This is a genomic window from Nocardioides sp. GCM10023255 (assembly GCF_042653125.1).
Lineage (GTDB): Bacteria > Actinomycetota > Actinomycetes > Propionibacteriales > Nocardioidaceae > Nocardioides.
Genome location: NZ_JBHSHU010000013.1, coordinates 54,767 through 163,528, shown reverse-complemented (window position 1 = coordinate 163,528; position 108,762 = coordinate 54,767). Strand labels below are relative to the sequence as shown.

The following is a 108,762-nucleotide window of genomic DNA, read 5'->3' as shown; positions in this document are numbered from 1 at the left end:
GGGCCACGACTCGCTGCTCTCGCCCACGGGGGAGTACCTCGCCTTCCCGCAGGCCGGCCACGTGCTCGTGCTGACCCTGGCCACCGGCGAGTGGCGGTCGGTCGACACCGGCACGGCGCCGACCACCACGCTGCACTGGATGGGCGACACCGACCTGTGGCTGCCGCCGACGACCCAGGGTGGGGCCGGGCCGATGTTCTCCGCGCTCGACGGGAGACGCTCGGGGGCGACCAGCATCGCGGCCCCGGCGGGGCCGTTCGTCGGAGAGGCCGGGGCGTACGGCCGGTGGCGGATGGGGCCCGGCGGGATCGCGCAGAGCTGGGGCCGGATCGAGGGGCTGCCGGTGCCGCGCAACGAGATCACGCCCTCCCAGGCGCTCCTCGTCCAGGGTGACGCCCCGGCGAGGAACGCGATGCTGGTGCTCAGCGCGGCGTCCCTCTCCGGGGACCACCCGAGACCGGACCACTGCTGCTCCGTGGAGTTCTGGCTCGACGTTGAGACGGTGGTCTACGAGTCCCCGGCGCAACCCCGACGGCTGGTCGCGTGGCGGGTCGGCACCCATGACATGGGCCTGGTGACCTCGATCGTGGGCTTCGACCCCGACCGGGAGGTCCTGGTCTCCAGCTACGCCCGGATCTGGGACCGGTAGCAAGTGTTTGCACTCACCCACCCCGAGTGCTAAACATGTGACTGGCACTCTCGTCGCGAGAGTGCCACCACCGGACCGGGGAGTTGAGGTCTGCAGCGTCGGCGGGAAGGGTTCGCCGGGTCAGCCAGGCCGTCCGTCGCGGGCAACGATCCGGACCGTCCACGAACTCTTCAATGCGAAGGATCGCAGGAGTTATGCCGAAGCTGATTGCATTCGACGAGGAGGCCCGGCGCGGCCTCGAGCGTGGCATGAACACGCTCGCCGACGCCGTCAAGGTCACCCTGGGCCCCAAGGGCCGCAACGTCGTGCTCGAGAAGAAGTGGGGCGCCCCCACCATCACCAACGATGGTGTGAGCATCGCCAAGGAGATCGAGCTCGAGGACCCCTACGAGAAGATCGGCGCCGAGCTGGTCAAGGAGGTCGCCAAGAAGACCGACGACGTCGCCGGTGACGGCACGACGACCGCGACCGTCCTGGCCCAGGCCATGGTCCGCGAGGGTCTGCGCAACGTGGCCGCGGGTGCCAACCCGATGAGCCTCAAGCGCGGTATCGAGGCGGCCGTGTCCGCCGTGTCCGAGCAGCTGCTCGGCATGGCCAAGGATGTCGAGACCAAGGAGCAGATCGCTTCGACGGCCTCGATCTCCGCCGCTGACACCACCGTCGGCGAGATCATCGCCGAGGCGATGGACAAGGTCGGCAAGGAAGGCGTCATCACCGTCGAGGAGTCGAACACCTTCGGGCTCGACCTCGAGCTCACCGAGGGCATGCGCTTCGACAAGGGCTACATCTCGGCGTACTTCGTCACCGACCCGGAGCGCATGGAGACGGTCCTCGAGGACCCCTACATCCTCATCGCCAACTCCAAGGTCAGCTCGGTCAAGGACCTGCTGCCGCTGCTAGAGAAGGTCATGCAGTCCGGCAAGCCGCTGGTCATCATCGCCGAGGACGTCGACGGCGAGGCCCTGTCCACGCTGGTCGTCAACAAGATCCGCGGCACCTTCAAGTCCGTCGCCGTCAAGGCTCCGGGCTTCGGTGACCGCCGCAAGGCCATGCTGCAGGACATCGCGATCCTGACCGGTGGCCAGGTCATCTCCGAGGAGGTCGGCCTCAAGCTGGAGAACGCCGGGCTCGAGCTGCTCGGCCAGGCCCGCAAGGTCGTCATCACCAAGGACGAGACCACCATCGTCGAGGGCTCGGGCGACGCCGACCAGATCGCCGGTCGCGTCAACCAGATCCGTGCCGAGATCGAGAAGTCGGACTCCGACTACGACCGCGAGAAGCTGCAGGAGCGCCTGGCCAAGCTGGCCGGCGGTGTTGCGGTCATCAAGGTCGGCGCGGCCACCGAGGTCGAGCTCAAGGAGCGCAAGCACCGCATCGAGGACGCCGTCCGCAACGCGAAGGCGGCCGTCGAGGAGGGCATCGTCGCCGGCGGTGGCGTGGCGCTCGTCCAGGCCTCGGCCGAGGCGTTCGCCAAGCTCGAGCTCGAGGGTGACGAGGCCACGGGTGCGCAGATCGTGCGCTTCGCGACCGAGGCCCCGCTCAAGCAGATCGCGATCAACGCCGGCCTCGAGGGCGGCGTCGTGGCGGAGAAGGTGCGCAACCTGACCCCGGGCCACGGCCTGAACGCGGCCACCGGCGAGTACGTCGACATGATCGCCGAGGGCATCATCGACCCCGCCAAGGTGACCCGGTCGGCGCTGCAGAACGCCGCCTCCATCGCGGCGCTGTTCCTCACCACCGAGGCCGTCGTGGCCGACAAGCCGGAGAAGGCCGCCCCCATGGGCGGCGACCCGACCGGTGGCATGGGCGGCATGGACTTCTGATCGACCGCGCCACAGCGACACCAGCAGGGCCCCGGTCTTCGGACCGGGGCCCTGTGCCATTTCCTGGCCCGTGGCGGAGTCACCGGTGCACCGGTGACTCCTGACGTTCTCAGCCGGTGCAACGGCTGAGAACGTCAGGAACTGGCTGAGCGCTGTGGCTCGACGGGCCCGTGTGGTTGGCAGCAGCGGTCGTGCCCGCGCCGGGGAATGAGCGCCAGGCGGTCGGCAGCCAGGTGCCCGGCCCGGGGTGACCGCGTCCGAAAATGCCGCTCCCGTCCAGCGCGGACCGAGGGGCACCGCGGGCGATGACCAACGGCACTGGAGAGCCACGCGGGACGGACGGAGGGTGGGCGCAGGGCCCCTGCTCCGGGGTCACGGAGGTGGCCAGCATGAGCATTCACCACACGGCTCTCACCGCCGGGCACTACATCGACTGGGGCGTCATCAGCATCAGCGTCACCAACCTCTCGATCATCCTCGCGATGGTCGTCGTCTTCGTCCTCGCGATCGTGCTGCCGTTCCCGCACACGCGTCCCGACGACGAGGTCGATCGCCGGGACCCGTCGTGACCACCCAGCAGCCAGCCGTGCCCGCGGGCTCGGCCAGGGCCGGCAGCTGGACGGCGTGGCTGCGGACCAGGGTCGCCGGCCTGGCCCCGCCCGGGCAGGCCCTGCCGGACCGGCAGCCGGCGTACGTCGCGTCCTGGATCTACGTCTTCGGGGTGCTGACCCTGGCTGCCCTGGTGGTCGTCGTCGGCACCGGCCTGGCGCTGGCGGTCGGCGGCTCCGCCTGGTGGCACACGTCCTCGCTCGGCCACTTCGTGAACTCCATGCACCTGTGGAGCGTCGAGCTGTTCTTCGCCGTGATGGTGATCCACCTCTGGGGCAAGTTCTGGATGGCGGCCTGGCGCGGCAAGCGAGGCCTGACCTGGATGACGGGAGTGGTGGCCTTCGTGGCGTCGATCGGGACCGCGTTCACCGGCTACCTGTCCCAGTCGAACTTCGACTCCCAGTGGATCAGCGGCGAGGCCAAGGACGGCATCAACTCGATCGGTGCCGGTGCCTGGTTCAACGTCCTGAACCCCGGCCAGATGCTGCTCTGGCACGTGGTCCTGCTGCCGCTGGTCGTGGGACTGATCGCGGTCTGGCACGTCATCCTCGTCCGCCGGCACGGGGTCGTTCCGCCGCTGGACGCCGGGCTCCCCGAGAAGGCCGGTGAGTGAGATGGCCACGATGACGCACCCGCGCCAGCGTCGCGGCGCCCGCCCCACGGCCGACTCGCACGACTTCCCGACGCGTCGCTACGACCTCGTCAAGGAGTTCGTCATCGCGCTCGGGGTGATCGCCCTGCTGACCACGGTGCTCGCGGCGGTCTTCTCCTCCCCGGACGAGAAGGCCATCACGATGAAGGCCTGGTCCGAGGCGGCCCCCGCCGACGTGGTGGCTACGGCGGCCGGGGAGCTCGCGGGCACCACGACCAGTGCCACGTACGGAGCGCCCTACAACCACGCCGGCGAGGGCCAGAAGGTGCTCGGGGTCCCGCTGCAGAAGTGGGGCGGGGTCCGGATCCCCGTGAATTCGCAGGACCTCGTCCTGCAGCCCCTCTCCGACGCCGTCGTGGCCCCCGTGGTCACCCGCGCCCTGGCCGAGTGGCGGTCGGCGTCGCCGAGCCAGCAGACCGCGTGGGCGACGGCGTACGCCGACGCGCTGGCCACCGCCCCGGGCGGTGACCCGACCCGGGTGGCCGCGGGAGACTACGGCCCGGTGCCGATCCTGTCGCTGAGCCTGCTGGCGCTGGCCAGGTCGGGCGGCCTGGAGGGCAGCCTGACCGCCTCCGGCAACTTCTACGGGGGCGACCAGACGCGGTCGGTGCTACTGCTCTCCGACGGCGCCTACCTGGAGGACCGCGCGGTCGCGCAGCACCTCGGCGGTGACCAGTGGGGGATGATGAACGAGACGGGCGACTACCCCGGACAACCGTGGATGTGGCTCTACACGTTCTGGTACCAGGTCAAGCCGTTCTCCACCTCGGCCGACGCCGACGCCCAGGTCTGGGCCCTGATGATGGTGCTGACCCTGGGGCTCCTGCTGCTGCCCTTCATCCCCGGCCTGCGCTCGATCCCGCGCTGGGTCCCGGTGTACCGGGTGATCTGGCGCGACTGGTACCGGACCCACCCGCGGGAGTGAAGCCACGACGGGTCGACGCCATCCGCGTGTGAACCTGCGACGGGTCGACGCCATCCGCGTGTGAACCTGCGACGGGTCGACGTGGTCAACGCCGGCGAGGGGCCGGTCGGTGCCGTGTGTGAGGGTGGTGAGGTGGACTCGGAGACCCGTCGCCGGCAGTTCGAAGCGATCGCGCCCACGCTGATCGAGCCGCTGCGCCGCTTCCTGGCCCGACGCACCGACCCGGCCACGGTCGACGACGTCCTGTCCGAGACGTTGCTCGTGTGCTGGCGCCGCCTCGAGGAGCTGCCCGCCGAGCCGCTCCCGTGGGCGTACGCCGTGGCTCGCAACTGCCTCGCCAACGCCGAGCGGGGCGACCGTCGGCAACGGCGGGTGGCCGCGAAGATCTCCGTCGTCGACCCGCCGCCCCGCAGCACGTCCGGCCCGGAACGCGACGACGGGACGCTCGACGAGGCCCTGGCCGCCCTGCGGCCCGAGGAGGCCGAGCTGCTGCGTCTGTGGGCGTGGGAGCAGCTCGCCCCCCGCGAGATCGCCGAGGTCCTCGGCACCACCCCGAACGCCGTGAGCATCCGGTTGCACCGGGCCCGGCAGAAGCTGCGGGACCAGCTGCGAAAGACCGCGGCCGCTGCCGGACATGAGGAGTCGAGAGAGAGGAGGGAGCCGTGAGCGACCACGACGCCGGCACCGGCTGGGACGACGACCCCGAGCTGCGGGACCGGTTGCGGGACCGGTTGCGCGCCGCCGACCCGGCCTCCTCCCTGCCACCGGCCGACCCGGCGTGGGTCGCCCGACTCCTGGAGGACACCATGAGCAACCCCACCGACACCGAGGTCGCCACTGAGTCCCGGGCGACCGGCACCCGCGGTCGCGGACCGCTGACCTGGCTGGTGGCCGCCGCGGCGGTCCTGCTCATCGCCGGCGTCGGGTTCTTCGGCCTGGTCAACCGCGGCGCCGACGAGGTCCCCACGGCCGGGGACTCGCCGACCGTCACCGAGCTCCAGGCGCCGACCGAGGCGGCCTACCTTGCGCGCTGCCCGGTCCCGACCGCCGCACTCCTCTCGCGGCAGACCTTCGCCTTCGACGGGACCGTGCGCTCGATCGCGGACGGCGTGGTCACCCTGGTGCCGCGCCACTTCTACGCCGGCGACCCCACCGACCTGGTCACGGTCACCGCCCCGCAGTCCCGGCTGCAGGCGCTGGTCGAGGCGGTGCAGTTCGAGGACGGCGGGCGCTACCTCGTCTCCGCCGCCGACGGTCGGGTGACCGTCTGCGGCTTCAGCGCGGAGTACTCGCCCCGGCTGGCCGGCGTCTACGCGCAGGCCTTCCCGGCAGGCGCCTGATGATCCGGGGGGTTCTCCTCGCCGCGGGAGCGGGACGCCGGATGGGCGGCCCGAAGGCCCTGCTCCGGGACGAGGAGGGCCGGCCCTGGCTGCTCCGCGGGGTCGAGGCGCTGCGCGAGGGCGGCTGCGAGGAGGTCACCGTCGTGCTGGGGGCCGCCGCCGACGAGGCGATCACGCTGCTCGACGGGGCCGGGGTCGACGTCGTGCTCGCCCCGGACTGGGCCGAGGGGATGGGCGCCTCCCTGCGGGCCGGCCTCGGCTCGCTGGGCGACGACACGGAGGTCGCGGTCGTCACGCTGGTCGACCTGGTCGACGTCGGCCCGGACGTCGTACGCCGGGTGGTCGCCGCCGAGGCCGGCCCGACGACGCTGGCGCGGGCGTCGTACGCCGGCGTCCCCGGTCACCCGGTCCTCCTCGGCCGGGACCACTGGGCGGGGGTGCTGGCGGCGGCCACCGGTGACCGTGGCGCCCGCGACTACCTCGCCGGGCGGGACGTGGCGCTCGTCGCGTGTGAGGACCTGGCGAGCGGGCAGGATCGGGACACGCCCTGAGGGGGGAGGAACGCATACCCCAATCGGGCCATCCCTCGGGTGGTCACATCCCCCGATTGGGGTAGACCGGGCAGTTCGTCCCCCAAGTGGGTGACTTCTGGGGGAGATGAAGCCCCCCATTTGTGGGAAGGATGCTGCATCTCCCACGGGCTAGCCCATACCCTCTTTGGATGATTTTCCGCCCCCGAACCCCCGTTGTCGGAACGGTGTGTGCCCTGCTCGCCACCCTTCTCGGCATCTCTCTCGCCCCTGTCCTCACCACCTCCGCCACGGCCGCCGGCGGCGGCCAGGCCCGGGTCGGCAGCTTCAACATCAACGCCTCCCGCTCCACCGCCGTGTTCAAGAACGCGGTCCGCCACTTCCGCCAGTCGGTCGACGTGGCCGGCCTCCAGGAAGTCACCAGCAAGGAGAAGACGGCCTTCCTGCACTCGATGCGCGGCTGGGCCGCCTACGGCCCCGACGAGCTGCACGCGAACCCCATCATCTGGCGCAAGAGCGTGTTCAAGGGAATCTCCGGCCACGGCGTCAAGATCGCGTCCGCCCGCAACGTCGGCAACGAGAAGCCCGGCGCCCCGGCGCACCGGACGCCCCAGTACGCCACCGTCGCCCGTCTCCAGAACCGTGCCACCGGGGTGAAGATCTCCGTCATCAACGTCCACCTGGTCGCCGGCGCGGTCAACGGCGGCCGCTGCGTCAAGGACGCGCCGCGCCTGTGCGAGCTCTACAAGGACTCCGTGGCCGGCCTGCGCCGCGCGGCGGCGCAGGAGCGCTCCTGGGCCAACGGTCGCGTCTACGTGATCGGCGACATGAACGACAACTACCCCGCCGACAAGCGCCACAAGCGTCGCCCGCTGGCCTTCGCCCAGCTGCGCAGCGCGAGCCTGGTCGCGCACTGGGAGCGTCGCCGCGAGATCCTGCCGTCGCGGGGCTCGGGCACGCGCGGTGGTGCCTACCTCGACCAGATCTGGGCCCGCCGGAAGCCGGCCAGGATCGACGTCGACCGCTCCATCAACGTCTCCGACCACTACCCGATCGTCGCGGTCTACGACGTGCGGGCCACCGCGTAGGAGGGGCACACCACCCAACCTCCGGCCAACAGGGCGCGAAGTAGCCTCGGGACATGGAGCTCGAGTCTGCGCGCGACGTCGCCACCCGCCTCGGTGAGACGGGATACCTGTGCGACGAGTCGCTGGCGACGGTGACCTTCCTCTCGCTGCGGATGCAGCGGCCGCTGCTGCTGGAGGGCGAGCCGGGCACGGGCAAGACCGCGTTGGCCGAGGCCATCGCGCAGAGCCTGGACCTGCCGCTCGTCCGGCTGCAGTGCTACGAGGGGATCGACGCGACCCAGGCGCTCTACGACTGGGACTTCCCGCGCCAGATCCTGCACCTGCGGGCCCTCGAGGCAGCGGGCGGGACCAAGGGTGAGCAGAGTGTCGAGGAGGCCGAGAAGAGCCTGTACGACGCCCGCTTCCTCCTGGCCCGCCCGGTGCTGGCCGCGCTGCAGGGGAGCCCCGCCGTGCTCCTGGTCGACGAGGTGGACCGTGCCGACGACGAGTTCGAGGCGTTCCTGCTCGAGGTGCTGTCGACCTACCAGGTGACGATCCCCGAGCTCGGCACGGTCAAGGCGGCGACCCCGCCGATCGTCGTCCTCACGTCGAACCGGACCCGCGAGCTGCACGACGCCCTCAAGCGTCGCTGCCTCTACCACTGGATCGAGCACCCGGGCCTCGAGCGTGAGGTGGAGATCGTGCGGTCGCGGGCGCCCGAGGTGTCGGCGGCGCTGGGTCGCCAGGTGGTCACCCTGGTCCAGCAGCTGCGGGCCCGTGACGACCTGCAGAAGCCGCCGGGTGTCGCCGAGACGCTCGACTGGGCCCGCGCACTGCACCACCTCGGCACCACCGAGCTGGACCTGGCCACCGCCTCGGCGACGCTCGGCGCACTGGTGAAGTACCGCGAGGACGCGGACCGGGTCCGCCAGGCTCTCGACCAGATGCTGCGGGCATGAGCGTCCCGGGCGTCGAGGCGCCGACCAGGCACGGACCCGACGAGGTCCTGCTCGGCTTCACCCGGGCGCTGCGCGCCGCCGGTGTCCCGGTCACCCAGGACCGCACCCACGGCTACCTCGCCGCGGTGGCATTGCTCGGTCTCGACGACCAGCGGGCGACGTACCTCGCGGGACGGGCGACCCTGTGCGCGGGCCCGGACGACCTCGAGCGCTACGACAAGGTCTTCGAGGCCTGGTTCAACGCCCGCGACGGGCTGCCGCGCTCGAGGCCCGCCCAGCCGACCGCTCCCAGCTTCTCCGAGCTCCCCGCCCAGGACGCCGAGGGCGCGGGGGAGTCCGACGACGAGGTGGTCCGGGCGATGGCCAGCGACACCGAGGTGCTGCGGCACCGCGACGTCGCCGGCATGTCGCCGGCCGAGCGGGCCCGGCTGGCCGGCATGTTCGCGACGATCCGGCTCCGCCCGCCGGTGCGGCGTACCGCGCGGCACCAGGCGTGGCACCGCGGCGAGGTGGACGCCTCCCGGACGCTGCGGGCCAGTCTCCGACGCCTCGGCGAGCCCGCCGAGATCGAGTGGCGCCGGCGCGGCGTCCGCCCGCGTCGTGTGGTGCTGCTGGTGGACGTGTCCGGGTCGATGAGCGGGTACGCCGACCCGCTGCTGCGCCTCGCGCACCGCTTCACCCAGGCGGCCCGCGAGCGGGGCGGGGTCGTGGAGACCTTCACCGTCGGCACCCGGCTGACCCACCTGACCCGGGCGCTGCGGCTGCGCGACCCCGAGCGCGCGCTGGTCGCGGCCGGGGAGACGGTGCCGGACTGGTCCGGCGGCACCCGGCTGGGGGAGACGCTGCGGTTCTTCCTCGACCGGTGGGGGCAGCGGGGCATGGCGCGCGGCGCCGTCGTCGTGGTGTTCAGCGACGGCTGGGAGCGCGGCGACCCGGCGCTGCTCGGTGAGCAGATGCGGCGGCTGCAGCGCATCGCACACCGCGTGGTCTGGGTGAACCCGCACCGCGGCAAGGCCGGCTACGAGCCGGTGCAGCAGGGGGTCCTCGCCGCGCTGCCCCACTGTGACGACTTCATCGCCGGCCACTCGCTGGCGACGTACGCCGAGCTGGCGGAGGTGGTGTCCCGTGCGTGACGTGTTGCCCGAGCTGATGGAGTGGTGGCGGGCCGGTGAGACGGTCGGTGTCGGCACCGTGGTGGCGACCTTCCAGTCGGCGCCGCGCCCGGCCGGCGCCTCCATGCTGGTCGGCCCCGACGAGACGGCGGTCGGGTCGGTCTCCGGCGGCTGCGTCGAGGGCGCGGTCTACGAGCTGGCCCAGTCGGTCGTCGGGTCCGGCGTGCCCGTCCTGGAGCGGTACGGCGTCTCCGACGACGACGCGTTCGCCGTGGGGCTGACCTGCGGCGGGATCCTGGACGTGTACGTCGAGAAGGTGAACCGCGAGACCTTCCCCGAGCTCGAGGAGATCGCCGAGGACATCGAGGCGGGCCGCCCGGTGGCCCTGGCCACGGTCATCGAGCACCCCGACCCCGCGTGGCTCGGCCGGCGCCTCGTCGTACGCCCCGATCCCGACGGGGTGGTCCGGCACGATCTGGGCGACCCGGAGGGGACCGAGGCACCAGAACGTGCCGGACTATCCCCCCGGAGCGGGTCCCTGGGCTCCCCGCGAGCCGACGACGCGGTGCACGACGACGCACTGGGGCTGCTGGCGGCCGGGCACAACGCGACGTTGACCTACGGGCCGGACGGGGAGCGGCGCGGCGAGGGGATGCGGGTCTTCGTGTGGGCGTTCGCCCCCAAGCCGCGGATGCTGGTCTTCGGCGCCATCGACTTCGCCGCGGCGGTGGCCCGGGTGGGCAGCTTCCTCGGCTACCACGTCACCGTGTGCGACGCGCGGCCCGTGTTCGCGACCAACAGCCGGTTCCCGGAGGCCGACGAGGTGGTCGTCGACTGGCCGCACCGCTACCTCGCCGCCGAGCGGGACGCCGGCCGGGTCGACGGGCGGACGGTCCTCGCGGTGCTCACCCACGACCCGAAGTTCGACGTGCCGCTGCTCGAGGTGGCGCTGCGCCTCCCCGAGGTCGCGTACGTCGGGGCGATGGGCTCCCGGCGCACCCACGACGACCGGATGGCGCGGCTGCGCGAGGCGGGCCTGACCGAGGAGGAGCTGTCCCGGCTCTCGTCGCCGATCGGGCTGGACCTCGGCGCGCGCACCCCCGAGGAGACCGCGATCAGCATCGCCGCCGAGATCATCGCCGGCCGCTGGGGCGGGTCCGGCGAGCGGCTCGCCAGCACCGCGGGCCGGATCCACCGCGAGCACACCCCCCTGCTGGGGGCGAGCGCGGACCTGTCGAGCACGGGCCCGGCACCGTCGTCCTGATCCCGACCCGGCCCGGCCGGGTCGGCGGCACCGACCGAGGAGGAACGCATGCACGGTACGTCGCTGAGCGCGCTCGTGGAGGAGAAGCTGGCGGAGGCGCGCGAGCACCACAGCGGCCGCAGCGCCACGACGGTGCACGGGGGGCAGGAGCACACGCTGCGCCAGACCCTGATCGCGCTCGCCGAGGGCCACGGCCTGAACGAGCACGAGAGCCCGGCCGAGGCGACCCTGCACGTGCTCCGGGGCCGGGTGCGGCTCTCGACCGCCGACGACACCTGGGAGGGCGGAGAGTCCGACTTCCTGGTGATCCCGCCCGAGCGGCACGACCTCGCCGCGCTGACCGACTGCGCGGTGCTGCTCACGGTCTCGCTGCACCCGGGAGGCTGAGGCCGGGACGCCGAGGCCGGAACGCTGAGGCCGGAACGCTGAGGCCGGAACGCTGAGGCCGGAAGGCTGTGACCGGCGTCACCGCGGCGGTGCTACCTTGACCGCGGAGTCCGACAGCGGGGGTGTCCCATGGCGCGCAGTGAGCTGCACTCACGCAGGGTCGAGGCCGTGCGTGCCTGGACCACGTTCGTCGAGCGCGGTGACGGCGCCTCCGACCTGGTGCGGCCCGAGATCCTGAGCAGCTGGGCGCGCTCGGAGGCCGCGATCTCGCCGGACGTCACGCACGCCCCGCTCGCCGACGAGGGCGAGACCGCCGAGCTCTGGCGCGGCTCCCCGCTGCAGACCGCGGTGCAGCGGGTCGAGGCCGAGCTGCGGCGTACCGCCGAGGATGGCGACCTGGTGGTCGCGGTGACCGACGCCGAGACCCGGATCCTGTGGACCTACGGCGGTCGGGTGATGCGCCGCAAGGCCGAGACCGTGAACTTCGTGCCGGGCGGCCGCTGGGACGACGAGAGCGTCGGCACCAACGCGCTCGACCTCGCCAACCGGCTGGCCACCCCGGCGATGGTCTTCAGCGCCGAGCACTACGCACCCATCGTCCACAACTGGGTCTGCTGGGCCGCCCCGGTCCACGACCCGGTCACCGGGCGGCAGCTGGGCGTCATCGACCTCTCCACCACCTGGGACCGCACCCACCCCATCGGGCTGGCCACGGCCCGGGTGCTCGCGCGGCTGATCGAGACCGCCATGCCGCGTTCCTCGCGAGGAGCGGCCGGCGGGGAGGACGACCAGGACGAGCCGGGCCTGGTGATGAACCTGCTCGGCAGCGTCGAGACCCGGCTGGACGGCCAGCGGCTGCTGCTCAACCGGCGCCAGACCGAGGTGCTCGCCCTGCTGGCCATGCACCCGGAGGGGCTCTCGCTCGAGCACCTCCACGCGCTCGTCTACGGCGACCAGGCGGTCACCCTGTCCACGCTCAAGGCCGAGGTCAGCCACCTGCGCTCGGCGCTCGGCGGCCAGCTCTCCTCCCGCCCCTACCGGCTGATGATGCCGGTCTCCACCGACGTCGACCACGTGCTGGGGCTGCTGCGCGCCGGCCACGTGGGCGCCGCCGTGGAGGCGTACGGCGGCGACCTCCTGCCCGGCACCAACTCCCCGGCCCTCGGCGAGCTCGCCGAGTACGTCGCCGTCGCGGTCCGCGAGGCGCTGCTGGCCGACCCGGAGCCGGACGCGGTCGTCCGCTACAGCGAGCTGGCGCCGTACGACTCCGAGGTGCTCGAGGTGTGCCTGGCGCGCCTCGCCGGCCGCCCGCACCCCGCCGTCCCGCTGCTCAAGGGGCGCCTCGCGGTCGCTCGCGGCTGAGCGCGAGAACGGGACTTTAGCCCCAACCTTTCCCCAACCGGTCGGACCTAGCGTGAGGCGCGTCACAGCACCACCTCGACCCCAGGGAGTCGTCCATGGTTCGGATCAGCCTCACCGTCGACGGATCGTCGGTCTCCGACGACGTCGAGCCCCGCATGCTCCTCGTGCAGTACCTGCGCGAACGACTCGGGAAGACCGGCACCGTCATCGGGTGCGACACCAGCAACTGCGGCGCCTGCACGGTGCACCTCGACGGGACCAGCGTGAAGTCCTGCAACGTGCTCGCGGTGCAGGCCGACGGTGGTGAGGTGACCACGATCGAGGGGCTGGCCAGCGACGGCCAGCTGCACCCGGTCCAGGAGGCGTTCCGGGAGTGCCACGGCCTCCAGTGCGGCTTCTGCACCCCGGGCATGATCATGCAGAGCGTCGCGCTGCTGAAGGACAACCCCAAGCCCACCGAGGAGGAGATCCGGCTCGGGCTCGAGGGCAACCTGTGCCGCTGCACGGGCTACCACAACATCGTCCGGGCCGTGCAGCACGCGTCCGGCCAGGGTGAGGGGGTGACCGCATGACCGCCACCCAGGAGCGTCCCGCCGAGGCCAAGGAGATCGGTCGCGACCGGCGGCGCAAGGAGGACCAGCGCCTGATCACCGGCCGCACCCGCTGGACCGACAACATCCAGCTGCCGGGGATGCTGCACATGGCGATGGTCCGCAGCCCGTTCGCCCACGCGCGGATCACCGGCATCGACGCCAGCGCCGCCCAGGCCGCCACGAATGTGGTCGCCGTGCTCACCGGCGCCGACCTCGGCGAGTCCCAGGGCGCCTGCATCAACGCCTGGGCGATCACGACCGACCAGGTCACCCCGGCCCACCTGCCGATGCCCTCGGACCGGGTCACCTTCGCCGGCGAGATCGTCGCCGTGGTGGTCGCGCGCAGCGCCGCGGAGGCCCGCGACGCCGCCGAGCTCGTCGACGTGTCGTACGACGAGCTGCCGGCCGCGCTCGACCTCAAGGAGGCAGCCGAGGACACTGTGCTCGCCCACCCCGACCTCGGCACCAACAAGTCGGCGTTCTGGAAGTTCGACTCGGCCGAGGCCGGCACCGGCGGCAACGTCGACGAGGCCATCGAGAAGGCCCGCACCGACGGCGTCCTGATCGAGCGGGAGTACCGCCAGCAGCGGCTCATCCCCGCGTTCATGGAGCCGCGCTCGGTCGTGGTCGACCCGACCGGAGAGCAGATCACCATGTGGTCGGCCACCCAGATCCCGCACATCCTCCGCTTCGCCCTCGCGGCCACCACCGGGGTGCCCGAGTCGAAGATCCGGGTCATCGCCCCCGACGTCGGTGGCGGCTTCGGCGGCAAGCTCCAGCAGACCCCGGAGGAGATGATCGCGTTCGCGGTGGCCCGCCGCCTGGGCAAGCCGGTGAAGTACACCGAGACCCGCTCGGAGTCCCTGGTGAGCGGCCACCACGGCCGCGACCAGTGGCAGCGGCTGACGCTCGCGGCCACCAAGGACGGCACGGTCACCGGTTTGAAGGTCGACCTGCTGGCCGACCTCGGCTCCTACGTCGCCATCGTCGGCGGCGGGGTGCCGGTGCTGGGCGCGTTCATGTTCAACTCGATCTACAAGTTCCCCGCCTACCAGTTCAACTGCCAGACGGTCTTCACCAACAAGACCTGGACCGACGCCTACCGCGGGGCCGGCCGACCGGAGGCGACGTACGCCATCGAGCGCCTGATGAGCGAGCTCGCCGCCGAGGTGGGCCTGGACCCGCTCGAGGTCCGCGAGAAGAACTGGATCAAGCACGAGGAGTTCCCGTTCACCACGGTGGCCGGCCTGGAGTACGACTCCGGCAACTACGAGGCCGCCACCGCCAAGGCCAAGGAGATGTTCGGGTACGACGAGCTGCGGGCCGAGCAGCAGCGGCGCCGCGACTCCGGCGACACCGTGCAGCTCGGCATCGGCATCTCGACCTTCACCGAGATGTGCGGGCTGGCTCCCTCGCGGGTGCTCGGCTCGCTCAACTACGGCGCCGGCGGCTGGGAGCACGCGAGCGTGCGGATGCTGGCCACCGGCAAGGTCGAGGTCGTCACCGGGGCGTCCGCCCACGGGCAGGGGCACGAGACGGCGTTCAGCCAGATCGTGGCCGACCGCCTCGGCGTGGCGTTCGACGACGTCGAGATCCTGCACGGCGACACCCAGATCTCCCACAAGGGCCTCGACACCTACGGCTCGCGCTCGCTGGTCGTCGGCGGCGAGGCGCTGGTCCGGGCGGCCGACAAGGTCATCGAGAAGGCCCGGCCGATCGCGGCCCACCTGCTCGAGGCCTCGGTCGACGACCTCGAGTTCACAGGTGGTCGCTTCTCGGTCAAGGGCACCGACCAGGGGATGGGGATCGGGGAGATCGCGACCGCGGTCTTCGCGGCCCACAACCTCCCCGACGGCATCGAGCCGTCCATCGACTCCGAGGCCACCTACGACCCCGTCAACTTCAACTTCCCGCACGGCACCCACCTGTGCGCGATGGAGGTCGACACCGAGACCGGGGCGCTGAAGATGCGCAAGTACGTCTGCGTCGACGACATCGGGAACATCATCAACCCGCTGATCGTCTCCGGGCAGGTGCACGGCGGCTTGGTCCAGGGCATCGCGCAGGCGCTCTGGGAGGAGGCGGTGTACGACGACTCCGGCACCCTGGTGACCGGCTCGTTCGTGGACTACCTGCTGCCGACCGCGGCCGACACGATCAGCTTCGACATCGACCACACCACCTCGCCGTCGACCACCAACTCGCTCGGCACCAAGGGGGTCGGCGAGGCGGGGACGATCGCCTCGACGCCCGCGGTCGTGAACGCGGTGGTCGACGCCGTACGCCACCTCGGGGTCGACGACGTCCAGATGCCGTGCACGCCCGAGCGGGTGTGGAAGGCCATCAACGGTCCGGGCGCGGGGGGCGCCACCGAGGGCGCCGCGATGCCTCACTTCGACCAGTCCGAACCCGGTCAGGACAGCACGGAAGGAGCGGGCCAGTGATCCCCGCACAGTTCGACTACATCGCCCCCACCTCCGTGGAGGAGGCGCTGGCCGCGCTCGCCGAGCACGGGGACGACGCCAAGATCCTGGCCGGCGGGCAGAGCCTGCTGCCCGTGCTGCGGATGCGTCTCAACGCGCCCGAGGTGGTGATCGACCTCGGTCGGATCGACTCGCTGCGGGGTGTCCGCGACGACGGCGACGCCATCGTCATCGGGGCGATGACCCAGCACTCGGTGGTCGGGTCCGACCCGCTCGTCGCCGAGCACGCCGCACTGATCAGCAAGGCCGTGGAGCACCTCGCCGACGCCCAGATCCGGCACCGGGGCACCTTCGGTGGCGCCCTGGCCCACGCGGACCCGGCCGGCGACCTGGGCGCGCCCACGCTCGCGCTGGGCGCGCAGTTCGTGATCGCCGGCTCCGGCGGGTCCCGCACGGTGGCGGCCGACGACTTCTTCGTCGACCTCTTCGAGACCGCCATCGGCGAGGACGAGATCCTCACCGAGGTGCGGATCCCGAAGCACACCGGCTGGGGAGCGCACTACGAGAAGTTCGTGCGGGTGGCCCACCAGTGGCCGATCGTCGCGGTCGCCGCCGCGGTGAAGGTCGACGGCGGCACCATCACCGAGGCCCGGGTGGGGCTGACGAACATGGGCTCCACCCCGCTGCGGGCCCGCGCCGTGGAGGAGGCCCTGGCTGGTCAGCCGGCCACCGACGAGGCGGTCCGCTCGGCGGCCGCCCGGGCCGCGGAGGGCGCCAACCCGCCCTCGGACCTCAACGGCGACGCGGACTACCGCCGGCACCTCGCCACCGTGCTGACCCGCCGCGCGGTGCTCGCGGCCGCGGGAGGCTGAGCGCGTGGATCTCCAGCATCGCTTCACCGTCCCGACCGGGGTCGAGGAGACCTGGGCGCACTTCCAGGACATCGCGTCCGTGGCCGAGTGCTTCCCGGGCGCCACGGTCACCTCGGTCGAGTCCGACTCGTTCGCCGGCTCCGTGAAGGTCAAGCTCGGGCCGATCGCGCTGGTCTACAACGGGTCGGGCACCTTCCTGGAGAAGGACGAGGCGGCGCACCGGTTCGTGGTCGAGGCCAAGGGCAAGGACAAGCGGGGCAACGGCACGGCCGGGGCGACCGTCACCCTGACCATGGCCGAGGCCGACGGCGGTGCCGCCACCGACGTCGACGTGCTCACCGACCTGTCGATCACCGGCAAGCCGGCGCAGTTCGGCCGCGGGGTCATGCAGGACGTCTCGGACAAGCTGCTCGGCCAGTTCGTCGCCTGCCTGGAGTCCAGGCTGGGCGGCGGGCCGGTGGGTGGCGAGGCGCCCGCCGCGGCGACTGCGCCCGAGGCAGCTCCCGAGGCAGCTCCCGAGGCAACGCAGCCGCCCGCACCGGCCGAGGCCGGGGCGCCGGCTCCCGAGGGCGCGGCCGCGCCGGCGGCACCCGCGGCCGCCGTACCACCCCGTCCCGCGCCGGCCGCCCAGCCGGCCCGGCACATGGCCCAGGACGACGCCCTCGACCTCGGGGCGGCCGTGCTCCCGGTACTGGTGAAGTCCTACTGGAAGCAGGGCGTGGCCGCGCTCGCGGTGCTGACGCTCCTGTGGTGGGTGCTGCGGCGGCGCGGCTGACGCAGCCGTGCGGCTGAGGGTGCGCCCAGGCGCACTCCCAGCCGCACGACCCGTCGGGTCAGGCCGGCACGGTCTCCTCGACGGGTGTCGCCGGCCGGACGCCGTTGACCTCGGGCGGGAGCTGCGGCTCGAGCCGGACGATGGCGAGCGCACCCACGGCGAGCGAGCCCACCACCAGGATGCCGACGTAGACCGAACCGAGGTGGTGGCCGACCAGCACCCCCGAGATCGGCGGCGCGATGATCGCCGCCAGCTGGAAGGCCGCGGAGCTGAGCGCGTTGTAGCGGCCGCGCAGGTGGTCGGGCGCGAGGTCGTTGACCAGCGCCGGGATGGTGGGCTGGAGCAGCGTCTCGCCGAGCGCGAACACCGACGCGCAGCCGGCGACCAGCATGGTCGCGCCCAGGGTGCCCGGGACCAGGCCCGAGGCGCCGAGCAGCACCCAGGACACCGCCCAGAGCACGCCCATCACCCCGATCACGCGGGTGCGGCGGTGGCCCTCGATCCGCTGGAGCACCACGAGCTGCAGCAGCACGATCACCACGGTGTTCGCGGCGAAGGCGATGCCGAGGCCCTGGGTCGAGACCTCGCCGACCGCGCGCGCGAACGCGGGCATGCCGGCGTTGAGCTGGGAGTAGCCCACGAACGACGACACGAAGCCGAGCAGCATCACCGAGGCCACCGCGGGCCGCTTCAGCAGTGCGAGGTAGCCGACGCCCGCGTCCTCGTGGGACTCGTCGTGGACCGGGCGCCCGGCGACGTGGCGCAGCGGCACCAGCAGCAGGAACAGGCCCGGCAGGTAGCTCACCGCGTCGGCGAGGTAGATCGTCTGGAACGTCTCCAGGCGGTCGACGTCGAGGAACGCGCCGCCGATGATGCCGCCGATCCCGATGCCGAGGTTGAGCAGCGTGAAGCTCACGCCGAAGTAGCGCTGCCGCAGCTCGGTGGGGACGGCCGCGGCGATGAAGCTCTGCGAGGCCGGCCAGGAGACGCCGAAGGCGACTCCCGACAGGGTCAGCGCGGCGCCCGCGGCCCACGGGGTGTCGGCGAAGGCGAGCAGCACGTCGCCGGCGATCAGCAGCAGCAGGGTCGAGGTGAGGATGCGGCGCGCCCCGAGCCGGTCGATGAGGGTGCCGCCGGGGCCGACCACGAGGAAGCCCACCAGCGGCGGGACCCCGAGCAGCAGCCCGACGTCGCTGAGCGGGAAGCCGCGCACCTCGTGCAGGTAGACGACGTGGAAGGGCAGCACCAGCCCGGTGCCGAGGAACTCGAACACCACCACGGAGAGCAGCAGCTTGCCCTCGCGGGGCAGGTCGTGCCAGAACGAGGCGAGGCTGGGGCGCGGGGCGGTCGACGTGCTCATCGCGGAGGAGTCTCGCAGTCGCCACCGACACCCGGCACGCGGTTTTCCGACGGCGGCGTCGCGGGACCTAGTTCCCTGTGCGGCGGCGCCGGCGGGGCCGAAGAGTGGGGCCATGACCGTCCTGATGACCGGCTTCCCGGGCTTTCTCGGCGGGGCGCTGCTGCCCCGGGTCCTGGAGACCACCGACGAGGACGCGGTCTGCGTCGTGCAGCCGAAGTACGCCGCCCTCGCCGAGCAGCGGGTCGCCCGGCTGGCCGACGAGCGGCCCACGCTGTCCGGGCGCATCGCGCTCGCCCCCGGCGACATCACCCGGCCGGGGATGGGGCTGGCCGATCTCGAGACGCTGACGGCCGGGGTGACCGGGCTCTGGCACCTGGCGGCGGCGTACGACCTGGCGGTGCCGCGCGACCTCGGGCTGCGGGTCAACGTCGACGGCACCCGGCACGCCCTCGACGTCGCGGCCCGCTGCCCGCGCCTGGAGCGCTTCCACCACGTCAGCACGTGCTACGTCAGCGGCCGTCATCCCGGGCCGTTCGCCGAGGACGACCTCGAGGTCGGCGCGCCGTTCAACAACGCCTACGAGGAGACCAAGCACCTCGCCGAGGCGCTGGTGCGGGAGCGGATGGCGGCCGGGCTGCCGGCCACGGTCTACCGTCCCTCGATCGTGCTCGGTGACAGTCGCACGGGGCAGACGCAGAAGCTCGACGGCCTGTACTTCGTCATCCAGCTGCTGCTGCGCCAGCCGCGGGTGGCCGTGCTGCCGGTCTTCGGCGACCCGACGGCGTTCCGCGCCAACGTGGTCCCCAGCGACTTCGTGGTCGAGGCGCTGGCCCACCTGTCCGGGCTGCCCCAGTCCCGGGGGCGCACCTACCAGCTGGCCGACCCGCACCCGCTCACCGTCGACGAGTGGTACGACGCGCTGGCGGCCGCCACCGACCGGCGGATCGTGCGGGTCCCGCTGCCCGAGCGGCTCACCCGGTCCGCGGTCGACCGGGTCCCCGGGCTGTCCCGGCTGCTCGGCCTGCCGGCCGAGCTGCTGGACTACTTCGTCCACCCGACCGACTACCTGTCCGCGCACACGCAGGCGGACCTGGCCGGGAGCGGCATCGCATGCCCGCCGTTCTCGTCGTACGCGTCCCGGATCGTCGACTTCGTGCGCCACCACCGCGACGTCCCGTCCCGCGCCATGGTCTGAGGCGGCACCGCGGGTGCCGACACGCGAGAGGATGGGGGCGTGATCGACCTGGACGCCACCGACGGTCCCGTCGTGCTCGACGGTGGGCTCTCGACCGCCCTGGAGGAGCAGGGCGCCGACCTCGGCGGGGCGCTGTGGACGGCGCGCCTCCTGGGCGAGGAGCCGGAGCGGATCGCGCAGGCCCACCGTGCCTACTACCTGGCCGGGGCGCGGGTCGTGACGACCGCGAGCTACCAGGCCAGCGTCGAGGGGATGGTCGCCGCCGGGCACGACCCCGAGGAGGCGCGGCGCCTGATCACCTCCAGCGTGACGATCGCGCGGGAGGTCCGCGACGAGCTGGCGGACTCGCACCCGGGGCTGCTGGTCGCCGCCTCGGTGGGACCGTACGGCGCGTTCCTGGCCGACGGGTCGGAGTACCGGGGGAGGTACGGCGTGACCGGGGCGCGGCTGCGCGAGTTCCACGCGCCCCGCCTCGAGCTGCTCGCCGCGGCCGGTCCGGACCTCCTGGCCGTCGAGACCGTCCCCGACTCCGCGGAGGCCGAGGTCCTGGTGCCGCTGCTGGAGGACCTGGGCGTCCCCGCCTGGTTCAGCTACTCCGTGCGGGGCGACACCACGAACGCCGGCCAGCCGCTGGCCGACGCGTACGCCGTCCTCGCCGGCAGCCGCTCGGTCGTCGCCGCCGGGGTCAACTGCTCCGAGCAGGCCGACGTGCTGGGCGCCGTGCGCGCGGCGGTGGCCGCCACCGGTCTCCCGGCGGTGGCCTACCCCAACCGCGGCGGCAGCTGGGACCCCCTCAGCAAGCAGTGGGCCTACGGCGACGCGCTGGACCTCGGTCTCGTCGACACCTGGGTGGCGGCGGGCGCCCGGTTCGTGGGTGGCTGCTGCGGCACCGGCCCGGGGGACATCGCCGACCTCGCCGCCCGCGTGGGCCGCTCACCCGGCAGCTGAGCAGTCAGAACACGTTCAGCGGGCGGAACTGCACCGAGATCCGCGGCCCGGAGTGGGCGACCTTGGGGACCGCGTGCTCCCAGGTGCGCTGGCAGGAGCCGCCCATCACGACCAGGTCGCCGTGGCCCATCTCGACCGAGATCGACTCGCCGCCGCCCCGGGGTCGCAGCGCCAGCCGGCGCGGGTCGCCGACCGAGACGATCGCGACCATGGTGTCCTGGGTCCGGCCCCGGCCGATGGTGTCGCCGTGCCAGGCGACGCTGTCGCGGCCGTCGCGGTAGTAGCAGCACCCGGCGGTCACGAACGGCTCCCCGAGCTCGGGCAGGTAGTGCTCGGACAGGGCGTCGCGGGCCTCGGTGAGCACCGGGTGCGGCAGGTCCTCGCCCACGGCGTACGTGTGCAGGAGGCGGGGCACGTCGACCACCCGTTCGTACATCTCGCGCTTCTCGGCACGCCACGGCACGTCGGACACGAGGGTGGTGAACACGTCGTCGGCCCGGGGGAGCCAGGCCCGGTGCACGTCGATCCAGGCGCCCCGCGCCAGCCGCGTGCGCTCCAGCGCGTCGAAGGAGACCACCCCGGAGAGGGGTGCCTCGAAGAGGGTTCCCTGGAAGTCCATGCCCCCGATGCTAGCGCGGTCCGTCGAACAGGTGTTCGACGAACCGCCGGTGGTCTCGGGGTGTGGTCAGGGTCGGCTCCGGGACGCAAGGGTCGCAAACCCGTGGCCGGGACTTGCCCGACGCGGGATCGTGGACCCATGACGCAGACAGCTCCGGTCGACGCCGCCGGGACCGCACTGCCCGCGGCCCGGGTGAGCCACCTGACCAAGACGTACGGCGAGGGGGCGGCGCTCGTGACCGCGCTCGACGACGTCTCGCTCGACCTCGCGACGGGCGAGTTCACCGCGGTGATGGGGCCCAGCGGCTCGGGCAAGTCCACGTTGATGCACTGCTGCGCCGCCCTCGACCGGCCAGACTCGGGCCAGGTGCTGATCGGTGGCCAGGACATCACCGGGCTCAAGGACAAGGCGCTCACCCGGCTGCGCCGCGACGAGATCGGCTTCGTGTTCCAGTCCTTCAACCTGGTGCCGACCCTGACCGCGGAGGAGAACATCCGGCTGCCCCTGGCCATCGCCGGGCGACACGCCGACGCCGCGTGGTTCGACACGGTGATCGCGACCGTGCGGCTCGGTGACCGGCTCCGGCACAAGCCGAACGAGCTCTCCGGCGGCCAGCAGCAGCGGGTCGCGGTGGCCCGGGCGCTGGTGAGCCGGCCGCGCATCGTCTTCGCCGACGAGCCGACCGGCAACCTCGACTCCCGCTCGGGTGCCGAGGTGCTCGAGCTGCTGCGCCGCAGCGTCGACGAGTTCGGGCAGACCGTGGTGATGGTGACCCACGACCCGGTGGCCGCGGCCTACACCGACCGCGTCGTGTTCCTGGCCGACGGCCGGGTGGTCGACGAGCTGCGCGATCCGAGCCGCGACCAGGTGCTCGAGACCATGACCCGCATGTCGGCGTCGGGACCGGGCGCCTGACGTGGTCCGCGCTGCCCTCAAGAGCCTGCTCGGGCGCAAGCTGCGCCTGATCATGAGCACGTTCGCGATCGTCCTCGGCGTCGCGTTCGTGGTCGGCTCGCTGGTCTTCTCCGACACTCTCAACCGCAGCTTCACGGCCCTGTTCGCCTCGACCGTCGGTGACGTCGTGGTCCGGCCGGTCGGGGGCACCACCGTCAACGGGGAGCCGTCCACCCAGACCATCCCGGCGCCGGTCCTCGACGAGCTCCGGTCCGTGCCAGGCGCCGCGCGCGTGGACGGCAACGTGAGCTCGGTCGGCGCGTTCGTGGTCGGCACCGACAACAAGGTCGTCGGCGGCTTCGGGCCGCCGGCGCTGGGCGGCAACTGGACCGGCGCGCCCGCCGGGCACGGGCTGAAGGGCCTCGCGATCACCAGCGGCCACGAGCCGCACGGTCGCGACCAGGTGGTGCTCGACGAGAAGACCGCCGAGGCGGGCGGCTACCGGGTCGGCGACCGGGTCCGGATGATCACCGCCGACCAGCTCATGCTGGACCCCGAGCTGGTGGGCCTGACCGGCTTCCCCGACGGCGGGTCCCTGAACGGCGCGACCCTCGCGCTGTTCGACACCCCGACCGCGCAGCGGCTGTTCCTCGACGGCGAGGACGCCTTCAACGACGTGTGGGTCACCGCCGACGACGGGGTGTCGCAGGAGCAGCTGCGCGACCGGGTCGACGCCGCGCTGCCCGACCGCTACGAGGTCGTCACCGGCGACACCGCCGCCGACGAGAGCGCCTCCGACCTGCTCCAGGCGGTCTCGTTCATCACGACCTTCCTGCTCATCTTCGCCGGCATCGCCCTGGTGGTCGGCGCGTTCCTGATCGTCAACACCTTCTCGATCCTGGTGGCGCAGCGCAGCCGCGAGCTGGCCCTGCTGCGCGCGCTGGGCGCCTCCACGAGACAGGTCACCGGCTCGGTGCTGCTCGAGGCGTTCGTGCTCGGGCTGCTGGGCTCGACCGCGGGCCTCGGACTGGGCGTGGTGCTGGCGATGGGCATCCGCGCGCTGTTCGCGCGGTTCGGGCTGGACCTGTCCGGGCAGGCGCTGATCTTCGAGCCGAGGACGGTGCTGGCGGCGTACGTCGTGGGCGTGCTGGTCACCATGGCGGCCGCCTGGCTGCCCGCGCGGCGCACCAGCCGGATCGCGCCCGTGCAGGCGCTGCGCGACGACGTGGCGCTCCCGGAGAGCTCGCTGCACCGCCGGCTGGTGCTCGGCGCCGCCATGATCGGCGCGGGCCTGGTCGCGCTGGGGCTCGGGCTGTTCGCCGGCGTCCCGCACGCCGGGTGGGTCGTGGGGGCGGGTGTGCTGGCCGTGCTGCTCGGCGTCTCGTCGGCGAGCCCCGTGATCAGCAAGCCGTTCCTGCTGGCCGCGCGGTCGTCGTACGCCCGCCTCTTCGGCAGCATCGGCAACCTCGCCGGCCAGAACTCCCTGCGCAACCCGCGGCGCACGACCGCCACCGCCTCCGCCCTGATGATCGGGCTGACCCTCGCCTGCACGATGGCCATCGTCGGCGACTCCGCGAAGGCGTCGGTCGACAAGTCGGTGGCCGAGAACTTCGTGGGCGACTACATCGTCAGCAACGTCTTCGGCGGCGCGTTCCCCGCCGGCATCGCCGACCGGATGGAGAAGGTCGACGGCGTCACCAACGTGGTGCGGGAGCGCTACGGCTTCGGCACCTTCGACGGAGGCGACCAGGGCGTCGCGGCCACCGACCCCGCCGACACCCGCGCCCTGGGGCTCTCGATGACGTCGGGGCGGGCGTCCGACCTGGCCGACGGGACCGTCTTCCTCGAGGACTCGTGGGCCTCCGACCACGACCTGGCGGTGGGCGACTCGCTGACCATCCAGATGCCGACCGGGAAGAAGGTCTGGCGGGTCGCGGGAATCTATGACGACAATCCGGTGGTGTTCTTCCCCGTGCTCACGACGCTCGAGACGCTGGCCGCCTCGGGCATCCCCGAGCGCGACAACGCGCTGATCATCTTCACCGACCCCGGTGCCACCGGCGTGCAGGCCCGCCTCGACACGGTCGTCGAGCAGCTGCCGATCGTGACGGTGAAGGACGAGGCCGGCTTCGCCGAGGAGCAGCGCGGCCCCATCGACCAGCTCGTGCAGATGATCTACGCGCTGCTCGGCCTCGCCCTCGTCATCGCGGTGCTGGGCATCGTCAACACGCTGGCCCTCTCGGTCATCGAGCGCACCCACGAGGTGGGGCTGCTGCGCGCCATCGGCGTCAGCCGGCGCCAGCTGCGCTGGATGATCACGCTGGAGTCGATCGTGATCTCGGTGCTCGGCGCGGTGCTCGGGGTGGTGCTCGGGATCGGGTTCGGGGTCGCGCTGATGTACGCCCTGAAGGACCAGGGCCTGGAGGCCATCAGCATCCCCTACGGACAGCTCGGGCTGTTCCTCGTCCTGGCGCTGGTCATCGGGGTCCTCGCCGCCGTGTTCCCCGCTCGCCGTGCCGCGCGGCTCGACGTGCTGCGCGCGATCGCGACCGAATGATGAGGAGGTGGTCGCAGTCCCGTCTGACTCGAACCCGGGACGGCGGCGTGTCCGTCGCCCTACAGTTGCCCCCGTGGAGGAGTTGCTGGTAACAGAGGGGCGCGCGTTGAAGCACGTCCAGGTGCGGGAGTACGTCCGCTCCCTGGTCGCCGGCGCCGCCCCCGGCTCACCCGCGCCCTCCGAGCGTGAGCTCGTGCACCGCTTCGGCGTCGCCCGGATGACCGTCCGGCAGGCGATGGACGCCCTGGTCGTCGAGGGCCTGCTCGAGCGCATCCCCGGGCGCGGGACCTTCGTGGCACGTCCGCGCCGGGTCGCCAGCCGGTTGACCTCCTACACCGAGGAGATGAACCGTCGCGGCCTGCTGCCGGAGTCGCAGACCCTGCTCGCCCGTCGTGAGCAGGCCGGTCCCGGCGTGGCCCGTGCACTGAACCTCACCGAGGGCGACGCGGTCATCCACTGGCGCCGGCTGCGCCGCGCCGACGGCGTGCCGATGTGCCTCGAGGACGCCTACCTCAACGAGATCCTGATCCCCGGCTTCCTGCAGAGCGGTATGCCCACCAGCCTGTACGACGCGCTCGAGTCCCGCGGCCTGCGGCCCACCTGGGCGGAGGACTCCATCACCGCCGACCTCGCCTCGGAGGAGGAGGCCGGCCTGCTCGAGACGCAGCCCGGCTCGGCGGTGCTGCGGCACTCGCGGCGTGCGGTGGCCGACGAGAAGGTCGTCGAGGTGTCCCGGTCGGTCTACCGCTCGGACCGCTTCACCATGTGGGTCCAGCTCGGCCAGGAGGGCTGAGGGCCCCGGACGTGCCCCTGGGCGGACGTGCCCTAGGCGGAGCCATAATCGGCCAGCCGGCCCAGCTCGGCGACCGCCTGTCCCGACTCCTCGCACACCCACACCGGGTCCGGCCCGCCGAGGTCGGGCTGGATGTGCAGCGCGTGCACCGGGGCACTGTCGTCGCAGGTGCGGCACAGCGGCCAGCGTCCGACGGACTCGAAGAGCGCGTCCTGCACGTCCTGGGCGACCAGCCCCGCGACGTACACCTCGCCCTCGGGCCACTGCTCGGCCCACCACCTGCGGTTGGAGACCGCGTCCTCGAGGGCCGACACCGCGGCTGCGGTCGCATGGTCGCGGGCCACGAGGTCGGCGAGGACCCGGGCCCGGGCTTCGAAGAGCAGGGCGTTGTCCACGACCTCCATCATGCCCTCCGGCCCTGACGGGCCGCACGGGTCCGGGTGCGGCGTCGCGTGAACCGTCGTGCCGCGGCCTAGAGTCGGAGCATGGGCGAGGGGCTGCTCGAGGTGTCGGTGCTCCATCCGCGTGACGTGCCGGGCGCGGAGGAGGGCGGCGCCGACCGCCTGCACCTCGCGGCACGCGGTCCCGACGTGGCGCTCTCCCCGGAGCCGGGCGTCGTGTCGTCGGTGTGCCGGGAGACGGAGCTCCCCGTGTTCGTGTTGCTGCGGCTCAACGGCTCGTGGACGACCACCGGTGGCGAGCTGACCCGGCTGGTCGGCCTCGCCGAGGACTACCTGGCGTGCGGTGCCGCCGGGGTGTCGTTCGGCTTCCTCGACGCCGACCTGGAGGTCGACACGGAGGTCTGCACCCATGTGGCCACCGCGCTGCCCGGGGTGCCCTGGACCTTCCACCGAGCCGTCGACGCCACCCTCGACCCGCGTCGCTCGTGGCGCCGGCTGCTCACGCTCCCCGGACTCGTGGCGGTGCGCTCGGCGGGGTCCCCGCAGGGGCTCGGCGTCGGGTACGACGACCTGCTGGCGACCGCGGCCGATCCCGACGTGGCCCGGCTGCTGATGCCCGGCGGGGGACTGGAGGCCGAGCAGGTGCCGTGGTTCGTGCGCGCCGGGGTCCGGATGTTCCACCTCGGGACGCAGGCGCGCCCGGGCGCGTCGTACAAGTCCTACGTCGACGCCGGCCACGTGCGCTCGTGGCGGCTGCTGCTCGACAGCGCGGTCGCCCGCGGGACGGCCTCCCCGATCCGCACGACCGGGGCCTGATGGCGATCCTGATCGACCCGCCCAACGCGGCCGGCCACGGTCGGCTGTGGTCCCACCTGGCCAGTGACTCCGACTACGAGGAGCTGCACGTCTTCGCCCGCGCGGTCGGCATCCCCGAGCGGGGCTTCGACCGCGACCACTACGACGTCCCGGCGGAGTGGTACGACCAGGTCGTCGCCGCCGGCGCCGTGCCGGTCACCTCGCGCGAGCTGGTCGCCCGGCTGCACGCCGCGGGCCTGCGCCGGCGCAAGACCCCGCGGGAGCGGTGAGCTGGCCACCGTTTCCCGATGCAGAACGGTGGCCAGCCCACCGCCCACCCGCACGAGCCGGCTCAGGACTCCAGCGCGGCCAGCTCGCGCTCGACGTTCGCGCGGGCGACGGACTCCCAGTGCTCCTGGGCGTACGCCGTGTGGAAGAGCCGCGGCTTGGCCAGCAGGTCGCGCAGGATCGCCGCCCGGCCGGCCCGGAACAGGTCGTCGGGGACGTGCGCGTGCTCGCGCCGCACGTCCGCGGCGTACTCCGCGTAACGCTCGGCCGGTGCCGCCAGGATCGCCAGGTCCGCGTCCGAGAGAACGCAGCCCTCGACGTCGTCGTCCGCAGGGCGGTGGGTCTCGGTCAGGCGCACCAGCCGGGCGACCTCCGCGACGACGTCCTCGCCCAGGCCGAGCGGCGGCAGCTCGTGCTCGGCCCAGGCCGCGGAGCGCTCCTCGGCGGCCGGCTCCCCGTCGTACACACCGTCGTGGAACCACGCCGCCAGCAGCACCGTCACCCGGTCGCACGCCACCCCGCCGACGGTGACCAGCTCCTCGACGCGTCCGCAGACCTCCTCGAGGTGCCGCAGGTCGTGGTAGCCGCGCGCAGGGTCGGAGTACGCCGCCTCCAGCCGCTCGCGGACGTGCTCGCCCCGGGCGATCGGCCAGCAGTCGGTCAGGTCCACGGCGTCACCGCTTCGAACCGTCCGACGGGTAGCACTGCTCGCCGTCCTGCTCGTCGGCGGGCAGGTGAGGCAGTGCGACCGCGCCGGCGTCGCTCTCCTGCCCGGTGATGACCGCGAACGCCGACGAGGTGGCGCTGCCGTACTTGCAGTAGTGCGTGCCCTTGCCCAGGTACGGCGAGTAGGGGCCCGGCTGCGCGACCACCTTCATGCCCGCCTGGCTGGTGAGCTGGCCCCCGAACCAGAACTGCCCGAGGCTGTTCGTGGTGGTCGTGCCGAGCTTGGTGCCGCGGGCGTCGAAGAGCATGACCTGCGCGCCCTCCAGCGGGTAGGAGGTGTCCTCGCCGTCGACGACGATGCCGGACACCGAGGCACCCGGGTGGGTCCAGGTGAAGCTGCTGGCCAGGTCGGCGCGTCCGGCCCGGACCCGGCCGCCCACGACGGCTCCGGTCTGGGGCAGGTAGTTGCCCACGCCCGGCGCGACCATGCGGTAGCGACCCGGGTAGAGCCCCTGGAAGGTGACCGTGCCGCCGGTGGCCCGGGCGGTCCAGAACTGTCCCGACGCCTTGCTGACGGCGGTCACGAAGAAGGTCCCACGCATCGTCGAGCCGTCGGCCCGGCGCAGGTCGACGAGCAGGCTGCCGCCGCGCTTCCTCAAGGCGATCCCGACGTTGTCGACCTCGCCGAGGTCCAGGCCAGGCACCCACGTGCTCTTGTCGACCCAGGTGCGGGTGCGGTCGTAGGTGAAGACCGAGTAGCTGCCCCGCGGCAGGCCGCCCACCGCGAACTGCCCCTGCTTGTTCGCCTTGGTCACGAAGGACTGCTCGGCCGTGTTCGCAGCGACCACCTTCGCGCCCGAGGCGCGCTTGCCGCCGGCCGTGACGGTGCCGGTGATCGCGGCGCCCCGGTGCATGCGCACGTCCTTCTGCACCGTGCGACTGCCGATGGTCACCTTGATGTCGGTGGGGGCGTACTTCCTGATGTCGTACGACGGGCGCTGGTCGACGAACTGCAGGTGGTAGGTGCCGGCCGGCAGCGACAGCGAGTAGATGTCGCCGCGCACCTTGCGCTGGCCCAGGTAGTGCCAGTCCCTGGTGAACCACAGCATCTTCACCCGGACCTTGCCGTCCTGCGACCCGGTGATCTGCCCCCGCACGGTGCCCGTGGCGGCCGACGCGCTGGTCCCGGACCCGACGACCAGCAGCGTGGCGACCAGGGCGACCAGCAGCACGAGGGGCGCGAGGGCGCGGCGGGATGAGGGGGTCATCGAGTCTCCGGGGACGGGCGTCGGGGCCCGGCGGCGCCCGATCGACCCGCTCATCGTAGGGAGGTCACTACCGGCGCATGCTCAAGAACCGGTGAAGGTTTTCTCAACCGAGCTCGGCGGGCAGCGGCTCCTCGTGCAGCACCACCAGCGAGGTCACCGCGCGGGTGAGGCAGACGTAGAGCCGACGCAGCCCGGTGACCCGGTCCGGCTCCCCGTCGACGATCGCCGCCGGCTCGAGCAGCACGACGTGGTCGAACTCCAGGCCCTTGGCCAGGCTCGCCGGCACCAGGTCGAGGTGGGCGTCGAACTCGGTGCGGATGTCGTCGTCGGGCGCCTCACCGAGCACCGCGAACGTGGTCCCGGAGTCCCGGAGGGCGGCGCCGACGCGTGCGACGAGGGCGTCGGGTGCGATCAGGCCGACCGAGCCCTCCCGCCCGACGGCGGTCCGCACCGCATCGCCGAGGCCATCGACGACCGGGCCGGCCACGACGGCCAGCTCACCGCGTGAGCGGCGCACCGACGTGGGCGGCTCGAGGTCCGGGGCGATGTGGGGGAGCAGCCGGGCGGCGTACTCGATCACCTCGCCCGGCACCCGGTAGCCGCGGGTCAGCTGCTCGACGTGCGCGTCGGGCTTGCCGAGGTGGGTCAGCGCCTCCGCCCAGGAGCGGGTGGCCCACGGGGTGGTCGCCTGCGCGAGGTCGCCGAGCACGGTGAGCGACCCGGTCGACGAGCGCCGGGCCAGCGCCCGCAGCATCATCGGGGAGAGGTCCTGCGCCTCGTCGGCCACGATGTGCGCCAGCGACGGGGTGCGCTCCACGAGGTCCGCGGCCTCGTCGACCAGGACCGCGTCGGCCAGCGACCAGCGGGTGGACGCCGGGCTCTTCGCCGGCTTCTCCCAGCGCAGCAGCGCCTGCTCGTCCTCGTCGAGGATCCCCTCGGCTGCGGCCGCGAGGAAGTCGGCGTCGGACAGCAGCCGCCACACCAGCCGCGCCGGCTCGACGGCCGGCCACAGCGTCTTCGCGTAGTCCTTCACCGGCTTGCTCCGGGCCACGGCGTCCTGGACCCGGTCGTCGGGGGAGTCGCCGGCGAGCTCCATCCTCACCAGGATCCGGTGCGCGAGCGCCTGCGGCACCATCGCCCGCGCCGCGCCGTACCTCACGCCGCGCTCGCGCAGCGAGTCCACCAGCTCCTCGGCCTCGTACGCCGCCACCCGCCAGCGGCGCGCGCCGCGCGGCACCACCAGCCCCTCGTCAGGCGCCCGGACGTGCGACCACAGCGCGCGCCGCAGCACCTCGGCCAGCCGCGGGTCGCCCTTGAGCGTGGCGACGTCGGCGGGGTCCTCGCCGCGCACCTCCCACCGGGGGTTCTGGTCGCGCAGGGCCCGCGCGACCAGCTCCTCGATGGTCGACTGGGTCGCGTCGATCTCGCCCAGCGCGGGGAGCACGTCACGGATGTAGCGCAGGAAGCTGGCGTTCGGCCCGACGACGAGGACGCCCTGCCGGGTCAGCTGCTCGCGATGCGCGTAGAGGAGGTACGCCGCGCGGTGCAGGCCGACGGCCGTCTTGCCGGTCCCCGGCGCGCCCTGCACGCACACGGACCTGGAGAGCTCGGAGCGGACGATGACGTCCTGCTCGGGCTGGATGGTGGCGACGATGTCGCGCATCGGGCCGACGCGGGGCCGCTCGATCTCCGCCTCGAGGATGGAGGAGTACTCCTCGGTCCGGCCCCCGGCGAGGTCCTCGTCCTCGAACGCGGTCAGCCGGCCGTGCTGGAAGCCGTAGCGACGGCGCAGCCCGACTCCCATCGGCTCGGCCCGGCTGGCGCGGTAGAACGGCAGGCTCACCGGCGCCCGCCAGTCGATGACCATCGGCTCGCCGGTGGGGTCGGAGATGTGCCGCCGCCCGATGTGCCAGCTCTCGGTGGTCGAGCCCGTCGGGACCATGTCGAGACGGCCGAAGAACAACGGGATGGTGGGGTCGTCGGCGAGCTGCTTCATCCGCAGCGCGAACGTCGACTCGAGGAACTCGCGGCTGACCCAGTCGCCCGCGGCCGCCGAGTCCATCGACGCGGTGCGCTCGCGCATCCGGGCCAGCTGCCGGCGCGACTCGGCGAGGTGCTCCTGCTCGGCGGCCAGCTCGGGATCGGGAGGGTGGTCGGTCGGGTGGCTGGGCTCGGGGGCTGGGGGCATGGCGGCACCTCCGCGGTCGCGGCACTCGAAGGGGGATCGGCGAGGCTACCCGCCGGGCCGCGCCGGCGCGAGGGGTTTTGCTCCTACCCTGTGCGCATGTCGGTGGTGCAGGAGCTCGGGCCCGGGCGGTTGACGTGGCGCTCGGTCGGGATGGGGGTGTTCTCCCTGCTGTGCCTCGCCGTGGGCCTGTGGGCAGCCGTCACGGTGACGACCGCCCGGGTCGACGTCGCCGCCGCGCGCACGGCGGCCGAGTGCGCGTCCGCCGACCAGGTGGACGGCTGCCTGAGCCCGGTCCCGGGGCACGTGACCGAGAGCCGCCGCGGCTACCGCGGGCTGAGCGAGCGCTACGTCTTCGCGCCGGACGACCCGGCGGTGGACGAAGCGATCGTGCGCTTCTCCGGCGACGAGAGCTTCGACGAGCTCTCCCCGGGGCTTGCGGCCGTCGTGACGGGCCAGGACGTGACCGGGCTGGTGTGGGAGGACGAGGTCGTGGCCTTCGACGCCGCCGGCGAGCGGGTCTGGACGATCGGCTACGAGGCCGGTGGCTGGACGGCGCGGCTGTGGGTGGGCGTGCTGTTCCTGTCGCTCGGCGTGGTGGGGCTCCTGGGGCTGCGGCGGTCCCGGGGGGCGGTGGCGGGGTACGTCGGCCTCGGGCTGGTCGGCGCGATGATGGGCAGCATCGTCGCGCTCGCGATCCCGTCCCTCGCCGCCCAGGTCGTCGAGGTGGCGGCGATGGTGCTCGCCTTCCTCGGCCTCGGACGCTGGGCGCGGGCGCGCGCGGCGCGGCAGGGCGAGCTCCCCAGGATGTCTACGGTGGACTCGTGAAGACCCCCGTGACCAGCTGGGTGCTCCAGTACGCCGTGGCCGCGGTCGCGTTCTGCGTGCTCGACCTGGTGTGGCTCTCCTTCGTCGGGAAGGACCTCTACGACGAGCGGCTGGGGTCGCTGCTCGCGGAGGAGCCCAACGCGGGGGCGGCGGTGCTGTTCTACGCGCTGTTCGTGGCCGGGCTGGTGCACTTCGTGGTCCGGCGGGCGGGGTCGCTGACCGGCGCCGTCCTCGACGGCGGCTTCTTCGGGCTGGTCGCCTACGCGACCTTCGACCTGACCGGCCTCGCCGTGCTCCGGGACTTCCCGGCCTCGGTCGTGGTCGTCGACCTGGTCTGGGGCACGTTCCTGGCCGGTGTGGTCTGCGGGCTCGCCTACGCGGTCGTGGCGGCGCTGCCGTCGCGGGCGACCTGACGCGGCGGGGTCATCGCCCACCGGATCGTCCCGGTCGCCGCGGCACCGAGCGCCCGCACGACGGTGCGCTCCGAGACCGGCAGGTAGGGCAGCCGCAGCGGCTTGCGGGTCCAGCGCGGCATCAGCGCGATCGCGGCGGCCACCAGGACGCCGTACGGCGCCTTCGCGGCCAGGGGCAGCGGCGGCTTGAACAGCAGGTAGGAGATCGCCTCGCGGGCGTCTTCGGTGCCGCGCAGCTCGGGGCGGTACGCCGCCAGCGCCGCGCGCAGCTCGGCCTCGGTGGTCGGCGGGTCGACCACGCCGAGGCGGCGCGCGACCTCGGCGGTCTGGGCGACGTAGGTGTCGCGCCCGGCTTGGTCCAGCGGCTCCTTGCCGTAGACGGTGTGGGCGAGCAGGAAGCTGTCGACCTCGGCGATGTGCACCCACATCAGCAGGTGCGGGTCTGAGGCGGCGTACGCCGTGCCGTCGTCCATGGTCCCGGTGACCCGCTCGTGGATGGCGCGGACGACGTCGACCGCCTGCTGCGCGTCCTCGGCGTGGCCGAAGGTGGTGACGGCGAGGAACCTGCTGGTGCGCGCCAGCCGGCCCCACATGTCACCGCGGAAGCCGGAGTGCTCGGAGACCGCCCGCATCGCGGCCGGGTGCAGCGTCTGCAGCAGCAGCGCCCGGATGCCGCCGACGAACATCGAGGCGTCGCCGTGCACCCGCGCGATCGGGCTGTCGGGCTCGAACCACCGGGGCCCGGGGCGGCCGTGGATCCGCTCGCGGTGCTTCGCGCCGTCCGGGCCCGCCACGCGCAGGAAGAGCGCCTGGCCGAGCCGTTCACGCGCCGTCCGTACGGCGTCCTTGCCGGGAGGAGTCACCCAGCCATGGTGACGGACCCGTCCAAGCGGGCGGGGGAGCCGTGGTGGCTCAGGCCCGCCAGGTGCGCAGCCAGATGGTGTGCGGGGACTCGACCAGCGCCTTGAGCGACTCCTCGGAGACCGGGTCGACGGCGTCGGTGACGACGTACCCCTGCTGGCCACGGGTGGAGAGGTACTGCCCCACGACGTTGTCGCCCTGGTCGGCGAGCACCTGGTTCACCCCCGCCAGCACCCCGGGGACGTTGTGGTGCAGGTAGCCGACCCGGAACCCGCTCTCGAGCTCGGGCGCCTGCACCGCCGGCAGGTTGACCGAGAGGGCGGTCTGGCCCTGGTTGGCGAAACCGGCCAGCTTGCCGGCCACGAAGTAGCCGATCTCCTCCTGCGCCTCCTGGGTGGAGCCGCCGACGTGCGGGGTGAGGATCACGTTGTCGAGGCCACGCAGCACCGAGGTGAACTCGTCGCCCTGCTTCTTCGGCTCGACCGGGAAGACGTCCAGCGCGGCGCCGGCGATGTGGCCGGAGAGGATGTGCTCGCGCAGCGCGACGTCGTCGACGACCATGCCGCGCGAGGCGTTGATGAACAGCGAGCGCGGCTTCATCTTCGCGAACTGCTCGGCACCGAAGAGGCCGGCGTTCCCGGGCCGCCCGTCGACGTGGATGCTCACGACGTCGGCCTCGGCCAGCAGCTCGTCGAGGGTGCTCACACGCCGGGCGTTGCCGTGGGCGAGGCGGTCGGCGGTGTCGAAGAAGATGACCCGCAGGCCCATCGCCTCGGCGAGGTTGGACAGCTGGGTGCCGATGTTGCCGTAGCCGACGATGCCGAGGGTGCGGCCGCGCACCTCGTGGCTGCCCTTGGCCGACTTGTCCCAGACGCCGTCGTGCATGCGCTGGGTCTTCTCCGCGAGGCGGCGCGCCAGCACGATGATCTCGGCGATGACCAGCTCCACGACGCTGCGGGTGTTGGAGTACGGCGCGTTGAAGACCGCGATCCCGCGCTCGGCGGCCGCGTCGAGGTCGACCTGGTTGGTGCCGATGCAGAAGCAGCCGATCGCCAGCAGGTCGGGCGCGTTGTCGAGCACGCGCGGGGTGATCGTGGTGTTGGAGCGGATGCCGAGGAGGTGGACGCCGGGCAGCGCCGCGACCAGCTCGTCCTCGCTGAGGGACCCCGGGCGCAGCTCGACCTCGAAGCCCCGGGCCTCGAGGATCTCGACGGCGATGGGATGGATGTTCTCGAGCAGCAGCACCTTCACCCTCCCCAGCCTAGGAGCCCCGCGCGCCTCCCCACGAAACGTCGCCACGCCGTGGACAGCCCCCACGAAGACGTCGAGTCGGCGCAAGTGCCGGCTCAAAACACGTCGAGTCGGCGCAAGTGCCGGCTCGGAAGACGTCGAGTCGGCGCAAGTGCCGGCTCGGAACACGTCGAGTCGGCGCAAGTGCCGGCTCGGAACACATCGAGTCGGCTCGAACTCGTCCCCGGCGACCCCGTCAGGTCCGGGGCTCAGCGAGCGGTGGGCAGGCCGAGCAGGTCGGCCTCGCGCTCGACCAGTGCGTCGAAGAGGGCGTCCGCGGGATCGAAGCCCCCGACGAACTGTCCGTTCAGCTCGAGGGTGACCAGGCCGACGACCCGCGAGAACGCTCCGACCAGCGCCAGCATCGTGGGCCGGTCGACGTCGAGCTCGAGCGCCGACGCGGTGGTGTCGAGCTGGGTGGCCAGGCTGCGGCCGATCGGACGTACGACGGCGGGCCCGGCTCCCGTCGCCGCCGTGCAGAACGCCTGCACCACTCGGCCGGCCGGCGCGATGGTGTCGGCCGGTGCGGCGTACCCGGGGATGGCGGAGCCGTAGATGAGCGCCCAGCGGTGCGGCTCGGCCGCCGCCCATGCGCGCAGGACCCGGCAGGTCTCGACCCAGCGCCGCCACGGGGCCCGCGCCGAGGTCGCTGCCTCCTCGAGGCGCGACCCGAGGTCCTCATAGGCGTCGACGATCAACGCGGTGATGAGGTCGTCGCGGCTGGCGTAGTAGCGGTAGATCGCGCTCGAGACGAGGTTGAGCTCGCGGGCGATCGCGCGCAGCGAGAGCGTGCTCGCCCCGGACTCCGCGAGCTGGGTGAGGGCCAGCTCCTTGATCCGGGCGATGTTCTCGGTGCGGGCGACCTGGCGCGGCGTGGGTCCCTTCGGCATGCGCCCAGTCTGACAGATCAGTGATCACTTCTCACTTTTGTGAGCACCGCTCTTGCTTTTGTCGCACGAAGGGTGCATGCTCATCCCATCAAACAGAGAGCACCGCTCACATTTGGAGGAAGTCATGAGCAACCGCACCGCTGTCACCGCCGGTCTCGCCATCGCGGGCGTCTCCCTCGCGGCGTACCCCGCCCTGCGTCCCTACGGACCCGAGGCCGGCCTGGCCGGTGCCGCCGACTTCGGGGCCACCGCCTGGCTGGTCGCCCACGCCCTGGGCATGCTCGGTTTCGTCACCCTCGCGTTCACGCTGCGGACGGCGGCGGTCCGGTCGCCGTGGCGGTGGAGCGGACGCCCGGTCAGGGAGACCGAGACCCGGGCCTGGCTCGCGGTCGCGCTGCTGCTGCCCTACTACGGCGCCGAGGCGTACGGGCTGAACGAGCTCGGGCGGTACGCCAGCGACCACCACGACGCCGGAGTCCTCGATGTCGCCGACGCCTTCCGCTACGCCCCGTTCGAGATCACCACCTTCTCGCTCGGCCTGTTCGCGTTGCTCCTGGTCGGGGGCCGGCTCGCCCACGGCATGTGGCGCACCGGTCGCCTCGGCCGAACCGGCGGCCTGCTGGCCGGCTTCGGTCTGGTGACCTACCTGCCGCAGTTCTTCGGTACGCCGGAGCTGCGGATGGCCCACGGCCTGGTGCTCGGACTGGGCCTGGTCCTGATGGCCGTCGCCACCGCCCGCACCCCCTCGGACCAGCCCGTCGCTGAGGGTCGCGAGCGGAAGCTGGCCCACGCGTGATCCAGGTCGGGTCGGCGCGAGCTCGACGCGTTTGCGCCGACTCGACGTGTTCTCGGGCTGCGTTTGCGCCGACTCGACGTGTTTTCGGCCTGCGTTTGCGCCGACTCGACCCGTCAGGCCGGCAAGTCCTCCGCGTCGACGATCCGGTACGCGTAGCCCTGCTCGGCGAGGAACCTCTGCCGGTTCTGGGCGAACTCCGCGTCCACGGTGTCGCGCGAGACGATCGTGTAGAAGTGCGCGGTCTTGCCCTCCTCCTTGGGCCGCAGCAGCCGGCCGAGGCGCTGGGCCTCCTCCTGGCGCGAGCCGAAGGAGCCGGACACCTGGATCGCGACCTCCGCGGAGGGCAGGTCGATGGAGAAGTTTGCGACCTTGGAGACCACCAGCAGCCCGATCTCCCCCGAGCGGAAGGCGTCGAAGAGGCGCTGGCGCTCCTTGACCGAGGTCTCGCCCTTGATCACCGGGGCGTCGAGGGCCTCGGCGATCTCGTCGAGCTGGTCGATGTACTGCCCGATCACCAGGGTCGGCTGGCCGGGATGTGACTCGACCAGCTCGCGGACCACGTCGATCTTGTGGTGGGTGCACGACGCGAGCCGGTAGCGCTCGTCCGCCTCGGCGGTCGCGTAGACCAGCCGCTCGTTGGTCGGCAGCGTCACCCGGACCTCGACGCAGTCGGCCGGCGCGATCCAGCCCTGGGCCTCGATGTCCTTCCAGGGCGCGTCGTACCTCTTCGGCCCGATCAGCGAGAACACGTCGCCCTCGCGACCGTCCTCGCGCACCAGGGTCGCGGTCAGCCCGATCCGGCGCCGCGCCTGCAGGTCGGCGGTCATCCGGAAGATCGGCGCGGGCAGCAGGTGCACCTCGTCGTACACGATCAGGCCCCAGTCGCGCGCGTCCAGCAGCTCGAGGTGCGGGTAGACGCCCTTCCGCCGCATCGTGAGCACCTGGTACGTCGCGATGGTGACCGGCCGGATCTCCTTGACCGCGCCGGAGTACTCCCCGATCTCGTCCTCGGTCAGGGAGGTACGACGCACCAGCTCGTCCTTCCACTGGCGCGCGGAGACGGTGTTGGTGACCAGGATCAGCGTGGTCGCCTGGGCGTGCGCCATCGCGGCCGCGCCGACCAGGGTCTTGCCGGCGCCGCAGGGGAGCACGACCACCCCGGACCCGCCGTGCCAGAAGGACTCGGCCGCGTCGCGCTGGTAGTCGCGCAGGTGCCAGCCCTCCTCGAACAGCGAGATCGGGTGCGCCTCGCCGTCGACGTACCCCGCGAAGTCCTCCGCCGGCCAGCCGAGCTTGAGCAGCGCCTGCTTGAGGTTGCCGCGCTCGGAGCCGTGCACCACCACCGTGTCGTCGTCGATCCGGTTGCCGAGCATCCCGGCGATCTTCTTCGCGCGCAGCACCTCCTCCAGCACCGGCCGGTCGTTGCTGACCAGCACGAGCCCGTGGGTGGGGTGCTTCTCGAGGCGGAGTCGGCCGTAGCGGGACATGGTCTCGGCGACGTCGACGAGCAGTGCGTGCGGCACGGCGTACCGGCTGTACTCCAGCAGCGTGTCGACCACCTGCTCGGCGTCGTGCCCGGCGGCGCGGGCGTTCCACAGCCCCAGCGGGGTGAGCCGGTAGGTGTGGATGTGCTCCGGTGACCGCTCAAGCTCGGCGAACGGCGCGATCGCCTTGCGGCAGTCGCCGGCGCGCTCGTGGTCGATCTCCAGCAGCAGGGTCTTGTCGGACTGGACGATCAGGGGTCCGTCATTCACCCGACGATCCTACGGAGCGCCCCTCGCGCTCGAGGGTGCCCGCGCGGTCATTGCGCGACCGCGGCCGGCGGATCGGTCGGCGCCTCGGCGGAGACCAGCTTCTGGCGGGCGCGGTACGCCGCCACGTTGGCGCGCGAGGAGCACCGGTCGGAGCAGTAGCGCCGCGACTGGTTCGGGGAGGTGTCCACGAAGACGTTGGTGCACGGTGACGCCGAGCAGACGCCGAGCCGGGTCGGGCCGACGTCGCAGACCAGCGTGGCCAGGCCGAGCAGCGACTCGCCGATGAGGAGCTCGGCGACGCTGGCCGACTTGGTCGCCACGTGGATGTGCAGGTCCTCGTGGGGGTCGTGGCGGGCGATGCGCGGGGTGATCGGGTGCCGGACCATCAGCTCGTTGAGCCCCTCGACCACACCCTCGACGTCACCGGCCTCGCCGGCCTCGAAGACGGGACGCAGCTCGCGCTGGAACTTCCGCAGCAGCATGCAGTCGCGGTCGGTGCACTGCTCGTGCAGCCACTCGCGGCCGGAGAGGTGGCCGACGAGCGCATCGACGTCGGCGATCTCCGTGTTGAGGAGGCCGGCCGACTGCTCGGCGTACCGGAGGAAGTCCACGTCTCGAGTCTACGGACGCTCGTCTACGGGTTTCACGACGGTGATCCGGTGCACGGCGAAGGTGCGTACGTCGTCGCTGCGGTGGTCGTGGGCGGTCAGCCAGCCACCCTCCACCTTGAGCGGGTCGACGATCCGCTCGGTGCTGGTGCCGTGGTTGTCCACGTAGCCGATCAGCACGGTGGTCCCCGCCTCGACCGCCTCGCGCAGGGCCGTCAGCGAGCCGCTCGGGGTGAGCGTCACGGTCGGTGAGGCGGGGGCTGAGGCGGCCGCACGGTCACCCGATCGCACCGCGTTGACGACCTGTGCGACCTGCGCGCTCTGGTGGGCGGCCCGGACGGCCGGGCCGCGACGGTCCTTCGGGGTGCGTGCGCGCAGCAGGTCCGGCCGGGCGACCCGGACCGTCCCGTCGGCGGCCTCGACGACCGGCGCCGCACCGAGGTCGCGCAGCCGGGGCAGCAGCACGTCGAGCGGCGTGTCGGAGATCAGCACGGTCGGCGCGATCCGGCGCAGCCCGAGCGTGCCGGCCCTCGGGTGGTGCAGCAGCTCGGTGAGCGCGGCCTCGTCGTCGGCGCGCAGGAACGCCTCGGCGTGCCCGACCCGCACGGTGCCGAAGGTCCGGGCGGTGTCGTCGACGAGGTAGGTCAGCGGCTGGGGGACCGGGGTCCGCGACACCGAGGCCAGGAAGTCGTGGATCTCCACCGCCGACCACCCGGTGTCCAGCGCCCGGCGCACCGACGTCGGGGTGAACCGGTAGACGGTGGCGCCGCCCCGGGACTCGACGTCGGCCAGCAGCTGCAGGGTCCGGGCTAGCGGGGACTCCAGCGGGCCCGGCGCGACCGCGGTCAGGTCGGCCTGGACCAGCACGTGGTCGACGGGCTCGGGCAGCAGCGCCGCGAGCGTGGCCACGGCCGCGCCGGAGTCGCCGGAGAGCAGGGTCCGGGCGTACGACGCCATTCCGCCGAGGCCGGTCACGCCCAGCACCGACGCCTCCTGCGCCGCCCAGGCGACCTGGTCCTCCCGGCCGCGCGGGCGCCGGGGCCGCAGCCACGCCACCCGTCGCACCAGCGACGGCACGCCCGTCCCCGTCGCGAGGACCTGCCCCGGTGGCAGGGCGGCGAGCTCCTGCAGCGCCATCCGGCGGCTCTCCACCTGGGTGACCGAGGCCAGCTCGGGCGCGAGCGCGTTCCACGCCTTGCCGGCCGCGTCCCGGCTGCCGACCAGGCCGGGCATCCGGGGGGTCTCCAGCCAGGCGCGCACGACGTCCGACCAGCGCTCGGCCACGGGGCGGGCCACCCAGGCGTCGAACGCGTCGGTCGGGATCCAGACCGGGTTGCCGTCGCCGTCCGACCCGGTCGCGAGCAGCCCCGCGGCGTGGGCGACCTCGACCACCAGCGCCGCGGTCGGCTCGTCGACGTGCAGCGCGGTCGCCGTCGCCTTGAGGTCGCGGACACCGAGCCCTCCGCTGCGCAGCGCGCCGGGTGGCTGGGTGCCCCAGTGGTCCAGCAGCAGCTCGAGACGCCGCACCGCCTCGAACGCGGCGCCGGCCGCCGCCCGGTCCACGAGGGCCTGGTCGCGGTCGGAGGTGAGGAGCTCCGGCAGGTCGTCGACGGGCTCGCGCGTCGTGCGCCCCCCGCGCAGCGCGATCCCGACCTCACCGGGGAGCACCACCAGGCCGCTCCCGCGGGGCACCAGCAGCCGGCGGGCGAGCAGCTCCTCGGGCGGCGTGCTCGCCTCCTCGGGCAGCACGCTGTGGCGGGCGGTCCCGGTGGTGGCCTCGCCGCCGTTGTCGGCGACGTGCTCGAGCAGGGCGCGCGCCGGCTCGGACAACTCGCCCAGCAGCCGCTCGACCTCCGCCCGGCCCCGCGGCTCCGCGGAGACCGGCCGCAACCCGCTGACGCCCCGGTCGGGGCCGCCCGCCAGGCCGTCGGCCACGCCGCTGAGGGGGCGCAGGCCCTGCTCGGACTCCCACACCAGGGCCAGGTCCACCAGTCGTTCGGCGGCGGCGTGGACACGGGTCGGCTCGGCGTTCACGACGCCGGCGAGCTCGGATTGGGTGGTTTGGCCGACGACGACAAGGGCATCAAGCACAGAGAGCTCGAGCCGGCTGAGGTGGTCGAGCGCACGCAGCAGCGATGAGCGAGTGGCGGCACGAGACGCCAGCTGGCCGAAGTCATGAGGGGCGGGAGTGGCGAGATCGGGACGCTCGACCAGGAGCCGGGACAGGCGATCGTCCGGCCAGGCACGCAGCTGGTCGGCCAGGGTGCGGAAACCCTCTCGGCGGGCGGACGGTCCGGACATCCCTCCCACGCTACCCGGCCGGTCGCCGGTCGCAGGCCGTACGCTCCTCCCCACCCAGGAGGTGGGATGACTCAGGCGATGAAGGTCGAGCTGCACCACGGCGCGGCGACGGATGTCGGGCTGGTGCGTGAGGTCAACGAGGACTCGTTCCTCGCCACGCCCCCCGTGTTCGTGGTCGCGGACGGCATGGGCGGCCACGACGGAGGCGACGTCGCGAGCGCGATCGTCGTCGAGGAGTTCGGCCGGCTCGCCGACGAGGGGTACGACCCCCGGCGCGGTGCCGAGGTGGTGGCCCGCACCCTCCAGACCTGCCAGGACCGGATCATGGAGTACGGCGCGGCGCAGCGTGCGCGCGGCGCCCGCGGTTTCCACGCCGGGACCACCGCGGTGGTGGCGCTCCTGGTGGAGGACGACGGTGGCCCCCAGTGGCTGCTGGCCAACCTCGGCGACTCCCGGATCTACCGCTTCCTCGACGGGAGGCTCGAGCAGGTCAGCGTCGACCACAGCGTGGTCCAGGAGCTGGTCGACGCCGGCGCCATCACCGCCGACGACGCCGCCACCCACCCGGAGCGGCACGTGATCACCCGCGCCCTCGGTGGACCCGACCGTGCCGAGGCCGACTACTTCCTGCTGCCGCTGCCCTCGGTCGAGCGCCTGCTGCTGTGCTCCGACGGCGTCACCGGGATGATCGACGACTCGGTGATCGCCGAGATCCTCGGCCGCACCGACGACCCCCGCGACGCCGCCGACCAGATGGTCGCGCAGGCGGTGCAGGCCGGGGGCAAGGACAACGCGACAGCCGTCGTCGTGGATGTGGTGGGATTGATGACCGAGAACTCCTACGACTCCGAGCGCCAGCGGGTGAGTCTCGAACAGAAACTGGGGGCCCTGCCGTGAGTGACGTCCGCGACCCGATCACCCGCTCCTTCCGGACCGGCGACTGGTTCGGCATCTTCGGGGCGAACGCGACGGTGATCCTGCCGCCCTCGGAGAAGGCCCGTGTGGGTGCCCTGTGGGAGATGGTCGACGACGGCGCCGGCTTCGATGAGACCCTCGACGCGCTGATCGCGACCGGGCTGCGCGACCTCCCGGGCTTCGTGCTCGTGAGCGAGTCCGACGGCGAGACCAAGGTCGTGCTCCGCGGCGCCGCCCACGCCAGCTTCACCGCCGGCGGCGAGGAGGTCGAGCTGGACGGCTCGGCCGCCACCACCTGGGTCGAGCGCTCGCTGCGCGGGGTGACCCGGATGAGCGTGAGCGTCGCCGACGAGGTCGTCGAGGGTGACGACCTGTGCCTCGCCGGGGGGCTCGTCCGGCTCTCGCGGGTCGACCAGCCGCCGCGGGCGGCCGCCCCGGTCCCCGCGCCGCCGGTCGAGCAGCCCCCATCCGAGGAACCGGCCGCCGAGCCGGTCGCCGAGCCGGTGGTGCTCGCGCCCGTCCCGGACGAGATCCCGCTCGAGGAGCCCGTGCACGAGGAGCCCGGGCACGAGGAGCCGGTGCACGAGGAGCCCGAGGTCGACGAGGAGGCCACCCAGGCCGTGCCGTTCCTCGCCGGAGTCTTCGGCGACCCGGAGCCCGCGGAGCCGGTCGAGGAGGCGAACGACGACGCGCCGACCGGGGAGCCGATCGCCTGGGCCCCGCCCCCGTCGGCCCCGCCGTCCGCGCCGTCGTTCGGCCCGCCGACGACCCCGCCTCCCGTGACCCCGCCTCCCGTGACCCCGCCTCCCGTGACGCCGCCTCCCGTGACGCCGCCGTCGACCCCGCCGCCTCCGGTCCCGCCCGCCGACGAGGTCGACCACGACGGGATGACCCGGGCCGGGGGCTGGGACCCCGGCCAGTTCGCCCGCCAGCAGCCCGGCATCCCCGGCCAGCCGCAGGCGCCGAGCGTGACCTCCCGGCCGGTCGCCCGGCTGGTGTTCTCGAGCGGGGAGACCGTCGAGGTCGACCGTGCCGTCCTGGTCGGCCGGGCCCCCGAGGCCCGGCGGTTCACGTCCACCGAGCAGCCCCGCCTGGTCACGGTGCCCAGCCCCAACCAGGAGATCTCCTCGACCCACCTGGAGATCCGTCCCGGCTCGGGTGCCGACCACGGGTCGGCGGTCGTGACCGACATGGGCTCGACCAACGGCACCGTCCTGGTCCAGCCCGGCCTGCCCCCGGAGGACCTCCAGCCCGGCATCGCGGTGCAGCTCATCCCGGGTGCCGTCGTCGACCTCGGCGACGGTGTCACCATCCAGGTCACCAACCCCTGACCCGGACCGGACGACACCCATGACCGAGCACGCCACCCCCGAGGCGCCGACGTTCCCGGCCGCCGAGCTCGACCGCAGGTTCTACGCGTTCACCCTCGACCGGCTGATCGCCTGGACGCTGTACGCCGTCGCGTCGGTCGCGGCGTACCACTTCCTGATCGCCCGCGACCACCTCTGGGCCGGCGTGGCCGTGATCGTGGCCGTCGTGCTGCTGGTGGGGCTCGGGTTCTCCCTGCTGCTCGGGCTGCGCGGCACCTCGCCGGGCAAGGCCGCGGTCGGGCTGCGCGCAGTGCACCACGGCACCGGCACGCCGGTCGGGGCCGGCGCGGGACTGCTGCGCTCGCTGATCCTGGGCGTCTCGGCGCTGCCCACGTTCGGCCTCGGGGTGGCGACCCTCGCCTGGACGGCGGTCATGGACCGCGGCCGGCAGCGGCGCGGCTGGCACGACCACGTGACGCACTCGATCGTCGTCGACGTCCGGCCCGTCCCGGTCGAGGAGGAGGAGCAGGCGGCCGCGCCCCGGCACATCGTCAACCTCACCGCGATGCGGCTGGTTCCGGCGCCGCAGCCGGCCCCGGTGTCCGCCCCCGCGCGTGCCCAGCGGGCGGCGGCCACGATGCCGGTGCCGGCCGTCCCGACGCCGGCGTCCGCCGTCCCCGCACCGGCCCCGTTCGAGCCGGTCGCGGCCCCGGTCCCGCGCCCCGCCGAGCAGCCCTCGGGGTCGGCCGGGCAGCCCTCCGGTCCCGTGGTCCCGGCCGCGCGGCACGCGGCGCCGCCCGTCGCACGGACCGACGCCCCGCCGTCCACCCCGCAGGCGCCGGGCCGTCGGCAGCGTCTCGGCCCGCCCCTGGTCGACCTCCCGCCCGTCCAGCCACCCGTCCAGCCGCCTGCCCAGCCGCCCGTCCAGCGGCCGCTGGGACCCCCGCCCGTGGCCCCGCCGGTGCCCGGCCGCTCCACCGCGGAGCGCACCGTCATCCGCGGCGACGACCAGCGGGGTCGCCGGGCCCTGGCGCTGTGGCGGGTCACCTTCGACACCGGTGAGTCCTTCCAGGTCGAGGGGCTCGCCCTCGTCGGGCGCCGGCCCGAGCCGCGCCAGGGCGAGCCGGTCCGCCACCTGGTCCCGCTGCGCTCGGGCGACATGTCGCTGTCCAAGACCCACGCCCAGTTCCAGGTCGCTCCCGACGGGGTGCTGGTCGTGATGGACCGCGGCTCGACCAACGGCTCGATCCTGATCCGTCAGGGTGTCAGCCGGGAGCTCACCGCCGGCCGGCCGGCCACCCTGCTCGACGGAGACCGGGTCCGGTTCGGCGATCGTGAGATGAGCGTCACCCGCGAGTCGTGAGCAGGCTCACACGGGGTCGGTTCGATAACAGTCCGATAACGGTGGCGGGGGAGACCTCCCACTTTGGCCCGAACGGGGTTCAACTACGCAAGGCCCGTGTCCTGAGAGGCGACTGAGAACCAGTGTGACTCCCGGGGCCGAGTCTCATCGGTTCGTGCAACAGATCGCCGTGACACACACGGCCCATCGGGAGGCATTGCATGCGAAGGACCAAGCTCGTCGCGCTCGCGACGGCTTCACTGCTCAGCGCAGCGGGCACGCTGTCGCTGACTTCGGCCCAGGCCGGCGCCGCGCCGGCCGACGCCGCCACCACGTTCACCGACCCCGGGGCGCCCGCTCTCGGGAAGGTGGTCTCGGACGTCAGGACCCCCAAGTGGCGCGAGAAGTACGACGCTCGCAACAAGGCTGCGCTCGAGAAGCGCATCCGTGAGGGCGGCTCGGGCGACTCCGTCAAGCTCGGCAAGGGCAAGTACGGCCGCGTCGCCACCGCTCAGCAGGACAAGATCTTCGTGGTCCTGGCCGAGTTCGGGGACACCCAGCACTCCGCCTACAGCGGCCCGGCGCCGGACGGCTCCAGCCAGCGTGAGCTGGGTCCGCTGCACAACGAGATCCCCAAGCCGGACCGCAAGACCGACAACTCCACGCTGTGGCAGTCGGACTACGACCACGCGCACTACCAGAACATGTACTTCTCCCGGATGAAGAAGTTCTACGAGCAGCAGTCGTCCGGCCACTACTCGATCGACGGCGACGTCACCGAGTGGGTCAAGGTGCCGTTCAACGAGGCCCGCTACGGTCGCGACACCGACTGCGACAGCGTCGCCTGCAGCAACGTCTGGTACCTCGTCCGCGACGCGCTGGCCGAGTGGACGCAGTCCAAGCTGGACGCCGGCTGGGACATGCAGCAGATCCAGGACTACCTGAAGACGTTCGACCACCAGGACCGTTACGACTTCGACGGTGACGGCGACTTCAACGAGCCGGACGGCTACATCGACCACTTCCAGATCGTGCACGCCGGTGGCGACGCCGCCGACGGCGACCCGGTCTACGGCACCGACGCCATCTGGAGCCACCGCTGGAACGCGCAGATCCAGCCCTTCGGCACCGGCCCCGCCGGCGGCGCGCCCATCGGCGGCGTCAACATCGGCCAGGGTGGCCCGAGCGACGGCGGCAAGGTGCAGATCCCGAACCACCCGACGGACGTGTGGGTCAACGACTACACGATCCAGCCCGAGAACGGTGGACTCAGCGTCTTCGCGCACGAGTTCGGTCACGACCTCGGCCTGCCGGACCTCTACGACACCTCCGGCAACACCGGTGGCGCGTCGAACTCGGTCGAGCACTGGTCCCTGATGGCCCAGTCCCGCGGCACCCGCAAGACCGACAAGGGCATCGGTGACGCCCCGATGTCGTTCGGCGCCTGGGAGAAGCTGCAGCTGGGCTGGCTGAACTACAAGGTCGTCAAGCCGGGCAAGACCGACACCGTGAAGGTCCAGCCCAACTCTTCGTCGAGCATGAAGAAGAAGGCCGCCATCGCGCTGCTGCCCGACAAGCAGGTCCCGTCCAGCCTGGGCGACCCCTGCGACACCTGCGGCACGAAGTTCTACTACTCCGACAAGGGCGACAGCCTCGACAACACCATGACCCGCGAGGTCGCCGGTGGTGGCGAGCTGACGGCCAAGGTCCGCTACGAGATCGAGGACGGCTACGACTACGCCTTCCTGCAGGCCTCGAGCGACGGCGGCCAGACCTGGGCCGACGTCGAGACCGACCAGAGCTACGAGGGCAGCGACGAGGCCGGCACCAACAGCAGCGGCTTCGGCATCTCCGGCACGACCAACGGCGAGTGGGTCGACCTGACCGCCACGGTCCCGGACGGCACCAACGCGCTGCGCTGGCGCTACCTCACCGACGGTGGCTACGCGCTGTCGGGCTTCCAGGTGGACAACATCACCCTGGACGGCACCAACATCGGTGACGCCGAGACCGACGCCGACTGGACCTTCGACGGGTTCCGCACCACCACCGGCAACGAGGTGGAGTCGTTCCTGAACGCCTACATCGTGGACAACCGCCAGTTCGTCGGCAACGACAAGCTGCTCAACCACCTGTACAACTTCCGGAACACCCACAGCCTCAAGATGTCCAACTGGGTGGACTTCTACCACAACGAGCCGGGCGCGCTGATCTCCTACTGGGACAGCTCGTACAGCGACAACAACGTGGGCGACCACCCGGGTGCCGGCCAGATCCTGCCGGTCGACGCCCACCCGCAGCTCGTGCACCTCGGTGACCAGCTGCTCCGCACGAAGATCCAGACGCTGGACTCGACCTTCGGGCTGAGCCGCACCGACGCGCAGCGGGTCTTCCTCAACGGTGAGAAGGTCAAGCTGCCCAGCCGCAAGGCCGTCTCGCTCTTCGACGACACCAAGACGTGGTGGCACCTGCGTGACAAGCACGGTGCCGCTGACCACCCGGGCTCCTACAAGCCGGGCTGGATCGGTGTCGACCCGCCGAACACCGGCACCAGGATCAAGGTGCTGAGCATCAGCAAGACCGGCGTCATGACCGTCAAGGTCCACGTCGCCAAGTAGCACCTCGCCTCACTGCGGACCCCGTCGATCCACCCGGATCGGCGGGGTCCGTCGCGTTCCGGGCCGCCGGCGACTACGGTCAGCCCCCGTGGCCGGTTCCTTCCTCGACCTCCTCTACGACGAGGCCCCGCGCTCGGCGTTCGACGAGGTGGTCGCGCAGGCCGAGGCCTCCGGCGCCGCGCCCTCCGAGCTCGCCGAGCTGCGGCGGCAGTACGACGTCGCGCTGCGGCTGCGCGAGCTCATCGCGCGGCAGCGTGCCCGCGAGGCCGAGCTCAGCGCGCTCTACGACACCGCCAGCGACCTGACCGCGATCCGCGACGTCGACGCCATCCTGGCCGCGATCGTGCGGCGCGCCCGACAGCTGCTCAACGCCGACATGACCTACCTGTCCCTCAACGACGAGGCCGACGGCGCGTCGTACATGAAGGTCACCGACGGGGCGCTGACCCAGGCGTTCCGCTCGCTGCGCCTGCCGCTCGGCACCGGACTGCTCGGGCTGGTGGCGCAGACGGGGGCGCCGTACTTCACCGAGGACTACCAGTCCGACGCGCGCTTCCTGCACCGCGAGTTCATCGACGAGGCGGTCGCGGGGGAGCAGATCCGGGCGATCCTCGGGGTGCCCCTCGTGCTCGAGGGCCGGGTGATCGGGGCGCTGCTCGCGGTGCACCGCACCGTGCGGCCGTTCCCCAGCTCGGAGGTCAGCCTGCTCACGTCGTTCGCGGCCCACGCCTCGGTCGCGCTGGAGAACGCGCGGCTCTTCGCCGAGCTCGACGAGGCCAACCGCACCATGACCGAGCACACCGCGGCCGTGGAGAGCGCGGCCCACGCCCACGACCGGCTCACCGACCTGCTGCTGCACGGCGGCGGTGTCGAGGAGGTGGCGCGGGTCCTCTCGGAGGTGCTCGACGGCCGGCTGGCCATCCACGACCCCACCGGCGAACGGGTGGCCGGCGACCCGGCCGAGGAGGGATGGCAGCAGGCGGTCACCGAGGCGGTCGCGTCCGGGCGCTCGGTCGAGGCGGGCGGGGCGTACGTCGCCGCGGCCCTGGCCGGCACCGAGCACGTCGCCACGCTGGTCCTGCACGGCAGGGCGCGCCCGCTGGCCCTGGCCGAGCGCCGGACCCTCGAGCGCGGTGCCCTGGTGACCGCGCTCGTCCTGCTCTTCGCACGCACCGTCGCCCAGACCGAGGAGCGGCTCGGCGGCGAGCTGCTCACCGACCTGCTCGAGGGCGGGACCCCCGAGCTGCTGCTGCGCGAGCGCGCCCGCCGCCAGCGGGTGGTGCTGGAGGGGCCGCTGTCGGTCGCGGTGGCCGCCCTCGACGGCATCGACCGGCACGCCGGGGCGCGGGTCGCCGCCCGGATCGCCGCCGCGCACCGCGGCCTGGCCGCCGAGCACCGCGGCTCCGTGGTCCTGCTCGCCGCCGCGGACGACCCGAGGGAGCTCGGCCGCCGGCTCCGGGACGCGGTCGCCGAGGCCGGCGGCACCGCGACCGTCGGCGTCGACGTGGGGGACCGAGACTCCCTGCAGGCGGCGTACGCCGAGGCACGGCGCTGCCTCGACTCCCTGGTGACGCTGGGCCGCTCCGGCGAGGTGAGCGACCCGGCCGGGCTCGGGGTCACGCGGCTGCTGCTCGGCGAGAACGGCCCCGAGCAGCTGGCGGAGTACGTCGACGGCACCGTCGGCCCGGTCCTGGCCTACGACGCACGACGCGGGACCAGCCTGGTGGAGACCCTGGAGGCCTGGTTCGCGACCGGGGGCCGGGTGGGGGAGACCGCCGAGCGGCTGCACGTGCACCCCAACACCGTCGTGCAGCGCCTGGACCGGGTGACCGAGCTCCTCGGCGCGGAGTGGCGCGACCCCGGGCGCGGTCTGGACGTGCAGCTGGCGCTGCGCGTGCACCGCCTGCGCGGGGCCTGACCGGGGGCGGGCTCAGGCGCCCGTGTCGAGCACGTTCGTGCCGCGGTTGACGTGGAAGACCAGGCTGGTCTCGGCGTGCACGACGCCCGGCCGGCCGGTGAGGTTGTCGAGCACGAAGTCGCGCAGCTCCTCGGGCGTGGGCGCGGCCACGTGCACCAGGAAGTCGTTGGCGCCGCTGATGTTGAAGGTCGCGAGCACCCCGGGGAGCCGCGACACCTCCTCGGCGAACGCGTCCACGTCGGCGCGGAGGTGGCCCGAGAAGCGGATCGCCACCATCGCCTGCACCGGCAGGCCCATCCGGGCCAGGTCGACCTCGGCGGTCACCCCGGTGACGATGCCGCGCTCCCGCAGTGCGCGGACCCGGGCCAGGCAGGTCGACTCGGCGATCCCGGCGGCGCGGGCCAGCGCGACGTTGGGCGTGCGGCCGTCGCGCAGCAGCTCGGCGACGATGCGCCGGTCGACGTCGTCGAGCAGCGGCCGGAGGCGCGGTGCGGGGCCGGGCGGACGTCGGGGAGCATTCTTCGGCACGCCGCCACGATATCGAGGTCGAGCCGCTGATCCTGCCGCTGCAGCGGGCGGATCCGAGGATTCTGCGGAACCGTTGTGCTCGGTCGCGGTGAACCTTCAGGGTGTGCGCCATGAGCCACCTCGACACCGACGCCGTCCACCTCGGCCGTGAGGACCTGACCGCCCGGGGCGTGCACGTCCCGCCGATCGACCTGTCGACCACCTATCCTCTCGACTCGATCGCGGCCGGCGGCTCGTCGTACGAGAACCTCGCCACCGGGCACCGCCCCGACGCCGGCGACTCGCTGGTCTACCAGCGGCTGTGGAACCCCAACGTGGACCGCTTCGAGCGCTCCGTGGCCGCCCTCGAGGGGTGCGCGGGTGCGGTGGCCTTCGCGTCGGGGATGGCCGGGCTCAGCGCCGTGCTGCTCGCCTCGGTGGCGGCGGGCCGCCCGCACGTGGTCGGGGTGCGGCCGCTGTACGGCGGCACCGACCACGTGCTCGCCTCGGGCGTGCTCGGCACCCGGGTCGACTGGGCCACCCCCGACCGGATCGGCGACGCGCTGCGCCCGGACACCGGGCTGGTGGTCGTCGAGACACCCGCGAACCCCACCGTGGACCTCGTCGACATCGCGGCCGTGGTGGCGCAGGCCGGGGACGTGCCGGTCCTCGTCGACAACACCTTCGCCACGCCCGTGCTCCAGCAGCCCGTCCACCACGGCGCCACCTTGGTCCTGCACTCGGCCACCAAGTTCATCGGCGGCCACGGCGACGTCATGGGCGGCGTGGTCGCGACCAGCGAGGAGTGGGCGAACCGGCTCCGCCAGGTGCGGGCCGTGACCGGCGCGCTGCTGCACCCGCTCGCGGCCTACGAGCTGCACCGCGGGCTCCAGACGCTCCCCCTGCGGGTCCGGGCCCAGCAGGAGAGCGCCACCACGCTGGCGGTCCGGCTGGCCGACCACCCGCAGGTCGCCCGGGTGCTCCACCCCGGGCTCAAGGAGTGCGACCCCCGCGGCCTGGTCGGCACCCAGATGGCCGGTCCCGGCAGCCTGCTGGCCCTCGAGCTGCGCGGTGGGTACGCCGCCGCGGCGGCCGTGGCGCAGCGCTGCCGCCTGATCACCCACGCGGTCTCGCTGGGCGGCGTGGACACGCTCATCCAGCACCCCGCCGGCCTGACCCACCGGCCGGTCGCCGCGGAGGCCCGCCCCGGCGACGCGCTGCTGCGGATCTCGGTCGGCCTGGAGGGTGTCGAGGACCTGTGGGCCGACCTCGACGCGGCCCTGGAGCCTGCGCATGTGGATTCTCCACATGCTAACGACCATGCTGTGGTGATCTGAGCCGTTCAGGTCGACCGACCCCCGACCCTACGGTCGGGGGCATGCAGGAGACCCCCGTCACATCCCGGCCGGCACCGGGCCACCCCCTGGCCGGTCGCACCGCCCTCGTCACCGGCGGCGCCAGCGGCATCGGCGCGGCCGTCGCCACCCGCCTGGCCGAGCTCGGCGCCCACGTCACCGTCCTCGACCTCGACGAGGAGGGGGCCGCCAAGGTCGCCGCGTCGATCGGCGGCGAGTCGCGCGGCCTCGACCTCACCGACGGCGCCGCCATCGACGCCCTCGACGTCGAGGCCGACATCCTCGTCAACAACGCCGGGATCCAACACGTCGCCCCGGTCGAGGACTTCGACCCCGAGCGGTTCGCGCTGATCCACCGGCTCATGCTCGAGGCGCCGTTCCGGCTCGCCCGGCGGCTGCTGCCCGGCATGTACGACCGGGGCTGGGGCCGGCTCGTGCACGTGTCCAGCGTGCACGGGCACCGCGCGTCGCCGTACAAGGCGGCCTACGTCAGCGCCAAGCACGGCCTCGAGGGCCTCTCCAAGGTGATCGCGCTCGAGGCCGCCGGTCGCGGTGTCACCAGCAACACCGTCTGCCCCGGCTACGTGCGCACCCCGCTCGTCGAGGGCCAGATCGCCGCCCAGGCCGAGACCCACGGCGTCGAGGAGACCCAGGTCGTGGACGACGTGCTGCTCGCCCGCACCCCCGTCAAGCGGCTCGTCGAGCCCGAGGAGGTGGCCGACGTCGTCGGCTACCTGTGCGGGCCCGGGACCGACTCGGTCACCGGGTCCTCCTTCCTCCTCGACGGCGGCTGGACCGCCCAGTAGCCGACCCGCCCCGGCACCACCACCGACCCGCCACACCTGTGCAGCACCGAAAGGGAGAACACGCATGACCGCGCAAACCGTCCCGACCCACGACCGGGGGACCGAGCCCGGACGCCGATCCATCGGCAAGGTCGTCTTCGCCAGCCTGATCGGCACGGCGACCGAGTGGTACGACTTCTTCCTCTTCGGATCGGCCGCCGCGCTGGTCTTCGGCGAGGTCTTCTTCGGCGAGATCGGCGGCACCACCGGCACGCTCTACGCCTTCATGACCTACGCCCTCGGCTTCGTGGCCCGCCCGATCGGCGGCGTGGTCTTCGGACACTTCGGCGACCGGGTCGGCCGCAAGAAGATGCTGGTCGCCTCGCTGCTGATGATGGGCATCGGCACCTTCGCGATCGGCCTGCTGCCGACCTACGCCTCGATCGGCCTGGCCGCTCCGCTGCTCCTCGTGTTCTGCCGGCTGCTGCAGGGCTTCGCCGTCGGCGGTGAGTGGGGCGGTGCGGTGCTGATGGTCTCCGAGCACGGCAGCGACGGCTGGCGCGGCTTCTGGGCCTCCTGGCCGCAGGCCGGTGTCGCGATGGGCAACCTGCTCGCGACCGGCGTGCTCTGGATCCTCGCCGCGGTGCAGTCCGACGCCGCCTTCCTCGACTGGGGCTGGCGCATCCCGTTCCTGCTGAGCGCGGTGCTCGTCGCGGTCGGCATGTGGGTGCGCATCACCATCGAGGAGTCGCCGGTCTTCGCCGAGGCCAAGCAGGAGATGGAGAAGCAGGACCGCGGGATGCCGATCCTCGAGGTGATCAGGGAGTACCCGCGCGAGGTGTTCGTCGCCATGGGCATGCGGATGGCCGAGAACATCAGCTACTACATCTTCACGGTCATCTCGATCACCTACGCCACCACCTACATCGCCGTGGACAAGCCGGTCATCCTGCGCGCGCTGCTCATCGGCGCCGCGGTGCAGTTCGCCATCGTGCCTGCCTTCGGTGCGCTCTCCGACAAGGTCGGACGGCGTCCGCTCTACCTCGCCGGCGCGATCGGTGTGGGCATCTGGACGTTCGTCTTCTTCAACCTGCTCGACACCAAGGAGCCCTCGCTGATCCTGCTCGGCGTGGTGGTGGGCCTGGTCCTGCACTCGCTGATGTACGCCCCGCAGGCGGCGTTCTTCTCCGAGCTGTTCGGCACCTCGGTGCGCTACACCGGCGCCTCGGTCGGCTACCAGCTCGCCTCGATCCTGGCGGGCGCCCTGGCCCCGATCATCGCGCTGAAGCTGCTCGGCGACGTCTCCGACGGCAACACCACCGCCGTCGGCATCTACGTCGCGATCGCCTCGGTGCTGACGATCGTCGCCGTGCTCTTCGCCCGGGAGACCCGCGCCTCCTCCCTGCGCCACGACCGGGTGCTGGCCACCGACCCGGCCTGACCGGTCGCGGGTCGACGCGTCACGACGTCGACCCGCGGTGTGTCGACACCCACAGTCCACCGACCCGCCACTGACGTGTGGCGGGTCGGTGCTGCGGGTACGGTCCCGGAGGTCATGTCCCACGTCTGGTACGTCAGCTACGGCTCCAACATGTCCGCCGCGCGTCTCGCGGCCTACCTCGAGGGCGGCCGACCACCCGGCGGCAGCCGCGCCCACCCCGGCGCCAGGGACCGTACGCCGCCCGCCCGCAGCGTCCCCGTCGACCTCCCCGGCACTCTCTACTTCGCGGGCGAGTCGCCCCAGTGGGGCGGAGGCGTCGCCTACTACGACCACGACACCCCCGGGTTCACCGCCGGCCGCGGCTACCTGGTGACCGCCGCCCAGTTCGCCGACATCGCCGCCCAGGAGATGCACCGGGTCCCCCGGGACGGCGACCCGATCGAGGAGGTCGTGCTCAGCCCCCTCGACGGCGGTCGGCACACCGCCGGCCCCGGGCGGTACGAGACGCTCGTCGAGGTCGGCCGCCACGACGGACTGCCGCTGCTGACCTTCACCGCCCCGCACGGCGCCGAGCACGTGGCGCACGCGCACCCGTCGCCGGCGTACCTCGAGACGATCGCGCTGGGGCTGCGCGAGTCCCGCGGCTGGGGCGAGGACGAGGTGGCGGCGTACCTCGACTCGGTGCTGCCCGCGGTGCCCCGGCCGAGGGAGTCGGGAGAGACGTCCGGGGAAAACGCGTCGAGGGGTGTCGTACCGAGGTGGTGACGTTCGTGGAGAGGATGACACCGACCCGCGAGAGGATCACCCCATGCGCACCCTGATCACCACCCACTTCGTCTCCGTCGACGGCGTCGCCGAGGCCCCGGGCGGCGAGCCCGGCTACCGGCACGCCGGCTGGACCTTCGACGTGGAGGCCGACCCGGCCTTCTACGAGGAGAAGGGCCGTGAGCAGGAGGAGGCCACCGCCTTCGTCATGGGTGGCCGCTCCTACGAGGCCTTCGCCCCGATCTGGCCGACGATGGACTACTTCGCCGGCTTCAACGCGATGCCCAAGTACGTCGTCTCCTCGACCGTCAGCGACCCGGAGTGGAACAACACCTCCGTGGTCTCCTTCGACGACGTCGCCCGGCTGCGGGAGGGCGAGGGGGGCCCGATCATCGTGCAGGGCAGCCTCCTGCTCACCCAGGGGCTCCTGCAGGCGGGGCTCGTCGACGAGATGCGGCTGTCGGTCTTCCCGGTGGTCCTCGGCAGCGGCCGGCGGCTGTTCCCGCACGACGCCGAGGACAAGGTGAAGCTGGCGCTGGTCGACTCCACGACGTACTCCAACGGCGTGCAGCACCAGGTGTTCCGGCCGCTGCGCTGAGCCGATGGCCAGCCGACCCCGGGCAGCGTAGGTTTCCGCCCATGACCGAGTCGTACGCCGCCGGAGAGCTCGAGCCGCCGCTGCTCGAGGAGACCATCGGAGCCAACTTCGAGCGGACGGTGGCCGCCCACCGCGACCGCGAGGCCCTGGTCGAGGTGGCCAGCGGCCGGCGCTGGACCTGGGCCGAGCTGGACCGTGACGTCGACGCGCTGGCGCGCGGGCTGATCGCCGCGGGCGTCGAGAAGGGCCACCGCGTCGGGATCTGGGCGCCGAACTGCGCGGAGTGGACGCTGACGCAGTACGCCTGCGCCAAGGTCGGCGCGGTGCTGGTCAACGTCAACCCTGCCTACCGCACCCACGAGTTCGCCTACGCCGTCAACCAGAGCGGGCTGCGCCTGCTCCTGGCCGCGTCGGCCTTCAAGACCAGCGACTACCGCGCGATGGTGGAGGAGGTCCGCGGCCAGTGCCCGGACCTGCAGCGCGTGGTCTACGTCGACACCGACGACTGGGCCGAGCTGGTGGCGGGCGGGGAGTCCGTGCCGGCCGGCGCCGTGGCCGAGCGGATGGCCACCCTGGACCCGCACGACCCGATCAACATCCAGTACACCTCGGGCACCACCGGCTACCCCAAGGGCGCCACGCTGTCCCACCGCAACATCCTCAACAACGGCTACTTCACCACCGAGCTGATCAACCTCGGACCGGAGGACCGGCTGTGCATCCCGGTGCCGTTCTACCACTGCTTCGGGATGGTGATGGCCAACCTCGGCTGCACCTCCCACGGCGCCACGATGGTGATCCCGGCGCCCGGCTTCGACCCCGAGGTCACGCTGCGCACGATCGCCGAGGAGCGCTGCACCGGCGTGTACGGCGTGCCGACGATGTTCATCGCCATGCAGAACCATCCGTCGTTCGCGGACCACGACCTCTCCACCCTGCGCACCGGGATCATGGCCGGCTCGATCTGCCCGGTGGAGGTGATGAAGCGCTGCGTGAACGACATGCACATGACCGAGGTGTCCATCGCCTACGGCATGACCGAGACCAGCCCGGTCTCCTGCCAGACCCGTGCCGACGACGACCTCGACCGGCGCACCGCCACCATCGGCCGGGTGCACCCGCACGTCGAGATCAAGATCGTCGACCCGGTGACGGGGGAGACCGTCGAGCGTGGGAGGACCGGCGAGTTCTGCACCCGCGGCTACTCGGTGATGCTCGGCTACTGGGACGACCCGGACAGGACCGCCGAGGCCATCGACGCCGACGGCTGGATGCACACCGGTGACCTGGCCGAGATGCGCGAGGACGGCTACTGCAACATCGTCGGCCGGATCAAGGACATGGTGATCCGCGGCGGGGAGAACGTCTACCCGCGCGAGATCGAGGAGTTCCTCTACCAGCACCCCGACGTCGAGGACGTGCAGGTGATCGGCGTCCCCGACGAGAAGTACGGCGAGGAGCTCTGCGCCTGGGTCAAGATGAAGGCCGGCGCGCAGCCGCTGGACGCCGAGGCCGTGCGCGCCTACGCGACCGGGAAGCTCGCGCACTACAAGATCCCGCGCTACGTGATGGTGGTCGAGGAGTTCCCGATGACCGTCACCGGCAAGATCCGCAAGGTCCAGATGCGCGAGGAGTCCGCGAAGCAGCTCGGCCTCTAGCCACGCCGGGTCGGCGCTGGTCGACCGGCGAGGCCTGTGCGGTCAGCGACCGATGAGCACGGGGATCCGCGCCGAGGTGCCGTTGCCGCCGCGCCAGGTGACCCAGCCGTCGTCGAGCGGGTGGATCCCGCCGAGGTGGGTGACCCGCACCGTGAAGCGCGCGCTCTCGCCGGGCGCGAGCCGCACGGCGGCCGGGTGCACCACGACCGAGTGCCGGGTGAAGCCGGTGGCCGACGAGGAGAAGTACAGCGCCCTGCGGCCGACGTTGGTGATGGTGCGGGCAGCGGCGGACTCGTCGCCGCTCAGCAGCAGCGAGGGGGTGTTCAGCCGGCCCGGGGCCAGGGCGCCGTCGAGCCAGGCGCGGTAGCGGTGCGGCGGCACGGCGTACACGACGCCGGGGCGGACCGGCGAGGACCTGACCCTGCCCGCGCCGGCGCGCAGCGCCGAGGGCGCGCCCGCCAGCGGCGCGGCGGTGGTGGCGAGGACGGAGCGGACAACGCTGGCCGACCAACCGTTCCGGGAGCGCAGGAGGGCGGCGGTGCCGGAGGTGTACGCCGTGGCCGCGGAGGTCCCCGAGACGAAGTCCCAGCGGGTGTCGCGGACCGTGGGCGGGACGGCCCCGAGCAGCCCCACGCCGGGGGCGACCACGTCGGGCTTGAGCACGGCAGCCGTGGGGTCACCACCGGCCGTGAAGCGGGCCAGCCGCGTCGGCGGGTGCTCGACACCGACCGGGCGGAGCGCGACGCGAGCACGGGGATGGGCGGCGTGCCAGGTGCGGAGGGCCACGGAGTCGGCTCGGTCGAGGTGGACCGTGGGCACGCTGTGGAAGTCGGAGTCGACGGTGCCCGGGCCCGGGTTGGCGAGCACCATGCCGACGCCGTCGGCCTCGTCGACGGCACGGGACTTGTCGACCCGGCCGATGCCGCCGCGCTCGCAGAGCACGACCGCGCCGCGCACCCTGCCGGCGTCGAGGCTGCCCGGCGTGCACACCCGGGCGGCGGCCCGGGAGGCGCCCGGTGCGGCGACCTGTCCGCCGACGACGAGCCGCGCGCGGCCCACGCCACGGGTGGAGGCCATCGCGCCGGTCAGCGAGGGGCCGCCGTCGAGGACCACCCGGCCGCGGCGGACCACGTCGGTGGTGCCCCCGACCGTGGTGACCCAGGGGCCGGGGTGGGCGGCGAAGCCGCGCGAGCCCCTGTTGCCGGCGGCCGCGACCACCACGACGTCCCCCTCTGCGGCGCCGAGCAGGGCGCGCTCGACCGTGTCGAACGCGGGCGGCCCGCCGACCGAGAGGTTGAGGACGTCGACGCCGTCCCGGGTGGCCTGGTCGATCGCGGTGACCAGGTCCGCGGTCGCGCAGCCGTCGTCGGCCGGGTCGGGCGCGGTCCAGCAGGCCTTGTAGACCGCGAGCCGGGACTGGGGTGCCATGCCGCCGTAGCCGCCGAGCCGCTGGCCGTGGACCAGCACCGAGACGCCGGCGTTGCCGGCCGCGATCGAGGCCATCTCGCTGCCGTGGCCGTCGTCGTCGCGCGCGGAGAGCGACGAGGAGGTGCGGACCCGGTCGCTGCCGAAACCGTCGACGAACCAGCGCGCCCCCACGAGCTTGCGGTTGCAGGTGTCGCTGCCCCAGCCCTCGCCGACCTGGCACGAGCCGCGGAAGCCGCGGGGCGCGCGCCCCAGGCGGGGGACGTCGGAGAAGAGCGGGTTGTCGGGCCAGATCCCGGAGTCGACGACGCCGATGACCGTGCCCGCGCCCCCGCGCCGGTGCCCGGGTCCGGTGAGATCCCCCGACGCGGCCGCGGCGCCGGCCAGGCGGCGTACGGCGTTCTTCTCCACGAGTGCGACGTGCGAGTCGGCCGCGAGCCGGTCCGCCTCGGCACGGGTGAGGCGGACGGCGACGCCGTTGAGGGCGGTCGTCCAGCGGTAGACCGGCGTGGGTGACCCGACCTGCGCGAGCACGTCGTCCTGCTCCTGGCGCAGCTGCAGCCGGTGCAGGGACGCCGGGACCAGGCTGCGGTCCCCGGCGGTGCCGGGTCCGTCGAGCGTCACCAGGTAGAGCGCGGTGTCGGCGGCCGCGGACGCCTGGACGGGCAGCCCGACCAGGCCGGTGGCGGCGGCGACCAGCGCGAGGGCGGATGCGACCCCGGCCAGGGCGCGACGCCCCGAGCTCGGGTGGCGCAGGTGCGCTCGACCTCCCACGTCTGCCTCCGTCCCGGTGCTCGTCATCGTTCGCGAAGTTCCCATTCTGACCCAAGGCGCCACAGCGTGGCAGGCGATCGCGCCCGATTCCAGCGTCCGGCCGCCGGCTGCCTACCCTTGGCGCCATGGCCCCCACCCCCTCGACGACGCCCCTCGTGGTCGGTTTCGACCTCGACATGACGCTGATCGACACGGTGCCGGGGTTCAGCGCGACCCTGCAGGTGCTCGGCGCGGAGCTGGGCGTCGACTTCCCGGTGGCCGAGATGACCGCACGGCTCGGACCGCCGCTCGAGCACCTCCTCGGGGAACACCTCGCCGAGGACGCGGTCGGCCCCGCCGGCGACCGGTTCCGGGCCCTCTACCCCGACCACGCGGTGGCCCCGGTGCCGGTGCTGCCGGGTGCCCACGAGGCCATCGAGGCGGTACGCCGCCAGCGCGGCCGCGTCGTCGTCGTCACCGGCAAGTTCCCCGACAACGCGCGCCGCCACGTCGACCACCTCGCGCTCGACGTCGACCATGTCGAGGGCTGGGTGTGGGGGGTCGGCAAGGCCGACGTGCTGCGTCGCGAGGGCGCCTCGATCTACGTCGGCGACCACGTGCACGACGTGGAGGGCGCGCTGGCCGCGGGGGCGCTCAGCGTCTCGGTCCTGACCGGGGGCTGCACCCGGGAGGAGCTGCTCGAGGCCGGCACCCACGTGGTGCTCGAGGGCCTCGCGGAGTTCCCGGCCTGGCTCGACGAGCACCTGCTCACCACGCGGCTGGCGGCACTGGAGGCCGACCTGCGCGACCGCGGCTCGGTGCTGGTGGCCTACAGCGGCGGCGCCGACAGCGCCTTCCTGCTGGCGGCCGCGGTCCGGGCCCTGGGCCCCGACCGGGTCGCCGCGGCCACCGGCTACTCCCACTCGCTGCCCGAGGCCGAGCGCGACCCGGCCCGCGCGTTCGCCGGCTCGCTCGGGGTGGAGGTGCTGACGCCGCGGACCCACGAGATGGAGCGCGAGGGCTACCGCGCCAACGGCGGCGACCGCTGCTTCTTCTGCAAGGCCGAGCTGCTCGACGTGCTCACCCCGCTGGCGGCCGATCGCGGCCTGGCCCACGTGGCCACCGGCACCAACGCCGACGACGCGGTCGCCGGGTTCCGACCGGGGATCCGGGCCGCCGCCGAGCGGGGCGCGATCACCCCGCTGCGCGACGCCGGCCTGACCAAGGCGCAGGTGCGCGAGGCCTCGCGGCGGTGGGAGCTGCCCACCTGGGACAAGCCGGCCGCCGCGTGCCTGTCGTCCCGGGTGGCCTACGGGGTCGAGGTGACCCCGCACCGGCTGGCCCGGGTCGAGCGGGCCGAGGCGGCGGTCCGCGCGCTGGTCCGGGAGCACGGCGTACCCCTGCGTGACCTGCGGGTCCGCGACCTCGGCGACCGGGCGTCGGTGGAGGTCGACCGGGCCCTGCTCGACGGGCCGCTCCGCTCCGGGAGCGAGCTCGCGGAGGCGCTGCTGGCCGACGTACGCCGTGCCGGCTTCCCCGAGGCCGCCCTCGACCCGAAGGGCTTTCGCTCGGGCTCGATGAACGACGCGCTGCGTCCGTGAGCACCGGCGCCCTCGTGGTGTCCGGAACTGGTTGGCAGCGCACGAGCGCGCCGACATAGGCTTGCCCAACGCCCGCGGCACGAGGCCGCGGCGCCCACGCTCGCGGCACGAGGCCGCGGCGCGCACACGAGAGGTCCCGCCCGTGCCCACTGGCAAGGTCAAGTGGTTCGACGCCGAGAAGGGTTTCGGCTTCCTGTCCCAGCAGGACGGCCCGGACGTCTACGTGCGCGCGGAGGCGCTGCCCGAGGGGACGACCAGCCTCAAGGCCGGGACCCGCGTGGAGTTCGGGATCGCCCAGGGCCGCCGTGGTGACCAGGCCCTCCAGGTCCGGGTGATCGACGCCCCCGCCTCTGTCTCGCGCGGCCAGTCGCAGGCGCGCCGCAAGAAGCCCGAGGAGATGGTCCCGATCGTGGAGGACCTGATCCGTCTGCTCGACGGCGTCGGCGAGGGCTACCGCCACGGCCGCCACCCCGACGCGCGGACCGCGCGCCCCACCGCGAAGCTGCTCCGCGCGCTCGCCGACGAGCTGGAGCTCTGACCGCCGCTCCCTACTGCGCCGGGCGCACGCTCCCGGGCCGGCTCGAGAGCACGTAGACCGCCCACACGGCGAGCACGGCGCACGCGACGCCGAGCCCCAGCCGGGGGATCAGCGGCAGGGCGATGCCCAGGAAGCCACCGAGCACCCACGCCAGCTGCAGCGTGGTGTCGGACCGGGCGAAGGCCGAGGACTGCACGCGCTCCGGCACGTCGCGCTGGATGGTCGCGTCCAGGGACAGCTTCGCCAGCGCCTGGGCCAGGCCCGCGGTGAGTCCGAGCAGGGCGACCGTGACCACGCCGTAGACGAGCGCCGCCAGCAGGACCATCACCACGTCCGCCACCAGCGCGAGCACCACCGTCGTCATCGGGTCGACCCGGCGCAGCAGCGACCCCAGCGCGATGCCGAGGGTGTTGCCGGCGCCGGCCGCACCGATGACGATCGCGAGCAGCACCTCCGGGCTCCAGTCACCGATCGGGTTCTCGCGCAGCAGGAACGCCATGAACATCACCAGGAAGCCCGACAGCCATCGTGGCCCGCAGTTGGCGCGCAGCGCGAACGCCACCGCGGGTGGGACGTGCGGACGGGCCGGGCGGCCGCTGGTGTCCGTTCGGGGCGCGGACGGGCCGGGGCCGAGGGCGAGGCGGATCTCGCCCTGGCTCGAGTCGACCTTGGCCGGCAGCAGGATCGCGAGCACGGTCGCGATGACGAACAGCACGAACGCGTAGCGCAGCGACCACTCCGGGCCGACGGTCGAGGCGAGGGCAGCGATGGGGGCCGAGACACCCGCCCCGACGATGCCGGCCAGCGAGATCCGGGCGTTGGCCTTGACCAGCGTGAACGACGGCGGCACCAGGCGGGGCACCGCGGCGGCCCGGGTCACGCCGTACGCCTTGGACGCCACGAGCACCCCCAGCGCCGCCGGGAAGAGCCACCGCGACTCCTCGACGACCGCGGTCGCCAGCACCCAGCACAGGAACCCGCGCAGGGCCATCGTCGCGCCGATGGCCCAGCGCCGCCCGTGGCTGAAGCGGTCCAGGAACGGTCCGATCAGCGGGGCCACCACCGCGAACGGCAGCATGGTCAGGCCGAGGAAGAGGGCGACCTGCCCGCGCGCCTCGCCGGTGGGCACCTGGAAGAAGAGCGTGCCGGCGAGCGAGATCGCGACGGCCGCGTCGCCGGCGGTGTTGAAGGCGTGCATCTCGATCAGGCGTGAGAGCCCGGAGTCACCGGCCCCCTCCGCCCGGGCGGCGCGACGCGCCTGCCCGACCGCGAACCGCCCGGCCCGGCCCGTGGCCCGGGCGACGCCGCGCACCCCGCGGGCGGTCGCCCGCGCGCCGGTGCCGAGCCCGCGGCCGACGGCCCGGGTGCGGTCGTCGGAGGGGCCCTCCCCACCGGCCGCGTCGGGGTGCGGGGTGGTGCCCGACCAGCGCGGCTCCCCGGCGGGGGAGTCAGGGTGCGGAGCGGTCATGGCCCCATCCTGCCCGCTGCCGGTGACACCGCGCCGTGCGGACACCCCGGCGTCGGGGGAGGAGGGCGGACCGGAGGTCAGTGGGCCCCGTCGAGGGGTCGACCTGACAGCCCGGGGCCTCATGGGTCATGATTTCGCCCGTGATGACCTCCGTGCGCACCAAGCCCGATGCCGCCGCCGTGGCCGCGGTGGACGCGGCCCGCGCCGCGCTCGTCGAGGAGGTCGACCCCGCGGACGTGGGCGAGCACCTCGGTCACGTGGTCGAGGGGGAGCGCCTGGTCACCCACCTCTTCGCCTGCGAGCGGGCCGGCTACGTCGGCTGGCGCTGGTCGGTCACCGTCGCCCGGGCCCCGCGGCAGAAGTCGGTCACCATCGACGAGGTCGTGCTGGTCCCCGGTGCCGAGGCCATCGTCGCGCCCGAGTGGGTGCCCTACCGCGAGCGGATCAAGCCGGGCGACCTCTCCCCGGGCGACCTGCTGCCGGTCGACGACGACGACCCGCGGCTGGTCCCGACGTACTCCTTCGGCGACGACCCGCTCGATGCCGACGAGAAGGCCCAGGTCCGCCAGGTCGCGACCGACCTCGGCCTCGGCCGGGTCCGCACCCTCTCGCTCGAGGGTCGCGAGCTCGCCGCCCAGCGCTGGTACGACGGCGACGGCGGCCCGTCCTCCCCACTGGCCCAGTCGGCGCCGGACAGCTGCACCACCTGCGGCTTCCTGCTCCGGATCAACGGCCCGCTCTCGGAGATGTTCGGCGTCTGCGCGAACGGCGACGCCAACGACGACGGCCGGATCGTGTCCTTCGACCACGGCTGCGGTGCCCACTCCGAGGTCCGGCTGGCCAAGAAGCACGAGCCCCTGCCGCTGCCCGAGCCCGTCTTCGACACCCTCACCCCCGACGACGTCGAGAGCTTCTAGGTCGAGTCGGCGCAAGCTCGCCGCAAAAGAGGGTCGAGTCGGCGCAGGCTCGCCGCAGAAGAGGGTCGAGTCGGCGCAGGCTCGCCGTGAAATGGCCTCGAGTCGGCGCAAGCTCGCCGATCGAGAAGGTCAGTCCGCCTCGCGCAGCTCTCGCCGCGCCTTGCGGCGACGCCGGCAGTACTCCAGCCCGAACAGGCCGAGGCCGAAGCCGGCCAGGCAGGTCCACAGCCACCACACCCGGCCCTCGTCCTCCAGGCGTCCGTAGAACGGGAGCAGGGCCACGAACGCGATCAGCCACAGGGCGACGCCGACCTCCACGGTCCGGACCCCGTCGACGTCGAGCGGCTCCACGTCGGCCACGATGTAGGTGCGGTTGCCGATCTCGTGCTGCATCGGCTGGTCGTCGCGGAACTCCACGCCTCCACGTTAGTCGAGTCACGCTCCACGCCGGATGTCACCCGCGCGACACGCGACGTCTGCCAGAATGACGGCCCGTGAGCAACCAGGGCAGAACGGGCAGCGGCACCAGCACCTCGACGTCAGTGCGCAGGGCCGGCGGCCTCGACGGATTCTTCAAGATCTCCGAACGCGGTTCCACCGTGGGTCGAGAGGTCCGCGGCGGCATCGTCACGTTCCTGACGATGGCCTACATCATCGTCCTCAACCCGATCATCCTGTTCCAGGGCAAGGACATGAACGGCGACCTGCTGGCGGGGGGCGACTTCACCACCATCGCCGCCTGCACCGCGCTGGCCGCAGGCGTGCTCACGATCCTGATGGGTGTCGTGGCGAACTACCCGCTGGCGCTGGCCACCGGACTCGGCCTCAACGCCTTCGTCACCTTCTCGATCGCCAGCCAGATGACCTGGGCCGACGCGATGGGCCTGGTCGTGATCGAGGGCCTGGTCATCCTGGTGCTGGTGCTCACCGGCTTCCGGGAGGCCGTCTTCCGCGCGGTGCCCGCCCAGCTCAAGACCGCCATCTCGGTCGGCATCGGCCTGTTCATCGCCCTGATCGGTCTCGTCGACGCGGGCTTCGTACGCCGCACCGGAGCCGGGCCGGTCCCGGTCGAGCTCGGCATCGGCGGCCAGCTGCAGGGCTGGCCGGTCCTCGTGTTCGCCGTGGGCCTGGCCCTGGTCATCGCGCTCTACGTCACGGGCGTGCGTGGCGCGATCCTGATCTCGATCGTCACCACGACCCTGCTGGCCATCGTCGTGGAGAAGCTCGCGCACGTCGGCCCCACCTTCACCGACGACGGGTCGGTCAACCCCAAGGGCTGGAACCTCAACGTGCCCGCTTGGCCCACCGACATCATCGAGAAGCCCGACTTCGGCCTGGTCGGCGACTTCAACCTGCTGGGCTCGTGGGAGAACGCCGGCATCGTGACCGCGGCGCTCTTCGTCTTCACCCTGATGCTGGCCGACTTCTTCGACACGATGGGCACGATGACCGCGATCGGCGCCGAGGCCGGTCTGCTCGACGCCGAGGGGAACCCGCCGAACACCAAGCGCATCCTGGTGGTCGACTCGATCGCGGCCGCCGGCGGAGGTGTCGCGGGCGTCTCGAGCAACACCTCCTACATCGAGTCCGCCTCGGGTGTCGCCGAGGGCGCCCGGACCGGCCTGGCCAGCGTCGTCACCGGCCTGCTCTTCCTGTTCGCGACGCTGTTCTCGCCGGTGGTCGAGATCATCCCGAACGAGGCCGCCGTCCCGGCGCTGGTCCTGGTCGGCTTCCTGATGATGCAGCAGGTCAAGGGCATCGACTGGGACGACCTCGAGATCGCCATCCCGGCGTTCCTCACCATCGTGCTGATGCCGTTCACCTACTCCATCTCGGTCGGCATCGGCGCGGGCTTCCTCGCCTTCGTGCTGATCAAGTCGGTGCGCGGCAAGATCTCCCAGGTGCACCCGCTCATGTGGGTGATCGCGGCGCTCTTCGTCGTCTACTTCGCGATCAGCCCGATCACCGCCTGGCTGAGCTGACACGTCGAGCCGGGCGTACCTCGTCGGGAGCTGGGCCTCGTTCCGCCGGTCGGTGGAGCGGGGCCCAGCTCATGTCCGGAGGAGGCCCAGCTCACAGGAATAGTTAGCACGGGTAATGACTTATGCTAACGACATGCCCACTGTTGAGAAGGTCGCCAGGACGGACGCCGGTCTCGCCTCCGAGCTCCGGCTCTCGGTCATGCGGCTGCGCCGGCGGTTGGCCAACGAGCGCCACCCCGACAACGAGCTGAGCCTGAACCAGATGGCCGTGCTCGGTGCCCTCTACCGCAACGGCGACCTCACCATCGGGGAGCTGGCCGCCCACGAGCGCGTGCAGCCGCCGAGCATGACCCGCACCGTCAACTGCCTCGAGGAGGGCGGGTACGTCGCCCGCCGCCCGCACGCGACCGACGGCCGCCAGGTCCTGGTGGGCCTGTCCGACAGCGGCCGGGCCACGCTGCTGGCCGACCGCGCCCGCCGCGACGCCTGGCTGGCCAGGCGTCTGCGCGACCTCAGCCCCGAGGAGCGCGCCGTGCTGCGCAAGGCCGCCCCCATCCTCGAACGGCTCGCCCAGGGCGAATGACCACTGAGCGCCCGAGCCGCCGACGAATGACCCGGAAGGACTGATCCACACCCTTGAGCCCCACGTTCCGCGCCCTCGTCAACCCGAACTACCGTCGCTACCTCGCCGGGAGCGTGGTGTCGAACACCGGCACCTGGATGCAGCGGGTGGCGCAGGACTGGCTGGTGCTCCAGCTGTCGGGCAACAGCGGAACCGCCATCGGGATCACGACCGGCCTGCAGTTCCTCCCGGTGCTCCTGCTCTCGCCGTACGCCGGCGTCGTCGCGGACCGCTTCCCCAAGCGTCGGCTGCTCCAGGTGACCCAGCTGGCCATGGCCGTCGCCTCGCTGCTGCTCGGGGTGCTCGCGGTCACCGGGGTCGCGCAGACCTGGCACGTCTACGTCATCGCGTTCGCCTTCGGCATCGGCTCCGCCTTCGACGCACCGGCCCGGCAGTCGTTCGTGTCCGAGATGGTCGGCCCCGACGACCTGACGAACGCCGTCGGCCTGAACTCCGCCACCTTCAACGTCGCCCGGATCGCCGGCCCCGGCCTCGCGGGCCTGATGATCGGCGCCCTCGGCGGCGGCGCCTCGGCGACCGGCTGGGTCATCCTGATCAACGCCGCGTCGTACGCCGCGGTGATCTGGCAGCTGGAGCGCATGGACCCGCGGCTGCTGCACACCGCCGAGCTGCGCCCGAAGACCCCCGGCATGCTCCTCGAGGGGGTCCGCTACGTCCGCAGCCAGCCCAAGATGGTGATGATCCTCATCATGGTGTTCTTCGCGGGCACCTTCGGGATGAACTTCCAGATCACCTCCGCGCTGATGGCGACCCAGGTCTTCGGCAAGGGGGCGGGGGAGTTCGGGATCCTCGGCTCGGCCATGGCGGTGGGGTCGCTGACCGGTGCCCTGCTGGCCGCCCGCCGCACCCGGATCCGGATGCGGCTCCTCGTGGTGGCCGCGCTCGGGTTCGGCGCCGCCGAGGTGGTGGCCGGCCTGCTCCCGTCGTACGTCGCCTTCGCGGTCTTCGCGCCCGTCATCGGGCTGTGCACCCTGACCCTGCTCAACAGCGCCAACGCGACCATGCAGCTGGAGTCCGACCCGGCCCTGCGCGGTAGGGTGATGGCCCTCTACATGACCATCGTCATGGGCGGCACCCCGATCGGCTCACCGATCATCGGCTGGATCGGGGAGCACCTCGGCGCCCGGTGGACGCTCGTGTCCGGCGGGGTCCTGACCATGGTCGGCGTCCTGGTCGCCGTCCTCGTCCACGCCCACCTCCGTGGGGGCCTGCGCACCGTTTTGACCCCTGCCGTGCGCCCGAGTAATCTCATTCCTCGTGTCTGGGACGACCAGACCGTTGCGCGTGCTCGGAAATAGCCCGCGGCCCACGACCCCTCAGGTCCGGGCCCGCGAGCGGCGCCAGCACTCACATCACAGGCACACAGCAGCAAGCAGCATCATCGTGCCCGGCAAGGTGTCGGGTTCTGACTAGAGGACAAGAAGGGGAACCACCAAGGTGCCCACCATTCAGCAGCTGGTCCGCAAGGGCCGCCAGGACAAGGTGTCCAAGAACAAGACGCCTGCCCTCAAGGGTTCGCCCCAGCGACGCGGCGTCTGCACGCGCGTCTACACCACCACCCCGAAGAAGCCGAACTCCGCCCTCCGCAAGGTCGCCCGCGTGCGCCTGTCGAGCGGCGTCGAGGTCACTGCTTACATCCCGGGCGTGGGCCACAACCTCCAGGAGCACTCGATCGTGCTCGTGCGCGGCGGCCGTGTGAAGGACCTCCCCGGTGTCCGTTACAAGATCATCCGCGGCACGCTCGACACCCAGGGCGTGAAGAACCGCAAGCAGGCCCGCAGCCGCTACGGCGCCAAGAAGGAGAAGAGCTGACATGCCGCGCAAGGGTCCCGCGCCGAAGCGCCCCATCGACATCGACCCCGTCTACGGGTCCCAGCTGGTCTCCCAGCTGGTCAGCAAGATCCTGCAGGACGGCAAGAAGCAGGTCGCGCAGCGCATCGTCTACACCGCGCTCGAGGGTTGCCGCGAGAAGACCGGCACCGACCCGGTGCTGACGCTCAAGCGTGCGCTCGACAACGTCAAGCCGGCCATCGAGGTCAAGCCCCGCCGCGTCGGCGGTGCGACCTACCAGGTCCCGATCGAGGTCAAGGGCGGCCGTGGCACCACGCTGGCGCTGCGTTGGCTGGTCGGCTACGCCCAGGACCGTCGTGAGAAGACGATGTCCGAGCGCCTGATGAACGAGATCCTCGACGCCTCCAACGGCCTCGGTGCCGCTGTGAAGCGCCGCGAGGACACCCACAAGATGGCCGAGTCCAACAAGGCCTTCTCTCACTACCGCTGGTGACCGTACGGCGGTGCCCGCCTGACCGGGCGCGGCACCGCCGGTCGTCAGACCATCCGCACTTTTCACCCGAGGGGATCACGAGTAACCGTGGCCGTCGACATCACCACTGACCTCAACAAGGTCCGCAACATCGGCATCATGGCGCACATCGACGCCGGCAAGACCACCACCACCGAGCGGATCCTGTTCTACACCGGCATCACCTACAAGATCGGTGAGGTCCACGAGGGCGCTGCCACGATGGACTGGATGGAGCAGGAGCAGGAGCGCGGCATCACCATCACGTCCGCCGCGACGACCTGCTGGTGGAAGAACCACCAGATCAACATCATCGACACCCCCGGCCACGTGGACTTCACGGCCGAGGTCGAGCGCTCGCTGCGCGTCCTCGACGGCGCGGTCGCGGTGTTCGACGGTGTCGCCGGCGTCGAGCCCCAGACCATGACCGTGTGGCGCCAGGCCAACAAGTACTCCGTCCCCCGGATGTGCTTCGTCAACAAGCTGGACCGCACCGGCGCGGACTTCTTCCGCTGCGTCGACATGATGGTCGAGCGCCTGAACTCCACCCCGCTCGTGCTCCAGCTCCCGATCGGCGCGGAGTCCGACTTCCTCGGTGTCGTCGACCTGGTCGGCATGCGTGCCCTGACCTGGCGCGGCGAGACCAAGATGGGTGAGGACTACGAGGTCGAGGAGATCCCCGCGGAGATGGCCGAGCAGGCCGCCGAGTACCGCGAGAAGCTCCTCGAGACCCTGTCCGAGGCCGACGACGACGTCATGGAGAAGTACCTCGAGGGCGAGGACTTCACCGTCGAGGAGCTCGAGGCCGCGATCCGTCGCGCCACCCTGGCCGACAAGCTCAACCCGGTCCTGTGCGGCACCGCGTTCAAGAACAAGGGCGTCCAGCCCCTGCTCGACGCGGTCGTGAAGTACCTCCCCTCGCCGCTCGACATCGACGGCATCAAGGGCCACGCGGTCAACAACGAGGAGGAGACGATCGTCCGGAAGCCCTCCGACGACGAGCCCTTCTCCGGCCTCGCCTACAAGATCGCCTCGGACCCGCACCTCGGCAAGCTGATCTACGTCCGGGTCTACTCCGGCAAGCTCGAGGCCGGCTCGACCGTGGTCAACTCGGTCAACGGCCGCAAGGAGCGGATCGGCAAGGTCTACCAGATGCACGCCAACAAGCGTGAGGAGATCGCGTCGGTCGGCGCCGGCCAGATCGTCGCCGTCATGGGTCTGAAGGACACCAAGACCGGCCACACCCTCTGCGACCCGCAGAACCAGGTCGTGCTCGAGTCGATGACCTTCCCGGCCCCGGTGATCGAGGTCGCGATCGAGCCCAAGACCAAGTCCGACCAGGAGAAGCTGGGCATGGCGATCCAGCGCCTCTCCGACGAGGACCCGACCTTCACGGTCAAGTCCGACGAGGAGACCGGCCAGACGATCATCGCCGGCATGGGCGAGCTCCACCTGGAGATCCTGGTCGACCGCATGAAGCGCGAGTTCCGCGTCGAGGCGACCGTCGGCAAGCCGCAGGTGGCCTACCGCGAGACCGTCCGCAAGGAGGTCACGAACCACAGCTACACCCACAAGAAGCAGACCGGTGGTTCGGGTCAGTTCGCGAAGGTCGTCATCTCGCTCGGCCCCAACATCGACCCGGAGACCGGGACGGGTGCGGGCTACGAGTTCGCCAACAACGTCACCGGTGGTCGCGTCCCGCGCGAGTACATCCCGTCGGTGGACCAGGGCGGCCAGGAGGCCATGGAGTTCGGCGTGCTCGCCGGCTACCCGATGGTCGACGTGAAGTTCACCCTCGAGGACGGCGCCTACCACGACGTCGACTCGTCCGAGCTCGCGTTCAAGATCGCCGGCAACCAGGCCTTCAAGGAGGCCGCCCGCATGGCCAAGCCGGTCCTGCTCGAGCCGATGTTCGCGGTCGAGGTGACCACGCCGGAGAACTTCCTCGGCACGGTCATCGGCGACATCAACAGCCGGCGCGGCCAGATCCAGGCACAGGAGGAGCGTCACGGTGACATGGTCATCAACGCGCTCGTGCCGCTGTCCGAGATGTTCGGGTACGTTGGCGACCTGAGGTCCAAGACCTCCGGCCAGGCCTCGTACTCGATGGAGTTCGACTCGTACGCCGAGGTTCCTTCGAACATCGCCGACGAGATCATCAAGAAGGTCCGCGGCGAGTAACCACCCCGGTTACCGCCGAGGATCCTCGGCACGCAACACTGAATTCACGAGTCAAGTAACAACCCAACCAGGAGGAGCCCACCGTGGCTAAGGCGAAGTTCGAGCGGACCAAGCCGCACGTCAACATCGGCACCATCGGTCACATCGACCACGGTAAGACGACGCTGACCGCAGCAATCACCAAGGTGCTGCACGACAAGTACCCGGACCTGAACCCCTTCACGCCGTTCGACGAGATCGACAAGGCCCCTGAAGAGCGTCAGCGCGGTATCACCATCTCGATCGCGCACGTCGAGTACCAGACCGAGGCTCGCCACTACGCGCACGTCGACTGCCCGGGTCACGCCGACTACATCAAGAACATGATCACCGGTGCGGCTCAGATGGACGGCGCGATCCTCGTGGTCGCCGCCACCGACGGCCCGATGCCGCAGACCCGCGAGCACGTCCTGCTCGCCCGCCAGGTCGGCGTGCCCGCCCTGGTCGTCGCGCTGAACAAGTGCGACATGGTCGACGACGAGGAGCTCATCGAGCTCGTCGAGATGGAGGTGCGCGAGCTCCTCTCCGAGTACGAGTTCCCGGGCGACGACATCCCGGTCGTGCGCGTCGCGGCCTTCCCGGCCCTCAACGGCGACGCCAAGTGGGGCGAGTCGGTCGCTGAGCTCATGCAGGCCGTGGACGACTACATCCCGACCCCCGAGCGTGACACCGACAAGCCGTTCCTGATGCCCGTCGAGGACGTCTTCACGATCACCGGTCGTGGCACCGTCATCACCGGTCGTATCGAGCGCGGCATCGTCAAGGTGAACGAGGAGGTCGAGATCGTCGGCATCCGCGAGAAGTCGCAGAAGTCGACCGTCACCGGCGTCGAGATGTTCCGCAAGCTCCTCGACGAGGGCCAGGCGGGCGAGAACGTCGGCCTGCTCCTCCGCGGCACCAAGCGCGAGGACGTCGAGCGCGGCATGGTCGTCATCAAGCCGGGCACCACGACCCCGCACACCAACTTCGAGGCCTCGGTCTACATCCTCTCGAAGGAGGAGGGCGGCCGCCACACGCCGTTCTTCAACAACTACCGTCCGCAGTTCTACTTCCGCACCACGGACGTGACGGGCGTCGTGACCCTCCCCGAGGGCACCGAGATGGTCATGCCCGGTGACAACACCGAGATGGCCGTCGAGCTGATCCAGCCCATCGCCATGGACGAGGGCCTGCGGTTCGCGATCCGTGAGGGTGGCCGCACCGTCGGCGCCGGCCGGGTCACCAAGATCACCAAGTGATCGCCGCCGGTCACTGACCGGCTGATCCACCAGAACGGCCCCGGACCTCGGTCCGGGGCCGTTCTGCGTCCGACGAGAGGATGTGGGCATGGCCGACGACGAGCAGGGCCCCACGCTCCGGCTCTGGAGCCTGCAGCCGGGTGTCCCGGCGACGACGGCCCGCCCGGTCGCAGCCCACGGCCACGAATCCGCCGCCCACGAGTTCCCCGAGGAGACAGACACGTGAACGAGCGAGTCCGCCCCGCGCGCCCGCACGAGAAGCTGACCGAGGACGGTCGGCGGATGCGGGAGGTCCTCACCTACGCGCGGCGTGGCAGCCGGTTCACCCCCCGGCAGCGGGAGGCGTGGGAGGCCCACCACGAGGCATGGGTCGTGCCGGACGAGGCAGTGGACCGCCCGGGCTTCTCCTTCGCGCAGGCCTTCGGCCGGGAGGCACCGCTCGTCATCGAGATCGGGTCCGGCGTGGGGGAGGCGACGGCGGCGCTGGCGGCGGCCCGCCCGGCGTACGACGTGCTCGCCCTCGAGGTGTGGCGGCCGGGCGTGGCCGAGAGCCTGGGCCGGGTGGCCGAGACCGGGGCGACCAACGTGCGCTTCTGCTCGGTCGACGCCGTCTGGTCGATGGAGCACCTGGTGGAGCCCGGGAGCCTGGCGGGGCTGTGGACGTTCTTCCCCGACCCGTGGCACAAGAAGCGGCACCACAAGCGGCGCCTGGTGACCCCGGCCTTCGCGGCGCTGGCCGCGTCCCGGCTGGCCCCCGGGGCGGAGTGGCGGCTGGCGACCGACTGGGCCGACTATGCCGAGCAGATGGTCGAGGTGCTGGACGCGGAGCCGCTCCTCGAGGGTGGCGTCACCGAGCGCTGGGCGGAGCGACCGGTGACCAAGTTCGAGCGCAAGGGGCTGGCCGCCGGCCGCTCCATCACCGACCTCGCCTACCGGCGGCGCTGACCCGACCGGCTCAGGCGACGTCCTGCAGGTGGAAGCCGTAGGCGTCGAGCAGCTCCTCCACCCGTGCCCGCTCCGCATCGTGGGCGAGGCCGGGGCGCAGCACGTCGAGCAGGTGCTCGCCCCCCACGGCGAGGCAGCCCTCGCCCAGCACGGCGTCGTAGGCCCGCCGGATGCCTTCGTACTTGGCGAACCGGAGTCCCGGGGGCGGGCACTCGAAGCGGCGCCGCAGCCGGCGCGCGTCCGCGGCGATGACCTCGATGGGGCGACCGGCCGGGCGGACCGGCGTCGGCAGCACCCGCCGACGCACCCGGACGGCCAGTGCCAGGAGCAGGCTGCGGCGGCTGACGACGACGCCCACCAGCGCGATCACTGCCAGCAGCTCGAGGATCCCCGGGACCGGGTCCTGCTCCACCCTTCGAAGGTACGACGGCGCCGCGACCCGGACAACGGAGTGGCGCCTCATTCCTCCAGCAGCGCGAGCTCCTCGTCGACGTAGGGGTCGCTCAGGTCGGCCGCGTCCAGCTCGGCCTTCAGGGCGCGCTGGATCCCGAGGGCCTCCTCGTGCCGGCCGAGGTTGCGCAGCGCCCACGCCACCATCCACCGCGCGACCCGGGTGCGCGCCGGGTCGCCGATCCGCTCCCTGGCGGCCAGCGCCTCCTCGAACGACCCCAGGGCGGCCTCGAAGTCGCCGGCGTCGGCGTGCGCTATGCCGATGTTGTTCAGCAGGGAGGCGTCCCAGTCGCGGGCCCGCTGGTCGGAGGAGCCGCGTGCGACGCGGAGCGCCTCCTCACCCAGGGCCAGCTGGTGGGCCGGCTCCGAGACCAGCGCCACCATGTGCAGCGCGTCCACGTGCAGCACGTCGAGCCCGGCCTCCGAGGCACTGCGGGCCGCCGCCTCGAAGAGCGGCCGCGCCTCGGCGGGTGCGCCCGAGGATCGCAGCAGCCGCCCGCGCTCGAGCGCGATCAGCACTGCCGCGACGTCGCCGGAGGGCGACAGGTCGTCCAGCACGGCGTGCCCCTCGGCGTACCTCTCCTGCAGGCCGAGCGCCCGGGCGACCTGCGTCATCAGGACCAGCCGGTCCCCGGGGTCGGCCTCCTCGGCCGCCGAGCGGAAGCGGGTCTCGGACGCCACCGGGTCCTCGAAGTCCCACAGCGGGGCGGGGTCGATCATGCGAGGAGCGCGGCGACCGCCGACGCGAACACCTCGGTGTGCCGGTCGACGTCGGCCTCGGTGTGGCTCGGCGAGAAGAGGGCCATGTTGTGGAAGGGCGTGAGCAGCACGCCGCGGTTGAGGGCCCACAGGTGGAAGAAGCCCTCGAGCTCCTCGTCCACGGCGGCCGCGGCGTCGGCGCCGTTGCGGGGTGGCGGGCAGAACCAGTACTCCGCCCGACAGCCGAGCCGCTGCACGTGCCACGGCAGGCCGTGCTCGGCGATCACCCGCGCGACACCGTCGGTGAACCGCTCGGCCAGCGGCACCGCCACGGCGTAGTCCTCCTCCCGCAGCGCGGAGGAGAGCGTGGCCCGGGTCGCGGCCATCGCCAGCGCGTTGGCGGTCAGGGTGCCTCCCACGCCGGCCACGTCGATCTCGTGGCCGAGCATCGGGCCGGCCAGCCGCTCGGCCACCGCGGCGGTCATGCCGTACGCCGCCACCGGGACCCCGCCGCCGATCGGCTTGCCGACCACCACGAAGTCGGGGTCCAGCCCCCATGCCGCGGTCGCGCCGCCCGGTCCGGCGCACAGCGTGTGCGTCTCGTCGTTGACCAGCAGCACGTCGTGGCGCCGGGTGACGTCGCGCACCGCCTCGAGGTAGCCCTCGTCGGGCAGCACGATGCCGATGTTGGTGAGCGCCGGCTCCATCAGCAGGCAGGCGACGTCGCCCTGCGCGAGCCGGCGGTCGAGCGCGTCGATGTCGTTGAACGGCACCACCGCCGTCGTCTCCGCGACGTCGACCTGGGGTCCGAGTGCCCCCGGCCTCGGCACGACCCGGTCCCCGTCGAGGACGGCGAGGGTCTCGTCGACGGTGCCGTGATAGCACCAGTCCATGACCGCGATCCGCGGCCGACGGGTGAGGTGGCGGGCGAAGCGGAGCACGAACCGGTTGGCGTCGGTCGCCGACATCGCCATCTGCCAGCGGGGCAGCCCGAACCGGCGGGTCAGCTCCTCACCGACCCAGACGGCGTCGGGGGAGGGCAGCATCGTGGTGATCCCCGCGCGGGCCTGCTGCCCGACCACCTCGGCCACCGCCGGCAGCGCGTGGCCGGTCATGGCGCCGGTGTCACCGAGGCAGAGGTCGACGTACGTCACCTGGTCGACGTCGACCAGGCGCGCGCCGGACGCGTGGTCGAGGAAGAGCGGGAACGCGCCGGGCCAGCGGGTCATCCACGGCATCGGGACCCCCGCGAGCAGCGACGAGCCCGCCTGCTCGGCGAGCTCGGCGGACCGGGGGTGGTCACGGACGAACCGGGCGTCCTCGGCGGTGCGCAGGGCGGCCAGTCGGGTGCGGTCGATCATGGGCTCACCGTAGTGACAGCGAGACCCGGACGGCAGCGTCAGGACTGGGTAGGTTGTCCGCTCAACCTTTCGGGGGCCACTCGGGTCTTCTCCTCCTGACGGCCCACCGACCAGGAGGACACAGCAGATGGCAGGGACCGAGCTCTCGTTCAGCGAGTTCATGGCGGCTCGCTGGGGGCCGCTCTACCGGACGGCCTACCTCCTCACCGGGGACCGCCACGAGGCCGAGGACCTCCTCCAGGGCGCACTGGCCCGGACCTGCGTGAAGTGGGACGGCATCCGCGACAAGCGGGCCGCCGACTCCTACGTGCGCCAGGCGATGGTCAACCAGATGTCGCGGCAGTGGCGGCTCCGCGGTCGCGAGGTCGTCACCGACGAGCTCCCCGACCCGGGGCACGGCGGCGGCGTCGACGTGCGCGCCGACCACCTCGCGCTGTGGGGCGAGATCAGGAAGCTCCCGCCCCGGATGCGGGCGACGCTCGTGCTCCGGTACGTCGAGGACCTCACCGAGGAGGCCACCGCCCGTGAGCTCGGCTGCTCCGTCGGCTCGGTCAAGAGCCAGACCCACCACGCCATCAAGCGGCTGCGCGCCGCGCTCCCCACCCTCGAGCTCCAGGAGATGTCATGACCAGCACCGAGATCCGTGACGCCCTCACCGAGGTCCGCGACGCGGTCGAGGTCCCGCCCGTCGACGAGGTCGCCTTCCGCGCCCGGGTCCGCGCCGAGCGGCGCCGGCACGTCGGCGGTCGGGCGCTCCTGGCCGGGGCGGCGGCCGCGGTGCTGGCCGTCGGCGCGGTGGGGGCGACCCGGCTGGTCGACGCGGGCGGGGGCCGGGACGTCCCGGTCGCCTCCGGCGTGACGCCCCGGTCGGGGTCGGTGTCCGAGACCGTCTGGTTCGTCCGGGACGGCCACCTCACCGCGCTGGACCCGGCGGGGAAGGTGCACGAGCTCAGCCAGCGCTCCGAGGGCGTCATCGGCTGGACCTCGGAGCGCGTGTACGCCCTCGACGGCGACAGCCACGTCGTGGTGCTGGGTCGGGAGACCGACCACGAGGGCCTCGGAGGCGACACGGCCTACCCCCGCGAGAAGAGCCCGGTCGCCGACGCCGTGCAGAGCGTGGCGCTCTCGGCAGACGGCCGTTACCTCGCCTGGATGGACCTGCAGCACACCGTCACCGTGTTCGACGTGAAGGCCGACCGCGTGCAGTTCCGCGTTGACGTCCCACGCACCAGCTACGTCTCCGCGGTGAGTGCCGAGGGGGTGCTCGTGTCGGAGGACGTTGACCTGGTGCTGCACACCCCGAGCGGCGAGACCCAGGTCCCCACCCAGGAGGCGGGGGACAGCTGGGGCGCGCAGCTGGCCATGGGCCGGGTGCTCGTCGCCGGCCCCGCCGGCTCGACGAGTGTCTACGACCTGAGCTCGGGCACGGCCGAGCGGATCGCGGTGCTGCCCGGGGTGAGCCCCACCCTGGCCTCGTACGCCGCGGCCGCGGCGACGATCGAGCCGACCGCCGACGACGCCTCCGCGGTCGTGCACGTCTGGGACGGTGAGCGCGTGCACGAGCTGCGCGGCCTCGACGGCGTGCCCCAGGAGGTCCGGTTCGAGGAGGCGGGGGGCGAGGTGGACGGGCTCCTCGTCGTCACCCACGGCGGTGCTCACGGATTGTGGTCCTGCTCGGCGACGGAGCTGACCTGCGTGGCGCTGCCCGTCCCGGGCGAGGTGAGCCTGGCGGAGTGACCTCGCCGGGTCGCTCCTCGGGCTCAGTCGAAGTCGGCCGGGGCGTACTCGGCCGGCTCGACGAGGACCACCCAGTTGCCCGAGTTGTCCCGCATCAGCGCCTCGACGCCGTAGGGCCGCTTCGACGGCGGCTGGAGGAACTCCACGCCCTTGGCGGAGAGGTCCTCGAAGGTCTTCTGGCAGTCGTCCACGTGGAGTCCGGGACCGTTGAGACCGCCCTCGTCCTGGGCCCGCTTCATCGCCTCGACCAGGTCGGGCGAGAACGGCGGGCCCGGGACGGTCAGGTGGAGCGCGAGCTCGGGCTGGTTGGGGTGGACGACGGTGCACCAGCGGTACCCGTCACCCATCGTGATGTCGTCCTTGGGCTCGAAGCCGAGCACCTCGGTGTAGAACTTCTTGCTCTCGTCGACGTCCTTCACGAACACGGACATGATGGCGATGTTGGTGATCATGTGACCAACGCTAGGAGTCCCGGTCCGCCGGCGGCTTCTCCCGGATTGCGCTCCTCTCCGCGAGCCCCCACATGAACACGTAGCAGCCCGGGATGTGTGGCGCGTTGCCGGCGTACCGCCGCTGGAAGTCGCTCGGGCTCTCGCCGACCAGTCCGCGGAAGCGGCTGCTGAACGAGCCCAGGCTGGAGAACCCGACGGCGTGGCAGACCTCGGTGACGGTGAGGTTGGTGGCGCGCAGCAGGTCCTGGGCGCGCTCCACCCGGCGTTCGGAGAGGTACGCCGCCGGGGTCAGCCCGTAGGTCGCCTTGAACAGGCGCAGGAAGTGGTACTTGCTCAACCCGGCGACCCCGGCCAGCGTGTCCAGGTCGATGGGCTCGGTGTAGTGACGGTCGGCGTGGTCGCGGGCCCGGCGCAGGTGCACGAGCACGTCGCCGGGGACCCGGACGGGCGTGCTGCTCATCTGCGTGCCGTCAGTCGCCGACGCAGCTCGGCCTCGCGGGCGAGGCGGGCGGAGTCGCGCTCGCGTCGGGCCGCGACCACGGCGGCCAGGAACGCCTCGGGCGGGGTGCCGGGCGGTGGCGGGGGAGCGACGTGCTGCTGCACCTGGGCGGCGAGCCGGCCGCCGATCGTGGCCCGCGAGACGGGGTCGATCTGCGGCAGCCGGCCCAGGAACTGCCTCACGGCGAGCGCCAGCCCGGTCGGCAGCGAGGCGATGTCCGCCGACGCCGCCCACCCGGCCAGCGGCGGAGGCATCGACGCAGGGGGCGCCAGCCGCAGCCTCACCCGCTCGCGGACGACGTACGTGCCGGCGGCGTAGTCGCCCAGCCGCTTGCCGCGTGGGCTCAGCAGCGCCGCGAAGAACGCGGGGCCGCCCGAGAAGGCGTAGACCTCGACGACCGCGACCAGCGCGCGCACGAAGGCGTGGTGGAACGAGATCGGCCCGGCGTCGTCACGGACGGTCCGCAGGCCGAAGGCCCACTTGCCCAGCGACTTGCCGCGGGTCAACGTCTCGACCGTGGTGGGGAAGACGACGAAGACCAGCACCAGGGTGCCGATGAAGGCCACCGTCATCAGGGCGTCGTCGGTCTGCAGGGCCGCGACGGTCAGCAGCAGGACCACCCCGACCAGCAGCAGCACCGTGAGCACCACGTCGATCAGGCCGGCGGCGATGCGGGAGCCGAGGCTGGCCGGGGGCAGGTCGAGCGCGACCGCCTCGCCCGTCACCAGGTCGTCGGTCGTCAGCGTCGCGAACTCCGGAGTCGACATCGCCGTCAGCATAGGGCGGCTTAGGGTGACCCCGTGGACCTCGACGCCTATGTGCTCGCGCACGCGCACGAGTGGCGCCGGCTCGAGGAGCTGACCCGCCGCCGACGGCTGTCGGGGGCCGAGAGCGACGAGTTCGTCGAGCGCTACCAGCAGGTCGCCACCCACCTGTCCGTCGTCCGCACCTCCGCCCCCGACGCCTCGCTGATCGCCCACCTCTCGTCGCTGCTCTCGCGGGCGCGCAACCGGGCGTCCGGGACGAGGGTCGGCACCTGGCGCGGGGTCTCGTCCTTCTTCGTCGACCGCTTCCCGGCAGCGCTCTACCGGCTGCGCTGGTGGTGGCTCGGCACGCTCGCGGCCAACGTCGTGGTGACCGCGGTGATGATGCTGTGGCTGCTCGACCACCCCAACGTGGAGCAGTCGCTGCTCTCGCCCGAGCAGGTCGACCAGCTCGTCAACCAGGACTTCGAGGGCTACTACAGCGAGTACGCCGCCTCCCACTTCGCCGCGCAGGTCTGGGTCAACAACGCCTGGGTCTCCGCGTTGTGCCTGGCGCTGGGGGTCCTGGGGTTCCCGATCGTGCTGCTGCTCTTCCGCAACATCGCCAACCTCGCGGTGATCGGCTCGATCATGACCCGGCACGGTCACGGTGGGCACTTCTGGGGGCTGATCCTCCCGCACGGGATGCTCGAGCTGACCGCCGTCTTCGTCGCCGGCGGGGTCGGCCTGCGGCTGTTCTGGTCGTGGGTGGAGCCCGGCGAGATGTCCCGCAGCCAGTCCCTGGCCCGGGAGGGGCGAACGGCCGGGACGGTGGCGCTCGGGCTGGTCGCCGTGCTGTTCGTCAGCGGCCTGATCGAGGCGTTCGTGACGCCGTCGGGCCTGCCCACGTGGTCGCGCATCGGGATCGGGATCGTGGCGGAGGCGTGCTTCCTGGCCTACGTGTTCGTCCTCGGTCGGGCCGCAGTGGACCGCGGGCACACCGGCGACATCGACGCCGCCCTGCTGGAGGACCGCGTCGCCACCCAGGCCTGACCCGGCTCGGCCCGGTGCGACGGCGCCCGGCCGTGCTCGCCTGCGGCGGACGCGGGCGATGCGGCTCGACTCGGGACTCGTGCCAGGCGTGACTTTCGGCACTTCCCGGACCGCGCTTCGTGCGGACGCTTGAGGGAATCGCGGAGATGATCGACATGACGCGAACGCACACCCTTCCCGCAGGACCGCACCTCTCGACCTTCTGGCGCCACTTCCTCCAGATGCTGGCGGTCATGATGGTCGGGATGATCGTGAGCGCTGCGGTCCTGCTGAGCGTCGTGGGACTGAAGACCTGGGACGAAGTGACGACCCAGTACGGGACCCAGGCCCTGATCACGATGGCGGTCGGCATGACTGTCCCGATGGTCCTCTGGATGCTCTACCGCGGCATGGGCGGCCGGAACTCCTCCGAGATGGCTGCGGTGATGGTGATCCCGGTGATCCCGTTCCTCTGCCTGGTCTGGTTCGGCGTCACCAAGAGTGCGCTGTGCGGCCCGTACTGCGCCGTGACGATCGTGGCCATGCTCGCGCTGATGTTCTACCGCCGCTCCGAGTACTCGTCCTCGATGTAGCCGAGGTTGCGGGAGAAGGGGCAGCAGCAGAGGGGACGGTGGCCACCGATCCGCTCGTCGAGGGCGCGCGCAGCACCCCGCCTGCATCGGTCTCGACAGGCACCCGGTCAGAGCAGGCCGCGGGCCTTCAGGCCGAGGTAGTGGTCGGCGAGGGCGGGCGGGAGCCGCTCGGCGTCGGCGTCGACCACGTCGACACCGAGGGCGCGCAGCAGGTCCGCGGTCCGTCGACGGCGCCCGAGCACCTGCTCGGCCGCGGCCGCGTCGTACACCTCGTCGAGCGTGCCGCGGCTGGCGGCCAGCTGCTCGAGCGCCGGGTCCCGGACCGAGGCGAGCACCACCCGGTGGTGCCGCGTCAGCGCAGGGAGGACCGGCAGCAGCCCCTCCTCGACCGCCGAGGGCTCCAGCGGGGTGAGGAGCACGACCAGGGCCCGCTGCCGGCCGAACCCGCTGACCGCCCCGGCCAGCGACGCCCAGTCGGCCTCGGCGATCACCGGCTCGAGGTCGGCCATCGTGTCCTGCAGGGTCCGCACCACGTCCGAGGCCCCGGCGGCGCGGACCCGGCTGCGCACCCGACGGTCACCGGCGACGAAGTCGACCCGGTCGCCGGCCCGCGCGGCGAGTGCGGCCAGCAGCAGCGCGGCGTCCATCGCCGAGTCGAGGCGGGGCACGTCGTCCACCCGCCCCGCCGACGTGCGCGAGGTGTCGAGCACGAGCACGACGCGCCGGTCGCGCTCCGGCTGCCAGGTGCGCACGACCACGTTGCGGTTGCGGGCGCTGGAGCGCCAGTCGATCGAGCGGACGTCGTCGCCGCGGACGTACTCCCGCAGCGAGTCGAACTCCGTGCCCTGGCCGCGCACCCGCACCGCCGCCCGGCCGTCGAGGTCGCGCAGCCGGGCCAGCCGGCTCGGCAGGTGCTTGCGGGCCCCGAACGGCGGCAGCGACCGCACCGTCCCGGCCACCTCGCGGGTCTGCTGCCGCGCGGCCAGGCCGAGCGGTCCGTGGCTGCGCACCGTCACCCCGACGGCCCGCAGGTCTCCCCGCCGGCGGGGCTCGAGCGGCGTGCGGAGCACGGCCCGCTCACCGGCGGCCAGCCGCAGCCGATGCCGGTTGCCGGAGGCACCGGCGCTGGGCTGCCAGGCGTCGCGCACCTCGGCGCGGACCCGACGTCCGGCGGTCGCCACCAGCACCGTCGCCGTCGGCTGGCCCAGCCGTACGGGTGCCACCGGCGGACGTGCGAGCCCGAGCACCCGTGGTGCCGGCGCCAGGAACCAGTCGGCCCCGACCAGCAGCCCGACCGCGAGCACCCAGAGCCACACCGTGCCCATCGTCGGGCGCAGCACCACCGGGACCAGGCCCAGCAGGAGCAGCAGCGGGACGCGACCGCGCAGGACCATCAGCACACCCACCCGCAGCGAGGACGGGTCATCGGGGGACCGGCACCGAGCCGAGCGCGCTGGCCAGCACCTGCGCGACGTCGACGCCCTCGAGCTCGGCCTCGGCGCGCAGCCCGAGCCGGTGCACCAGGGTGGCGTGCGCGAGCGCCTTGACGTCGTCGGGCGTCACGAAGTCACGGCCGGTCAGCCAGGCCCAGGCGCGGGCCGAGCGCAGCAGCGCGGTCGCGCCGCGCGGGCTCACCCCCAGGCTCAACGAGGGCGACTGGCGGGTGGCCCGGGCGATGTCGACGATGTATCCGGCCACCTCGGGGGAGACCTGCACCCGGCGTACGGCGGCCTGTCCCGCAGCGATGTCCTCGGCTCCCGCGACCGGACGGACCCCCGCCCCGGCGACGTCGCGGGGGTCGAACCCGTCCGCGTGCCGGCGCAGGATCTCCAGCTCCGCCTCCCGTTCCGGCACCGGCAGCACCACCTTGAGCAGGAACCTGTCCAGCTGGGCCTCCGGCAGCGGGTAGGTTCCTTCGTACTCCACCGGGTTCTGCGTGGCGGCGACCAGGAACGGCCTCGGCAGCGCCCGCGAGACGCCGTCGACCGAGACCTGTCCCTCCTCCATGGCCTCCAGCAGCGCCGACTGGGTCTTCGGCGGTGTCCGGTTGATCTCGTCGGCCAGCAGCAGGTTGGTGAACAGCGGCCCCTCACGGAAGCTGAGCTCGCCGCGGTTGCCGTCGATGACCATCGAGCCGGTGATGTCGCCGGGCATCAGGTCGGGCGTGAACTGCACGCGGTGGGTCTCGACGGACAGGGCACCGGCCAGCGTGCGGACCAGCAGGGTCTTGGCGACGCCCGGCACGCCCTCCATCAGCACGTGTCCGCCGCACAGCAGGGCGACGAGGAGGCCGGAGACGGCGGCGTCCTGCCCGACGACGGCCTTCGCGACCTCGGTGCGTACGGCGGCGAGCCGTTCGCGGGCCCGCTCGCCGGCGTCGTCCGCGCCGGCGACCGGGTGGTCGGCCTGGGTGGTTCCGGTGTCGCTCATCTCAGGCGTACCTCTCTGTCGAGCTCGGCCAGCTGGTCGGCCAGGGTGATCAGGTCTCGGTCGGTGGCGGGGGCAGGGGCTCGTGGGCCGATCAGCGCGGCGATCGCCTCGACCGGCCGGCCGAGGTGCCGCGCGACGTCACGGACCAGGGTGTCGTCGTCACCGGCGCCGAGGCGCAGGCGCTCGCGGGCCCGGGCACGGGAGGCGGAGCGGAGGGTCTCGGCGGCGTGTGCCCGGTCGCCGGACCGGCGGTAGAGGCGTCCCCTGCTGCGCGTCGTCTCGACGGCCCGCACGACGACGGGCAGCGGCTCGGTGGCCAGGGCGCCGAGCCGGCGGGCCCGCCACACCACCAGTGCCGCCGTGGCCAGGCCGAGCAGCCACAGCCCGGGCCGGATCCAGCGGGGCAGCAGCGTGGAGAGGCTGACCCCGTCGTCCCCGACCAGGTCGTCGACCGTGGGGACGTACCACACCAGCCGGCTCTCGCCGCCGAGCAGCCGCAGCAGGACCGCCGCGTTGTCGGCCCGCAGCACCTGGTCGTTGCTGAGCGCCTGGTCGGCACCCAGCAGGGTCAGGCCGGGCCGCGGGTCGGCCAGGACGGCCCCGTGGTCCCCGCGGAAGCAACCCCCCGGCCCGGGGTACTCCAGCGCCTCGTCCACCTCCAGCGAGAGGTCCGCGAGCCCGGTGCACCCGGCCGGCCGGGGGCCGGACGGCGAGACGCGGAACGGCAGCCCGTCCACGCCGAGCGCCTCGGTCGTCCCGGGTCCGGGTGCCGCGAGCACCAGCCGTGCACCCCGGGTGTCGCGCAGGAGGCGGCGCGTGGTGCTGTCGCCGAGCTGCTCGGTCGAGGTGACCAGGACGGTGGTGCCGGGGCCGGCACCGGCGTCGGCCAGCGCGTCGGCCCCCCGGGCCACGGTGACGTCGACGCCGTGGTCCGCCAGGACGCGGGCGAGCGCCTGCGCGCCCGCGGGGTCGGGGTTGTCGGGGTCGAGCGGGGCGGAGGTGCGCACGCTGCCCAGGCCGAGCACGACGACGACCAGCACCGCGGCGACGAGCGCGGCCCCGATCAGCAGGGTCGACCGCTGCCGCCCCCACCAGCCGGACCGCCGTGCCGGCGCCGCCGTCGTCGTGGTCATCGCCGGACCCCCAGGTCGTCGTCCAGGGCGAGCACGGCCGCGGCCTGCTCCCGGGTGGCCGGCCGGTCGCCGTACCGCACCTGGTCGAAGAGCGAGGCGCAGGCGTCGACCCGCGCACGCTGATCGGGGTACGACGCCGCAAGCGCGCCGGCGACCTCGTGCGCGGTGGCGCCGGGGGCGTCGTCGAGCCGGCCGCGCTCCACCTGTCGCATGGCGAGGGCGCGGAAGCCGTCGACGAGGGCGTCGGCGTGCCGCCCCTCGACGAGGGCCCGCTCGGCCCGGTCGCGGAGCTCGGCGGCGGTCACCGGGTCGTCCTCGAGGACCGGGCCCGCTCCCGCCGGCCGCCGCGGGGTGCGGCGGACCCGGGAGAGCAGCCAGACGAGGCCTGCCACGAGGAGCAGGAACACCACCATCGCCGCGAACGTCGACAGCGGCGGGGCGTGGCTGGCCGCCGCCACCCCGCGGTCCACCTGTCGCTGCAGCCAGGTGACGACCTGCTCGACGACGTTCTGCTGGTGGTACTCCGGGTGCAGCAGCTCCTTGCGCAGCCAGGACCGGCCCTCGTCGCCGGACGGGGTCAGCGGCGGCTCGGCCAGCCGGAGGGGAGTCACGACGCGGTCAGCCCCGCGCGGGACATGAGCTCGACGTCGAAGGCCTCCTTGCGCATGCGCTGGTCCACGTACTGCAGCGACGCCACCGTGGTCGTGAAGGGCGCGACGAAGGCCGCGGAGACGACGGAGCTGAGGGCATTGGTCAGCACCAGCGCCAGCACGGCGAACCGCACCGACCCGGAGCCGACGAGCAGCCCCTGGCCCAGCAGCGAGATCGGCAGCGAGAGCATCGAGCCGGCGATCTGCGCGATCACCACGGTGAGCAGGGCGATGCCGAAGGTGCGCCAGAACTGCCTGCGGGTGAGCCGGAAGCCGCGGCCGATGGCCCCGAGGACGCCGACGGGCTCGAGCATCAGGGCCGGCACCGGGAGGTAGTAGACCCGGATCCAGAACCACACCAGGAAGCAGAGGAACAGCGGCACCGTGACCAGCCCGTAGACCGCGACCTCCCACCCGTCGAGCAGCATGACCGCCGGGATCCAGGACAGCGCGTAGACCGCGAGGATCACGACCAGCATGACGGCCAGGAGCACGGTCAGCCCGATCAGCCGCCACCGCTTGCCGTGCGTGGCCCGCCACGCCTCGCCCAGGGTGAGCCGCCGGCCGACCGCCGCGGCCATGGTCACGTGGGCGATCATCCCCGTCACCAGGACCAGACCGATGGACTGCAACAGGCTGCCCAGGCCGAGGGAGCCGAAGGCGCCGACCAGGCCGGCCACGTCGGCGCCGGACATGTCCTCCCCGGACTGGTCCAGGGAGAGGTCGACGCTCCAGGAGAGCAGGGCGGTGACGACGACCGGGATGGCCATCGCCACCGCGGCCACGAGCACGGCGGACCCGACGGTCGCCTTCGGGTTGAACCGGATGATGCGGAACGCCGCGTCGTACATGTCACCGATGCCGAGCGGCCGCAGCGGCAGCGCTCCCGGCTTGTGCGCGGCGCCGAGCATCCCCGGGGCGGGGGGAGGCGCCGACATCGGCCCGGGGTACGGCGCCCAGCCCGGCGCAGGCTGCGGGGGAGGGGCGACCCAGCCGGGCGGCGGCGGCAGCTGGGACTGCTGCGGTGGCGGCGGCACGGGACCCGGCGGTGGGTACCACTCGTTGCCCGACATCGGATCCCCCTCTGCACCACGGTCGCTGGGCGCGCTCATCTTGTCAGAGCAGGCGTTGTCGAGTCGTCGCCGGCGCCGGTGCCGGCGTACTGTCGGAAGGTCTTCCGGACACCGGTGGAGCCGTGGCGGCGGCTGCGTCGCCGCCACCTCGGACAGGTCCTCGAACCGATTTGGCCCTGCGCGGGATCTCTGCCAAGATAGTCCGGTTGCTCCGGCGGGTCGCCGGGGTGCGGCACACACAACCTTGACTACTGAATCGCGTCTCCTCGTGAGGTTTCGGTGGTTTGGCGTGCGGCCGCACCGGCTCTGCACTTTCGCAGGGGAGGAGACCCGATCAGCTCGACGAACCCGTCGAGTGCCACCAACAACATTGCGGGACCCCGGTCTCGTGTTGCGCCCAACAGACGCGACACGCCCGACCGCGGGGGTCGGCCGAAAGGCCGGGCAGTGGGGGTGGAGGAGCAGGGCGGCAGGGCCTCACCCGGGGCCAGGTCGAGAAATGAAGGCACGCGGTTCCGGCTCGCAAGGGCCGGTACAGACTGACTAAGGACGAGAGAGACCTATGGCGGGACAGAAGATCCGCATCAGGCTCAAGGCCTATGACCACGAGGTGATCGACACCTCGGCGCGCAAGATCGTGGACACCGTCACCCGCACGGGTGCGAAGGTCGCCGGCCCCGTGCCGCTGCCGACCGAGAAGAACGTGTACTGCGTCATCCGCTCGCCCCACAAGTACAAGGACTCCCGCGAGCACTTCGAGATGCGCACCCACAAGCGCCTCATCGACATCATCGACCCCACGCCGAAGACGGTCGACTCGCTCATGCGCCTCGACCTGCCTGCCGGTGTCGACATCGAGATCAAGCTCTGAGGTCACTGACATGACTTTCGAACGCAACGTGAAGGGCCTGCTGGGCACCAAGCTCGGCATGACCCAAATGTGGGACGAGAACAACCGCATCGTCCCCGTGACCGTGATCGCCGTGAGCACCAACGTGGTCACCCAGGTCCGCCAGCCCGCCACCGACGGCTACAACGCCGTCCAGGTCGGCTACGGCGAGATCGAGGGCCGCAAGGTCAACAAGCCGCGCGCCGGTCACTTCGCCAAGGCGGGCACCACTCCGCGCCGTCACCTGGTCGAGATCCGCACCGCGGACGCTGCGACCTACACCGTGGGCCAGGAGCTGGCCGTCGACACCTTCGCCGCCGGCGAGGAGATCGACGTCACCGGCACCAGCAAGGGCAAGGGCTTCGCCGGAACCATGAAGCGTCACGGCTTCGCCGGTGTGTCCGCCTCGCACGGTGCCCACCGCAACCACCGCAAGCCCGGTTCGATCGGCGCCTGCGCCACGCCGGGTCGCGTGTTCAAGGGCGTGCGCATGGCCGGCCGGATGGGTGCTGACACCGTCACCACCCAGAACGTCACCGTCCACGCCATCGACACCGAGAAGGGCCTGATCCTGCTCAAGGGCGCCGTCCCCGGCCCCAAGGGTGGTCTCGTGGTGCTCCGCTCGGCCGCCAAGAAGACCCAGGAGGCGTGAGCATGGCTACCAAGTCCGCATCCAAGGAGACGGTCAAGACCGTCAAGGTGGACCTGCCCGCCGAGATCTTCGACGTCGCGGTCAACGTCCCCCTGATCCACCAGGTGGTCGTGGCCCAGCAGGCTGCCGCCCGTCAGGGCACGCACGCCACCAAGACCCGCGGCGAGGTCCGCGGTGGTGGCAAGAAGCCCTACAAGCAGAAGGGCACCGGCCGCGCCCGCCAGGGCTCGACCCGCGCGCCGCAGTTCGCCGGCGGTGGCACCGTCCACGGCCCGCAGCCGCGCAGCTACGACCAGCGGACCCCCAAGAAGATGAAGGCCGCCGCCCTGCGCGGTGCCCTCTCCGACCGGGCCCGCAACGACCGCATCCACGTGGTCGAGTCGCTGCTCTCGGGTGACAAGCCGTCGACCAAGTCGGCGCTGACCGCCCTGACCGGCCTGTCGGACCGTACGCACTTCCTCGTGGTGCTCGAGCGCAACGACGCCCTCACCTGGCTGTCGCTGCGCAACGCGCCGCAGGTGCACATCGTGGCCGTCGACCAGCTCAACACCTACGACGTGCTGGCCTCCGACGACGTCGTCTTCACCAAGGGCGCGTACGACGCGTTCGTGTCCGGCACCGCCAAGGAGGCTTCGAAGTGAGCACCCTGCACAAGGACCACCGCGACATCCTGATCGCGCCGGTCGTGTCCGAGAAGAGCTACGGCCTGCTCGACGCGAACAAGTACACGTTCATCGTGCGTCCCGACGCCAACAAGACCGAGATCAAGATCGCGGTCGAGAAGGTGTTCAACGTCAAGGTCACGTCGGTCAACACGATCAACCGTGCGGGCAAGACCCGCCGCACCCGCAACGGTCTCGGCAAGCGTGCCGACACCAAGCGCGCGATCGTGAGCCTCGCCGAGGGCCACCGCATCGACATCTTCGGAGGTCCGGTCTCCTGACCGGGCGACTGATAGAGGACTGAGAAATGGCTATCCGCAAGTACAAGCCGACCACCCCGGGCCGTCGTGGCTCGTCGGTCGCCGACTTCGTCGAGGTCACCCGGAGCACGCCGGAGAAGTCGCTGACGCGTCCGCTGCCCAAGAAGGGCGGCCGCAACAACCAGGGCCGGATCACCACCCGGCACCAGGGTGGCGGTCACAAGCGCGCCTACCGCATCATCGACTTCCGTCGCTACGACAAGGACGGCGTGCCGGCGAAGGTCGCCCACATCGAGTACGACCCCAACCGCACCGCGCGCATCGCGCTGCTGCACTACGCCGACGGCGAGAAGCGCTACATCATCGCGCCGAAGGACCTGCGCCAGGGCACCGCGGTCGAGTCGGGTCCCGCGGCCGACATCAAGCCGGGCAACAACCTGCCGCTGCGCAACATCCCGGTCGGTACGACCATCCACTGCGTGGAGCTGCGTCCCGGCGGCGGCGCGAAGATCGCCCGCTCGGCCGGCAACAGCGCCCAGCTGGTCGCCCGTGAGGGCTCCCGCGCGACGCTGCGCATGCCCTCGGGCGAGATGCGCTTCGTCGACGTGCGCTGCCGCGCGACGGTGGGCGAGGTCGGCAACGCCGAGCAGTCCAACATCAACTGGGGCAAGGCCGGCCGCATGCGCTGGAAGGGCAAGCGCCCGACCGTCCGCGGTGTGGTCATGAACCCGGTCGACCACCCGCACGGTGGTGGTGAGGGCAAGACGTCCGGTGGTCGCCACCCGGTGTCCCCCTGGGGCAAGCCCGAGGGCCGCACGCGCAAGCGCAAGGCCAGCGACTCCCAGATCATCCGTCGCCGCAAGACCGGCAAGAAGCGCTGAGTAGGGAAGTAACGAGATGCCTCGCAGCCTGAAGAAGGGTCCCTTCGTCGACGACCACCTCCAGAAGAAGGTGGACGCGGAGAACGCCAAGGGCTCCCACAACGTCATCAAGACCTGGTCGCGCCGGTCGATGATCGTGCCGGACATGATCGGTCACACGATCGCCGTGCACGACGGTCGCAAGCACGTGCCGGTCTTCGTGACCGACGCGATGGTCGGCCACAAGCTCGGGGAGTTCGCTCCCACCCGCACCTACCGCGGGCACGTCAAGGAAGACCGGAAGGGACGCCGCCGATGAGCACCACTGAGCGTCAGCGCACCAGCGCCCGCCGCGAGTCGCTGCTCGGTGACCAGCCGGGCGCCTTCGCGACCGCACGCTTCGTGCGGATCTCGCCGATGAAGGCCCGCCGTGTCGTCGACATGGTCCGCGGCCTGCCCGTCGACGAGGCCCTCGCCCTGCTGCAGTTCGCGCCGCAGGCCGCCTCGGAGACCGTCTACAAGGTCCTGGAGAGCGCCATCGCCAACGCCGAGACCACCGAGGGTCTCGACGCCGGCGACCTGGTCGTGACCGTGGGCCGCGTCGACGAGGGTCCGACGATGAAGCGGTGGCGTCCGCGTGCACAGGGCCGGGCCACGCGCATCAACAAGCGCACCAGCCACATCACGCTGGCCGTCCAGCCGGCCGCCGTGGTCGCAGACAAGAAGGCGACCCCCAAGAACAGGAAGAGTGCCTGATGGGACAGAAGATCAACCCGAACGGCTTCCGCCTGGGGATCTCGACGGACCACAAGAGCCGTTGGTACGCCGACAAGCTCTACAAGAGCTACGTCGGTGAGGACGTCGCGATCCGCAAGCTGCTCTCGAAGGGCATGGAGCGGGCCGGCATCGCCAAGGTCGAGATCGAGCGCACCCGCGACCGCGTCCGTGTGGACATCCACACGGCGCGCCCGGGCATCGTCATCGGCCGCCGTGGCGCCGAGGCCGACCGCATCCGTGGCGAGCTGGAGAAGCTCACCGGCAAGCAGGTGCAGCTGAACATCCTCGAGGTCAAGAACCCCGAGGTCGACGCGCAGCTCGTCGCCCAGGGCGTCGCCGAGCAGCTGGCCGGCCGCGTGCAGTTCCGTCGTGCCATGCGCAAGGCGATGCAGACCTCGATGCGCTCCGGCGCCAAGGGCATCCGGATCCAGTGCTCCGGCCGCCTCAACGGCGCCGAGATGTCGCGCACCGAGTTCTACCGCGAGGGCCGCGTCCCGCTGCACACCCTGCGTGCCGACATCGACTACGGCTTCTACGAGGCCAAGACGACCTTCGGCCGCATCGGCGTGAAGGTCTGGATCTACAAGGGCGAGGTCGCCGGCACCCGTGCCGAGCGCCAGGCCCAGGCCGCTGCCCGCGCCGGTGTCCCCGGTCGCGGTGGTCGCCCCACGCGTGGCGACCGTCCGAACCGTGGCTCGCGTGGCGACCGTCCGAACCGCTCGGACCGCGCTGCCGAGGCTCCGGCGACGGACGCTCCGGCCGAGGCCGCTGCCCCCGCAGCTGACGCCCCGAAGGAGGCCTGACCCATGTTGATGCCCCGTCGTGTCAAGCACCGCAAGCAGCACCACCCCAAGCGCACGGGTGCTGCCAAGGGTGGCACGAAGCTCGCCTTCGGCGACTTCGGCATCCAGGCGGTCGAGGGCCACTACGTGACCAACCGCCAGATCGAGTCGGCGCGTATCGCGATGACCCGTCACATCAAGCGTGGTGGAAAGGTGTGGATCAACATCTACCCCGACCGTCCGCTGACCAAGAAGCCTGCCGAGACCCGCATGGGTTCCGGTAAGGGTTCGCCGGAGTGGTGGGTCGCGAACGTCAAGCCCGGCCGCGTCATGTTCGAACTCTCCGGTGTTTCGGAGGAGATTGCCCGCGAGGCCATGCGCCGCGCGATGCACAAGCTCCCGATGAAGTGCCGCTTCGTCTCCCGTGAGGCAGGTGAATTCTGATGGCTACGACTGCTCACGAGCTCGACGAGATGACCAACATCGACCTCGAGGCCAAGCTGCGCGAGGCCAAGGAGGAGCTCTTCAACCTCCGCTTCCAGGCGGCCACCGGCCAGCTGGAGAGCCACGGCCGGCTCCGCACGGTCAAGAAGGACATCGCCCGGATCTACACCGTGGTGCGCGAGCGCGAGCTCGGCATCCGGACCGCCCCGGGTTCTGACAACGAGGATGGTGCCGCATGAGCGAGCAGGCAGTTGAGCGCAACGCTCGCAAGGTCCGTGAGGGCCTGGTCGTCAGCGACAAGATGGACAAGACCGTGGTCGTGTCCGTCGAGGACCGCGTGAAGCACGCGCTGTACGGCAAGGTCATGCGTCGCACCAGCAAGCTCAAGGCGCACGACGAGCAGAACGAGTGCGGCATCGGCGACCGCGTCCTCCTGATGGAGACCCGGCCGCTGTCCGCCACGAAGCGCTGGCGCGTCGTGCAGATCCTCGAGAAGGCCAAGTAAGCCCCGACGGCCTAGGCCCGAGGAACAAGACCCCACTAGTTCGGCCAGGCTCACCGCCCGCGAGGCGTTGAGAACCAGCTCGACAACCAGGAGAGACAATGATCCAGCAGGAGTCGCGACTCAAGGTCGCCGACAACACCGGTGCGAAGGAGATCCTCTGCATCCGTGTTCTCGGCGGCTCGGGTCGGCGCTACGCCGGTATCGGCGACGTCATCGTCGCCACCGTGAAGGACGCGATCCCCGGTGGCAACGTGAAGAAGGGTGACGTCGTCAAGGCCGTTGTCGTGCGCACCGTGAAGGAGCGTCGCCGTCCGGACGGTTCGTACATCCGCTTCGACGAGAACGCCGCCGTCATCCTCAAGAACGACGGCGAGCCGCGAGGCACCCGCATTTTCGGCCCGGTGGGCCGCGAGCTGCGCGAGAAGAAGTTCATGAAGATCATCTCGCTCGCGCCGGAGGTGCTCTGACTCATGGGCAAGAACAGCGTGAACATCAAGAAGGGCGACACCGTCAAGGTGATCGCCGGCAAGGACAAGGGCGCCGAGGGCAAGGTCATCCAGGTGCTCCGTGAGGAGCAGCGGGTGATCGTCGAGGGTGTCAACCGCATCAAGCGGCACACCAAGGTCGTCAACCAGGGCGGCCGCGCGGGCACCACCGGCGGCATCATCACCGCCGAGGCCCCGATCCACGTCTCGAACGTGATGCTCGTCGAGGGCGACGGCGTGACCCGGGTCGGCTTCCGCCGCGACGAGGTCACCAAGCGCCGCCCGGACGGCTCGACGTACTCGTCGACGCGCAGCGTCCGCATCTCGCGCAAGACCGGCAAGGAGATCTGATGACCGAGACCCAGACCTCGGCCGCGGTCACCCCGCGTCTGAAGACCCGCTACCGCGAGGAGATCCTCCCCGCGCTGCAGTCCGAGTTCGACATCAAGAACGTCATGCAGGTGCCCGGCCTGACCAAGATCGTGGTCAACATGGGCGTCGGCGAGGCGGCTCGCGACTCGAAGCTGATCGAGGGTGCGGTCAAGGACCTCACCGCGATCACCGGCCAGAAGCCGCTGGTGACCAAGGCCCGCAAGTCCATCGCGCAGTTCAAGCTGCGTGAGGGCATGCCGATCGGTGCGCACACCACGCTGCGCGGCGACCGCATGTGGGAGTTCCTGGACCGCCTGCTGTCCCTCGCGCTGCCGCGTATCCGCGACTTCCGCGGCCTCTCGCCCAAGCAGTTCGACGGTCGTGGCAACTACACCTTCGGTCTCACCGAGCAGGTCATGTTCCACGAGATCGACCAGGACAAGATCGACCGGTCGCGCGGCATGGACATCACCATCGTGACCACTGCCACCAACGACGACCAGGGTCGGGCGCTGCTCAAGCAGCTCGGCTTCCCGTTCAAGGAGAACTGACATGGCGAAGACCGCTCTGAAGGTCAAGGCCGCTCGCAAGCCGAAGTTCGCTGTCCGCGGCTACACCCGCTGCCAGCGCTGCGGCCGGCCGAAGGCCGTCTACCGCAAGTTCGGCCTGTGCCGCATCTGCCTGCGGGAGATGGCGCACCGCGGCGAGCTGCCCGGCGTGACCAAGTCCTCTTGGTGATCCAGAACTTTTCCAACCAACGATCGCTGCAGGTCGCACCTGAGATGCAGGTGCGAAACCACGGTGGAGAAAGGGCCTCGCGGCCATGACGATGACTGACCCGATCGCAGACATGCTCACTCGTCTGCGCAACGCCAACCAGGCGTACCACGACGCGGTTTCCATGCCGTACAGCAAGCTGAAGCAGGGCGTCGCGGAGATCCTCCAGCAGGAGGGTTACATCACCTCCTTCGACGTGAAGGAGCCGGCCGAGGGTGAGGTCGGCAAGACGCTGACGATCACGCTGAAGTACGGCCGCAACCGGGAGCGCTCCATCGCGGGCGTCCGCCGGATCAGCAAGCCGGGCCTGCGGGTCTACGCCAAGCACACGGGTCTCCCGAAGGTGCTCGGCGGCCTGGGCGTCGCGATCATCTCGACGAGCCAGGGCCTGCTGACCGACCGCCAGGCCAACCAGAAGGGCGTGGGTGGGGAAGTCCTCGCCTACGTCTGGTGACGACGAGAATTCGCGAAGGAGAGTAGAAGCATGTCGCGCATTGGCAAGCTGCCCATCGCGGTCCCGTCGGGTGTCGACGTCGCGATCGACCAGGCGCTGGTGACGGTCAAGGGCCCCAAGGGCACCCTGTCGCACTCGGTCGCCGCGCCGATCACGGTGGAGAAGGGCGAGGACGGTGTGCTGGAGGTGAAGCGCCCGAACGACGAGCGCGAGAGCCGCTCGCTGCACGGCCTCACCCGCACCCTGATCAGCAACATGGTCGTGGGTGTCACCGAGGGCTACGAGAAGAAGCTCGAGATCGTCGGTGTGGGTTACCGAGTCCTGTCCAAGGGCCCGACCCAGCTGGAGTTCCAGCTCGGGTACTCGCACCCGATCACGTTCAACGCCCCCGAGGGCATCACGTTCACCGTCGACGGCCCCACCAAGCTCGGTGTCCAGGGCATCGACAAGCAGCTGGTCGGCGAGGTTGCCGCCAACATCCGCAAGCTGCGCAAGCCCGAGCCCTACAAGGGCAAGGGCGTTCGCTACGCGGGTGAGCACATCCGCCGCAAGGTCGGAAAGGCTGGTAAGTGACCATGGCGATCTCACTCAAGGACAACAAGCACACCGCGGGCCGCGTCAAGTCGCGTCTGCGCCGCCAGGTGCGGGGCCGCAAGAAGATCGCCGGCACCGCCGAGCGTCCTCGTCTGGTGGTCACGCGCTCCTCGAAGCACATGACCGCGCAGATCGTCGACGACCTGGTCGGCAAGACGATCGCGTTCGCGTCGACGACCGAGAAGGACCTGCGTGCCTTCGACGGCGACAAGACCGCCAAGGCCAAGAAGGTCGGCGAGCTCGTGGCCGAGCGTGCGAAGGCCGCCGGCATCGAGGGCGTCGTCTTCGACCGTGCGGGCAACAAGTACCACGGTCGCATCGCGGCCCTGGCCGACGGCGCCCGTGAGGGCGGCCTGACGTTCTGATCGCAAGACAAGCAAGAGAGAGAAGAGGAAAAGTCTCATGAGCGGAGCCCAGCGCGGACAGCGCGGTGGCGAGCGCCGTGGCAATCGCGACGACCGTCGCGGCGGCCAGGCTGCTGACAAGACCGCCTACATCGAGCGCGTCGTTGCGATCAACCGTGTCGCCAAGGTCGTGAAGGGTGGTCGTCGCTTCAGCTTCACCGCCCTCGTGATCGTCGGTGACGGCGAGGGTCTGGTCGGCGTCGGCTACGGCAAGGCGAAGGAAGTTCCGGCCGCGATCGCCAAGGGTGTCGAGGAGGCGAAGAAGGCTTTCTTCCGCGTCCCCCGCATCCAGGGCACCATCCCGCACCCGGTGCAGGGCGAGAAGGCGGCCGGTGTCGTCATGCTGCGTCCGGCCGCTCCCGGTACCGGTGTGATCGCCGGTGGCCCGGTGCGTGCGGTGCTCGAGTGCGCCGGCATCCACGACATCCTGAGCAAGTCGCTCGGGTCGTCCAACCAGATCAACATCGTCCACGCGACCGTCGAGGCGCTGAAGATGCTGGAGCAGCCGGAGGCCGTGGCCGCGCGCCGTGGTCTCCCGGTCGAGGACGTCGCCCCGGCGGCGCTCCTCAAGGCTCGTGTCGAGATCCCGGCCGGGGTCTCCCAGGAGGTGTCCTCCTGATGGCACAGCTGAAGGTCCAGCAGAAGAAGTCCACGATCGGCTGCAAGGCCAACCAGCGCGAGACCCTGCGCACGCTCGGTCTCAAGCGGATCGGCGACGTGGTCGTCAAGGAGGACCGGCCGGAGATCCGCGGCATGGTCCACACCGTCCGTCACCTGGTGACGGTCGAGGAGGTCGACTGACATGACGCTCAAGCTGCACCACCTGCGTCCGGCTCCCGGGGCCAAGACCGCCAAGACCCGCGTGGGTCGCGGTGAGGGCTCCAAGGGCAAGACGGCGGGCCGCGGTACCAAGGGCACCAAGGCTCGCTACCAGGTCCCGGTCGCCTTCGAGGGTGGCCAGATGCCGATCCACATGCGGCTGCCGAAGCTCAAGGGCTTCAAGAACCCGTTCAAGGTGGAGTTCCAGGTCGTCAACCTCGACCGCATCAACGAGCTCTTCCCCGAGGGTGGCGCCGTGACGATCGAGGACCTGGTGGCCAAGGGCGCTGTCCGTGACAGCGCGCCGGTCAAGGTCCTGGGCCAGGGTGACCTGTCCGTGGCCGTCCAGGTGAGCGCGAACGCGTTCTCCGCCTCGGCCGTGACGAAGATCGAGGCCGCAGGCGGCACGACCACCGTCGTCTGACGGCTGAACATGACTCAAGCGCTGGGGCGCGGAAGGTTCCGAGAGGTTCGGAACCGGCCGCGCCCCGACGCACAACTAGGGACCTGTGGGTCGCCTGTTAGGCTTCCCCGGGTCCTTGCGGGTGTCGTGCGAGGACCGCACCCCGCTCGGAGAAAGAGGATCCTGTGCTAGGCGCGTTCGCGAACGCTTTCCGGACTCCGGACCTGCGGCGCAAGCTGCTGTTCGTCCTGCTGATCATCACGATCTTCCGGCTCGGATCCCAGATCCCGACCCCCGGTGTGAACGTCGCGAACGTGCAGGCGTGCGTCAACGACGTCGGCAACTCCGGCGTCTACAGCCTGATCAACCTGTTCTCGGGCGGTGCGCTGCTCCAGCTGACGATCTTCGCGCTGGGGATCATGCCCTACATCACCGCCAGCATCATCCTGCAGCTGCTCGTCGTGGTCATCCCGCGGCTCGAGGCGCTGAAGAAGGAGGGGCAGTCGGGGCAGACCAAGATCACCCAGTACACGCGCTACCTGACGCTGGGCCTCGCGCTCCTGCAGGCGACCGGCATCGTGGCCCTGGCCCGCTCGGGCAACCTGCTGCAGGGCTGCACCAAGCCGCTGCTGCACAGCGACGGCACCGCCACCTTCCTGGTCATGGTCGTCACGATGACGGCCGGCACCGCGGTGATCATGTGGCTCGGCGAGCTGATCACGGACCGTGGCATCGGCAACGGCATGTCGCTGCTGATCTTCACCCAGGTCGTCTCCGGCTTCCCGACGTCCCTGTGGGCGGTCCAGAAGGAGAAGGGCTGGTGGGTCTTCGCGATCGTGGTCCTCATCGGGCTCCTGGTCATCGCCGCGGTCATCTTCATCGAGCAGGCGCAGCGCCGGATCCCGGTGCAGTACGCCCGCCGGATGGTGGGCCGCAAGATGTTCGGCGGCAGCTCGACGTACATCCCGCTCAAGGTGAACCAGGCGGGCGTCATCCCCGTCATCTTCGCCTCGTCGCTGCTGTACCTGCCGGCCATGGCCGCGCAGTTCAACCAGAACAGCGACTCCAAGTGGGTCCAGTGGATCAACGACTACCTGGTCCGCGGCAGCCACCCGCTGTACATGATCACGTTCTTCCTCCTGATCGTCTTCTTCACCTACTTCTACGTCTCGATCACCTTCAACCCCCAAGAGGTGGCGGACAACATGAAGAAGTACGGCGGCTTCATCCCCGGGATCCGGGCGGGCAAGCCGACCGAGGACTACCTGTCCTACGTCCTGTCCCGCATCACCGCGCCGGGTGCGCTCTACCTGGGCCTGATCGCCCTGATCCCGCTGATCGCGTTCGTCTTCATCAACGCGAACCAGAACTTCCCCTTCGGCGGCACGTCGATCCTCATCATGGTGGGCGTCGCGCTGGACACGGTGAAGCAGATCGAGAGCCAGCTCCAGCAGCGCAACTACGAAGGGTTCCTGCGGTAAATGAGGCTGATCATGATGGGCCCCCCGGGCGCGGGCAAGGGGACCCAGGCGAAGTTCGTCGCCGAGCACTTCGGGATCCCCGCGATCTCGACCGGCGACATCTTCCGGGCGAACGTGTCCGAGGGCACGCCGCTGGGCATCGAGGCCAAGCGCTACATGGACGCGGGTGACTACGTCCCCGACGAGGTCACGAACCTCATGGTCCGCAACCGGATCGACGAGAAGGACGCCGAGCCCGGCTTCCTCCTCGACGGCTACCCGCGCACCCTGGCCCAGGTCGAGGAGCTCGACGGGATGATCAAGTTCACCGGTCACTCCCTCGACGCCGTCGTCGTGCTCACCGTGGACGCCGACGAGATCGTCGGGCGGCTGCTGCAGCGTGCACAGGTCGAGGGCCGGGCGGACGACACCGAGGACGTCATCCGCCGTCGCCAGGAGATCTACGCCGAGCAGACCGAGCCCCTGATCGGGGTCTACCGCGACCGCGGGATCCTCATCGAGGTCGACGGCATGGGCGAGGTCGCCGAGGTCACCCAGCGCATCTTCGAGGCGCTGGACGTCATCACCGAGAGCTGAACGGAGCTCCTCGTGGCCTTCCGCGACCGCGGCATCGAGATCAAGACCCCCGACCAGATCGCCGGCATGCGCCGGGCGGGCCTGGTCGTGGGGGAGACCCTCGAGCTGCTGCGCTCCTCGGTGCGCGCCGGCATCAGCACCGGTGAGCTCGACGCGATCGCCGAGGACAACATCCGGTCCTCCGGCGCCACCCCGTCCTTCAAGGGCTACCACGGTTTCCCGGGGTCGATCTGCGCCTCGGTGAACGACGAGGTGGTGCACGGCATCCCGGGGGAGCGGGTGCTCGCCGAGGGCGACGTCATCTCCATCGACTGCGGTGCCATCGTGGACGGCTGGCACGGCGACGCGGCGATCACCGTCGCGGTCGGTCCCGTTCCTGACGAGGTGACCGAGCTGATGCGCGTCACCGAGGAGGCCATGTGGCGCGGGATCGCCGCGGCCCGGCTCGGCGGACGGGTCACGGACATCTCGCACGCCGTGGAGAGCCACGTGCGCGCCCAGGGTGCCTACGGCATCCTCGAGGACTACGTCGGCCACGGCATCGGCTCGGCCATGCACCAGCCGCCCAACGTGCCGAACTTCGGCCGTCCGGGCCGCGGGCCCAAGCTCGTCGAGGGACTGGCGCTCGCGGTCGAGCCGATGATCACCCTCGGCGGCAAGGACACCGTCGTGCTGGACGACGACTGGACCGTCATCACCGGCGACGGCTCGTGGGCCGCGCACTTCGAGCACACCTTCACCCTGACCCCGCGAGGCGCGTGGGTGCTGACCGCGCTCGATGGCGGCGAGGCGGCCCTCGGTCGCCTGGGCGTGCCCTTCGGCGGCTCCTGAGGGGCCGAGGGACGCGGCGTCCCGCAGGGTGCTTCTCGCGCCGGTTCGACCTCGGCCCCCGCGCCGTGGGAGGATGGGTGCACCAGGAGGGGAGTATTCCCGTCACGGTGGTGTCGTCAGTACGGCCCGGGCCCAGCCCGGACCCGGTGCCACCGGCTCGGTACGCCGAGCGGAAGAGACCTCCGGAGAAGTGACCCGTCGGCGCAGCACCTGCGTCGACGCTGCCGACAGCTCCGGAAGAAGGTTCGCCCGTTGAATTCCATTCTCGGTGACTCGGTCGCCTCCCCGCTCGTGTGGGGCATCACCCTGGTCGTCACGATCGGGGCCCTCTTCGTCGACCTCGTGGTCATCGCCCGGCGACCGCACGAGCCGACGATGGGCGAGGTGAGCCGTCACCTGGCGTTCTTCGTCGGGCTGGCCGTGCTCTTCGGGCTCGCGCTGTGGATCTTCGCCGAGCCGCACGCGCTCTCGCCCAGCCCCGGCCCGGAGTTCTTCGCCGGCTGGCTGACGGAGTACTCGCTGTCGATCGACAACCTGTTCATCTTCATCATCATCATGGCGAACTTCTCGGTACCCCGGCAGTACCAGCAGACCGCCCTGATGATCGGCATCGTGCTGGCCCTGGTCATGCGCGGCCTGTTCATCGTCGTCGGCGCCGCGGCCATCAACCAGTTCAGCTGGATCTTCTACGTCTTCGGCGCGTTCCTGCTCTGGACAGCGGTCAAGCTGGCCAAGGAGGGCGCCAACGACGACGACGAGGAGGAGTACGAGGAGAACCGCCTGGTGCGGTTCGCCGAGCGCCACCTGCCGGCCACCAGCGAGTGGAACGGAACGAAGCTCTTCAGCGTGGAGAACGGCAAGCGCCTGATCACGCCGATGTTCCTGGTCGTGCTCACCCTGGGCACCACCGACCTGCTCTTCGCCCTCGACTCGATCCCCGCGATCTACGGCCTGACCTCCGACCCCTACATCGTGTTCACCGCCAACGTGTTCGCGCTGATGGGCCTGCGCCAGCTGTACTTCCTCATCGGAGGGCTGCTCCAGCGGCTCATCTACCTCTCCTACGGCCTGGCCGTGCTGCTCGGCTTCATCGGCGTGAAGCTGGTGCTGCACGCGATGCACGAGAACGAGCTGCCGTTCATCAACGGCGGCGAGCACATCGAGTGGGCGCCCGACATCCCGATCTGGCTGTCGCTGGTCATCATCGTCGGCACCCTCGCGGTCACCGCGATCGTCAGCCTGGCGGTGTCGCGCAACATGACGCAGGCCGAGATCGAGAAGAAGACGATCTCGCTCGGCGACGCCGAGGACGCCTGATCCACGGAATAGCGGCCACCTCGTCCGTGGTTGTGGTGGGGTGAGCCCGCGATTCCCGACCCTGTCCGTCCTCGACCTCGTCCCGGTCCGCAGCGACCAGGCCTCGGCCGACGCGGTGGCGGCGACGCTCGACCTGGCCCGCGCGGCCGACGAGCTCGGCTACCGCCGCTACTGGGTGGCCGAGCACCACAACATGCCGGCGGTCGCCGCGACGAACCCTCCGGTGATGATGGCCCTGCTGGCCGGCGCCACCGGGAGGATCCGGGTCGGTTCCGGGGGAGTGATGCTCCCCAACCACGCCCCCCTGGTGGTGGCCGAGCAGTTCGCGCTCCTCGAGGCGGCGTTCCCCGGCCGGATCGACCTCGGCATCGGCCGGGCCCCCGGCAGCGACCCGGTCACGAGCTACGCGCTGCGGCACGGGGCGGGCGGGGTCGACGACGACGCGGTCTCCCGCTTCCCCGACTACGTCGACGACCTCGTGGCGATGATGGGTGCCGAGGGCGTGTCCGTGGGGCTCCGGGGGCGCAGCTACCCGCTGCGGGCGACCCCGGTCGCCACCTCGGTGCCGGAGCTCTGGCTGCTGGGCTCGTCGGACTACTCCGCGCGGCTGGCCGCCGAGAAGGGCCTGCCATACGTCTTCGCCCACCACTTCTCCGGGCAGGGCACCGCGGAGGCGCTGTCGCTCTACCGATCGTCGTTCCGTCCCTCGCCCGAGCTGCCCGGGCCCCGCACGTTCCTCACCGTCAACGCGGTCGTCGCCCCCACCACGGAGGAGGCCGAGCGGCTCGCCCTCCCGCAGCTCCTGGCCATGGTGGCGCTGCGCACCGGCCAGCCGTTGGCGGCCCAGCGGCTGGTCGAGGAGGCCGAGAAGGTCGAGCTGCCGGAGGCGCACCGCGACATCGTGGACGCGATGCGGACGCGCTGGGTCATCGGGTCTCCCGCGCAGGCGCGGGCCCGGATCGCCGAGCTCGCCGCGACGTACGACGTCGACGAGGTGATGGTGCACCCGGTCGCCGGGGCGTACGTCGGCACCGAGCCCGCGCAGGCGCCGGCCCGGCAGGAGACGCTGCGGCTGCTCGCGCCCTGACGGGGCGGCTCCTAGCACGATTCGTGTTTCCGGAGCGTTTCCCACTAAACTGGCGTGTCGGCCCAACGTGGGTCTGTTTCGTGGTGCCTCGCGGCTGCCCGGACCACCGTCAGAAAGCTCTCCGGAGCCTCGGACGTGCCCGGGAAATGAGGTCCACGGGACGGCTGCACGAGGTCCACCCGCCACCCGTGGCGGGAGGTTCCCGGGCCACCTGGTCCCGGCCGATCCGGGAGCAGTGCAGCAACGGTAGACCGCCGCCCCTCACCGGGGTGGAACGACCAACAGATTGTGGAGGACATGCCGAAGAAAGAAGGCGTGATCGAGATCGAGGGCACCGTCGTGGAGGCCCTGCCGAATGCCATGTTCCGCGTCGAGCTGAGCAACGGGCACAAGGTTCTCGCCCACATCAGCGGCAAGATGCGTCAGCACTACATCCGGATCCTCCCCGAGGACCGCGTGGTGGTGGAGCTCTCGCCGTACGACCTCACGCGAGGTCGGATCGTCTACCGCTACAAGTAGCAGCCAGCCGAACGCTTCGAGCAGAAGCGCAGAAAGGACCTCCTCGTGAAGGTCAAGCCGAGTGTCAAGCCGATCTGTGACAAGTGCAAGGTGATCCGTCGCCACGGCCGCGTCATGGTGATCTGCGAGAACCCGCGCCACAAGCAGCGCCAGGGCTGATCCCAGCGCCGCAGCACAACTGAACACCCCAACGTGATCGCTTGGCCCGTCACCTGACGAGCCGAACCACCTCCGGAGCAGAGGCCGGAGCCCACCCGACGAGGAGTGGGACGCGACACGACCAGACACCTCTGTGATACCCGAAGGGACACCGCCACCACATGGCACGCCTCGTTGGTGTCGACCTGCCGCGCGACAAGCGCATCGAGGTCGCACTCACCTACATCTACGGCATCGGCCGTACCCGCGCCCAGCAGCTGCTGGAGACCACCGGGGTCAGCCCCGACCTCCGCGTCCACCAGCTGGGTGACGAAGAGCTGGTCAAGCTGCGCGACGCGATCGAAGCCAACTTCAAGATCGAGGGTGACCTCCGTCGTGAGGTCCAGGCCGACATCCGCCGCAAGATCGAGATCGGCAGCTACCAGGGTCGCCGCCACCGCATGGGCCTCCCGGTCCGCGGCCAGCGCACCAAGACCAACGCGCGTACCCGCAAGGGCCCCAAGCGCACGGTTGCCGGCAAGAAGAAGGCCAAGTGACGTCTCGCCCCCCGGCGAGCCACTGACCTCTCGAACTCTTTAGACCAGCTACTTCAGGAGATACTGCATGCCTCCCAAGAGCCGCACAGCGGCTGGCGCCAAGAAGGTGCGCCGCAAGGAGAAGAAGAACGTCGCCCAGGGCGAGGCTCACATCAAGAGCACGTTCAACAACACCATCGTCACGATCACCGACCCCACCGGTGCCGTGATCTCGTGGGCCTCTGCCGGCACCGTCGGCTTCAAGGGCTCGCGCAAGTCCACCCCGTTCGCCGCGCAGATGGCCGCCGAGGCTGCCGGACGCCGGGCGATGGAGCACGGGATGAAGAAGATCGACGTCTTCGTCAAGGGTCCGGGTTCGGGCCGCGAGACGGCGATCCGTTCGCTGGGTGCGATCGGCCTCGAGGTCGGCACCATCCAGGACGTCACCCCCACGCCCCACAACGGATGCCGGCCGCCCAAGCGTCGCCGCGTCTGATCGCCCGAACCGAACAGGAGACTTTGAGATATGGCCCGCTACACCGGCCCCATGACCAAGAAGTCGCGCCGTCTCGGCGTCGACCTCGTGGGCGGCGACTCGGCGTTCGAGCGTCGTCCCTACCCGCCCGGCCAGCACGGCCGCGGCCGCATCAAGGAGAGCGAGTACCTCCTCCAGCTTCGTGAGAAGCAGAAGGCGCGCATCTCCTACGGCATCCTCGAGAAGCAGTTCCACCGCTACTACGTCGAGGCGTCGCGTCGCCCCGGCAAGACCGGTGACAACCTGCTGCAGCTGCTCGAGTGCCGTCTCGACAACGTGGTCTACCGCGCCGGGTTCGCCCGCACGCGTCGCCACGCCCGTCAGCTCGTCGTCCACGGCCACTTCAAGGTGAACGGCAAGAAGGTCGACATCCCGTCCTTCCAGGTCACCGCCCACGACGTCATCGACGTCCGGGAGAAGTCGCTGGAGATGACCCCGTTCATCGTGGCTCGCGAGACCCACGGCGAGCGCGTCGTCCCCGCGTGGCTCGAGGCGATCCCGTCGCGCATGCGCATCCTGGTGCACCAGCTCCCGATCCGGGCCCAGATCGACATCCCGGTCCAGGAGCAGCTGATCGTCGAGTACTACTCGAAGAAGTAACCGGGGGACCGCGCCGGTCTCACCCGTCTCGGGCGCCGGCGCGGTCATCCACTTCCTTTTCAACCACGCAGTTCGGGCCCGTCAAATAGCGGGTGGGCCCGGAAAGGAAAGAAATAGTGCTCATCGCACAGCGCCCCACCCTGTCGGAAGAGACCGTCGACGAGTTCCGCTCGCGGTTCGTCATCGAGCCTCTCGAGCCCGGCTTCGGTTACACGCTCGGCAACTCGCTGCGTCGCACCCTCCTGTCGTCGATCCCCGGTGCCTCGGTCACCAGCATCAAGGTCGACACCGTCCTCCACGAGTTCTCGACCATCGAGGGCGTCAAGGAGGACGTCACCGAGATCATCCTCAACCTGAAGGGTCTGGTCGTCTCCTCCGAGCACGACGAGCCCGTGACGATGTACCTCCGCAAGTCGGGCGCCGGTGACGTCACCGCCGCCGACATCGCGCCGCCGGCCGGTGTCGAGGTGCACAACCCCGACCTGAAGATCGCCACCCTGTCCGACAAGGGCAAGCTGGAGATGGAGCTGGTCGTCGAGCGTGGTCGTGGCTACGTCTCCGCGGTGCAGAACAAGGGCGCCGACAACGAGATCGGCCGGATGCCGGTCGACTCGATCTACAGCCCCGTCCTGAAGGTCACCTACAAGGTCGAGGCCACCCGAGTCGAGCAGCGCACCGACTTCGACAAGCTGGTCATCGACGTCGAGACCAAGCCGTCGATCCGTCCCCGCGACGCGATCGCCTCGGCCGGCAAGACCCTGGTCGAGCTGTTCGGCCTCGCCCGCGAGCTGAACGTCGAGGCCGAGGGCATCGACATCGGCCCGTCGCCCGTCGACGAGCAGCTCGCTGCCGACCTCGCCCTCCCGGTCGAGGACCTGCAGCTGACCGTCCGCTCCTACAACTGCCTCAAGCGCGAGGGCATCCACACCGTGGGTGAGCTCATCAGCCGCTCGGAGCAGGACCTGCTCGACATCCGCAACTTCGGCGCCAAGTCGATCGACGAGGTCAAGGCCAAGCTGGTCGAGATGGGCCTGTCCCTCAAGGACAGCGCGCCCGGCTTCGACCCGCACGCTGCCCTGGCGGCGTACGGCGACGACGACGACGACGCGTTTGTCGAGGACGAGCAGTACTGATCACGGTGCGGGGCGGCCGGTGACGGCCGCCCCGTCCACCCAAACCGACCGGCGCCCGCCGGTCGTCTACCCCGGTACCTGACACGGCCGGAGAGAAAAGAGAGAAGCAATGCCCACTCCCAAGAAGGGTGCCCGCCTCGGCGGCAGCCCGGCCCACCAGAAGCTGATCGTCTCGAACCTGGCCACCGCCCTGTTCGAGCACGGCCGGATCACCACCACCGAGGCCAAGGCGCGCGTGCTGCGCCCGGTCGCGGAGAAGCTGATCACCAAGGCCAAGAAGGGCGACCTGCACAACCGCCGCGAGGTCCTCAAGACCATCCGCGACAAGGGTGTCGTGCACGTGCTGTTCACCGAGATCGCCCCGACCTTCGCCGAGCGTCCGGGTGGCTACACGCGGATCACGAAGATCGGCCCGCGCAAGGGTGACAACGCCCCCATGGCCGTCATCGAGCTGGTGACCGAGGCGTACGCGCCGAAGCCGTCCACCGCCAAGGCCAAGAAGGCGGAGTCGCCGAAGGCCGCTCCGGTCGAGGAGACCCCGGCCGAGGACACCACCGAGGCTCCGGCCGAGGGGGCCCAGGCCGAGGAGACCCCGGCGGAGGAGACCACCGCCGAGGCCGACGCCACGGACGAGGCTCCCGCCGAGGAGACCGAGGACAAGGCCTGACCACAGGCCCTGCCCAGCACGTCGCGAAGGCCCGTCACCCCCGGGGGTGGCGGGCCTTCGTCGTGCCCGGCCGGCGCGAATCGCCTCGGTGAGGGATGCGGGAGCAGCGACATGCGCGATAGGCAGGAGGGAGCGCCCGGGGGGCGTCTCCGGGCCGCCCCGACCCAGGAGGCCTGTCATGGTCCGTCGGCTCCTCACGCTCGTGCTGCTGGCTCTGCTGCTCGTCCCGTTCGCGCCCGCGCAGGCGAACCGTGCCGGGGACATCTACTCGAAGGACCACTTCGACAACCCCTACTCCTTCGACGACGACGGATGCGGCTTCACCTTCCACGTCGAGGGCCGGGTCCGCGGGTACGAGGTCATCTACAACGTCCCCGGCTCGCACGGGCAGGCCTTCCTCGACGACAACCGGTACCGGTTCCGTGAGACCTGGACGAACCCGGACAACGGCCGCACCGCGACCGTGACCGGCGCCGCTCACTTCCGCGAGATCAGCGCCACGCACGTCCGCGGCGACGTCTGGGACTTCGTCTCGGTGACCACCGGTCGACCCTTCACGGTGCGGGGGAGCAGGGGTGGCGTGGTGCTGTCCGACCACGGCCGGATCGTCGAGAAGACCCGCTTCGACACGCTCGGTGACTCCCAGCCGGGCGGCGAGGTCATCGACTCGCGGATCCTGCGGATCAGCGGGCACTTCCCGTCGTACGCGCCGGACTTCGACTTCTGCGCCCTCGCGGAGCGGGTCGTCGGCTGACGGGGCGGATCAGTGCCGGCCGCCCCAGGCCCGGTCGACCAGGTTGGTCGCCTCGGTGCGGGTGAGCCCGAGCCGGCGCGCGGTGGCGACGTACGCCGCCGCGGCGTCGGCGGCCGCCCCTGAACCGGCTGCGGGCGAAGAGGCCACGAACGTGCCACGCCGGCCCTCGGTGACCACGACCCCGTCGCCCTCCAGCTCGCGGTAGACCCGGGCGACCGTGTTGGCCGCCAGGTGCAGCTCGGCCGCGAGCGCGCGCACGGTGGGCAGCCTGGTCCCGGGGCCGAGGTCGCCCGAGGCGACCCGGCTCGCGAGCTGGGTGCGCAGCTGCTCGTAGGGCGGCGTGCCCGACGAGGGGTCGATCGGGTGCACGTCCATGAGACGGACCCTAGCCGTTGTTCACACCACCGGGCCGATGCGACAGAGTCCTCCCATGGATCGTGACGTGCTGGTGGTGGGCGAGGCCTTGGTCGACATCGTGAACGCCGCGGACGGCGACATCAAGGAGTACGCCGGGGGGAGCGCGGCCAACGTGGCCGTCGCCCTGGCTCGGCTGGGGCGGCCGGTGCGGTTCGCGACCAGCTTCGCCGACGACGAGCACGGTCGGCTGATCGGCGCGCACCTCGAGGACGCGGGTGTGCGGCTGGCCTCCGACCCGGGAGCGGTGGAGCGCACGTCGACGGCCGAGGCCACGATCGGCGTGGACGGCGCCGCGGACTACGAGTTCGACCTCGAGTGGCGCCTGAACCCGGTCACCGACGAGTCGGAGCCGCTGGTGGTCCACACCTGCTCGCTGGGCGCAGTCCTCGCCCCCGGTGCCGACGACGTCTTCGCGCTGCTCGACCGGCTGCGGGCGGTGGCGACCATCAGCTACGACGTCAACGCCCGGCCGGCGATCACCGGCACCGGGCCCGACCTGGTCGACCGGGTCGAGCGGATGGCGGGGATCGCGGACCTGGTCAAGGCGTCCGACGAGGACCTCGAGGCGCTGTACCCGCAGCTGGACCTGGTGAAGGCCGCGCGCCGGCTGCTCTCCCTGGGGCCGACGGCGGTCGTGGTGACGCGGGGTGGCGAGGGGGCGACGTGGGTCGGGTCCGACGAGGTCGTCGACGTCGCCTCGCGGGAGGTGGAGGTGGCCGACACGATCGGTGCCGGCGACACGTTCGGCGCGGCCCTGCTGGACGCGTTGTGGGAAGCCGGGCGGCTGGGTGCCCAGCAGCGGGAGTCGCTGGCCGGGCTGGGGCGCGAGGAGATCGAGCGGCTGCTGGGCCACGCCGCGCACGCGGCCGCGGTGACCGTGTCGCGCCCGGGCGCCGACCCGCCGTACCGGCACGAGCTGCCGGGCCTGCTGTAGCCCGTCAGGACGTCCCGGGCGACAGCCAGGCGTGCACGAGGGGGACGACGGACGCGCCCTCGCCGCTCGCGGCCGCGACTCGCTTCATCGAGCCGGAGCGCAGGTCGCCGACCACGAAGACCCCCGGCACTGTGGTGGCCAGGTTGTCCGGGGGCAGACCCCCGACCCAGTGGGCCCGGGGGACGTCGCGACCGGTGAGCACGAACCCCTTGTCGTCGAGGGCGACCGAGTCGGGCAGCCACCCGCATCGCGGCTCGGCCCCGAGCAGCAGGAACAGCCCGCGTGCCTCGCGCCGCTCGACGGTCCCGGTGGTGGTGTCGCGGACGTCGAGCCAGTCCAGCCGCCCGTCGCCGCCGGCGCCCACGACCTCCGAGCACGGCTGCACGGTGATCCGTGAGCTGTAGCGGATCTCGTTGACGAGGTAGCTCGACATCGTCTCCTCGAGCCCGGGTCGGCGGACCAGGATCGTGACCGACGCGGCGAACCGGGCCAGGTGGATCGCCGCCTGGCCGGCGGAGTTCCCGCCACCGACGACCACGACGTCGTACCCCTCCATCTCGCGCGCGGCGGTCATCGCGCTGCCGTAGAAGACCCCGAGGCCGGTGAGGTCGTCGATGCCGGGTGCGTGCAGCTTGCGGTAGGAGACCCCGGCCGCGACCACGACGGCCCGGGCGCGCACGTCCCCGCCGTCGGTGCGCAGCACGTGGGGCGTGCCGTCGTCACCGGGCTCGAGGGCGGTGACCTCCCAGCCGGTGAAGAAGCGGGTGCCGAAGCGGATCGCCTGGTTGCGGGCGCGCTGCGCGAGCCGCATCCCGGAGATGCCGCGCGGGAAGCCGAGGTAGTTGCGGATCATCGAGCTGGTGCCGGCCTGGCCGCCGACCGCCTCCGCCTCGATCACGACGGTGGAGAGCCCCTCGGAGGCGCCGTAGACCGCCGCCGCGAGCCCGGCCGGGCCGGCGCCGACGATCGCGAGGTCGACCACGGTGTCGACGTCGATGTCCTCCGGGCGGCCGTAGACGGTGACGGCGACGTCGCGCACGCTGCGCGGGGAGATCGGCGGCTTGTCCAGGGCCTGCACGAGCGGGTACGACGGCTCGCCGTCCACGTCGGTGAGGATCTCGCGAGCGGTGTCGCTGTCCGGGGCGTAGACCCGGTTGGGCATCCCCATGCGGTCCAGGAAGTCGCGGATCGCCAGGGTGAGGGCATCGGTCGTGGGCGACACGATGCGCACGCTGTCGACCTCCGGTGCGGCGACCGTCGAGCCCCAGTCCGACAGCAGCTCGGTGACCGCGGTGTGGAACTCCTCGTCCCGCGGCCCGCGGGGCATCAGCAGGTAGGCGTCGTACTTGCCCTTGGCCAGGCCCTCGCGCAGCCCGGGGGCGTCGGCGAGGAAGCGCGACCAGTGCGCCGCGACCATCCGGCGGGCGGTGGGGACCGCCGCCCGCCACCGCCCGAAGGCCTCGAGGACCGAGGCGTCCGGGAGCACCGACTCGGCGATGAACAGCGCGACCGGCTGTCCCTCGTCACGCAGGCGACGGGCGAGGTCCTCGGCGGCGGTCGCGCTGGTGACCGCGTGGAGGTCGTAGTCGCGGGCGTAGCGCCCGAACTCGTCGAGCAGGTGGTCGGCGTTCTCCTCCGAGACCAGGAGGACGGCGGGCTGGCGTGGCCGGTCACTCACATCGCGATCGTAGGCGAGGTCGCCGCACCGGCGCCCGGTCGCCCTTTGGCAGGATGCGGTGCGTGCGGATCCGGATCGACCTCGCCTACGACGGCACCGACTTCCACGGCTGGGCGACCCAGCCCCGGTTGCGGACCGTCCAGGGCGTGCTCGAGGCCGCGCTGGCCACGGCGCTGCGCGTCCCCGACGCGGCCGTGGTGTGCGCCGGCCGCACGGACACCGGGGTGCACGCCCGCGGCCAGGTCACCCACCTCGACCTCGAACCGGAGGTC

General features: G+C 71.9%; 120 protein-coding genes (2 of these 120 only partly in view). 91 read left to right on the top strand and 29 right to left on the bottom strand.

Translation table 11 applies throughout. The annotated features are described in order from the left end of the window. The 18 genes from ACFO9I_RS21735 to ACFO9I_RS21650 all read left to right on the top strand — a co-directional run. A protein-coding gene (locus tag ACFO9I_RS21735) for a hypothetical protein (RefSeq protein WP_379184744.1) crosses the window boundary here: on the top strand, window positions 1-649 show its 3' portion. 560 nt of this gene lie to the left of the window's left edge; the window shows 649 of its 1,209 coding nt (coding positions 561-1,209); its start codon lies beyond the left edge, outside the window; its stop codon occupies window positions 647-649. 194 nt (window positions 650-843) lie between these two features. Then, the gene (gene groL, locus ACFO9I_RS21730) at window positions 844-2,472 is read left to right on the top strand and encodes a chaperonin GroEL (RefSeq protein WP_379184742.1); all 1,629 of its coding nucleotides are present in this window, start codon (window positions 844-846) and stop codon (window positions 2,470-2,472) included. Window positions 2,473-2,861: 389 nt separating this feature from the next. Continuing rightward, window positions 2,862-3,041: a hypothetical protein gene (locus ACFO9I_RS21725; RefSeq protein WP_379184740.1), complete on the top strand. Its 180-nt coding sequence runs from the start codon at window positions 2,862-2,864 to the stop codon at window positions 3,039-3,041. After that, entirely contained in the window at window positions 3,038-3,694 is a 657-nt protein-coding gene (locus ACFO9I_RS21720; protein ID WP_379184738.1) for a cytochrome b N-terminal domain-containing protein, read from the top strand. Before ACFO9I_RS21725 ends, ACFO9I_RS21720 begins: the two co-directional genes overlap by 4 nt. Continuing rightward, on the top strand, window positions 3,687-4,658 hold the full coding sequence (locus tag ACFO9I_RS21715) for a hypothetical protein (protein ID WP_379184736.1): 972 nt from the start codon (window positions 3,687-3,689) through the stop codon (window positions 4,656-4,658). Before ACFO9I_RS21720 ends, ACFO9I_RS21715 begins: the two co-directional genes overlap by 8 nt. Before the next feature lie 132 nt (window positions 4,659-4,790). Continuing rightward, window positions 4,791-5,324 (top strand): RNA polymerase sigma factor, encoded by a 534-nt coding sequence (locus ACFO9I_RS21710; protein ID WP_379184734.1) that lies wholly within the window; start codon window positions 4,791-4,793, stop codon window positions 5,322-5,324. Further along, complete coding sequence (locus tag ACFO9I_RS21705) at window positions 5,321-5,998, top strand: hypothetical protein (protein WP_379184732.1); 678 nt, start codon at window positions 5,321-5,323, stop codon at window positions 5,996-5,998. The genes ACFO9I_RS21710 and ACFO9I_RS21705 overlap by 4 nt, the downstream gene beginning before the upstream one ends. After that, entirely contained in the window at window positions 5,998-6,549 is a 552-nt protein-coding gene (locus tag ACFO9I_RS21700) for a nucleotidyltransferase family protein (RefSeq protein ID WP_379184730.1), read from the top strand. Before ACFO9I_RS21705 ends, ACFO9I_RS21700 begins: the two co-directional genes overlap by 1 nt. 170 nt (window positions 6,550-6,719) lie before the next feature. Continuing rightward, window positions 6,720-7,616 carry an endonuclease/exonuclease/phosphatase family protein gene (locus ACFO9I_RS21695; RefSeq protein ID WP_379184728.1) on the top strand — a complete coding sequence of 299 codons (897 nt, stop codon included), beginning with the start codon at window positions 6,720-6,722 and terminating at the stop codon, window positions 7,614-7,616. Window positions 7,617-7,669: 53 nt separating this feature from the next. Further along, window positions 7,670-8,554: an AAA family ATPase gene (locus tag ACFO9I_RS21690; protein ID WP_379184726.1), complete on the top strand. Its 885-nt coding sequence runs from the start codon at window positions 7,670-7,672 to the stop codon at window positions 8,552-8,554. Next, window positions 8,551-9,687: a vWA domain-containing protein gene (locus tag ACFO9I_RS21685; RefSeq protein WP_379184724.1), complete on the top strand. Its 1,137-nt coding sequence runs from the start codon at window positions 8,551-8,553 to the stop codon at window positions 9,685-9,687. Before ACFO9I_RS21690 ends, ACFO9I_RS21685 begins: the two co-directional genes overlap by 4 nt. Beyond that, entirely contained in the window at window positions 9,680-10,930 is a 1,251-nt protein-coding gene (locus tag ACFO9I_RS21680; protein ID WP_379184722.1) for an XdhC family protein, read from the top strand. Before ACFO9I_RS21685 ends, ACFO9I_RS21680 begins: the two co-directional genes overlap by 8 nt. Before the next feature lie 48 nt (window positions 10,931-10,978). After that, a complete protein-coding gene (locus ACFO9I_RS21675; RefSeq protein ID WP_379184720.1) occupies window positions 10,979-11,317 on the top strand; it encodes a cupin domain-containing protein in 339 nt (112 codons plus the stop codon). Between the two features lie 129 nt (window positions 11,318-11,446). Further along, on the top strand, window positions 11,447-12,679 hold the full coding sequence (locus tag ACFO9I_RS21670) for a transcriptional regulator (RefSeq protein WP_379184718.1): 1,233 nt from the start codon (window positions 11,447-11,449) through the stop codon (window positions 12,677-12,679). Window positions 12,680-12,774: 95 nt separating this feature from the next. Next, window positions 12,775-13,251, top strand: a complete 477-nt coding sequence (locus ACFO9I_RS21665) for a (2Fe-2S)-binding protein (RefSeq protein ID WP_379184716.1) — start codon at window positions 12,775-12,777, stop codon at window positions 13,249-13,251. Continuing rightward, entirely contained in the window at window positions 13,248-15,716 is a 2,469-nt protein-coding gene (locus ACFO9I_RS21660) for a xanthine dehydrogenase family protein molybdopterin-binding subunit (RefSeq protein ID WP_379184714.1), read from the top strand. Before ACFO9I_RS21665 ends, ACFO9I_RS21660 begins: the two co-directional genes overlap by 4 nt. Continuing rightward, on the top strand, window positions 15,713-16,567 hold the full coding sequence (locus tag ACFO9I_RS21655) for an FAD binding domain-containing protein (RefSeq protein WP_379184712.1): 855 nt from the start codon (window positions 15,713-15,715) through the stop codon (window positions 16,565-16,567). The genes ACFO9I_RS21660 and ACFO9I_RS21655 overlap by 4 nt, the downstream gene beginning before the upstream one ends. A gap of 4 nt (window positions 16,568-16,571) precedes the next feature. Beyond that, window positions 16,572-17,342 (top strand): SRPBCC family protein, encoded by a 771-nt coding sequence (locus ACFO9I_RS21650; RefSeq protein ID WP_379184710.1) that lies wholly within the window; start codon window positions 16,572-16,574, stop codon window positions 17,340-17,342. A 58-nt stretch (window positions 17,343-17,400) separates the two neighbouring features. Here the strand turns inward: ACFO9I_RS21650 and ACFO9I_RS21645 are convergent, their stop codons facing one another. Beyond that, the gene (locus ACFO9I_RS21645; RefSeq protein WP_379184708.1) at window positions 17,401-18,702 is read right to left on the bottom strand and encodes an MFS transporter; all 1,302 of its coding nucleotides are present in this window, start codon (window positions 18,700-18,702) and stop codon (window positions 17,401-17,403) included. Between the two features lie 112 nt (window positions 18,703-18,814). Here ACFO9I_RS21645 and ACFO9I_RS21640 point away from each other — a divergent pair, with 112 nt between their 5' ends. Together ACFO9I_RS21640 and mmuM are read left to right on the top strand one after the other, a co-directional pair. Then, window positions 18,815-19,897, top strand: coding sequence for an SDR family oxidoreductase (locus tag ACFO9I_RS21640; protein WP_379184706.1), 1,083 nt, complete (start codon window positions 18,815-18,817; stop codon window positions 19,895-19,897). A gap of 39 nt (window positions 19,898-19,936) precedes the next feature. Next, window positions 19,937-20,845, top strand: coding sequence for a homocysteine S-methyltransferase (gene mmuM, locus ACFO9I_RS21635; RefSeq protein WP_379184704.1), 909 nt, complete (start codon window positions 19,937-19,939; stop codon window positions 20,843-20,845). A 4-nt stretch (window positions 20,846-20,849) separates the two neighbouring features. On the opposite strand, the gene ACFO9I_RS21630 is transcribed toward mmuM, so the two are convergent. Next, window positions 20,850-21,464: an alpha-ketoglutarate-dependent dioxygenase AlkB gene (locus ACFO9I_RS21630; RefSeq protein ID WP_379184702.1), complete on the bottom strand. Its 615-nt coding sequence runs from the start codon at window positions 21,462-21,464 to the stop codon at window positions 20,850-20,852. A gap of 138 nt (window positions 21,465-21,602) precedes the next feature. Between ACFO9I_RS21630 and ACFO9I_RS21625 the strand changes: the two genes are divergently transcribed. From ACFO9I_RS21625 to ACFO9I_RS21615, 3 genes are all read left to right on the top strand, one after another. Then, complete coding sequence (locus tag ACFO9I_RS21625; protein ID WP_379184700.1) at window positions 21,603-22,379, top strand: ABC transporter ATP-binding protein; 777 nt, start codon at window positions 21,603-21,605, stop codon at window positions 22,377-22,379. 1 nt (window position 22,380) lies between these two features. Further along, entirely contained in the window at window positions 22,381-24,915 is a 2,535-nt protein-coding gene (locus ACFO9I_RS21620; RefSeq protein ID WP_379184698.1) for an ABC transporter permease, read from the top strand. 106 nt (window positions 24,916-25,021) lie between these two features. Then, entirely contained in the window at window positions 25,022-25,708 is a 687-nt protein-coding gene (locus ACFO9I_RS21615; RefSeq protein WP_379184696.1) for a GntR family transcriptional regulator, read from the top strand. A gap of 32 nt (window positions 25,709-25,740) precedes the next feature. On the opposite strand, the gene ACFO9I_RS21610 is transcribed toward ACFO9I_RS21615, so the two are convergent. Then, window positions 25,741-26,112, bottom strand: coding sequence for a hypothetical protein (locus ACFO9I_RS21610; protein ID WP_379185082.1), 372 nt, complete (start codon window positions 26,110-26,112; stop codon window positions 25,741-25,743). Between the two features lie 81 nt (window positions 26,113-26,193). Here ACFO9I_RS21610 and ACFO9I_RS21605 point away from each other — a divergent pair, with 81 nt between their 5' ends. Continuing rightward, window positions 26,194-26,925: a copper homeostasis protein CutC gene (locus ACFO9I_RS21605; RefSeq protein WP_379184694.1), complete on the top strand. Its 732-nt coding sequence runs from the start codon at window positions 26,194-26,196 to the stop codon at window positions 26,923-26,925. After that, a complete protein-coding gene (locus tag ACFO9I_RS21600) occupies window positions 26,925-27,194 on the top strand; it encodes a DUF4031 domain-containing protein (RefSeq protein ID WP_379184692.1) in 270 nt (89 codons plus the stop codon). The genes ACFO9I_RS21605 and ACFO9I_RS21600 overlap by 1 nt, the downstream gene beginning before the upstream one ends. A 62-nt stretch (window positions 27,195-27,256) precedes the next feature. Here the strand turns inward: ACFO9I_RS21600 and ACFO9I_RS21595 are convergent, their stop codons facing one another. From ACFO9I_RS21595 to ACFO9I_RS21585, 3 genes are all read right to left on the bottom strand, one after another. Next, complete coding sequence (locus ACFO9I_RS21595; RefSeq protein ID WP_379184690.1) at window positions 27,257-27,862, bottom strand: hypothetical protein; 606 nt, start codon at window positions 27,860-27,862, stop codon at window positions 27,257-27,259. A gap of 4 nt (window positions 27,863-27,866) precedes the next feature. Continuing rightward, window positions 27,867-29,126: an MSCRAMM family protein gene (locus ACFO9I_RS21590; RefSeq protein WP_379184688.1), complete on the bottom strand. Its 1,260-nt coding sequence runs from the start codon at window positions 29,124-29,126 to the stop codon at window positions 27,867-27,869. Window positions 29,127-29,229: 103 nt separating this feature from the next. Continuing rightward, the gene (locus tag ACFO9I_RS21585; protein ID WP_379184686.1) at window positions 29,230-31,314 is read right to left on the bottom strand and encodes a HelD family protein; all 2,085 of its coding nucleotides are present in this window, start codon (window positions 31,312-31,314) and stop codon (window positions 29,230-29,232) included. Between the two features lie 96 nt (window positions 31,315-31,410). Between ACFO9I_RS21585 and ACFO9I_RS21580 the strand changes: the two genes are divergently transcribed. Together ACFO9I_RS21580 and ACFO9I_RS21575 are read left to right on the top strand one after the other, a co-directional pair. Beyond that, window positions 31,411-32,139 carry a hypothetical protein gene (locus tag ACFO9I_RS21580; RefSeq protein WP_379184685.1) on the top strand — a complete coding sequence of 243 codons (729 nt, stop codon included), beginning with the start codon at window positions 31,411-31,413 and terminating at the stop codon, window positions 32,137-32,139. Then, complete coding sequence (locus ACFO9I_RS21575; protein WP_379184683.1) at window positions 32,136-32,552, top strand: DUF2177 family protein; 417 nt, start codon at window positions 32,136-32,138, stop codon at window positions 32,550-32,552. The genes ACFO9I_RS21580 and ACFO9I_RS21575 overlap by 4 nt, the downstream gene beginning before the upstream one ends. Here ACFO9I_RS21575 and ACFO9I_RS21570 read toward each other — a convergent pair. The 3 genes from ACFO9I_RS21570 to ACFO9I_RS21560 all read right to left on the bottom strand — a co-directional run bounded on the left by ACFO9I_RS21570 (window position 32,513) and on the right by ACFO9I_RS21560 (window position 35,593). After that, window positions 32,513-33,415 (bottom strand): oxygenase MpaB family protein, encoded by a 903-nt coding sequence (locus tag ACFO9I_RS21570; protein WP_379184681.1) that lies wholly within the window; start codon window positions 33,413-33,415, stop codon window positions 32,513-32,515. The genes ACFO9I_RS21575 and ACFO9I_RS21570 overlap by 40 nt on opposite strands. A 49-nt stretch (window positions 33,416-33,464) precedes the next feature. Then, on the bottom strand, window positions 33,465-34,664 hold the full coding sequence (serA, locus tag ACFO9I_RS21565) for a phosphoglycerate dehydrogenase (RefSeq protein WP_379184679.1): 1,200 nt from the start codon (window positions 34,662-34,664) through the stop codon (window positions 33,465-33,467). A gap of 248 nt (window positions 34,665-34,912) precedes the next feature. Beyond that, entirely contained in the window at window positions 34,913-35,593 is a 681-nt protein-coding gene (locus ACFO9I_RS21560) for a TetR/AcrR family transcriptional regulator (protein WP_379184677.1), read from the bottom strand. A 124-nt stretch (window positions 35,594-35,717) separates the two neighbouring features. Between ACFO9I_RS21560 and ACFO9I_RS21555 the strand changes: the two genes are divergently transcribed. After that, window positions 35,718-36,389 (top strand): hypothetical protein, encoded by a 672-nt coding sequence (locus ACFO9I_RS21555; protein ID WP_379184675.1) that lies wholly within the window; start codon window positions 35,718-35,720, stop codon window positions 36,387-36,389. 113 nt (window positions 36,390-36,502) lie between these two features. Here ACFO9I_RS21555 and ACFO9I_RS21550 read toward each other — a convergent pair whose 3' ends face one another. Genes ACFO9I_RS21550 through ACFO9I_RS21540 form a run of 3 tightly spaced genes read right to left on the bottom strand, consistent with a single transcriptional unit; the run spans window position 36,503 to window position 41,052 of the window. Then, entirely contained in the window at window positions 36,503-38,143 is a 1,641-nt protein-coding gene (locus ACFO9I_RS21550) for a DNA repair helicase XPB (RefSeq protein ID WP_379184673.1), read from the bottom strand. A 47-nt stretch (window positions 38,144-38,190) separates the two neighbouring features. Beyond that, window positions 38,191-38,754, bottom strand: a complete 564-nt coding sequence (locus ACFO9I_RS21545; protein ID WP_379184671.1) for a CGNR zinc finger domain-containing protein — start codon at window positions 38,752-38,754, stop codon at window positions 38,191-38,193. A gap of 9 nt (window positions 38,755-38,763) precedes the next feature. Beyond that, window positions 38,764-41,052: a helicase-associated domain-containing protein gene (locus ACFO9I_RS21540; protein WP_379184669.1), complete on the bottom strand. Its 2,289-nt coding sequence runs from the start codon at window positions 41,050-41,052 to the stop codon at window positions 38,764-38,766. 66 nt (window positions 41,053-41,118) lie between these two features. Between ACFO9I_RS21540 and ACFO9I_RS21535 the strand changes: the two genes are divergently transcribed. The 5 genes from ACFO9I_RS21535 (at window position 41,119) to ACFO9I_RS21515 (ending at window position 49,155) form a co-directional block, all read left to right on the top strand. After that, complete coding sequence (locus ACFO9I_RS21535) at window positions 41,119-41,949, top strand: PP2C family protein-serine/threonine phosphatase (RefSeq protein WP_379184667.1); 831 nt, start codon at window positions 41,119-41,121, stop codon at window positions 41,947-41,949. Beyond that, window positions 41,946-43,298 carry an FHA domain-containing protein gene (locus ACFO9I_RS21530; protein ID WP_379184665.1) on the top strand — a complete coding sequence of 451 codons (1,353 nt, stop codon included), beginning with the start codon at window positions 41,946-41,948 and terminating at the stop codon, window positions 43,296-43,298. The genes ACFO9I_RS21535 and ACFO9I_RS21530 overlap by 4 nt, the downstream gene beginning before the upstream one ends. 19 nt (window positions 43,299-43,317) lie before the next feature. Then, window positions 43,318-44,640, top strand: a complete 1,323-nt coding sequence (locus tag ACFO9I_RS21525; protein WP_379184663.1) for an RDD family protein — start codon at window positions 43,318-43,320, stop codon at window positions 44,638-44,640. A gap of 200 nt (window positions 44,641-44,840) precedes the next feature. After that, window positions 44,841-47,237, top strand: a complete 2,397-nt coding sequence (locus ACFO9I_RS21520; protein WP_379184661.1) for an immune inhibitor A domain-containing protein — start codon at window positions 44,841-44,843, stop codon at window positions 47,235-47,237. Window positions 47,238-47,325: 88 nt separating this feature from the next. After that, on the top strand, window positions 47,326-49,155 hold the full coding sequence (locus ACFO9I_RS21515; RefSeq protein ID WP_379184659.1) for a helix-turn-helix domain-containing protein: 1,830 nt from the start codon (window positions 47,326-47,328) through the stop codon (window positions 49,153-49,155). Between the two features lie 12 nt (window positions 49,156-49,167). On the opposite strand, the gene ACFO9I_RS21510 is transcribed toward ACFO9I_RS21515, so the two are convergent. Beyond that, window positions 49,168-49,683 (bottom strand): Lrp/AsnC family transcriptional regulator, encoded by a 516-nt coding sequence (locus tag ACFO9I_RS21510; RefSeq protein ID WP_379184657.1) that lies wholly within the window; start codon window positions 49,681-49,683, stop codon window positions 49,168-49,170. A gap of 110 nt (window positions 49,684-49,793) precedes the next feature. Between ACFO9I_RS21510 and ACFO9I_RS21505 the strand changes: the two genes are divergently transcribed. The 6 genes from ACFO9I_RS21505 to ACFO9I_RS21480 all read left to right on the top strand — a co-directional run bounded on the left by ACFO9I_RS21505 (window position 49,794) and on the right by ACFO9I_RS21480 (window position 56,264). Beyond that, window positions 49,794-50,999 (top strand): trans-sulfuration enzyme family protein, encoded by a 1,206-nt coding sequence (locus tag ACFO9I_RS21505; protein ID WP_379184655.1) that lies wholly within the window; start codon window positions 49,794-49,796, stop codon window positions 50,997-50,999. Window positions 51,000-51,040: 41 nt separating this feature from the next. Further along, entirely contained in the window at window positions 51,041-51,823 is a 783-nt protein-coding gene (locus tag ACFO9I_RS21500) for a 3-hydroxybutyrate dehydrogenase (protein ID WP_379184653.1), read from the top strand. A gap of 64 nt (window positions 51,824-51,887) precedes the next feature. Next, complete coding sequence (locus tag ACFO9I_RS21495) at window positions 51,888-53,243, top strand: MFS transporter (RefSeq protein ID WP_379184651.1); 1,356 nt, start codon at window positions 51,888-51,890, stop codon at window positions 53,241-53,243. Between the two features lie 114 nt (window positions 53,244-53,357). Next, window positions 53,358-54,008 (top strand): histone deacetylase, encoded by a 651-nt coding sequence (locus ACFO9I_RS21490; protein WP_379184649.1) that lies wholly within the window; start codon window positions 53,358-53,360, stop codon window positions 54,006-54,008. Window positions 54,009-54,051: 43 nt separating this feature from the next. Further along, window positions 54,052-54,606, top strand: coding sequence for a dihydrofolate reductase family protein (locus tag ACFO9I_RS21485; protein WP_379184647.1), 555 nt, complete (start codon window positions 54,052-54,054; stop codon window positions 54,604-54,606). Between the two features lie 41 nt (window positions 54,607-54,647). Next, window positions 54,648-56,264: an AMP-binding protein gene (locus ACFO9I_RS21480; RefSeq protein WP_379184646.1), complete on the top strand. Its 1,617-nt coding sequence runs from the start codon at window positions 54,648-54,650 to the stop codon at window positions 56,262-56,264. 42 nt (window positions 56,265-56,306) lie between these two features. Here the strand turns inward: ACFO9I_RS21480 and ACFO9I_RS21475 are convergent, their stop codons facing one another. Then, on the bottom strand, window positions 56,307-58,463 hold the full coding sequence (locus ACFO9I_RS21475) for a S8 family serine peptidase (protein ID WP_379184644.1): 2,157 nt from the start codon (window positions 58,461-58,463) through the stop codon (window positions 56,307-56,309). A 125-nt stretch (window positions 58,464-58,588) separates the two neighbouring features. Between ACFO9I_RS21475 and ACFO9I_RS21470 the strand changes: the two genes are divergently transcribed. Then, window positions 58,589-60,043, top strand: coding sequence for an HAD hydrolase-like protein (locus ACFO9I_RS21470; protein WP_379184642.1), 1,455 nt, complete (start codon window positions 58,589-58,591; stop codon window positions 60,041-60,043). 142 nt (window positions 60,044-60,185) lie between these two features. After that, entirely contained in the window at window positions 60,186-60,581 is a 396-nt protein-coding gene (locus ACFO9I_RS21465) for a cold-shock protein (RefSeq protein ID WP_379184641.1), read from the top strand. A gap of 10 nt (window positions 60,582-60,591) precedes the next feature. Here the strand turns inward: ACFO9I_RS21465 and ACFO9I_RS21460 are convergent, their stop codons facing one another. Next, window positions 60,592-62,049 (bottom strand): MFS transporter, encoded by a 1,458-nt coding sequence (locus ACFO9I_RS21460; RefSeq protein ID WP_379184639.1) that lies wholly within the window; start codon window positions 62,047-62,049, stop codon window positions 60,592-60,594. Window positions 62,050-62,192: 143 nt separating this feature from the next. On the opposite strand from ACFO9I_RS21460, the gene ACFO9I_RS21455 reads away from it, so the two are divergent. Then, window positions 62,193-62,966, top strand: coding sequence for a DUF3027 domain-containing protein (locus tag ACFO9I_RS21455; protein WP_379185081.1), 774 nt, complete (start codon window positions 62,193-62,195; stop codon window positions 62,964-62,966). 129 nt (window positions 62,967-63,095) lie between these two features. Here ACFO9I_RS21455 and ACFO9I_RS21450 read toward each other — a convergent pair whose 3' ends face one another. Beyond that, window positions 63,096-63,383, bottom strand: a complete 288-nt coding sequence (locus ACFO9I_RS21450) for a DUF2530 domain-containing protein (protein ID WP_379184637.1) — start codon at window positions 63,381-63,383, stop codon at window positions 63,096-63,098. Between the two features lie 77 nt (window positions 63,384-63,460). On the opposite strand from ACFO9I_RS21450, the gene ACFO9I_RS21445 reads away from it, so the two are divergent. The 9 genes from ACFO9I_RS21445 (at window position 63,461) to trmB (ending at window position 72,296) form a co-directional block, all read left to right on the top strand. Continuing rightward, a complete protein-coding gene (locus tag ACFO9I_RS21445; protein WP_379184635.1) occupies window positions 63,461-64,948 on the top strand; it encodes an NCS2 family permease in 1,488 nt (495 codons plus the stop codon). Between the two features lie 133 nt (window positions 64,949-65,081). Next, the gene (locus ACFO9I_RS21440) at window positions 65,082-65,531 is read left to right on the top strand and encodes a MarR family winged helix-turn-helix transcriptional regulator (RefSeq protein WP_379184633.1); all 450 of its coding nucleotides are present in this window, start codon (window positions 65,082-65,084) and stop codon (window positions 65,529-65,531) included. A 53-nt stretch (window positions 65,532-65,584) separates the two neighbouring features. Further along, window positions 65,585-66,889 carry an MFS transporter gene (locus ACFO9I_RS21435; protein ID WP_379184631.1) on the top strand — a complete coding sequence of 435 codons (1,305 nt, stop codon included), beginning with the start codon at window positions 65,585-65,587 and terminating at the stop codon, window positions 66,887-66,889. A 139-nt stretch (window positions 66,890-67,028) separates the two neighbouring features. Beyond that, window positions 67,029-67,403 carry a 30S ribosomal protein S12 gene (gene rpsL / locus ACFO9I_RS21430; RefSeq protein WP_011757353.1) on the top strand — a complete coding sequence of 125 codons (375 nt, stop codon included), beginning with the start codon at window positions 67,029-67,031 and terminating at the stop codon, window positions 67,401-67,403. Between the two features lies 1 nt (window position 67,404). Beyond that, window positions 67,405-67,875, top strand: a complete 471-nt coding sequence (gene rpsG, locus ACFO9I_RS21425; protein WP_379184629.1) for a 30S ribosomal protein S7 — start codon at window positions 67,405-67,407, stop codon at window positions 67,873-67,875. Window positions 67,876-68,013: 138 nt separating this feature from the next. Next, window positions 68,014-70,074 carry an elongation factor G gene (fusA, locus tag ACFO9I_RS21420; RefSeq protein WP_379185079.1) on the top strand — a complete coding sequence of 687 codons (2,061 nt, stop codon included), beginning with the start codon at window positions 68,014-68,016 and terminating at the stop codon, window positions 70,072-70,074. An 83-nt stretch (window positions 70,075-70,157) separates the two neighbouring features. Continuing rightward, the gene (tuf, locus tag ACFO9I_RS21415; protein WP_379184627.1) at window positions 70,158-71,351 is read left to right on the top strand and encodes an elongation factor Tu; all 1,194 of its coding nucleotides are present in this window, start codon (window positions 70,158-70,160) and stop codon (window positions 71,349-71,351) included. Window positions 71,352-71,439: 88 nt separating this feature from the next. After that, the gene (locus ACFO9I_RS21410) at window positions 71,440-71,577 is read left to right on the top strand and encodes a hypothetical protein (protein ID WP_379184625.1); all 138 of its coding nucleotides are present in this window, start codon (window positions 71,440-71,442) and stop codon (window positions 71,575-71,577) included. Then, complete coding sequence (gene trmB / locus ACFO9I_RS21405) at window positions 71,574-72,296, top strand: tRNA (guanosine(46)-N7)-methyltransferase TrmB (protein ID WP_379184623.1); 723 nt, start codon at window positions 71,574-71,576, stop codon at window positions 72,294-72,296. Before ACFO9I_RS21410 ends, trmB begins: the two co-directional genes overlap by 4 nt. A 10-nt stretch (window positions 72,297-72,306) precedes the next feature. Here trmB and ACFO9I_RS21400 read toward each other — a convergent pair whose 3' ends face one another. Genes ACFO9I_RS21400 through ACFO9I_RS21390 form a run of 3 tightly spaced genes read right to left on the bottom strand, consistent with a single transcriptional unit; the run spans window position 72,307 to window position 74,806 of the window. Then, entirely contained in the window at window positions 72,307-72,708 is a 402-nt protein-coding gene (locus ACFO9I_RS21400) for a hypothetical protein (RefSeq protein ID WP_379184621.1), read from the bottom strand. Window positions 72,709-72,755: 47 nt separating this feature from the next. Next, window positions 72,756-73,466 (bottom strand): tetratricopeptide repeat protein, encoded by a 711-nt coding sequence (locus tag ACFO9I_RS21395; RefSeq protein ID WP_379184620.1) that lies wholly within the window; start codon window positions 73,464-73,466, stop codon window positions 72,756-72,758. Next, window positions 73,463-74,806: an aspartate aminotransferase family protein gene (locus ACFO9I_RS21390; protein WP_379184619.1), complete on the bottom strand. Its 1,344-nt coding sequence runs from the start codon at window positions 74,804-74,806 to the stop codon at window positions 73,463-73,465. The genes ACFO9I_RS21395 and ACFO9I_RS21390 overlap by 4 nt, the downstream gene beginning before the upstream one ends. A gap of 127 nt (window positions 74,807-74,933) precedes the next feature. On the opposite strand from ACFO9I_RS21390, the gene ACFO9I_RS21385 reads away from it, so the two are divergent. Together ACFO9I_RS21385 and ACFO9I_RS21380 are read left to right on the top strand one after the other, a co-directional pair. Beyond that, the gene (locus tag ACFO9I_RS21385; protein WP_379184618.1) at window positions 74,934-75,434 is read left to right on the top strand and encodes a SigE family RNA polymerase sigma factor; all 501 of its coding nucleotides are present in this window, start codon (window positions 74,934-74,936) and stop codon (window positions 75,432-75,434) included. Next, complete coding sequence (locus tag ACFO9I_RS21380; protein WP_379184617.1) at window positions 75,431-76,543, top strand: hypothetical protein; 1,113 nt, start codon at window positions 75,431-75,433, stop codon at window positions 76,541-76,543. Before ACFO9I_RS21385 ends, ACFO9I_RS21380 begins: the two co-directional genes overlap by 4 nt. 23 nt (window positions 76,544-76,566) lie before the next feature. Here the strand turns inward: ACFO9I_RS21380 and ACFO9I_RS21375 are convergent, their stop codons facing one another. Genes ACFO9I_RS21375 through ACFO9I_RS21365 form a run of 3 tightly spaced genes read right to left on the bottom strand, consistent with a single transcriptional unit; the run spans window position 76,567 to window position 78,261 of the window. Next, the gene (locus ACFO9I_RS21375) at window positions 76,567-76,995 is read right to left on the bottom strand and encodes a VOC family protein (RefSeq protein WP_379184616.1); all 429 of its coding nucleotides are present in this window, start codon (window positions 76,993-76,995) and stop codon (window positions 76,567-76,569) included. 10 nt (window positions 76,996-77,005) lie between these two features. Then, a complete protein-coding gene (locus tag ACFO9I_RS21370) occupies window positions 77,006-77,455 on the bottom strand; it encodes a helix-turn-helix domain-containing protein (protein ID WP_379184614.1) in 450 nt (149 codons plus the stop codon). After that, the gene (locus tag ACFO9I_RS21365) at window positions 77,452-78,261 is read right to left on the bottom strand and encodes an RDD family protein (protein WP_379184613.1); all 810 of its coding nucleotides are present in this window, start codon (window positions 78,259-78,261) and stop codon (window positions 77,452-77,454) included. The genes ACFO9I_RS21370 and ACFO9I_RS21365 overlap by 4 nt, the downstream gene beginning before the upstream one ends. A 33-nt stretch (window positions 78,262-78,294) precedes the next feature. Here ACFO9I_RS21365 and ACFO9I_RS21360 point away from each other — a divergent pair, with 33 nt between their 5' ends. Both ACFO9I_RS21360 and ACFO9I_RS21355 read left to right on the top strand, forming a co-directional pair. Next, on the top strand, window positions 78,295-79,290 hold the full coding sequence (locus ACFO9I_RS21360; protein ID WP_379184611.1) for a stage II sporulation protein M: 996 nt from the start codon (window positions 78,295-78,297) through the stop codon (window positions 79,288-79,290). A 155-nt stretch (window positions 79,291-79,445) separates the two neighbouring features. Beyond that, window positions 79,446-79,862 carry a hypothetical protein gene (locus tag ACFO9I_RS21355; RefSeq protein ID WP_379184609.1) on the top strand — a complete coding sequence of 139 codons (417 nt, stop codon included), beginning with the start codon at window positions 79,446-79,448 and terminating at the stop codon, window positions 79,860-79,862. Window positions 79,863-79,969: 107 nt separating this feature from the next. Here ACFO9I_RS21355 and ACFO9I_RS21350 read toward each other — a convergent pair whose 3' ends face one another. Genes ACFO9I_RS21350 through ACFO9I_RS21330 form a run of 5 tightly spaced genes read right to left on the bottom strand, consistent with a single transcriptional unit; the run spans window position 79,970 to window position 85,148 of the window. Continuing rightward, on the bottom strand, window positions 79,970-81,256 hold the full coding sequence (locus ACFO9I_RS21350) for a DUF58 domain-containing protein (protein WP_379184607.1): 1,287 nt from the start codon (window positions 81,254-81,256) through the stop codon (window positions 79,970-79,972). 28 nt (window positions 81,257-81,284) lie between these two features. Further along, complete coding sequence (locus ACFO9I_RS21345; protein ID WP_379184606.1) at window positions 81,285-82,292, bottom strand: AAA family ATPase; 1,008 nt, start codon at window positions 82,290-82,292, stop codon at window positions 81,285-81,287. Then, a complete protein-coding gene (locus ACFO9I_RS21340) occupies window positions 82,289-83,425 on the bottom strand; it encodes a DUF4350 domain-containing protein (RefSeq protein ID WP_379184604.1) in 1,137 nt (378 codons plus the stop codon). The genes ACFO9I_RS21345 and ACFO9I_RS21340 overlap by 4 nt, the downstream gene beginning before the upstream one ends. Beyond that, window positions 83,422-84,036, bottom strand: coding sequence for a DUF4129 domain-containing protein (locus ACFO9I_RS21335; protein WP_379184602.1), 615 nt, complete (start codon window positions 84,034-84,036; stop codon window positions 83,422-83,424). The genes ACFO9I_RS21340 and ACFO9I_RS21335 overlap by 4 nt, the downstream gene beginning before the upstream one ends. Further along, complete coding sequence (locus ACFO9I_RS21330) at window positions 84,033-85,148, bottom strand: hypothetical protein (protein WP_379184600.1); 1,116 nt, start codon at window positions 85,146-85,148, stop codon at window positions 84,033-84,035. Before ACFO9I_RS21330 ends, ACFO9I_RS21335 begins: the two co-directional genes overlap by 4 nt. 562 nt (window positions 85,149-85,710) lie before the next feature. On the opposite strand from ACFO9I_RS21330, the gene rpsJ reads away from it, so the two are divergent. The 34 genes from rpsJ to ACFO9I_RS21160 all read left to right on the top strand — a co-directional run bounded on the left by rpsJ (window position 85,711) and on the right by ACFO9I_RS21160 (window position 105,461). Next, on the top strand, window positions 85,711-86,019 hold the full coding sequence (gene rpsJ, locus ACFO9I_RS21325) for a 30S ribosomal protein S10 (protein WP_008360994.1): 309 nt from the start codon (window positions 85,711-85,713) through the stop codon (window positions 86,017-86,019). Between the two features lie 10 nt (window positions 86,020-86,029). Beyond that, window positions 86,030-86,689 carry a 50S ribosomal protein L3 gene (gene rplC, locus ACFO9I_RS21320; protein WP_379184598.1) on the top strand — a complete coding sequence of 220 codons (660 nt, stop codon included), beginning with the start codon at window positions 86,030-86,032 and terminating at the stop codon, window positions 86,687-86,689. A 2-nt stretch (window positions 86,690-86,691) separates the two neighbouring features. After that, on the top strand, window positions 86,692-87,330 hold the full coding sequence (rplD, locus tag ACFO9I_RS21315) for a 50S ribosomal protein L4 (protein ID WP_379184596.1): 639 nt from the start codon (window positions 86,692-86,694) through the stop codon (window positions 87,328-87,330). Continuing rightward, a complete protein-coding gene (gene rplW / locus ACFO9I_RS21310) occupies window positions 87,327-87,632 on the top strand; it encodes a 50S ribosomal protein L23 (protein ID WP_344146508.1) in 306 nt (101 codons plus the stop codon). The genes rplD and rplW overlap by 4 nt, the downstream gene beginning before the upstream one ends. 26 nt (window positions 87,633-87,658) lie before the next feature. Continuing rightward, window positions 87,659-88,492 (top strand): 50S ribosomal protein L2, encoded by an 834-nt coding sequence (gene rplB, locus ACFO9I_RS21305; protein ID WP_379184594.1) that lies wholly within the window; start codon window positions 87,659-87,661, stop codon window positions 88,490-88,492. Between the two features lie 16 nt (window positions 88,493-88,508). Beyond that, window positions 88,509-88,790: a 30S ribosomal protein S19 gene (gene rpsS / locus ACFO9I_RS21300; protein WP_091025716.1), complete on the top strand. Its 282-nt coding sequence runs from the start codon at window positions 88,509-88,511 to the stop codon at window positions 88,788-88,790. Further along, window positions 88,787-89,227, top strand: coding sequence for a 50S ribosomal protein L22 (gene rplV, locus ACFO9I_RS21295; RefSeq protein WP_379184592.1), 441 nt, complete (start codon window positions 88,787-88,789; stop codon window positions 89,225-89,227). The genes rpsS and rplV overlap by 4 nt, the downstream gene beginning before the upstream one ends. Beyond that, window positions 89,227-90,051, top strand: coding sequence for a 30S ribosomal protein S3 (gene rpsC / locus ACFO9I_RS21290; RefSeq protein ID WP_379184590.1), 825 nt, complete (start codon window positions 89,227-89,229; stop codon window positions 90,049-90,051). Before rplV ends, rpsC begins: the two co-directional genes overlap by 1 nt. A gap of 3 nt (window positions 90,052-90,054) precedes the next feature. Then, the gene (gene rplP, locus ACFO9I_RS21285) at window positions 90,055-90,474 is read left to right on the top strand and encodes a 50S ribosomal protein L16 (RefSeq protein WP_379184588.1); all 420 of its coding nucleotides are present in this window, start codon (window positions 90,055-90,057) and stop codon (window positions 90,472-90,474) included. Beyond that, window positions 90,468-90,713: a 50S ribosomal protein L29 gene (gene rpmC / locus ACFO9I_RS21280; RefSeq protein WP_379185077.1), complete on the top strand. Its 246-nt coding sequence runs from the start codon at window positions 90,468-90,470 to the stop codon at window positions 90,711-90,713. The genes rplP and rpmC overlap by 7 nt, the downstream gene beginning before the upstream one ends. Beyond that, complete coding sequence (gene rpsQ / locus ACFO9I_RS21275; protein WP_125038971.1) at window positions 90,710-90,979, top strand: 30S ribosomal protein S17; 270 nt, start codon at window positions 90,710-90,712, stop codon at window positions 90,977-90,979. The genes rpmC and rpsQ overlap by 4 nt, the downstream gene beginning before the upstream one ends. A gap of 98 nt (window positions 90,980-91,077) precedes the next feature. Continuing rightward, entirely contained in the window at window positions 91,078-91,446 is a 369-nt protein-coding gene (gene rplN / locus ACFO9I_RS21270) for a 50S ribosomal protein L14 (protein WP_011757324.1), read from the top strand. 3 nt (window positions 91,447-91,449) lie between these two features. Then, window positions 91,450-91,815 (top strand): 50S ribosomal protein L24, encoded by a 366-nt coding sequence (rplX, locus tag ACFO9I_RS21265; RefSeq protein ID WP_379184585.1) that lies wholly within the window; start codon window positions 91,450-91,452, stop codon window positions 91,813-91,815. After that, entirely contained in the window at window positions 91,815-92,387 is a 573-nt protein-coding gene (gene rplE / locus ACFO9I_RS21260; RefSeq protein WP_379184583.1) for a 50S ribosomal protein L5, read from the top strand. The genes rplX and rplE overlap by 1 nt, the downstream gene beginning before the upstream one ends. Window position 92,388: 1 nt before the next feature. Then, entirely contained in the window at window positions 92,389-92,574 is a 186-nt protein-coding gene (locus ACFO9I_RS21255; RefSeq protein ID WP_011757321.1) for a type Z 30S ribosomal protein S14, read from the top strand. Between the two features lie 85 nt (window positions 92,575-92,659). Beyond that, complete coding sequence (gene rpsH, locus ACFO9I_RS21250) at window positions 92,660-93,067, top strand: 30S ribosomal protein S8 (protein WP_379184581.1); 408 nt, start codon at window positions 92,660-92,662, stop codon at window positions 93,065-93,067. A 30-nt stretch (window positions 93,068-93,097) separates the two neighbouring features. After that, window positions 93,098-93,640: a 50S ribosomal protein L6 gene (gene rplF, locus ACFO9I_RS21245; RefSeq protein WP_379184579.1), complete on the top strand. Its 543-nt coding sequence runs from the start codon at window positions 93,098-93,100 to the stop codon at window positions 93,638-93,640. Between the two features lie 2 nt (window positions 93,641-93,642). Then, window positions 93,643-94,026, top strand: a complete 384-nt coding sequence (gene rplR / locus ACFO9I_RS21240; RefSeq protein WP_379184577.1) for a 50S ribosomal protein L18 — start codon at window positions 93,643-93,645, stop codon at window positions 94,024-94,026. A gap of 37 nt (window positions 94,027-94,063) precedes the next feature. Beyond that, a complete protein-coding gene (gene rpsE / locus ACFO9I_RS21235) occupies window positions 94,064-94,684 on the top strand; it encodes a 30S ribosomal protein S5 (protein ID WP_379184575.1) in 621 nt (206 codons plus the stop codon). Then, window positions 94,684-94,866 (top strand): 50S ribosomal protein L30, encoded by a 183-nt coding sequence (gene rpmD / locus ACFO9I_RS21230; protein ID WP_165228353.1) that lies wholly within the window; start codon window positions 94,684-94,686, stop codon window positions 94,864-94,866. The genes rpsE and rpmD overlap by 1 nt, the downstream gene beginning before the upstream one ends. Before the next feature lies 1 nt (window position 94,867). Beyond that, window positions 94,868-95,308 carry a 50S ribosomal protein L15 gene (rplO, locus tag ACFO9I_RS21225; RefSeq protein ID WP_379184573.1) on the top strand — a complete coding sequence of 147 codons (441 nt, stop codon included), beginning with the start codon at window positions 94,868-94,870 and terminating at the stop codon, window positions 95,306-95,308. Between the two features lie 164 nt (window positions 95,309-95,472). Further along, window positions 95,473-96,768, top strand: a complete 1,296-nt coding sequence (gene secY / locus ACFO9I_RS21220; RefSeq protein WP_379184571.1) for a preprotein translocase subunit SecY — start codon at window positions 95,473-95,475, stop codon at window positions 96,766-96,768. Next, the gene (locus ACFO9I_RS21215; protein ID WP_379184569.1) at window positions 96,769-97,344 is read left to right on the top strand and encodes an adenylate kinase; all 576 of its coding nucleotides are present in this window, start codon (window positions 96,769-96,771) and stop codon (window positions 97,342-97,344) included. A 12-nt stretch (window positions 97,345-97,356) separates the two neighbouring features. Continuing rightward, window positions 97,357-98,175 (top strand): type I methionyl aminopeptidase, encoded by an 819-nt coding sequence (gene map / locus ACFO9I_RS21210; RefSeq protein ID WP_379184567.1) that lies wholly within the window; start codon window positions 97,357-97,359, stop codon window positions 98,173-98,175. 252 nt (window positions 98,176-98,427) lie between these two features. Continuing rightward, window positions 98,428-99,492 carry a TerC family protein gene (locus tag ACFO9I_RS21205; RefSeq protein WP_379184565.1) on the top strand — a complete coding sequence of 355 codons (1,065 nt, stop codon included), beginning with the start codon at window positions 98,428-98,430 and terminating at the stop codon, window positions 99,490-99,492. Window positions 99,493-99,532: 40 nt separating this feature from the next. Continuing rightward, on the top strand, window positions 99,533-100,579 hold the full coding sequence (locus tag ACFO9I_RS21200) for an LLM class flavin-dependent oxidoreductase (protein WP_379184563.1): 1,047 nt from the start codon (window positions 99,533-99,535) through the stop codon (window positions 100,577-100,579). Between the two features lie 297 nt (window positions 100,580-100,876). After that, window positions 100,877-101,098: a translation initiation factor IF-1 gene (gene infA, locus ACFO9I_RS21195; protein WP_011757309.1), complete on the top strand. Its 222-nt coding sequence runs from the start codon at window positions 100,877-100,879 to the stop codon at window positions 101,096-101,098. Window positions 101,099-101,143: 45 nt separating this feature from the next. Beyond that, entirely contained in the window at window positions 101,144-101,257 is a 114-nt protein-coding gene (rpmJ, locus tag ACFO9I_RS21190) for a 50S ribosomal protein L36 (protein ID WP_011757308.1), read from the top strand. A gap of 161 nt (window positions 101,258-101,418) precedes the next feature. After that, window positions 101,419-101,793: a 30S ribosomal protein S13 gene (gene rpsM, locus ACFO9I_RS21185; protein WP_344146445.1), complete on the top strand. Its 375-nt coding sequence runs from the start codon at window positions 101,419-101,421 to the stop codon at window positions 101,791-101,793. A 67-nt stretch (window positions 101,794-101,860) separates the two neighbouring features. Beyond that, complete coding sequence (gene rpsK / locus ACFO9I_RS21180) at window positions 101,861-102,268, top strand: 30S ribosomal protein S11 (RefSeq protein WP_090849777.1); 408 nt, start codon at window positions 101,861-101,863, stop codon at window positions 102,266-102,268. Window positions 102,269-102,298: 30 nt separating this feature from the next. After that, the gene (gene rpsD, locus ACFO9I_RS21175) at window positions 102,299-102,907 is read left to right on the top strand and encodes a 30S ribosomal protein S4 (protein ID WP_379184560.1); all 609 of its coding nucleotides are present in this window, start codon (window positions 102,299-102,301) and stop codon (window positions 102,905-102,907) included. 116 nt (window positions 102,908-103,023) lie between these two features. Beyond that, the gene (locus ACFO9I_RS21170) at window positions 103,024-104,040 is read left to right on the top strand and encodes a DNA-directed RNA polymerase subunit alpha (RefSeq protein WP_344146433.1); all 1,017 of its coding nucleotides are present in this window, start codon (window positions 103,024-103,026) and stop codon (window positions 104,038-104,040) included. A 109-nt stretch (window positions 104,041-104,149) separates the two neighbouring features. After that, a complete protein-coding gene (gene rplQ, locus ACFO9I_RS21165) occupies window positions 104,150-104,707 on the top strand; it encodes a 50S ribosomal protein L17 (RefSeq protein ID WP_379184558.1) in 558 nt (185 codons plus the stop codon). Between the two features lie 178 nt (window positions 104,708-104,885). Next, on the top strand, window positions 104,886-105,461 hold the full coding sequence (locus ACFO9I_RS21160; RefSeq protein ID WP_379184556.1) for a hypothetical protein: 576 nt from the start codon (window positions 104,886-104,888) through the stop codon (window positions 105,459-105,461). A gap of 9 nt (window positions 105,462-105,470) precedes the next feature. Here the strand turns inward: ACFO9I_RS21160 and ACFO9I_RS21155 are convergent, their stop codons facing one another. Next, the gene (locus ACFO9I_RS21155; protein ID WP_379184554.1) at window positions 105,471-105,836 is read right to left on the bottom strand and encodes a GntR family transcriptional regulator; all 366 of its coding nucleotides are present in this window, start codon (window positions 105,834-105,836) and stop codon (window positions 105,471-105,473) included. 55 nt (window positions 105,837-105,891) lie between these two features. Between ACFO9I_RS21155 and ACFO9I_RS21150 the strand changes: the two genes are divergently transcribed. Then, on the top strand, window positions 105,892-106,812 hold the full coding sequence (locus ACFO9I_RS21150; RefSeq protein WP_379184552.1) for a carbohydrate kinase family protein: 921 nt from the start codon (window positions 105,892-105,894) through the stop codon (window positions 106,810-106,812). Between the two features lie 4 nt (window positions 106,813-106,816). Here the strand turns inward: ACFO9I_RS21150 and ACFO9I_RS21145 are convergent, their stop codons facing one another. Then, on the bottom strand, window positions 106,817-108,490 hold the full coding sequence (locus ACFO9I_RS21145; RefSeq protein WP_379184550.1) for an FAD-dependent oxidoreductase: 1,674 nt from the start codon (window positions 108,488-108,490) through the stop codon (window positions 106,817-106,819). Between the two features lie 62 nt (window positions 108,491-108,552). Here ACFO9I_RS21145 and truA point away from each other — a divergent pair, with 62 nt between their 5' ends. Beyond that, window positions 108,553-108,762, top strand: the start of a protein-coding gene (gene truA / locus ACFO9I_RS21140) for a tRNA pseudouridine(38-40) synthase TruA (protein WP_379184548.1). 624 nt of this gene lie beyond the right edge of the window; only the first 210 of its 834 coding nucleotides appear in the window; its start codon is at window positions 108,553-108,555; the stop codon falls past the right edge of the window.

What these genes read in the sequence shown, in the direction of transcription:
- groL (WP_379184742.1), top strand. Translation starts at nt 844, where the DNA reads ATGCCGAAGCTGATTGCATTCGACGAGGAGGCCCGGCGCGGCCTCGAG.
- ACFO9I_RS21725 (WP_379184740.1), top strand. Translation starts at nt 2,862, where the DNA reads ATGAGCATTCACCACACGGCTCTCACCGCCGGGCACTACATCGACTGG.
- ACFO9I_RS21700 (WP_379184730.1), top strand. Translation starts at nt 5,998, where the DNA reads ATGATCCGGGGGGTTCTCCTCGCCGCGGGAGCGGGACGCCGGATGGGC.
- ACFO9I_RS21695 (WP_379184728.1), top strand. Translation starts at nt 6,720, where the DNA reads ATGATTTTCCGCCCCCGAACCCCCGTTGTCGGAACGGTGTGTGCCCTG.
- ACFO9I_RS21690 (WP_379184726.1), top strand. Translation starts at nt 7,670, where the DNA reads ATGGAGCTCGAGTCTGCGCGCGACGTCGCCACCCGCCTCGGTGAGACG.
- ACFO9I_RS21685 (WP_379184724.1), top strand. Translation starts at nt 8,551, where the DNA reads ATGAGCGTCCCGGGCGTCGAGGCGCCGACCAGGCACGGACCCGACGAG.
- ACFO9I_RS21675 (WP_379184720.1), top strand. Translation starts at nt 10,979, where the DNA reads ATGCACGGTACGTCGCTGAGCGCGCTCGTGGAGGAGAAGCTGGCGGAG.
- ACFO9I_RS21670 (WP_379184718.1), top strand. Translation starts at nt 11,447, where the DNA reads ATGGCGCGCAGTGAGCTGCACTCACGCAGGGTCGAGGCCGTGCGTGCC.
- ACFO9I_RS21665 (WP_379184716.1), top strand. Translation starts at nt 12,775, where the DNA reads ATGGTTCGGATCAGCCTCACCGTCGACGGATCGTCGGTCTCCGACGAC.
- ACFO9I_RS21660 (WP_379184714.1), top strand. Translation starts at nt 13,248, where the DNA reads ATGACCGCCACCCAGGAGCGTCCCGCCGAGGCCAAGGAGATCGGTCGC.
- ACFO9I_RS21645 (WP_379184708.1), bottom strand. Translation starts at nt 18,702, where the DNA reads ATGAGCACGTCGACCGCCCCGCGCCCCAGCCTCGCCTCGTTCTGGCAC.
- ACFO9I_RS21640 (WP_379184706.1), top strand. Translation starts at nt 18,815, where the DNA reads ATGACCGTCCTGATGACCGGCTTCCCGGGCTTTCTCGGCGGGGCGCTG.
- ACFO9I_RS21630 (WP_379184702.1), bottom strand. Translation starts at nt 21,464, where the DNA reads ATGGACTTCCAGGGAACCCTCTTCGAGGCACCCCTCTCCGGGGTGGTC.
- ACFO9I_RS21625 (WP_379184700.1), top strand. Translation starts at nt 21,603, where the DNA reads ATGACGCAGACAGCTCCGGTCGACGCCGCCGGGACCGCACTGCCCGCG.
- ACFO9I_RS21610 (WP_379185082.1), bottom strand. Translation starts at nt 26,112, where the DNA reads ATGGAGGTCGTGGACAACGCCCTGCTCTTCGAAGCCCGGGCCCGGGTC.
- ACFO9I_RS21605 (WP_379184694.1), top strand. Translation starts at nt 26,194, where the DNA reads ATGGGCGAGGGGCTGCTCGAGGTGTCGGTGCTCCATCCGCGTGACGTG.
- ACFO9I_RS21600 (WP_379184692.1), top strand. Translation starts at nt 26,925, where the DNA reads ATGGCGATCCTGATCGACCCGCCCAACGCGGCCGGCCACGGTCGGCTG.
- ACFO9I_RS21590 (WP_379184688.1), bottom strand. Translation starts at nt 29,126, where the DNA reads ATGACCCCCTCATCCCGCCGCGCCCTCGCGCCCCTCGTGCTGCTGGTC.
- ACFO9I_RS21585 (WP_379184686.1), bottom strand. Translation starts at nt 31,314, where the DNA reads ATGCCCCCAGCCCCCGAGCCCAGCCACCCGACCGACCACCCTCCCGAT.
- ACFO9I_RS21580 (WP_379184685.1), top strand. Translation starts at nt 31,411, where the DNA reads ATGTCGGTGGTGCAGGAGCTCGGGCCCGGGCGGTTGACGTGGCGCTCG.
- ACFO9I_RS21560 (WP_379184677.1), bottom strand. Translation starts at nt 35,593, where the DNA reads ATGCCGAAGGGACCCACGCCGCGCCAGGTCGCCCGCACCGAGAACATC.
- ACFO9I_RS21555 (WP_379184675.1), top strand. Translation starts at nt 35,718, where the DNA reads ATGAGCAACCGCACCGCTGTCACCGCCGGTCTCGCCATCGCGGGCGTC.
- ACFO9I_RS21540 (WP_379184669.1), bottom strand. Translation starts at nt 41,052, where the DNA reads ATGTCCGGACCGTCCGCCCGCCGAGAGGGTTTCCGCACCCTGGCCGAC.
- ACFO9I_RS21535 (WP_379184667.1), top strand. Translation starts at nt 41,119, where the DNA reads ATGACTCAGGCGATGAAGGTCGAGCTGCACCACGGCGCGGCGACGGAT.
- ACFO9I_RS21525 (WP_379184663.1), top strand. Translation starts at nt 43,318, where the DNA reads ATGACCGAGCACGCCACCCCCGAGGCGCCGACGTTCCCGGCCGCCGAG.
- ACFO9I_RS21520 (WP_379184661.1), top strand. Translation starts at nt 44,841, where the DNA reads ATGCGAAGGACCAAGCTCGTCGCGCTCGCGACGGCTTCACTGCTCAGC.
- ACFO9I_RS21505 (WP_379184655.1), top strand. Translation starts at nt 49,794, where the DNA reads ATGAGCCACCTCGACACCGACGCCGTCCACCTCGGCCGTGAGGACCTG.
- ACFO9I_RS21500 (WP_379184653.1), top strand. Translation starts at nt 51,041, where the DNA reads ATGCAGGAGACCCCCGTCACATCCCGGCCGGCACCGGGCCACCCCCTG.
- ACFO9I_RS21495 (WP_379184651.1), top strand. Translation starts at nt 51,888, where the DNA reads ATGACCGCGCAAACCGTCCCGACCCACGACCGGGGGACCGAGCCCGGA.
- ACFO9I_RS21490 (WP_379184649.1), top strand. Translation starts at nt 53,358, where the DNA reads ATGTCCCACGTCTGGTACGTCAGCTACGGCTCCAACATGTCCGCCGCG.
- ACFO9I_RS21485 (WP_379184647.1), top strand. Translation starts at nt 54,052, where the DNA reads ATGCGCACCCTGATCACCACCCACTTCGTCTCCGTCGACGGCGTCGCC.
- ACFO9I_RS21480 (WP_379184646.1), top strand. Translation starts at nt 54,648, where the DNA reads ATGACCGAGTCGTACGCCGCCGGAGAGCTCGAGCCGCCGCTGCTCGAG.
- ACFO9I_RS21470 (WP_379184642.1), top strand. Translation starts at nt 58,589, where the DNA reads ATGGCCCCCACCCCCTCGACGACGCCCCTCGTGGTCGGTTTCGACCTC.
- ACFO9I_RS21460 (WP_379184639.1), bottom strand. Translation starts at nt 62,049, where the DNA reads ATGACCGCTCCGCACCCTGACTCCCCCGCCGGGGAGCCGCGCTGGTCG.
- ACFO9I_RS21455 (WP_379185081.1), top strand. Translation starts at nt 62,193, where the DNA reads ATGACCTCCGTGCGCACCAAGCCCGATGCCGCCGCCGTGGCCGCGGTG.
- ACFO9I_RS21440 (WP_379184633.1), top strand. Translation starts at nt 65,082, where the DNA reads ATGCCCACTGTTGAGAAGGTCGCCAGGACGGACGCCGGTCTCGCCTCC.
- rpsG (WP_379184629.1), top strand. Translation starts at nt 67,405, where the DNA reads ATGCCGCGCAAGGGTCCCGCGCCGAAGCGCCCCATCGACATCGACCCC.
- fusA (WP_379185079.1), top strand. Translation starts at nt 68,014, where the DNA reads ATGGCGCACATCGACGCCGGCAAGACCACCACCACCGAGCGGATCCTG.
- ACFO9I_RS21410 (WP_379184625.1), top strand. Translation starts at nt 71,440, where the DNA reads ATGGCCGACGACGAGCAGGGCCCCACGCTCCGGCTCTGGAGCCTGCAG.
- ACFO9I_RS21395 (WP_379184620.1), bottom strand. Translation starts at nt 73,466, where the DNA reads ATGATCGACCCCGCCCCGCTGTGGGACTTCGAGGACCCGGTGGCGTCC.
- ACFO9I_RS21390 (WP_379184619.1), bottom strand. Translation starts at nt 74,806, where the DNA reads ATGATCGACCGCACCCGACTGGCCGCCCTGCGCACCGCCGAGGACGCC.
- ACFO9I_RS21385 (WP_379184618.1), top strand. Translation starts at nt 74,934, where the DNA reads ATGGCAGGGACCGAGCTCTCGTTCAGCGAGTTCATGGCGGCTCGCTGG.
- ACFO9I_RS21380 (WP_379184617.1), top strand. Translation starts at nt 75,431, where the DNA reads ATGACCAGCACCGAGATCCGTGACGCCCTCACCGAGGTCCGCGACGCG.
- ACFO9I_RS21375 (WP_379184616.1), bottom strand. Translation starts at nt 76,995, where the DNA reads ATGATCACCAACATCGCCATCATGTCCGTGTTCGTGAAGGACGTCGAC.
- ACFO9I_RS21370 (WP_379184614.1), bottom strand. Translation starts at nt 77,455, where the DNA reads ATGAGCAGCACGCCCGTCCGGGTCCCCGGCGACGTGCTCGTGCACCTG.
- ACFO9I_RS21365 (WP_379184613.1), bottom strand. Translation starts at nt 78,261, where the DNA reads ATGTCGACTCCGGAGTTCGCGACGCTGACGACCGACGACCTGGTGACG.
- ACFO9I_RS21355 (WP_379184609.1), top strand. Translation starts at nt 79,446, where the DNA reads ATGACGCGAACGCACACCCTTCCCGCAGGACCGCACCTCTCGACCTTC.
- ACFO9I_RS21350 (WP_379184607.1), bottom strand. Translation starts at nt 81,256, where the DNA reads ATGGTCCTGCGCGGTCGCGTCCCGCTGCTGCTCCTGCTGGGCCTGGTC.
- ACFO9I_RS21345 (WP_379184606.1), bottom strand. Translation starts at nt 82,292, where the DNA reads ATGAGCGACACCGGAACCACCCAGGCCGACCACCCGGTCGCCGGCGCG.
- ACFO9I_RS21340 (WP_379184604.1), bottom strand. Translation starts at nt 83,425, where the DNA reads ATGACCACGACGACGGCGGCGCCGGCACGGCGGTCCGGCTGGTGGGGG.
- ACFO9I_RS21330 (WP_379184600.1), bottom strand. Translation starts at nt 85,148, where the DNA reads ATGTCGGGCAACGAGTGGTACCCACCGCCGGGTCCCGTGCCGCCGCCA.
- rpsJ (WP_008360994.1), top strand. Translation starts at nt 85,711, where the DNA reads ATGGCGGGACAGAAGATCCGCATCAGGCTCAAGGCCTATGACCACGAG.
- rplC (WP_379184598.1), top strand. Translation starts at nt 86,030, where the DNA reads ATGACTTTCGAACGCAACGTGAAGGGCCTGCTGGGCACCAAGCTCGGC.
- rplD (WP_379184596.1), top strand. Translation starts at nt 86,692, where the DNA reads ATGGCTACCAAGTCCGCATCCAAGGAGACGGTCAAGACCGTCAAGGTG.
- rplB (WP_379184594.1), top strand. Translation starts at nt 87,659, where the DNA reads ATGGCTATCCGCAAGTACAAGCCGACCACCCCGGGCCGTCGTGGCTCG.
- rpsS (WP_091025716.1), top strand. Translation starts at nt 88,509, where the DNA reads ATGCCTCGCAGCCTGAAGAAGGGTCCCTTCGTCGACGACCACCTCCAG.
- rplV (WP_379184592.1), top strand. Translation starts at nt 88,787, where the DNA reads ATGAGCACCACTGAGCGTCAGCGCACCAGCGCCCGCCGCGAGTCGCTG.
- rpsC (WP_379184590.1), top strand. Translation starts at nt 89,227, where the DNA reads ATGGGACAGAAGATCAACCCGAACGGCTTCCGCCTGGGGATCTCGACG.
- rplP (WP_379184588.1), top strand. Translation starts at nt 90,055, where the DNA reads ATGTTGATGCCCCGTCGTGTCAAGCACCGCAAGCAGCACCACCCCAAG.
- rpsQ (WP_125038971.1), top strand. Translation starts at nt 90,710, where the DNA reads ATGAGCGAGCAGGCAGTTGAGCGCAACGCTCGCAAGGTCCGTGAGGGC.
- rplN (WP_011757324.1), top strand. Translation starts at nt 91,078, where the DNA reads ATGATCCAGCAGGAGTCGCGACTCAAGGTCGCCGACAACACCGGTGCG.
- rplX (WP_379184585.1), top strand. Translation starts at nt 91,450, where the DNA reads ATGGGCAAGAACAGCGTGAACATCAAGAAGGGCGACACCGTCAAGGTG.
- rplE (WP_379184583.1), top strand. Translation starts at nt 91,815, where the DNA reads ATGACCGAGACCCAGACCTCGGCCGCGGTCACCCCGCGTCTGAAGACC.
- ACFO9I_RS21255 (WP_011757321.1), top strand. Translation starts at nt 92,389, where the DNA reads ATGGCGAAGACCGCTCTGAAGGTCAAGGCCGCTCGCAAGCCGAAGTTC.
- rpsH (WP_379184581.1), top strand. Translation starts at nt 92,660, where the DNA reads ATGACGATGACTGACCCGATCGCAGACATGCTCACTCGTCTGCGCAAC.
- rplF (WP_379184579.1), top strand. Translation starts at nt 93,098, where the DNA reads ATGTCGCGCATTGGCAAGCTGCCCATCGCGGTCCCGTCGGGTGTCGAC.
- rplR (WP_379184577.1), top strand. Translation starts at nt 93,643, where the DNA reads ATGGCGATCTCACTCAAGGACAACAAGCACACCGCGGGCCGCGTCAAG.
- rpsE (WP_379184575.1), top strand. Translation starts at nt 94,064, where the DNA reads ATGAGCGGAGCCCAGCGCGGACAGCGCGGTGGCGAGCGCCGTGGCAAT.
- rpmD (WP_165228353.1), top strand. Translation starts at nt 94,684, where the DNA reads ATGGCACAGCTGAAGGTCCAGCAGAAGAAGTCCACGATCGGCTGCAAG.
- rplO (WP_379184573.1), top strand. Translation starts at nt 94,868, where the DNA reads ATGACGCTCAAGCTGCACCACCTGCGTCCGGCTCCCGGGGCCAAGACC.
- ACFO9I_RS21215 (WP_379184569.1), top strand. Translation starts at nt 96,769, where the DNA reads ATGAGGCTGATCATGATGGGCCCCCCGGGCGCGGGCAAGGGGACCCAG.
- infA (WP_011757309.1), top strand. Translation starts at nt 100,877, where the DNA reads ATGCCGAAGAAAGAAGGCGTGATCGAGATCGAGGGCACCGTCGTGGAG.
- rpsM (WP_344146445.1), top strand. Translation starts at nt 101,419, where the DNA reads ATGGCACGCCTCGTTGGTGTCGACCTGCCGCGCGACAAGCGCATCGAG.
- rpsK (WP_090849777.1), top strand. Translation starts at nt 101,861, where the DNA reads ATGCCTCCCAAGAGCCGCACAGCGGCTGGCGCCAAGAAGGTGCGCCGC.
- rpsD (WP_379184560.1), top strand. Translation starts at nt 102,299, where the DNA reads ATGGCCCGCTACACCGGCCCCATGACCAAGAAGTCGCGCCGTCTCGGC.
- rplQ (WP_379184558.1), top strand. Translation starts at nt 104,150, where the DNA reads ATGCCCACTCCCAAGAAGGGTGCCCGCCTCGGCGGCAGCCCGGCCCAC.
- ACFO9I_RS21160 (WP_379184556.1), top strand. Translation starts at nt 104,886, where the DNA reads ATGGTCCGTCGGCTCCTCACGCTCGTGCTGCTGGCTCTGCTGCTCGTC.
- ACFO9I_RS21155 (WP_379184554.1), bottom strand. Translation starts at nt 105,836, where the DNA reads ATGGACGTGCACCCGATCGACCCCTCGTCGGGCACGCCGCCCTACGAG.
- ACFO9I_RS21150 (WP_379184552.1), top strand. Translation starts at nt 105,892, where the DNA reads ATGGATCGTGACGTGCTGGTGGTGGGCGAGGCCTTGGTCGACATCGTG.